This window comes from Streptomyces sp. NPDC026092, from assembly GCF_040638605.1.
GTDB lineage: Bacteria > Actinomycetota > Actinomycetes > Streptomycetales > Streptomycetaceae > Streptomyces.
In genome coordinates this window covers 1-113948 of the sequence record NZ_JBEZYN010000019.1, presented here as the reverse complement: position 1 = coordinate 113948, position 113948 = coordinate 1, and the positions used below count along the sequence as shown (strand labels likewise).

Sequence of the window (113948 nt, the reverse complement as noted above, 5' to 3'; positions counted from 1 at the left end):
CCCTCACGGGCGGACCGCACGCGGAGGACGACGCGGCGCTGCTGATGGTGCGCAGGGACGGTGCGGGGACGACCGCCCTCCAGCCCTTGGGCCGTAGGGACTGATATCCCGTATTGGTTCATGTCCGAACCAATCGCGTCCCAACTACCTCCCGCCCTTCGGAAGTTCATCCAAGACTTACCGCACGGATGTATACCTTTAAGCTCGGCTCCCTCATCCTGTCCACCGTGTGCCAGTGGGGCATGCGGTGACACGAGAGGCGGGGCATTGACTCCCATCAGCCGCAGGGGATTCGTCGGCATCGGGGCAGGGCTCGCGGCAGGCGCGGCGCTGCCCACGGGCACGGCGTCGGCCGCCGCAGCGGGCGCGACCGGGACCATCACGGACGTCAAGCACGTCGTGGTGCTCATGCAGGAGAACCGCAGCTTCGACCACTACTTCGGCCGGCTGCGCGGCGTGCGCGGCTTCGGCGACCGGGCCGCGGGCAACATCCCGGGCGGCTGGGGCATGTTCAACCAGCCCAACTGGGGCGGCCGCCAGTACCCGTGGAAGCTGAGCTCCACCCCGCCGGCGGGCGGCGTGGACGGGGAGACCCTCGCCCAGTGCAACGGCGACCTTCCGCACAGCTGGACCTCGCAGCACGCCGCGTGGAACAAGGGCCGGATGGACAACTGGGTGACGGGCGTCGGCAACACCCGTACCCTCGGCTACCTCGACCGCGGCGACATACCGTTCCACTACGCACTCGCCGACAACTACACGATCTGCGACGCCTACTTCTGCTCGGCGCTCAGCGCCACGGGACCCAACCGCACCTTCCTCTGGAGCGGGAAGATCGACGCCTCCAGCAAGGACGGCGGCGACGAGTCCGGGCTGACCTGGGAGTCGTACGCCGAGGCGCTGCAGCGCGCCGGAGTGAGCTGGAAGGTCTACCAGAACGCCCAGGACAACTACGGCGACAACGGCCTGGCCTACTTCAAGAAGTTCACCGACGCCCGTCCCGGCGACCCGCTGTACGACCGCGGCATGGGGTCGGTGCCGAAGGTGACCGGCTCCACGCCGGACGACATCGCGGCCGCGATCCGCGCCGACGTGGTCGCCGGGACGCTTCCGCAGGTCTCCTGGGTGGTGGCGAACGAGGCGTTCTCCGAGCACCCGTACGCCCCGCCCGGCGACGGCGCGCACTTCGTCGACCTGGTCTACCGCGCGCTCGCCGCGAACCCCGAGGTCTTCGACTCGACCGTGCTGTTCCTCAACTACGACGAGAACGACGGCTTCTTCGACCACGTGCCGCCGCCGGTCGCCCCGCCCGGCACCCCCGGCGAGTACATCGACGGCGTGCCGATCGGCCTGGGCTTCCGGGTCCCGATGCTCGTCATGTCGCCCTGGACGCGCGGCGGCTGGGTCAGCTCCGAGGTCTTCGACCACACCTCCGTGCTGCGCTTCATGGAGACCTGGACGGCCGCCCTCGGCACCCCGGCATCGTGCCCGAACATCAGCGCCTGGCGACGGAAGGTCACCGGCGACCTGACGGGTGTCTTCGACTTCGCGCGCCCGGTGTACGGCGTCCCCTCGGGTCTGCCCTCCACGGCCAAGGTCATCGGCCAGGACACCTGCGGCCCGCTGCCCAACCCGGTGCCGCAGGACAACGCCCTGCCGGCGCAGGAGTCCGGTACGCGTCCGGCGCGCGCCCTGCCGTACCAGGTCAACGGGAACCTCGACCGGTTCGAGTTCGGGGCGGCGGGCAAGATCCTCGCCTGGTTCTCCATGACGAACCAGGGCGCCCAGGCGAAGCGGCCCGCGCACTTCACGATCCACCCGCACCAGCACCGGGACACGGCGGCCTGGCAGTACACGGTCGACCCGGGCGCGACGTCCACGGACTACTTCAACATCGGGCTCGGGTCGGGTTCGGGCAAGTACGACATCTCGATGATGGGGCCCAACCGCTTCCTGCGGCGGTTCATCGGCGACGCCTCCAAGGCGGGGAAGGCGATCGAGGTGGCGGCGCGGTTCGCGACCGAGCCGGGCACCGGGAAGACGGCGATCTACTTCAAGCTGACGAACACCTCGGCCGGTCCGGTGACCTTCACCATCCGCTCGAACGCGTACCGCACCGACGGCCCGTGGACGTACACGGTGGCGGCGAACTCCTCGCGCGAGGACTACTTCAACGCCGTGGCGTACAGCAACGGCTGGTACGACTTCACGATCCTGGCCGACATCGACGGCACCTGGTCGCGCCGCTACACCGGCCACATCGAGACGGGCGCGCCGAGCATCAGCGGCTGACCCACACACCCACAGTTCCTGCCAAATGGGGCACAAGGGATTTCATATGCCCTTGTGCCCCATTTCTCAACTCGGTCGTATTTCCCCGCATGTCCGTTATGGCATGGCGCGTGAGCCGAATCACCTCAGGTTTTCGACGATCTTTGGAACCGCCCCGTCCCCTTGTCCGGCAAGGAAGTTCGGGGCGCCGGGCGGGTCGCGGAAGTTCTCGAAGAAATACCCGCGCATTCGGCGCCTTGTTTCGTCCGACATTTCTCGCTTACGGTCACCTCGACCCGGACGGAACGCCGAATCCTGCCACCGTCCGAATTAGACCGCTCATTCACCCGATGGCAGGAGCGGGGGACCCACTTTTCGCCGGTCCGGTTTTTCCGGCACGGCTCGGGGTGAAGTCGCGCATGCGCGGCCGGGCATCTCCAGCCCGAACCCGACAGCTCACCCCGCAGGCGCCGGAGAGGACTGCATCATGCCCGCACACGGTAAGCACCGGCGCCCCAAGAGAAGGCCCCTGACCCGCGGCCTCGCCCTCGCGAGCACGGGCGGCGCCGCCCTGGCCCTGCCCCTGGTCGGCACGGCCACCGCGCACGCCGCGCCCCAGTCGGCCCCCGAGATCGCCCTCACGGGGAAGACCGTTCTCAGCGCCCCGGCGAAGATCGCGGAATCCATTCCGGCCGCGCAGAATTCCGCGGCCAAGACCTATACCGTCACCCGCGGCGATTCCCTTTCGGTGATCGCCCACAAGCAGAGCGTGCAGGGCGGCTGGAAGGCCCTGTACCGCGCGAATCGCGCGGCCGTGGGTGACAACCCGTCACTCATCCACCCCGGCCTGGAACTGAAGCTGCACGGAAAGGCCGCCGCCGCTCCGAAGAAGCCGAAGTCGCAGGCCCGTACGACGAGTACGGACCGGGCCGACCGCTCCCAGCAGCGCGCCGCCGCCCCGGCCGCCGCCCCGTCGAAGGCGGCTCCCGCGAAGTCGACCCAGGCGACGCAGGCGGCCGCGAAGACCTACACCAACGACCTGGACGGCTGGATCCGCGAGTCGCTGGACATCATGCAGAAGTACGGCATCCCCGGTTCGTACGAGGGGATCCAGCGCAACATCATGCGTGAGTCCTCCGGCAACCCGCTGGCGATCAACAACTGGGACTCCAACGCCGCCAAGGGCACCCCGTCCAAGGGCCTGCTCCAGGTGATCGAGCCGACGTTCCTCGCCTACCACGTGCCGGGCACCTCGATGGACCTCTACGACCCGGTCGCCAACATCACCGCCGCCTGCAACTACGCGGCGGACCGGTACGGCTCCATCGACAACGTCAACGGGCCCTACTGACAGGCCGGTTGAGCACGGGCGGCCTTGACTACGGGCGGCCTTGAGCACCGGAGGCCTTGAGCACTGGCGGCGACCGCTCTAGAAGTGGTCGCCGAACCAGTTCGCGGCGAGTTCGCCGACCTGTTCCAGGGTGCCGGGTTCCTCGAAGAGGTGGCCGGCACCCGGGACGACGACCAGGTCGTTCTCGCACGTCAGGCGGGAGCGGGCCTCCTCGTTGAGGTCCTGGACCAGCCGGTCGTGGCCACCCACGATCAGCAGGGTGGGGGCGCGGACCTGGGCGAGTCGTGGGCCCGCGAGGTCTGGGCGGCCGCCCCGGGAGACCACGGCGGACACCTCGGACAGCGGGTCGGCGGCGGACCAGAGGGCGGCCGCCGCGCCGGTGCTGGCGCCGAAATAGCCGGTCCGCAGCCCGTCGAGGCCGGGGCGGCCGGCCAGCCAGTGAGTGGCCCTCGACAGCCGGCCGGCGAGGAGCTCGGTATCGAAGACGTTGGCGCGGTCGGCGGCCTCGTCCTCGGTGAGCAGGTCGAAGAGGAGCGTGCCGAGCCCGGCCCGGTTCAGGCTCTCGGCGACGGCCCGGTTGCGGGGGCTGTGCCGGCTGCTGCCGCTGCCGTGGGCGAACACGACGATCCCCGGAGCGCCGTCGGGCACCACGAGGTGGCCCCCGACCTCCGCGTCCCCGGCCGGGATGAGCACCTCCGGGTCCCCGTCGTCCTGGTCACGGCCTGCGTGGTGGCGCTCCAGACAGGCGACGACCTCCTCGTCCGGGGTCTGGGAGAAGTCCTGGTAGAACTGGCCGATCGCGTAGAAGAGGGCCGGCTCGTGGACGCAGACGGTCTCGTCCGCCTCCCGGCCGATCCGCTCCCGCCAGTCGGCCGGCGCGACCGGCACGGCGAGGACGATCCGCGCGGCCCCCTGGGCCCGGACGACCCGGCAGGCGGCGACCGCCGTCGCGCCCGTCGCGAGGCCGTCGTCGACGACCACGACGGTCCGGCCGTCGAGCCGAGCCGCGGGCCGGGCGCCCCGGTAGCGCCGGGAGCGCTGCCCGAGCACGACCCGCTCGCGCGCCTCCACGCCGGCGAGGTCCCCGGCGGAGACGCGGCTGTCGGCGAGGACGTGGTCGTTGAGGACCCGTACGTCTCCCTCGCCGATGGCGCCCATGGCCAGCTCCGGCTGGAAGGGCACCCCGAGCTTGCGGACGAGGCAGACGTCCAGTGGGGCCCCGAGGGCGTCGGCGACCTGTTCGGCGACCGGCACCCCGCCGCGCGGAAGCCCCAGGACCACGACGTCGCGGCCCTTGAGGTGCTCCAGGCGTGCGGCGAGCTGCCGTCCGGCGTCGGTGCGATCGGTGAAGTACATGACCCGCTCGTCTCCCTGGTCCTGAAGCCGGCGCGCGGGCGGGTGCGGGCCGCCGCCCGTCAGGCGGGGCGTGCGACGAGGGTTCCGTCCTCGTCGAGGTCGACCCGCGCGCCGTGGGGCCGGCTGGTCCGGCCCAGTACGTCGTGGAGCCAGCGCGCGTCGCGGCCGGGAGCGTGCTCCAGCCGCATGCGCCGGGCCCGAAGGGGGATGATCCGTACCTCCTGGAGTCGGCCGTCGTCGGGCCGCACCGAGACGAGGTACAGCAGCCGCAGGTCGTCGCGGTACTGCTCGTAGCCGGTGATGCCCTCGTAGTCGTTGATCAGGTCTCCGCAGCCGTGCAGCACGAGCTTGCCGCGGTGGACCTCCAGCGGCCGGGGGTGGTGCGAGGAGTGGCCGTGCACCACGTCGGCACCGGCGTCGATCAGCGCGTGCCCGTAGGCGACGTCGGTGCCGGAGAGCGCGTACCCCCAGTTGGAGCCCCAGTGGAGGGAGACCAGGACGAGGTCGCCGGGGCGCTTGGCCTCCCGGATCCGGGCGAGGAGCCGCGTGGCTGCGGTGGCGGTGGGCCCGGCGGCGTAGTGGACCCCGCTGTGGGCCGCGGTGGCCGCCCAGTCGCGCGGGATGCCGCTGGAGGCCATGCCCAGGGCGTACGCGACGAGCCGGCCGCCGCCGGGCAGGTCGACGATCGCGGGCCGGGCGGCCGCCTCGGCGTCCTCGCCCGCGCCCACCGTGCGCACACCGTGCTTCGCCAGGGTGTCGAGGGTGTCGGCGAGGCCGCCGCGGCCGTGGTCGAGGACATGGTTGTTGGCCAGGACGCAGACGTCGGGGCGGACGGCGGTCAGACACGGCACGTTCTCCGGGTGCATCCGGTAGTGGACGGCCTTGCCGGGGGCGTACTCGTCGCTCGTGGTGACGGCCGTCTCCAGATTCGTGACGCGCACGTCGGGCGCGGCCACGTCGAGGGCGTCGAGCGCGACGCCCCAGGGGTAGGTGAAGTCCGCGCGGTGCGGGATCGGGCCGTTCACCGCCTCGGCGAGCGCCACATAGGACCGTGCATCGTGCACGTACCGCTCGCGCAGCGCCGGGTCGCCGGGGTGGGGAAGGATCTGGTCGACCCCGCGGCCGAGCATCACGTCGCCGCAGAGGAACAGTCCGACCCGGTCACCGTCCATGAACCCAGGGTAGACGCGGCGCGCCCGGCGGGCCTGAACGAATCATGTCTTGGGGGTCGGGGCCACGGGCAGGTTGTACACGTTGTCCGGGCTGACGATCTGGGTGATCGCCTGACCGAAGAGCGTGCTGGGCTCCACGCCGTCGTGCAGGATGTCCGTGTTCAGCATGACGATCATGGTCGCGCGGGCCTCGGGCAGGTACACCACCAGCGACTCGTAGCCGGGCAGCGAGCCGTTGTGGCCGATCCAGCCGTCGACGTTGAAGATGCCGAGGCCGTATCCCGCCCCGGGGATGCCCGTCGGCCGGGTCTCGAGGCGCTGCGCCTGGGTCTCGGGGGTGAGCAGGGTTCCGGTGGCGAGGACGCGCGCCCATTTGTGCAGATCGTCGAGCTGGGAGATCAGCGCACCGGCCGCCCAGCCCCAGGAGGGGTTCCAGTCGGTGGAGTCCTCGACCTTCCCGGACGCCGTCTGGTTGGTGTAGCCGTGGGCGTGCGGCCGGGGGAACTCGGTGCCGACCGGCAGGAGCGTGTGCCGCAGTCCGGCCGGTTCCATGACGTTCTGCTGAAGATATTCGTCGAGCGGGAGTCCGCCTTCCTGCTCCACCACGAGCCCGAGCAGGATCAGGTTGGTGTTGCAGTACTCGAACTGGGCCCCCGGCTGGAAGTTCACCGGGTGCTTGAAGGAGTAGTCGAGCAACTCCTGTGGGGTGAAGGGACGTTCCGGGTCGGACGTCAGGGCCTTGTAGAAGCCTTCGTCCGCCGAGTAGTTGAACAACCCGCTGCGCATTCCGGCGAGTTGACGGAGGGTGATCTCGTCGCCGTTGGGGACGCCGTCGACGTACTTGTCGATCGTGTCGTCCAGGCCGACCTTGCCCTGGTCGACCAGTTCGAGCAGGGCGGTCACGGTGAACGTCTTGGTCACGCTGCCGACCCTCATGTAGAGGTCCGGGTTCATGGGCGCCCCGGTGGTCTTGTCGGCGATCCCGAAGGAGCGGACGTACGTGCCCTTGCCGGGGGCGGACAGCGAGACCATCACCCCGGGCACGTCGGCCTCGCGCATGACCTGCTGGATCGCGGTGTCCAGGCGGGCCGCCACGTCGGGGGTGAGCTCGGCGAAGTCGCCGTTCGTGGCGGAGGGGGCGAGTGCGTTCGGGGCCAGTGCGTTCGGGGCGAGTTCCGCGGCGCTGTACGCGGCCACGGGGGCTTCCACGGAGAAGGCCGCGCCCGTCGAGACGGGAACGGCCAGCATGCCGGTCGCGGCGAGAACCACGCCGACCCGACGCCACCTCGCCTGCGACGGCGAGCGCTGTTGCGCAGGCGAGCGCTGTTGCGACCGCGAGCTCTGTTGCGGGTACCTCACGGCAGGCCTCCTGCCAGACGAGGACGACGACTCCCCTCCCTCAGGCTAGGCCGGTGCGCCGGGCGGTGCACGGCGAGCCGTTCGGCCCGCAGCGCACCGCCCCACCACGGCTCAGAAGTTGCCGTAGTTGACCTGCCAGGTCGGCAGCCCGATGTGGCGCCAGAGCGCGACGACCCGGTCGCGGTCGTCCAGCGAGACCCGTACCGCGTAGCGGTGCCGGATGTGCGCGTCGAACAGCTCGGCCTTGACGATGTCGTCGCCCCGGCCGTCGTCCGACGCCCGCATCCACAGCTCGTCGTACGGCACTTCGTGGCGCGCGAGCCACGCCTCGGTGAGGGCGCGGTGGTCCTCGCTGCGCCCGGACAGGAGCACGATCGTGTCGTTGTCCGCGTTGCGGAAGGCGCGCAGCGCGCGGGCCACGGAGACGTTCAGCAGGTCGAGGTCGCAGCGCGTGAAGTCGTACGGGCCCCGGTCGCCGCGCAGCGCGAGCGTGCCGTCGATGTCGCACAGGACCGCCGACGGGAGCGCGGGGTCGGGTACGTACGGCGCGGCCGACGGCCGCGCGTCCAGCCACTCGGCGGTCAGCCGCCAGCCGCCGCGGGTCGCCTTGGCGTGCTTGTCGGCGAGGATGCGGATGATCTCCTCGCCGACCGACCGCTCGCGCGCCGCGTCGCGCCGTACGCACTCCTCGACCGGTACGTCGGTGAAGTCGTGCACCACGAAACGGGCGTCGAGGCCGACGACGGCCGCCTTCAGCCGCTTGGGGATGTGCGGCGTGAGGTGCGTGTTGTCGACGACGACGTCGAACCCACCCTCGACGGCCGAGCGGACGGCCGCGTCCTGGATGTCGAGGACGGTCCGCTCGTGCGCGTGCGAACGGCCGCGCTCGGGGGCCGGGACGTCCAGCATGGTGCGCAGGTCGTCGAGGTTGACGCGGCGCATCCGGCCCTCGGCCTCCGCCTGCAGCCGCCGGGCGGCCGTGGTCTTCCCCGAGGCGGGGAGCCCCGTCATGACGTGTACTTCGGGCACGGCTCAGTTCTCCAGGTCGGTGGTGTACGGGTCGGTCGCCTCGGGCCTGACGGCCCGCCAGACGAACAGGTCGGTCGGCCGCCCGTCGAGGCGCAGGAACATGGCCGACCGTACCTGCGGGTCGACCGGCAGGGTCTTGACGGCCCGGGCGAACGCGCCCCGGTCCCCGGCGAGGTGGGCGATGCCCGCGTACGCCTCGTCGATGGCGCGTTCCTGCGCCGCCGCCTCGTCCTCCAGGCGGGCGACGACCCCGCGCACCCAGGCGTCGAACTCGTCGGGCACCTGCTCCAGGAGGGCGTCCAGCGGCCGGCCGCCGGCGGAGGTGACACCGCCGAGTTCGGCGACCGAGAGCCCCAGGCCCTGCGCGAGGCGCTTCACGGCGGTGCCGGCGAAGCGCTGGATGCCGTGGCTGCGCCAGATGTCCCGCTCGGTGACACCGGTGAGCACCTTGTGGAGGCGTACGTACTCGCTCAGCTTGGCCTTGGCACGCACCCCGGAGGCGTAGCGCAGCACGAATCCCTCGGCGTCGGTGCCGGTGGCGGGGCGGCCGCCGGGCAGGGTGTTCGACTCGGTGAGGGCGAGCAGTTCGTCGAGCGGCATGGCGGGCCAGGTCCGTACGACGGAGCCGACCTCCGTCCAGTCGGCGGCTGCCTCGGCGAGCGGGATCTCGGTGCCGTCCGGCCCGAAGGCGGCGAGCAGGACGAGGTCCCGACGGTCTCCGTAGTCGACGACGATACGATTCTGCGGGTACAGGATCTCGGCGAGGTACGTGACGCCGGGCGTCAGGGCCCCGGTGTCCCGGCCGTCGAGCCGGCGCTGCGCCCAGGTCGCCTGCGCGCTGATGAAGGACCCCTTGGACGCGACCTGCCAGCGGTCCGCGTAGTGGAAGATCACGGCGAGGCTGCCGTCGACCTTGTCGTAGACCTCGAACGGCTCGTCGGGCAACGCGGGCGCGTAGGGCTGACCGGCCTCGTGCTCACCGATGTTGAAGAACTTGGGCAGCGGCAGCGCGACGATCTCGCCCGTCGCGTCGTCGGCGACGAGCCCACGGCAGCGCGTGGTCACCTGGTTCCAGATCCGCTCGTACTGGCACGCCCGCGTGTACGTGTAGATGGACAGCGGCAGTTCGGGGTGTGCCTTGCGGGTGACGTGCCCCGCGTCGATGGCGTCGGCCAGCTCGCGCGCGGGCAGCAGCTCCTGGAGAGTCAGGTGTGCCTGGCTCATCATTCCTCCTGGTCAGTGGTGGCTCATTGTCACCTGCGCGGGCGGCGCGCCGACACTGCTTTATCGCTGGGACCGTCCGCAGGGCGGCGGGGGCGTGCCGTGCGCGGGGGTCGTCCGATCGGTTGACCCCGGCGTCCACCGGTCGGTCCTTCACGGCGAACCACAGAGCCGACGGGGAGGGGGCCGCGGGCGCCCGACGATGGTGGGGAGAGCGGACCGACTGCCTCCGCCGCCCACCGTGAAGGCGCCCACCGTGAAGGGACGACGTCCGTGCCGCTGACCGTCGCCAGAAGGAGAACCGCCATGGATGCGAACGACCGGCTGCTGCTCGCGGCCGCCCACCGGGGCGACACCGCGGGTGTCCGGGCGGCGCTCGACGCCGGCGCACACGTCGACTGCCGGGACACCGAGCTGCGCACGCCGTTGCTGCTCGCCGCCCGGGCGGACCGGGTGGAGGCCGCGGAACTCCTGGTCGCGGCGGGCGCCGACCCGGACGCGCGGGACAGCCGGGCGGACACCCCGTGGCTGGTCACCGGGGTGACGGGCAGTGTGGCGATGATGCGGGTGCTGCTCCCGGCGGGCCCCGACCTGACACTGACGAATCGCTTCGGCGGCACCTCGCTGATCCCGGCGGCCGAGCGCGGCCATGTCGCCTACGTACGGGCCGTGCTGCGCGAGACGGACATGGACGTCGACCACGTCAACCGGCTCGGCTGGACCGCCCTGTTGGAGGCGGTGATCCTCGGCGACGGCGGCCTGCCGCACGAGGAGATCGTCGAGCTGCTGATCACAGCGGGGGCGGATCCGCTGCTCGCTGACCACGACGGGACCACCCCGCTCGACCACGCGCGACGGCGCGGCTTCGCCGGCATCGCGGGCCTCCTCGCCGCCGCGACGGCCCGTACCGGACGGGAGACCTCACGATGAGGCGCGTACCGCACACGACCGCACGGGCGAAGGCACGCGGCCGGGTGCTCGCGTCGGTGGCCGCCCTCGGCGTCGTCCTCGTCGGCTGCGCGGCGGACGCGGACGCGGATGCCGGCGCGACGCCCGGTGGCACCCCGGCACCGACCTCCGCGGACGCCGCTCGGCCTACCGGTTCCGCCCCGACGCCGACGCCGGACGGCACGCTCCTCGTCGCCGACTTCGGCTCCGACACCGTCACCTTCGTGGACCCGCGGCGCGGCGCGGTCGGCTCCGTCGAGGTGGGCACGGCTCCGTACGGCCTGGCGGTCGGCGCCGACGGGCGCGCCTGGGTGGCGACCGCCGAGGGCGTGGCGGTGGTCGACACCCGGACCCGCACGCGGCTCGCCCTCGTCCCGTACGAGACGGAGACCGGTCCCGTCGAGACCGGCGAGTACCGGGGCGGTGGCATGGGCATCGCGCTCTCCCCCGACGGCCGCCGGGTGTACGTCGGGGTCAACGTGCCGGGCGGGAACGGGACCCTGGAGGTGATCGACACGGCGAGCCGTGAGGTCACCGCGACCGTGCCCGTCGGACGGCGTCCGTTCGACGTCGACGTGGCGCGGGACGGCTCCGAGGTGTACGCGACGGACCACGACTCCTTCGACGTGACCGTCGTCCGCGCGGACACGCTCGCCCCGCGTCGCATCGAGGTCGCTCCGTACGGCACGGAGGGCGGCCTCGGTTCGTGGCTGAAGCCGCACTACGCGGTGGTACGGCCCTCGGACGGCCGGTTGTTGCTCCCCTTCGAGGGCGAGCGGCTCGTGGTGGTCGACCCGCGGACCGGACGCTCGGAGATCGAGCCGATGACCGCCGACACCCATCAGCACGGAGCCACGATCACGCCCGACGGCAGGCTGTTCGTCGTCGGTACGGGGCCGATCGACCCGGACGAGGACGAGGGCCCCTGGCTCACGGTCCGGGCGCCCGACGGCACCGAGCGGGTGTACCCGCTGGACGGCCCGCACGAGGACGTCGCCGTGTCCGAGGACGGCCGCACCGCGTACGTCACCGGCGGCTTCACGCGCGACGGCTACTGGGACGGCATCACGGTCATCGACCTGGCGAGCGGCGAGACCAAGCGCCTCGCGGCGGGTGAACGCCCGCTGGGCATCGCGGTCCTATAGGCGAGCGGGGCCTTCGGCCCCGTATCCCATGCGTCCAGACTGTCCCGTGTGTCCCGTGGTACATCACCTTGCACCAGCCCTCATCCCTTAGACGAGGAGAGTCACCGTGGTCCCGAACCCTTCGTCCGTCACCACCGTCTTCCGCGACGTCCGCCCCGGGGGCGGTCCGCGGACCGATCTGATCGCGGTGGACGGGGTGCTGGTCGCGGACGGCTCGGTCGCGGCAGGCACGGTCGTGGAGTACGTGGACGGGGCCGGCCGTCTCGCGCTGCCGACCCTGGTCGACGCGCATCTCCACCCCGACAAGACGACCTGGGGCGAGCCCTGGCACCGCCGCCGGCCGGCCCGCGGCATCGCCGCGTACGTCGAGGGGGACGTGGAGCTGTACCGCGCCCAGCGCACCCCGCTCGCGGAGCGGGCGCACCGGCTGATGGCGCACGCGGCGGCCCAGGGCACCCGGGCGATGCGCGCCCATGTGGACGTGGCGCCCGCGTACGGTCTGGAAGGCGTCGAGGGCGTCGCCGCCGCGCGGGAGCGGCTGCGCGGTGTCGTGGACGTGGAGGTGGTCGCCTTCCCGCAGCACGGCGTCGGGCGTACCCCGGGCGTGGCCGAGCTGTTGGAGGAGGCCGCGGCGGGCGGGCTCGTCTCGCACATCGGCGGGATCGACCCGGAGGGCTTCGACCTGGAGGGCGCGGGGCGCGACGGCGGCCAGCTCGACACGGTCTTCGGCATCGCGGAACGGCACGGCCTGGGGCTCGACATCCACCTCCACGACCGGGGTGAGGGCGGGCTCGCGCCGCTGCGCGACATCGCGGCCCGGACCAAGGCGCTCGGGCTGCGGGGCAAGGTCAACGTGGGGCACGCGTTCGCGGTGGCCGAGCTGTCCGGGGCCGAGCTGGACGAGATGGCGGACGTGCTGGCCGACGCCGGGGTCTCGCTGACCACGGTCGCGCTGTCGGTGACCACTGTGCTCCCGTTCCGCCGCCTCGCCGAACGTGGGGTCCGGGTGGGCCTGGGTTCGGACGGCGTACGGGACAGCTGGAGCCCGTTCGGGAACGCGGACATGCTGCACCGGGCGTGGCTGGCGGGCTGGGCGCTCGACGTCCGGCTCGACGAGGAGCTGGAGGCCTGTTTCCGGCTGGCCTCGGACGGCGGCGCGGACCTGCTCGGCCTGCCGCACGCCGACCTCTGTCCGGGCTCCCCGGCCGACTTCATGCTGGTGGAGGGCGAGTGCGTGGCCCAGGTGGTGGTCGACCAGCCGCGTCGCGAGCTCGTGGTCCGGGCGGGCCGGGTGGTGGCGAGGGACGGCCGGCCGGTCTGAGGCCCGGCGGCCTGCGGAACTGGATCAAGCGCGAGGGCGTCCCCTCCCCCGAAGGGGGATCAGGTGGAGGAGACACAGAAGAGGCGCGGGCTGCTCACGGCGGTCCTCGTGGGCGTCGCCGGCGGCCTGCTGCTGGTCCATGAGTGGTTGCCCGGGCTGCCCGGCCATCCGATGAGCCTGGTCGAAACGTTCCTGCCATGGCTCGGGCTCGCCGTGCCCGTCGGGCTCGTGGTGGCCGCCGTGCGCCGCTCGCTCGTCCCCGCCCTCGTCTGCCTGCTCGTCGGCGCCGTCTGGGTGGGCGTGTTCCGGGTTCCCCTGGGAACCTCCGACGCCTCCCGGACGTACGACCTGACGGTCGTGCAGCACAACGTGAGCGACGAGAACACCAGCCCGTCCCGCGTCGCCCGGATCCTTCTCGGTCCTGACCCCGACGTCATCGCGCTCCAGGAGCTGACGCCGGAGAGCCTGCCCGCGTACCGGATCGTCCTCGACCCCACTCATCCCCACCGGGCGACCGTGGGGACGGTGGGGCTGTGGTCGAAGCACCCGCTGACGGACATCGCGCGCGTGGACCTCAAACCGGCGGCCGTGGGCGCCGGCTGGGACCGGGGCCTGCGGGCCGTCGTCCGCTCCCCGCACGGCGACGTGACGACGTACGTGGCCCATCTGCCGTCGGTCCGGCTGCGGGCGAGCCAGGGGTACGCGACGGGGTGGCGCGACGAGAGCGCGGCCCGGCTCGGGCGGGCCCTCGCGGCCGACCGGTCAGCGGCGGTCCTCGTCCTCGGCGACCTCAACGGCACCGTCGACGACCGGGGCCTCGCGCCCGTGCTGTCCGAGGTCCGCGGCAACCGCGACGACTTCGCCTTCTCCTGGCCCGCGGGCCTTCCTATGGCCCGGATCGACCACGTCCTGGGGCGCGGCGCCGCCGAGGTCGGCGCGACCTGGACGCTCCCCGACACGGGCAGCGACCATCTACCGGTGGCGGCCCGCGTACGACGGTGACGGCCCCGGCACGGGCCCACGAGGCCCGGTCCGTCATCCGGTCGGTCGCCCAGGGCTGGCCGCCGGGCCCCGGGGTGACGAGGCTGGTCGAGTGGCGTGGCATCCGTACCGCCCCACACCGTTCCGCCAGACCCCACCCGCGAGGAGACGGCCGATGCCCGACGCCCCGTACCGTTACGACGATCTCAGCGCCCTCTACATCAACTGCACGCTCAAACGCTCCCCCGAGATCAGCAACACCGAGGGGCTGATCGACCGCAGCCGGTCCGTGATGGAGCGGCAGGGCGTGACGACCTCGCTCATTCGGGCCGTCGACCACGACATCGCGACCGGGGTGTGGCCCGACATGACGGAGCACCCGTGCTGTGCGGCCCGATCTGAGTCGGGGTTACCTGTCATCGGTGCGGGCCATGCGGATGATCGGGGCCGCCCTTGGCGCGGCGTTTCGGTCATTCCACTCAACGAGGCGAGACAGTAGACGGGATTTTCGGCCGGACCAACCCGGGGCCCTATCGATGTCGGCAGCCGGGCGTGTTTCGCCGCCCGACGCCCACTCGTCCGCAGGGGAACGCATCCATGACCGAAACCGGCACGTCTTACCGTGATCTCCGCGCCCTGGTGATCAACTGCACTCTCAAGCGGTCGCCGGAGCGCAGCCATACACAGGGGCTGATCGACATCAGCACCGGGATCATGGAGCGCCAGGGCGTGCAGGTCGAGGTGCTCAGGGCAGTGGACCTCGACATCGCGACCGGGGTGTGGCCCGACATGACGGAGCACGGCTGGGAGACCGACGAGTGGCCCGTCATCTACTCGCAGGTGATGGCCGCCGACATCCTGACCCTAGCGGGGCCTGTGTGGTTGGGAGACAACTCCTCGGTCATGAAGAAGGTGATCGAGCGCCTGTACGCCTGCTCGTCGATCCTCAACGAGCGCGGCCAGTACGCCTACTACGGTCGCGTGGGCGGCTGCCTGATCACCGGCAACGAGGACGGCGCCAAGCACTGCGCGATGAACGTCCTCTACAGCCTCCAGCACCTCGGCTACGTCATTCCGCCGCAGGCGGACGCGGGCTGGGTCGGCGAGGCCGGCCCAGGCCCGTCGTACCTCGACCCCGGCTCCGGCGGGCCGGACAACGACTTCACGAACCGCAACACGACCTTCATGACCTGGAACCAGCTCCACCTGGCAAGGATGCTCAAGAACACCGGTGGCATCCCCGACCACGGAAACCAGCGCTCCGAGTGGGACGCCGGCTGCCGGTTCGACTTCGAGAACCCCGAACACCGTTGAGTGCGGGCCAGAACGGTCGGAGGTCCGGTGGAAGTCAGCTCCGGATCAAGCAGGTCCATCCCGCGGCAGCGCCCGCGACGACAGCGGCCTCAGCCTGACGTCCTGAGCCGGGACAGCGTTGCCCGTCCACCTCGGTGAATACGCAGGTGTCCTCGGCCATCCCATCGAGGCGTTGACAACGAACCCGTCGTCTCAACTTCTCTGAAGGGAATCCAGTCGGGGCTGGTCTGCTGCCCCAGCCGATTCCCGAGTGACGCGGGGCGGTGATCTGATGCCGCTCGATGTGGCTGGAGAGGCACCCGCGAACTGCAGATGCTCCTCGCGGCCTGAACCGGCGCACTGTCACCGCAACATGCCAGGCCCGATATCAACCTGGCCAGGCCCTACTTGGTGGTCACGCAGGGTGGGTCGTACGACAGCTGGGGAACGTATCGGCTCCATTGCTGTCGGTTCAAGGCGCCGGAGCTCGCGGCGCAGATACGGCAGATGGCGGACTCGACGTTCAGGTCCCAGAGCGTGGCCACGCCGTCGTCGGTGGTGGCAGCCAGGGTATGACCGTCCGGGCTGAACGCCAGAACAGCGACGAATCCGGTCTCCACGGTCAGCGGGCGGCCGATGGGGGTGGGGTGGTCAGGATCGGTGACGTTCCACAGGTTGATGGTGCCGTTGTCGGTGTGGCCGGCCGCTGCGAGGGTGCGCCCGTCAGGGCTGAACGCCACCGACCACAGGCTGCCGCCGGGCACGGTCAGGGGACTGCCCCTGCGCGTGAGGTGGTTGGGGTCGGTGGCATTCCACAGGGTGACGGTGCCGCGGCTGTTCGCGCTGGCGAGCGTCCGGCCGTCCGGGCTGAAGGCCACCCAGGTGCTGGTGGCGGTCGGCTGGTCGATCGGCTTCCCGATGCGGACCCCTGGGTCCGTCGTACTCCACAGTCCGACGGCGGCGTTGCTGCCGTCGCCCCCGGCCGCCAGCATCGTGCCGTCGGGGCTGAACGCCAGGGAGAGGACGGACCTCGTGTGTGAATTGGAGATGCCGGGCTTGGTGACGGGCTTTGCAGGGTCGCTGACGTCCCACAGGGCGATGCTCCCGAGATTGTCGTCGCCGGCCGCGGCCAGGGTGCGGCCGTCGGGGCTGAACGCCAAGGAGAAGATCAGCCCGTTCGCCCCGGTGAGGGTCTCAGGGAAGCGAACGGGATGCCTGGGGTCAGCGGTGTTCCACAACGTGACGGTGCCACCGCTGTCGCCTGCGGCCAGGGTGCGCCCGTCAGGGCTGAACGCCACTGACGTGGACCGCCAGTGCATGAAGATGCTCTACAGCCTCCAGCACCTGGGGTACGTGATCCCGCCGCAGGCGGATGCGGGCTGGATCGGCGAGGCCGGGCCGGGGCCGTCGTATCTGGGCCCGGGCTCGGGCGGACCGGAGAACGACTTCACCAACCGGAACACCTCGTTCATGGCCTGGAACCTGATGCATCTGGCCGCCATGCTCAGGCAAGCGGGCGGGATCCCGGCCCACGGCAACCAGCGCGCGGCCTGGGACGCGGGCTGCCACGAGGACTTCCCGAACCCCGAACACCGCTAGGGCCTTTCGTTTGGATCAGGCCGGATCAGGGAGCGGGGTCTGGTGCCGTGCATCGCAAGGCGGAGGAGGGCGTCAACGCGGAGCGTTGGAAACCGACGACAACGCGGCGAAGCGCGGTGCCAGACCCCGCGAGCCCGGCGTGATCCAAACGAAAGGCCCTAGCGCACGCATCCGCGGACGTCCCCTCAGGAGTCCGCGCACGGGGCCGTTTTGGATTGTCGGACGATCATCCCTACGATCCGGCCCATGATCACGAGAAAACGGCTGTCGACCGGGGCCTGCGCGCTGCTCGCCGTCCTGGCCGTCGGGCTGTTCCCGAGCGGTGCCTCCGCCGACGAACCGGCGGCGAAGGAATCCCCCAAGGTCGAGCTGGTACTCGACGTCAGCGGCTCGATGCGGGCCACCGACATCGACGGCAAGTCCCGGATGGCCGCCGCCAAGCAGGCCTTCAACGAGGTGCTCGACGCGGTGCCCGAGGAGGTGGAGCTCGGCATACGCACCCTCGGCGCCGACTACGCCGGCGACGACCGCAAGAAGGGCTGCAAGGACACCCGGCAGCTCTACCCGGTCGGCCCGCTCGACCGCACCGAGGCCAAGACCGCCGTCGCCACCCTCGCCCCCACCGGCTGGACCCCGATCGGGCCCGCCCTGCTCGGCGCGGCGGAGGACCTCAAGGGCGATGCCAACGCCACCCGCCGGATCGTGCTCATCACGGACGGCGAGGACACCTGCGCCCCGCTGGACCCCTGCGAGGTGGCGCGTGACATCGCCGCCCGCGGCATCCACCTCACCATCGACACCCTGGGCCTGGTGCCGAACGCCAAGATCCGCCAGCAGCTCACCTGCATCGCGGAGGCGACCGGCGGCACGTACACCTCGATCCGGCACACCGAGGAACTTTCCAAGCGGGTCCGACAGTTGGTCGACCGGGCGGCCGACCCGGTCGTCACTCCGGTGGCCACCCAGGGCGCCGAGCGCTGCGCGGACGCCCCGGTGCTCAAGCCGGGTCTGTACACCGACCGCGAGACCTTCGGTCAGCACCGCTGGTACCGGGTGGACGTGCTGCCCGGTCAGGAGCTGCGCGCCGCGGTGAGCGTGTCCGCCGACCGCGCCGTCAACAACGACTACGGCGTGCTGCTGCGGGCCGTGACCCTGCGCGGCCGGGAGATCGTCCGCGGCTCGGAGGCGGGCGACGGACGGACGGACGTCATCTCGACCGGTCTGCGCTACCCGAAGCAGCCCGTGGACGGCATCGACGCGGACAAGCCCGCGGCGGAGACCGTCTGCCTCCAGATCAGCAACTCCTTCTCCGCGCCCCCGTCGGTGAAGACGACCCCCGGCATGCCCATCGAGCTGGCCCTCGACATCGTCGACGCGCCCGCCGAAGCCTCCGACGTGGCCGCGTTCGGCCTCGGCCGCGGCTGGTGGCTGCTCGGGGCGCTCGTCCTGGCCGGTTTCGTGGGCGGACTGCTGTGGGGCTGGGTGTCCCGCTGGCGCGTCGCCGTCTGGAGGACCAACTGATGCGTACCGTACGCGCGCTGACCACCGCCCTGCTCGCGGGCGCCGCACTCCTCGGCCCGGTCGCCGTGCCCGCCCTCGCGGACTCGGCCACCCCGACCCCGAGCGGCAGCGCGAGCGCCGACGCGAAGGCCGGGCCGACCGAGGCCGGCACCACCTTCCGCACCGCCGCCTTCTTCCGGCAGGGCCAGCAGGCCACCGCGGAGGCGTCCACGGGTGACTACCTGTACTGGGTGTTCCCCGCGGACACCGGGCAGCGGCCGACGGTGACGGCCTCGGTCACCCTGCCCGAGTCCACCGCTCGGCACGGCGCCTCCACCTGGCGGATCGACGTGTACGACGGGCTGCGGCGCCGCCAGCCGTGCATGTACGGGATGCAGTCCCGGGTCGCGGCGAAGGAGGCTCCGACCGTGGAGCTCGCCTGCACCCTGCGCCCGGTCCGCCCGTGGGCCGACACCTGGGACGAGGACCCGCTGCCCGGCAGCTACTACATCCGCCTCACCGTGACGGGGTTGCCCGAGGAGGACCTCGGCCAGCCGTTCACGGCCCGCGTCGGTGCTGTCTCGGCCGAGAAGGGCGGGGCGTACGCGGGCGGCGGCTCGCTCGCCGCGCCGCTGGTGCCGGGTGCCACGACGGAGGACGCGGCCGTGGCCGGCGGTCCTTCGGCGGTCGAGGCCCGGGCACCCGAGGACGGCTGGTCCTCGGGCTGGTGGACGGACCGCTGGATCTGGACGGCGGTCGGCGGCGTCCTCGCCGCCCTTGCCGGCGTCGCGGGCTACTCCCTGACCCGCGGCTCCGGCCGCCCGTCCCGGGTACCGCCCACGGCCTGACGCCCACCGTCGCGCGACACCGAGCGGTCACGGGTCCCCGCCGGGGGCCCGTGGCCGCTCGTGCTGTGACGGGAGTGGTTCGCCGTACTGCTCCCCTTGTCGGCAGTGACTCAGGCGGTCAGTCCAGAGCGAGCAGGGACAGCGGGGAGACCGGAGTGTCGGTCAGCGCGGCATGCAGGGCCAGCAGGACACCGGCGGAGCCCGTGGCCAGGTCGGCGGAGAACCGCAGCATCTGGGCGCCGGGGATCAGGAGCCTGCCCCCGTCGTGGACGGCGTGCCAGGCCAGCCGGGCCGCCTGGGCGGTGACCTCGGTGCGTGGTGCGCCGAGCGCGGCGAGCCCGGCGGCCAGACCGGCCCGCCCCTGCAGCAGACCTGGTTCACGGACGAACAGGCTCGTGCAGGCCAGGCGTGTTCCGGCGACAAAGGCGGTGATCTCGGGGTCGTCCTCGCCGGCCGCCGCGAGGTACGCCTGGGCGACCATCGCGATGCCGGCGCTGCCCATGCCCAGGTAGACGAGGTAGCGGTCACCCGACCGCCGCACCTGGACGGTTCCGTCCGGTCGGGTCACGCATCGCGCCATGTCGTGGGCGAGGGCGACGCGGGCGGCGCGGAGCCACTGCGTGTCGCCCGTGGCCCGGTGGAGCGCCAGATGCAGGAGTGCCGGGCCGCTCGCGCCGACGAGCAGACCGGCCTCGTCCGGCGGGTCCACCGGCTCGTCGGCCAGGCGCTCACCGATGCGAAGCGCCGCGGTGACATTGCCCAGCTTGAGCTGGACGATCCCGACCCCGGCCGCTCCGGTGGCCAGTCCCCTCGCCGACGGGGGCGGTTCGGCCGCACGGTCGGCCAGTTCGAGGGCTTCCTCCCGGCGACCGAGGTCCGCGAGCACGGAGGCGGTGCCGTGCAGTCCGTGGAACAGCCCTCCGCCGGCGCTCGCGTCGGCGCGCAGTGCCGCTGCGAGCAACCACTCGGTGTACGTCTCCGGGACCGGTTCGCCGACGCGGTGGAGGGAGCCGAGCACACCCGCCGCGCCGTGCGCCAGCGTGTGCCCGCCGTAGGAGAACACCTCGGGGGCGCCCGGGAACAGCCGGTCGGTGCGTTCGGGGCTCGCGGCGGAGTGCACGCCGGCCGTCAGGGCCCGACGCAGGGCCGGCCAGTCCGGGCGGGCGGCGCTGCCGTCCAGCCAGCCCGCATCATGGTCGGGGATGCCGAACATGGCTCGTACGACGTTCTCGTCGGCGTCGGGTACGGGCGCCGACTCCCCGGCGGGGGACGGGAACCGGTCGATGGCCAGTCGCGCCATGGTGGTGGCTTTGCCGGGGTGGCGGTCCCGCAGCTCGGTCATCGGCAGCAGCATCCAGAGCCGCAGCATGTCCAGTGCGTGCAGGTCGGCCTCGGCGCCGGTGAGGTGGGCGGGCGGGGTGAGCCCGGCCGCGCCGGGGCGTGGCGCGTCCGGTCGGTCGAGGGGCGCGGCATACTCGAAGTCGATCAGGGCGGCCGAGCCGTCCGGGCGGATGATGACGTTGCCCGGGTGCAGGTCCCCGAATGCCATGCCGTTGGCGTGTACGGCGGTGAGGGCCTCGCGGATGCTCCGCACCACACCGTCCACCCAGGCGACGTACTCGGCCAGATCCTGTCGGGTGTGTCCGACATGGACCAGCGGGGTGCGGGCGATGACCGCGTGCAACAGCGTCTCGCCCTCGACGTACTCTTCCGCCAGGTAGAGATGTCCCCAGGTCTCGTGCAGTCCGAACACCTGAGGGACGCACGGCAGTTCAGCGAGGCGGCGCAGTGTGGCGTACTCCCTGCGAAGCCGCTTCTGTGCGTCCGCGCCGTAGGGGTCCAGCCCGCTGTGCGGCCGGGCCTCGCGCAGAACGAGGCGGTCGCCGGTGCGCACGTCGTCGGCCAGGTAGACGCCACCCGCATTGGTGAAGTGCAGAGCGTCGCGCACCACATAGGGCGGGCCGGACTCCGTGTCGTTCTCGCGGGCGGCCATGTGCGGCACGAGCACGTCGGGCAGGGGCGCCCAGGTCGGGACGCGGAACACCGGCCGTCGCTCGTCGGATTCGAATGCTCCGGACGGCCCCCGCAGCACGGGAGCCGGCACGCCGTCCGGCCCGGGACGGTACCGAGGACGGAAAGCGCCGTAGCGGACGTGTACCGGGCTGTCGCCGATACGCAGGTCGCTGAGGATGTACGGACCGCGCCTGCCCTTCAGCGCGGCGGACAACTCCTCGACCAGTTTGCCGAAATGCGCCTCGTCCGCAGGGTAGACGGTGAGGAATTTGCCGCTGCTGGCCCGCGGAGTGTGCGTCGCGGACATGATGCGTACCATGTCCGCGCTCCGCAGGAATTTGAACGGCGCCCCGGCGGCGAAACAGATGCCGGAGGCGGCGGCCAATGTGCTGGGAGCCTCCGCCGGGAGGGCGGCGACGTGAATCTTCCACCCCTGCTCGGGTGGTCGATGATCGACGGGGGTGAGCACGGTCCAGATGCCCTGAGCCGAGCAGCGCCATCCGCCGGGAGCCTCGGGGAGCGTGAAGCGCGTGTCCCCATCGGCCAACCGGTCGGGAGCCTCGTAATGGCGGCGGTCCGCAAGACAGTAGAGCTGACTGGTCTGAAGGTCGGGCACGCGCTGCTCTTTCCCGGTGATGCGCCCCGCCTTCGAAGGGAAGGCGGGGCGATTCAAGACTTCCCGTAGGCCCCCGGCATGCGCGCCGCGGGCCTAGAGTCTGTGATCGGTCACTGCTCGGCGGCTGTGATGACGACGCTGAGCAGGCTGAAGCAGCTGCCGGCCTCGAGGGGCTCCGCCCCGGATCGCCCCTGCCGCTCGAGAATCCGATCCAGGGACTGGTTGATGGATTCCTCCGCCAACTGCCTCACCTTCTCGTACTCGGGGCCTTCGAGGATCTTCGAAACGGTCGATGCGTTACCCATGGCGTTTTCTCCTGTGTGGGGGGAGAGACCTGCTGGATCCGGCCGCGTTCCTTGCGCCAGCCATCATTCAGGTCCACATGGGCAGCTATGCCCCGAAACGCTGGTGCGGTCTCAGATGGGCCGCCATTCGAGGGTGGACCGTAACTGTTCGGGGTAATGGCCGCCGAAGCATTTCCGCAGGGCGTAGGGCATCCGATGGGCCCCGTCCTGGGCCCGTAGCCTGGGCTCCATGCCCGAGCCCACCACCGCCTCCGCCGCCACCACCACGACCGACACCGCCATCTCCACCGCCACCGCCCTGCCGAACGACGCCTCGCTGCGGGTCTATGCCGCCACCGACCCCGAGCGGCTCTACCACTTGGCCGTCGAGCCGGCCCGCGGGGCGCCCACCTGGTACGCCCCGGACATCCTGAAGCTGGTCGAGTTCCTGACCGGTGGGCACTCCCAGGCCGCCACGGACGGCGCGGTACGGGTCGGGGAGCACGCGGCGCGGCTCGGCGAGGCGGCCGGGGCCGCCGCCCTCATGGCGCATGTGGCGCACGAGTTGGTGCGGCGGCCGAGTTCGGCGGCGCTCCGCCCGCACTTCGAGCGGCCGCCGGTGGCGGGCGATCCCACCACGGAGTTCCGCGCCTGTCTGCTCCATGAGATGGCCCTGCGCTGGGGTCTGCGCGACGAACCGTACGTGACGTTCCAGGCGGGGCTGCGCGAGCTCGGGCATCCGCTCTCCTGGCTGCCACTCGCCTCCTTCCACTTCGAGAACGCCATGCGGCAACGGTCCTGGACGAAGGGCACCATGCTCAGCTCCCTGCGTCCGGAGCAGCTGTACGCCGCCTACCCTGCGATACCCCCGACGGACGCCGGGGCCGAGGCCGGGCGGGCTGCCCGGCGGGAGACGGACGAGCGACGGGCCGAGACCGCCGTCGCGCCCTTGGCCGAACTGGGGCGCTGCGCGGCTGAGTTCTTCACCCTGCCCGAGCCGGTGGATGCCGTCGACTTCAACTCCGCACTGCTGACCTCCCTCGGCTCACCCTGCCTGACCGGCTTCACGCCGGACACCCTGGCGGTGGCCCACACCACGGCGGACGACGTGGCCGGCGATCTGTTCGTCCCGGCGTTCGACGGTGGCATGTGGGGCGACGGCAGGCCGCGGGCGTACTCCAGGCTGGTGACCTGGCGTGCGATGTACGCCCTGATGGACCTGGACCTGTCGGTGGAGCTCGGTGACGCGGTGCGGGCCGCCGCCGAGCATCGCTGGCTGCGCCTCGCACCGGGGCGGAGCGACTTCTTCTTCGGGGACCTGTCGGACCTGGCGTTCGCCGTCCTCGACCCGACGCGTACGCGGGTCGCGGTCGTCGCGGCCACCGACACGGACTGACGGGCGACGGCCGGTGGTTCAGTGGCCGGCCGGGCGCACCAGGCCTGTGTCGTAGGCGTAGACGGCGGCCTGGGTGCGGTCGCGCAGGCCCAGCTTGACCAGGATGCGGCTCACATGGGTCTTCACGGTCTGCTCGGCCACGACGAGCCGGGCGGCTATCTCGGCGTTGGAAAGGCCGTTCGCGATCAGGGCGAGCACCTCGGTCTCGCGCTCGGTCAGATCGCCGATCCGGTCCTTGAGCGGGACTCTGGGTGCGGCGGTGACCCGGGAGAACTCGGCGATGAGGCGCTTGGTGATGTGGGGCGCGAGCAGGGCGTCCCCGCTCGCCACCACCCGTACCGCATGGGCGAGTTCCTCGGCCGAGGCGTCCTTCAGGAGGAAGCCGGAGGCTCCGGCGCGCAGCGCGTCGTAGACGTACTCGTCGAGGTCGAAGGTGGTCAGGACGAGCACCTTGACCGTGGAGTCGGCGGGCTCGGTGAGGAGGCGGGTGGCTTCGATGCCGCTGGTCCCCGGCATGCGGATGTCCATCAGGACGACGTCGGGGGCGAGTTGGGCGGCCTGGGCGACCGCGTCGGCGCCGTCGACGGCCTGGCCGACGACCTCGATGCCGGGTTCGGCGTTCAGCAGCACGGTGAAGCCCTGACGGACCATCATCTGGTCGTCGGCGATGAGCACCCGGATCGTTCCGCTCGTCATGTGCCGTCCTTCTGTGCGGTGTTACGGGAAGTGGGGAGCGCGGAGGCCGGGCTCGGGACGGGGAGGGTGGCGGTCACCTCGTAGCCGCCCTCGGGAGTGGGGCCCGTGGCCAGTTCGCCGCCGAGCATCGCGGTGCGTTCGCGCATGCCGAGCAGGCCGTGCCCGGGGCCGGCGGAGAGCGGGGCGGCGGCCTGATCGACGGGGCGGGCCGGCGGGGTGTTCGCGACGCGGAGGGTGAGTCCGCACGGCTGGTGGCGGATCTCCACGCGCACACGGGCGCCGGGGGCGTGCCGCATCGCGTTGCTGAGCGCCTCCTGGACGATGCGGTACGCGGAGAGTTCGATGCCGGGCGCCATGGGCCGGGGCTCTCCGGTGGTCGTGGCGTCGACGGTGACCCCGGCGGCGCGGACGTTGTCGAGCAGTTCGCCGAGGCGGTCCAGGGTGGGCTGGGGCGCGTCCGCGCCGCGTTCGGCGGCGGGGTCCTCGGCGCGCAGGACGCCGAGGACGCGGCGGAGTTCGGTGAGCGCCTCGACCGCGTTCTGGCGGATGCCGGCGAGGTGTTCGCGCAGCTCGTCGGAGGGGTTCTCGACGAGGTGCGGGGCGACCTGGGCCTGGATGGAGATGACGGACATGTGGTGGGCGACGACGTCGTGCAGTTCGCGGGCGATCCGTCCGCGCTCCTCCAGGAGGGTGCGCCGGGAGCGCTCCTCGGCGGTGAGGACCTGTTGGGCGCTGAGCCGGGTCCGGGCGACGCGGCTGCTGCGCAGCGCGACGCCGACGACCACGGCGGTCGTGAAGGCGATCGTCCCGCCCGTCAGGGAGCCCTCGGCCGACGCGAGGAGGAGGTTCAGCGCGCCGGACAGGACGGTGACGGCCAGCGCGAATCCGGCGGCCGGCGCCGAGACCCGCAGGGCCAGCAGGAGCAGGAGCAGGGTGTGCAGGGCGATCCCGAACCCGCTCCAGGGCCAGAGAGGCGCGTCGGTGACGTGCTGGGTGCTCAGCCCGATCAGGAAGAGCGCGGTCGTGGAGATCCACCAGGCTCCGGCCGGCCGGGACAGGGCGAGGACGAGCGCGAGCACCTGGACGGTGACGAGCGCGCGGGCCTGCCCCGAGCCGGGACCCACCACCCGGGCGTAGACGTTGATGTCGCCGATGCCCACGAGCACCGCGAACAGGACGACGTGGGCGTGGGGCAGCCATCCCAGCCAGGTGTGGCGGGGCAGCGGGTCGCGCGTCCAGGTCCCCAGTTCGTCGCGTAACGTCCGCGGCGTCTCCCGCAGCCCGTGCCACATCCGCACGCCGTAGCTCTCCCCCACCCGCTCCCCCACGTACTCCGGCTTCTGCGTGTCAACCCTAGGCACCTCGTGCCTCCTTCGTCTCGGCGGGGCGCCGCCCGCGGCCTGCCCGGGCGGTCCCTCCGCCCCGTTCGTACGTACGGAACGCGGCGCAGCAGACCAGCAGCGCGGCGGCGAAGAGCGGGAGCCAGGCGACGCGGGCCAGGACCCAGCCGTATCCGTCGGGGACGGAGTGCAGGCCCAGGAGCGCCCCGTGGCCGAGGAGTTCGCCCGCGAGGAGTCCGGTGGCGGTGACGGCGATCATCGCGGTCTGGTGCCAGAGGAAGACGGTCATCGCGCTGAGGTTGAGCAGCGCCACCGCCGCCCAGGCGGCGGGCCGGCGCAGGGCGCGGCGCAGCGGATCGAGCAGCAGCAGGGCGGCACCGCACTGGGCGAGGCCGAAGGTGACGGCGGCGAGCGTGGGCGGGTTGAGGTTGGAGACCGGGGCGCCGGGGACGCCGACCATGGCGGCGGGGTAGCCGGCGAACAGGACGAGGAGGGCGGTGGTGGCGGCCCCGCCGAGCAGCAGGACCCAGCCGGTGCGGCGGTCCTTCAGCCCGTCGCGGGACCAGGCCGCGCCGAGGCAGTACGGGACGAGCCAGCCGGCGGCCACGTTGATCCAGCCGACCCGGTCGGGCCCGTCGAGGCCGAAGCGGATCAGGTCGACGTGGAGGACGACGGCGAGCGGCCAGAGCGGGTGGACGCGGGCGACGAGCGGGGTCGCGGCGGTGAGCGCGGCGAAGACGAGCAGGAACCAGAGCGGGGAGAGCACGAGCTTGCCGAGGGCGTGCACGGTCTGCCAGGGCACCCCGCCGGCCAGCATCGCGAGCGCGACCGCGGTCCACACCGCGAGCACGGCGGCGACGGGCCGGAAGAGGCGGCCGAGGCGGGCGCCGAGCCAGTGGCGGTAGCTCTCGTGCCGGGTACGGGAGGCGGCGTGGCCCCGGGCTGCCACGACGCCGCCGACCAGGAAGAAGACGGCCAGGGTCTGGAACACCCAGGAGACCGGGGTGAATTCGGGCAGGTGGGTGAGGGGGCTGGCGCCGCGCACCGTACCGCTGTCGGCTATCAGGGCGGTCACGAGCCAGTGGCCGAGGACGACGCCGAGGATGGCGAGGGCGCGCAGCGCGTCGAGGGCACGGTCCCGGCCGGGTGGCGTGGCGGATTCGATACGGCGGACGAGGTCACGCACGGCTGGGCTCCCTTCCCTCCACGATCCGGGCGAAGTTGGCGAGCGGTACGGAGCCGGGCACGAGGTAGTCGCTGTGCCCGCCGGCCCCGGCGTCGAAGACCCGGGCGCCGAACTCCGGGTCGACGGGGTCGGTACCGAAGCCGAGTTCGCCGAAGGGCAGCGGCAGCCGCAGGTGCGGTACGTGCGCGATCCAGTCGGCGGCGCCCCGGCCCGCCCAGACAGTGGCCCCGGTGCGCAGATCGGCGGCGCCGTCGGCGCCGGTGCCCGGGCTCCCGTAGAGGACGAGCGCGTCGACGGAGAGCCCGTGGGCGGCCCTGGCGCAGACGACGGAGCCGTACGAGTGGCAGAGGAGCGTGATCCGGGCGGCGGGCATGGCGGCCCGTAAATCGGCGGTGAACGCGCGCAGTTCGGGGGCGGACTCGTCGGCGCGCCCGGGAGTGACGGCGGCGGCGCTCGCGGCGGCGGGGGTGCTGTACCCGAGCCAGGCGAGGACGGCGGACCGCTCCCCCAGCTCCCGCTGGAGGGCGACGGCGCCGGCCCGGAACCGCTCGCTGCCGAGCGCCGTGTCGGAGCCGGGGACGAGGACGGCGACGCGCTCGGCGCGGGCGAGGTCGCCGACGACCTCGACGCTGCGGCCGCCGTCGCGGCCGTCGAAGGAGAGGAAGTGCCGGTCCCCGCCCGCCATCGCGCGCAGGACCGCGGCCCGCTTCCGGTCGCCGTAGTCGGCGGCGGTCCGCGCGGCGGCGAGCACGGCGTCCCGGTTGGCGGCGTACCGGGCGTCGAGGGTTGCCGCCGTGGCCGGGGCCAGCGGGCCCAGCGCGGGCGGCACGGGCGCGGGGACGGCGGCGGGGCGGGCGGCGCCCGCGGTCGGCACCGCCACGGAGGCGATGACGAGCGCGGTGAGCAGCGTGCGGCGCAGCCGACGGCTGCGCGGGCGGGACGCCATGGCGTGTCCTTCCGTACCGGAGTGGTTCGTCGTTCCGGTACGGAAGGTATGGATCACGCGGTGTGGTCGGCGTCCCGCCAGAGGGGACAGTCGGCGCGTAGCTCCGAAGTATGACGAGTAGGGGCTTCACCCGTCGGCGCGGCCTCGCCGGGCGGGGAATCCGTGGGTGCGGGCCGCCGCGACGACGGCGAGGACCAGGATCAGGAGCGCCAGGACGCTCCGGGGCAGGGCGCCCGCGCCGAGGCGGTCGAGCAGCAGGCCGCCGACGATGCCGCCGCCCGCCATGGCCGCGTTCCAGAGGCTGACGAGCATGGTCTGGGCGGTGTCGGCGGCCTCGCCGCCGGCGTCGCCGACGGCCGTCTGCAGCAGGGTCGGCGCGCCGCCCCAGCCGAGCCCCCAGAGGGTCGCGGCCGCGTAGGCGAGGGCCGGGCCGTCCGCCGCCGCGGCGAGCGCGCCCGCGGCGACGGCGAACAGGGCGCCGCCCGCGAGGGTGAGGGCCCGTACGCCCCGGTCGATGCGCAGGCCGGTGAACCAGATGCTCAGGAGCGAGGCCGCGCCGAAGACGAGGAGGACGGTGCCGGTGGAGCCGCCCATGCCCAGGTGGTCGAGGAAGGCCGCGACGTAGGTGTACAGGATCGTGTGGGCGAGCACGAGGACGAGGGTGACCAGGAGGACCGGGGCGACGCCCGGGACGGCCAGGGTCCGCCGGATCGGGGCCCGGCCGCCCCGCGGCTGCCCGGGGAAGTCCGGGACGGTGAGGGCGATCCAGCCGGTGAGGGCGGCGGCGAGCGCGGTCATGAGGAGGAACGTCACCTGCCAGCCGAGGGCGGCGCCGAGGAAGGTCCCGGCGGGCACGCCCAGGGAGAGCGCGACCGGAATGCCGGTCATGACGACGGCGATCGCCCGCCCCTGGAGGTGGACGGCCACCATCCGCCGGGCGTAGCCGGCGAGCAGGGCCCAGGCGAGCCCGGCGGCGACGCCCGCGAGGAACCGGGCGGCCATGGTCAGCGGGTAGTGCGTGGAGAGCGCGGTGACCGTGTTGGCTACGGCGAAGCCGACGACCGCCGCGAGCAGCAGCCGCTTGCGGCGCCAGGAGGCCGTGGCGGCGGTCAGCGGGATGGCGGTGAGCGCCGTACCGACGGCGTAGATGGTGACCGACTGGCCCATGGCGGGTTCGCCGACGCCCAGGTCGGCGCTCATCGCGGGGAGAACGCCGGCGGGCAGCGTCTCGGTGAGGCTGGTGATGAATACGGCCGTGGCCAGGGCGAGGAGCGCGGGCCAGGGCAGCCGACCGGAGGGCAGCCGGCGCTCGCGGAGGTCCTCTCGCCGGTCCCTGCGCCGGTCCTCGCGGCGGCCCCAGCGCCGGTCCTCACTCGTGGGCGAACCGGGCTTCTGTGCGGTGTGGTTGCTCATGCCACGTATGCTGAAACCCTCACATTGATGTGAAGGTCAAAGCGAGTTGCTGTGAGGTGGACCACATGCGCATCGGAGAACTGGCGGACCGCACCGACACCCCGCGCCGAATGCTGCGCTACTACGAGGAGCAGGGCCTCATCGTCGCCGATCGCCTGCCGAACGGCTACCGCGTCTACGACGCGTCGAACGTGGACCGGGTCCTGCAGATCCGCGGCCTCCTGGACGCGGGGCTGCCGACGCGGATCATCAAGCAGATCCTGCCCTGCCTCGACAAGCCCCGCGTCATCCACTTCCCCGACGCCACACCGGAGATGCTCGCCACGCTGGAGGGCGAGCGGGACCGGATGACCGAGCGCATCCGGTTCCTGACCCGCAACCGGGACGCGGTGGCCGAGTATCTCGACGCCGTACGGGAGAAGTTGGCGACGGGGTCGGCCGCCACGACCTGAGCCCCGCCGCTCGCCGAGACGCCGTCAGCGGGCGGCCGGGCCCGTCCAGTCGGCGGGTATACGGGCCAGCCGGACGCGCTGGGGGTGGTCGCCGACCGCGACCGAGGCGACGGCCCGCCCGGTGGCGAAGTCGATTGCGGTCACCCGGTCCGCGCCGCTCTCCGAGACGACACAGGAGCGGCCGTCGCCGCTGACGGTGGCCCAGTACGGCTTCGCGGCCGGCACGAGCGGGCCCTCCCGGAGGCTCGTACGGTCCACGACGGTGGCGTAGTCGTCCATGGTGGCGGCGACGCAGAGCTTGGAGCCGTCGGGGCTCATGGACATGCCGTGGTGGCGCGAGTCGTTGACCCAGGTGGTGCGGTCCGGGTCGGTCGCCGGGTTCTCGGGGAGGGTCTTCAGCCGGGTGATGCGGTCGCCGGCGACGTCGTACTCCAGGAAGCCGTTGAGGAACGAGACCTGGAAGTAGAGCGTGGACTCGTCCGGCGTGAAGGCCACGGGACGGACCGCGTCGGAGAGATCCTTACGGCCGAAGGCGTCGAGCCGGGCGCGCATGTCGATCACCCGGACCTGCTCGAAGGTGCGGGTGTCGACCACGGTGATGCGCCGGTCGCCCTTGGTCCAGTCCCAACCGGGGCCATCGAGCGCGGTGGTGACCTCGCCGATGGCCATGTTCCACAGGTACCGGCCGTCGGCGGTGAAGACGTTCTCGTGGGGCTTGTCGCCGGTGGCGAAGGAGCCGACCTCCCGGCCCGTGGTGATGTCGAGGACGTGCACCCGGTTGGAGGTGGAGGCCGAGACGGCGACGCGGGTGCCGTCGGGCGAGACGGCCATGTGGTCGGAGCGGAAACCGGACACGGGGAAGCGCCAGTTGATCCCGCCGGTGCGCAGATCGATGGAGACGACGTCGGCGAAGCTCGGCCGGGAGACCACCATCGCCGAGCCGTCGGGCGTGGCGTACATGTCGTCGACGAACTGGTCGTGGCCCTCGCCGGGACCCATCCGGACACCGAGGAAGAAGGCGAGCTTCACGGGGTTGAGCCCGATCTCCCACATCCGGGCCTCGCGGTCCGGGATGACGTTGATCCGGCCGATGCGGGAGAAGTCCCCGGTGGCCTCGATGACGTCGGCGGTACCGTCCCAGTTGTTCCCCACGAACATCACCTGCCGAAGGCCTGCGGGCGCCTCCGACGCGGCGGGCGCGGCCGGCGGGGCGGCGACGGTGACGCCGCCGCCCCCGACGGTCAGCGCGAGGGCGGCGGCGAGCGAACCGAGCAGGAGGCGGTGGGCGCCCCGCGTCCGGACAGCAGACATCGATGTTCCTTCCGGGAGACCGTGCGGCATCAACTGCCCTGTCCGTCAGGGCGACTTACCCGACAGTAAGGAGTTGCCGCGAGGCCCACAAGGGGTCGGAACACGTCGGCCCGGATCAGCCGTTGGGGTAGGCGCGTGCGATCAGCTTCTGGCGCAGGACCGTCCACTGGGCCGTCATGTCGTGCACCAGGTAGAGATCGCGGCGGCGCGTCCAGGCCTGGCCGGACTCGGCGTCGTACGTCCCCGGAAGCTCGATCCCGCGCGGCGCGAACGCCCGCATGCCCCGGTCGCGGGTGGTCTGCACGCACCGCTTCACGTGGTCGCGGAAGCCGATGACGCCCGCCGTGCCGATGCCACCGGGGAGGCCCTTCCTGGCCTCGGCGACCTGGGCGGCGACGCCGTCGGTGGAGAGGTAGGTGATGGTCCCGTCCGGGGCGATGACCGGCTCGATCGAGGTCACGTCCGTCATGTGGTGCTTCGACTCCAGGAAGCGGGCGATCTCCCACTGCGCGTAGACGGGCACGTTCCGGCGCTTGCGGAGCGCGGCGACGGTGTCGGCCAGCGCCTCGTTGACCGGGCCGGGCTCGTAGCGCACCTTCGACGGGTCGCCGCCGCCGGCCGGGGGCCGGTTGCCGAAGCCGTACGCGACGACGAAGTCGATCTCGCCGAGTGCGGTCGTCTCCGGGCGCCAGTCGAAGCCGACGTCGTACAGGTGCGGGACGAGGGCGCGGGCGGCGACCTTGTCGTCCAGTTCGGCGGCGAGCACCGCGAGCATGTGGTGCGGCAGCCCCTCGCCGCCCCGGCCCTCGCTCCCCCGGCGCTCGTCGGCACGGCGGTCGTCCGCACGGTCCGAGGCCTGCACCGGAGGCGCGGCCAGGACGGCCGGGGCGGCGATGGCGGCGGTGACGGCTGCTGCGAACTCACGTCGTTGCACGGGAGGGGCCTCTCTCTGTGTCGTACCCAGGAGGATCCTGGGCACGACACGGGAAGCCATGACGAACACAACCGGAAGGGATGGCGCCGCTCTCGTGACAACTTGGGCGGCGGACGGAGAGGCGGACAGGCAGATGGACCCGATGGCTCTCAGGCCCCGGCGCCGGCCGCCTCCTCGATGAGGTCGGTCACCGGGCCGGGCCGGGAGGCCAGGGAGGCGTGGCCGGCGTCCAGTTCGACGGTCTTGCGCGGGTTCATCCGCGCGGCCATACGGCGCTCGTTGTCCGGGTGGATCCTTTCGGGGGATGCCGGGCCCCGGCGGGGCCCGGCGGGGGTGGCCGAGGGCCGTCCCGTCCAGCAGAGCGCAACCCCGCCGCCCCCGCACACCGAGCACCGCCCTGGTCAGGGCATCCGGCGGGCTCCCGCCACGATCGCGTCGCGGATCCGGTTGTAGGTTCCGCAGCGGCAGATGTTGCGGATCTCGTCGAGGTCGGCCTCGTCGATCTCCCGCCCGGCCTCGCGCGCCGCGCGGACCTTGGCCACGGCCGTCATGATCTGCCCGGGCTGGCAGTAGCCGCACTGGACCACGTCGAGATCCAGCCACGCCTCCTGCATGGGGTGCAGCTCCCTGCCGACGGTCGCCGGGAGGCCCTCGATCGTGGTGATCTCGTCGGTCGGGGCGATCTCCTTGACCGGGACGGAGCAGGGGTTGAACGCCTTGCCGTTGATGTGGCTGGTGCACGCCTGGCAGACGCCGAGCCCGCAGCCGTACTTGGGTCCGGTGACGCCGAGGACGTCACGGAGCACCCACAGCAGCCGGACGTCGTCCTCGACCTCGGCCGTGACGGCCTTGCCGTTGAGGATGAAGGTGTGGTGCGGCACGGTGGCTCCTGGGTCCTAGAAGGCGCGGTCGAGGCCGTCGACCGGCGAGGCGGGGATCGGCGGGGTGGTCGGCAGCGGCTCGAAGGCGAGCGGCTCGGCGTGGTTGACGGGGAAGGTCGTCGGCATGGTGCCGGTGGCCCGGCCGTACGCGCAGGCCACCGCGGCCATCGCGGCGCCGACGGCCAGCTCGCCCGCGCCGCCCGGCCGGTCCGAGGTCGGCGGCATGACGACGATCTCCAGCTCGGGCGGGGTGTTCCACTGCCGGGTGTAGAAGTAGTTGTCCCAGCTCCCCTCCTGGAACCGGCCGTCCTCGAGGTGGAGGCCGGAGGTGAGGGCGACGGCGATGCCGTCCATGATGCCGCCCATCATCTGGGCCTCCAGGCCGCGCGGGTTGACGGCGAGGCCGACGTCGACCGCGCAGACGACCTTGGTGACGCGGGGGCCGGTGTACGCGTCGTGGATCTTCCGGCCGGTGGTCTCCGGCCGGCAGTCGATCTCGGCGAGTACGGCGACGAAGGCGTGGTACTCGGGGTGCAGCGCGATGCCCTGGGCCGTGCCGGCGGGCATCGACCGGCCCCAGTCGCCCACCTCGGCGACCTTGTCCAGGACCGCGCGGGCGCGCTCCTCCTTCAGGTGCTTGCGGCGGAACGCGTACGCGTCCTTGCCCATGCGCTTGGCCAGCTCGTCCACGACCAGCTCCTGCGCGCATCGGACGTTGGGCGAGTAGATGCCGCGCATGGAGCCGGTGTTGAAGCCCTTGTCGGTCTCACTGAGCAGCTGGGTGGTGACCCCGAAGTGGTACGGGCTCTGCTGGGTGAGCGCGAAGATCGTCTCGGAGAACGCGAGGTCACCCACGGGCAGTTGGGCGGCCGTCGAGGTGATGATCTCGCCGAGTCCGTGGCCGAAGTCGGTGGCGACGGAGGTGTGGCGCTGCTCGTACGTGAGCACCTCACCGAGCGTGTACGTGGCCCGGACCCGGGACGTCGACATGGGGTGCGTACGGCCCTGGCGGAAGTCGTCGGTCCGGTGCCACATCAACTTCACGGGCTTGCCCATGGCCTTCGAGATCTCGGCGGCCTCGCCGGCGGCGTCGTGGAAGAGCTTGCGGCCGAACGAGCCGCCGCCCTCGGTGACATGGACCTTCACGGCGTTGATCGGGAGCCCGAGCTGGAGGGCGATCTGCTCCTGGGCGACGATCGGCGTCTTCAGGCTCGCCCAGATCTCGGCCGACTCCGAACGGACGTCCGCGATCGCGCAGTTGGTCTCCAGGGCGCTGTTGCTGGAGAAGTGGAAGGTGAAGCGCGCGTCGACCGCCTTGGTCAGCAGGGGCAACGGCGGCACGACGAGAGGGAGTTCCGCCGCCCGCAGCTTCCGCTGGACGGTCGCGTCCGAGGCGCCTTCGGCGGTTCCGGGTCCCCAGGTGACCTTGAGGGCGCGGACGGCGTCGATGCACTGGCCGAACGTACGGCCACGGACGGCGACGCCGGTGGAGATCCGTACGACGTCGGTGACGCCCGGCATGGCGCGTACCGCGGCCAGGTTGTCGACCGAGCGCACGGTGCCGTTGATCGTCGGCGGCCGGCAGACCATCGTCGGCAGGGCGTCGGGGACCTGCACGTCCATGGCGAACTTCTTGCGGCCCGTCACGGCCTCCAGGGCGTCGATCCGCCGCTGGGAGGTGCCGATCACCTTGAACTCGGACGGCTTCTTCAGGGCGACCGACACCGCCGTGTCGCTCACCGCGGCCGCCTTCGCGGCGAGTTCGCCGTAGCCGATGCTGCGGCCGGTCGCCGAGGAGACGATCGCCCCGGCCTTGGCGGTGAGCGAGCCCAGCAGCTCGCCGAGCTCCAGCGCGGCGGCGCGCAGCAGCCGGCCCCGGGCGACGGCGGCGGCGACGCGGATGGGGGTGAAGGTGGCGATGGTGGTGTTGGAGCCGCCGGTCATCTGGTTGAACAGCAGCTCCGGGCGGGCGTCCGCGAGGGTGACGCGCACCTTGTCGAGCGGCAGGTCGAGCTCCTCGGCGATCAGCATGGCGGAAGAGGTCGTGATGCCCTGGCCGACCTCGGCACGCGGCAGGGCGAAGGACACGGAGCCGTCTGCCTCGATGCGGAGGGTGATCAGGTTCGCCGTGGGCAGGGCGGCATGCGTGAGCATGTCGTTGAGATCGTAGATCTCGGAAGGCCCGGGCAGGGACGGCACCAGCGCGGGCACGGCGGCGACCGCCGGGGTGGGGGCGAGGACCGCCTCGCCGAGCTGCACGGCGACGGTGAGGGTCGGTGCCGCGAGGACGTACCCGAGGAAGCGGCGCCGGTCGGGTCCCGACTCCGGCCGCTCCTGGTCCTGCTGCTGTCGGCCCTGCTGGTGCGCGTCTTCTCGCACGGTCATCGACTGCCCTCTCCACGGACCGCCACGTCGTCGGACGGATCTCGGATGGGATTGTGGATCGATCCTGGATGGGATCTTGGATGGATCATCGCTCATCAGCGGGCTTCCGTATCCCGGAACGTCGCAGGATTCACAGCGGCCACCTCAAGCCCTCACGACACGGTAGGACGAACCGGGAATACCTGGCCCGGGGAGGGAGGTTCAGAGCATGCGTGACACCCCGTCGCACCCGCTGCACGCTCGGAAGGAACGAACGTCCATGAAGATCGGCATCATCGGCGCAGGCAACATCGGCGGCAACCTCACCCGTCGCCTCACCGCACTCGGTCACGACGTGTCCGTCGCGAACTCCCGTGGCCCGCACACCCTCACGGCGCTCGCCGAGGAGACCGGCGCGACGCCCGTCACGGTCGACGAGGCGGCGCGCGGCGCGGAGATCGTGGTCGTCACCGTACCGCTGAAGGCGGTTCCCGACCTGCCCTCGGGCCTCTTCGCGGGCGCCGCGGAGGGCTTCGCCCTCATCGACACCAACAACTACTACCCGCAGCGCGACGGCCGGATCGCCGCCATCGAGGACGACGGCCTGACCGAGAGCCGCTGGACCGAGGGGCACCTCGGCCACCCCGTGATCAAGGCCTTCAACGGCACCTACGCCCAGGACATCCTGGACCGGCCGCTGCCGGCCGGCGACCCCGAGCGGCTGGCGTTGCCGGTGGCCGGTGACGACGAGGTCGCGAAGAAGACCGTCCGCGCCCTCATCGACCAGCTGGGCTTCGACACGGTCGACGCGGGCGGGATCGACGACTCCTGGCGCCAGCAGCCCGACACCCCGGTCTACGGTCTGCGGGCCGGCGTCGAGGCCGTCACCAAGGCCCTCGCGGAGGCGTCTCCCGAGCGGCCGGCCACGTTCCGGGGCTGAGGGCGACGTTCCGGGGCTGAAGGCGACGTTCGCCCGGACTCAGTCCGCGTACGCGGCCGCCGGCGGGCCCTGTGGGTTCGCGCCCAGTGTCGGGGCGAGCCACTTGTTGTACGAGACCATCCAGGGGCTGGCGGAGCCGCCCGCGCGGTAGTCCTCCAGGACGGCGTTGACCCGCCGGACCAGGTCCGTGTCGCCCTTGTTCATGGCGACGCCGTACAGCGAGGTGTCGAGGAGCGGCCCGACCATCCGGAGTGTCGGGTCCTGGGCGGCCAGACCGGCGGCGAGCGTGGCGTGGGTGAGGACGGCGTCCACGTTCCGCTGCTGGAGTTCGACGAGGCAGTCGAGATGGCTCGCGGTCTCCACGGCGACGGCGCCGGTGCCGGAGTTCTTCAGGAGGTCGGAGGCCGAACTGCCCTTGCTCAGGCAGACGCGCCGGCCGCGCAGCTTCGAGTCGAAGCCGGTGAGTTCGGAGTCCTGGGGCACGAGGAGCCGGTGCCCGGTCTCGAAGTAGACGCTGGAGAACGCGACGTCGACCAGCCGCTCGCAGGTGATGCTCATCGTGCGCACGATGACGTCGACCTGGCGGTTCTGCAGCCGCGGGATCCGCTGGGCGGGCGGCATGCTGACGAAGCGCACCGTGGCCTTCGGGCCGAGGATGTCGCGGGCGATCGCCCGGACGATGTCGATGTCGAAGCCGGACGGCTCCTGGGCGTCCTGGTCGAGCGAGGCCCAGAGGTAGCTGTTGAGGTCGACGCCCGCGACGAGATGCCCGCGCTCCCGGATGCGCCGCACCGCCTCCCCGTCCACCCTGTCCGGGCGGGGACTGGCGCGCCGGGGGTCGCAGGCCGGCGCCCGGGCGACCGGCGCTGCCGGAGGCCGAGCGGCCCGTACCCGGGCCTCGGCGGACGGGCCCGCCGTGACGGCGGCGGCCGGGGCCGCGGCGAACACGGCCGCCATCAGCATCAGCCAGAGCGCGAGGCGGCCGCCCAGCGGCCCTCTCCCCCGCCGTTCCGACCCGGATCCAGCAGTCACAAGCCCCACCCCCGCGCAGCCGACTCCCCACCTCCAAGGCTACGCACAGGAGCATCAACACCGGTCCCGATCCCGAGAGTTGGGTGGACGTTGGGGGAAGCTTCACCGCCCCCGGAGAACGGAGAGTGCGGGAAGTGCGGGGAAGGAGGGCAGCGCGGGCAGGGCCTTGAACGTGGGGAGCGCCGGCCGTCGTACGGCGCGCAGTTGGCAGCGGGAGAGCCGGGCGCGCTGGCCGCCACTGGTGATCAGGGCGTTCACGGAGGTCATCGGGTCGGCGCCCACGCTCCGCGCGAGCATCATGCCGACGACGAGCGGGAGCAGCGCGACCGCCACGGCCGAGCCGGTGGCCGTGACGTGCTGGATACGGCTGGTGCGCCGGGCGTCCGTGGTCATGACCCCATTCCATCGTCGGCGGCCCGGGCCGGGCATCCGGCGACGTACTCACCCGGGCTGCCCGGGATACTCAGACGGGCCCACGGCCGTCGCGGCGCGTCCCCTTGGCGGCCCGGGTCCCGGTGGGGTTGCGTGAACGATCGACGCACCGGCAACACTCACCCCAACGGCACACGCACACGCACACGCACCGAGGAGCAGACGCCGCCATGGCCGACTACCGCATCGAGACCGTCCGTACCGCCTACCGGCAGTGGACCGCCCGCAACGACCGGGGCGCGGAGGTACGCATGGGGGCGGCGGACGACCCGGACGCCCAGCCCTCGTTCACGCCGGTCGAGTTGCTGCTCGCGGCCATGGGCGGCTGCGGCGGCATGGTGGTGGACCGGACGGCGCGCGCCGTGGACCACGACGACCTGCGGATCGTCGTGGAATCGGTCTCCACGCCGGAGGACGACGGCCGGGTGGGCCGGATCAGGGTCAGTTACGAGTTCGACCTGCCCGACAACAACCCGAAGGCCGCCGAGGTCTTCGCGCGCGGGGTGCGGCTCACGCACGAGAAGTTCTGCACGGTGAGCCGCACCGTCGAGCACGGCGCGACGGTGGAGGCCGTACTGCCGGACGGGACCATCGGATTCCGGGCGGGCTGACCTGTCCCGTTTGACCGCGCTGTGGGTGGTGAGTCGCGTGGGTGGAGGCGTACGGATCGACAGGAGGTACGCGTCGTGTCGAGCAACCCGACCCACCCGATCAACGGAAAGCACGTGCTCGTCCTCACCACCAACTACGGAACCGAGCAGGACGAGCTGAAGGAGCCGGTCGCGGCCCTGCGGGAGGCGGGCGCCCAGGTGACCGTGGCCGCGCGCGAGGACGCACCCGTCGTGACCCTTGTGTCCGACCGGCGGCCCGGTGACACGGTCCGGCCCGACACGACGTACGGCGCGGTGTCGGCGGACGCGTACGACGCGGTGGTCGTACCGGGCGGGACCGTCAACGCCGACCGGCTGCGGACGGACCAGACGGCCCAGCGACTCCTCATGGCCTTCGCGACGCACGGCAAGATCGTCGCGGCGATCTGTCACGGACCGTGGCTGCTCATCGAGAGCGGGCTCGTCGCGGGCAAGGAGCTCACCTCCTACCCCTCGATCAGCACCGACCTCGTCAACGCCGGCGGGACCTGGCGGGACCGGGAGGTCGTCGTCGACACCTCCGGGGGCTTCCCGCTCATCACCTCGCGCAGGCCCGCCGACGTCCGGCCGTTCTCGGCGGCGATCATCGAGGCCCTCGCCCGGGCGGGGCACCCCGCACCGGCGTGACCGCCCCGGCGCGGGGCACCCCGTGGGCTCCTCCGCTCAGTCGTGCCAGATCTCGCGGACCTGGGCCAGCGGGTCGTGTTCCACGCGCGACTCGGTGTCCCAGAGCATCGTGGCGCGGTCACCGGTCGTGTAGCGCGGCCAGGAGGAGCCCGGGTCCTGGTCCCGTACGAAGGCGACCCAGGCGCTGTGCATCGCGTCGGCCAGAGCGCGGGGCGGCGCCTCGCCCGCGACGGCGGTGACGCCTTCGGCGGCCAGGAGGTCGAAGGCGTACGGCAGGTCCAGGCAGTGGAAGGCGCTGCCGTTGACGGGCGACTCCCACCGGAACTCGTAGAGCCAGGTGGGTCGTTGGCTCGCCGCGCGGGCGTCGGCGACGGCCAGGGAGGGCGCGCGGAAGGTGACGTCGGTGAGCGCCTGACCGAACAGGGTGTCCGCGCCGTCCGCCGCGTACGCCTTCGTGAAGGCGGCCACCTTCTCCTCGGCGAGGCCCAGCGCGCCGAGCAGGACCGGCACGGGCGGGCCGTCGGGGCCGGGGGCGGGCATGGCGTTGAACTCGTGGGCCGTGAAGCCCAGCATGAGCGGCACGTCGGCGCCCGCGTCCCCGGTCGTCAGCGCGTCGAGGACGGGCTCCGGGATCAGCTCGCCGTCGGCGAAGGGGGCCAGGGACAGCAGGGGCGGCAGGCCCTCACGGTCCGGACCGGGCGCGCCGAGGCGGTCCTGGAGGTCGAGGAGTCCGTCGTCGCTCAGGTCGCGGAGCGCGGCGGCCGTGGCGGGCACGCCGGTACGGGCCGTGAACAGGCGGGACGCGGCGCGGGCGACCTCGGGGCCGTCGGGGCGCATGACGGCCCCGGAGACGGAGAGCGCGCCCCGGAACAGGCCCCGGGCGGCGGGGACGGCGAGCAGGGTCTGGACGGCGCCGCCGCCCGCCGACTGGCCGGCGACGGTGACCTTGGCGGGGTCGCCGCCGAAGCGGGCGATGTTGTCGCGGACCCATTCGAGGGCCGCGATCCAGTCGCGGACACCCCGGTTGTCGGGGGCGTCGTCGAGGTGCAGGAAGCCCTCGATGCCGAGCCGGTAGCCGAGGGAGACCAGGACGACACCGTCCCGGTTGAAGGCCGATCCGTCGTACCAGGGGCTGGCCGCCGACCCCGCCACGTAACCGCCGCCGTGGATCCAGACCAGGACCGGCAGCCCGGCCTCGGGGTCCGTGTCCGGCGTGAAGACGTTGAGGTTGAGGACCCCGGCGCCCGGGATGGAGGGCTCGGGGATGGTGGTGACGTCGGCGAAGGGGCGCCGCTGGGCGGTCGGCCCGTACGCCGTGGCGTCGAGGGGCTCGGTCCACGGCTCCGGCGGCACGGGCGCCGCGAAGCGGAGTTCGCCGACGGGCGGCTGCGCGTACGGGATGCCGAGGAAGCGCAGGCTCCCGTCGGCCCGGCGTTCGCCGCGCACGGGGCCGCGGGTGGTGGTGACGGAGGTGACGGTCATGGGAGCAGCGTCCGGCCGATGATCAGCCGAGTCAACGCCTGGAGCGAGAAGGTGACACGTGTCACTTACGCGTGTCAGTGAGGTCCTCGCCTCGCGCCGACTGGAGTCCGGTCGACCGGGGTACCACTGACTCGACGGCAGGGAGGTCGCGCATGGCGGGGCTGCAGGCGGGGACGGCGGTCGGGATCCTGGTGGTCGCCGCCGGGATCGGTCTCATGGCACTCGGCGCCGCCCGCCAGGGCCGCTCGGCCCGGCCACTGGCCCCCGCGCGGGCCTGGGCCGCCATGGAGCGCGAGCACTGGCGCGTCCTGCGACGGGCGGCCGGCATGGCGATCGCCTCCGCACGCGGGGCGGCGGGCGCCGGCGAACCGGCGATCATCACGGTCTCGGACGTCCTCCGCCTGGCCGACGAACACTTCGACCGCCCGAACGCCGACCCCCACCTCGCGGCAGCCGCCCTCCGCCACGAGTACGAACGGGGCGCGTGCGCACGGGACTGCATGACGGACGCGTTCGGCTGACGGCGCGGGGCGGAGCGGGCGCGCAGACGGTCGCGATCGGGCTACGGGCGGCTGCGCCGGCCGGGCCACCCATCCGCGTTTGCACCGGCGCTCGATGAAGTCGCGGGCGCTCTCCAGCCGCGTTGGTGCCGGGCCGAATCGGAGGGACACAACGCGGAGCCGCACGTCTATCCGGAGACAGCTCGCCGGCTGGAGATCCGACTGTCACGCTGCCACCCCACCAACCGTCCCTCGGTCGGCGCCGACCTTGCCGCAGCCGGACAAGAGAGCGGAACGACGGCCTTCGATTGACTGATCGAGATCTTCGACGATCGCGCTCCTGACGTCCTGCGACTCCGATGACAGGCCATGAGGGCGCCGTCCTTGTTGGCCAGGAGCGAGAGCGTCCTGTCGCCCTGTCGCTGATCTTGCGACGGTGAATCGCCTGCTCGGCGTACGAACTACTGCATAGAGTCAGGGCCATGGAGTCCGCTACACCACCCCCGATACCGACCCAGACTCTCCACAGACCGTGGCAGCGCACGGCCCTGATCATGGTGGGGAGTACTTTCGCGCTGCTGGGCGCGTTGACGCTCATCGGCGGGGCGGGTGCCTCCGGTCCCGCAGGCACGGTCTTCAACACCGTGACCGTCGCATTCGGCATCTGGTTTGCCTTCCGCAGCTGTGTCATGGGCGTACGGATCGACTCCGCGGGTCTCATCGAGCGTGGCCTGGGACGCACGAAAGTCGTTCCATGGTGCTCGATCAGTACGGTCGAGACCGGTGACGGCCCTGGCTTGGCCCCGGCTGAGGCTCCGGGCTTGATCCTCAAGAATGGTGAGCACACGGGGCTCGGCACCCTCGCGTCGTACTCCAGTCGCGCAGTCGAGGCCGACTTCGCCCTGCTCAAGTCCCTGCACACCACTCACATCACCGGCTGCCCCAACTGCGCGTGACAGCCACGCTGGTGTCCCCGGCTCTCAGGGCCCCTGCCGCAGTCGCGTGCACGGAGATACCCGGCAGGGCTCGCACGCCGTCCGCGAACCGGTCCGGTGGCAGCAAGGGGACGGAAGTCGACCAACCGCCTTCGACCAGGACCACAGGGTGAACGGCTGCCACGCGGATATCGGTCCCGAACATGGCGAGTTCAGCGGCGCCCTTCTCGCCGCGTACGGTCGGCGTATGAGCGATGAGCACGATCAGGATCCGGGTCATGGCGAGCCCGAGCCCCCGCCGAGGCCGGCCGCCGCGCCTGGTGATGTCGCCGATGGAACCGCGGCGTCCGATGCGGTGCTTTTCGTGTGCACGACGTGTGAGGTGCCCTTGACGGAACCGCTCACCCGGCTGCCCGAGGTTCCCGAGCCTCCGTTCTTCGCATGGTGGGACGCGGACGAGCCGGGCCCGTCGCCGGCCACCGTGCCGTCGGGCCACTACGCCATCGAGACGGAGCCCTACGGTGCCCCCTTGGTCGCCACCGCCATCCCCGGCCCTGCGATGCCCCGCCGCGGGACGATGGGCAACGGGCGCGGGCAATGGCTCGTGTCGCAAGGTCCCCGAGGCAACATCGTCATCAATCCGGACGACGCGCGCGGCCTGACACTGCAGCACGCCTCCTCCGCCTGCTGCGGAGCGACCCCGGACGGCGGGATGAACCAGATGTGTGCCTGCGGAACCCTCGTCGCGACCCTCTGCTCCGACTGCTGCCTGCCGTACGAACTCCACCTCTCAGCCGACCACGTCCGCGCCGTCCGCCCCTAGAACAGGTCTGGGCTGCCGCTCCTTCTCGCCGATCGCGCCGCCCTTACTGCGCCTCGGACCGATCCGGCGGCTGCGGGACCGGGGTCGCCTGGTGGTAGTACATGCGCCAGGTGCCGTCGGTGTGGCGGCGCCAGAGGGAGCTGCGGAGGGCGTGCCGGCCGTCGATGCGCGTCGCGTACGTCAGGTGGACCAGGCCGGGGGCGAGGCGCGTACCGGCCATCCCGGACGGTTCGTAGCGCGGTCCGTCGTCCACGGCGCCCTGCATCTCGGGCAGCGCGGAGACCATCTCCTCGTACGTCCATCGGCGGCCGGACGCTCCGACCTCCACGAAGTCGGGGTCGAGAAGGCTTCCGGCGAGCGAACGCGAGGAGCGTACGGAGGGGTCCAACAGCCGCAGCTCCGCGGCGATCGCCTCGGCGACCTCGGACTCCGCGGTGGAGTCCGAGGTGTCCCACTCCCCTGCGCTCCCCCACCGCCCGTCTCCGGCGTTCACAGGGCGATCCAGTAGCGACGCTTACGGCCGATCTCGGTCATGCGGATGTCCTCCAGGACGCCTCCGTTGCGCTCGATCGCGCGGGCGGAGGCGACGTTGTCGTCGTCGCAGGTCACCAGGACGCGGTCCAGGCCGAGGGCGCGGGCCTCGGGGAGGATCGCGCCCAGGGCCCAGGTGGCGAGGCCCCGGCGGCGGGCGGACGGGCGGATGCTGTAGCCGACGTGTCCTGCCGCGCGCAGCAGGAAGTCGTTGAGCCGGTGGCGAAGGTCGATCGCGCCGACGTACACCCCGTCCTCGACGATCCACCAGTGAGTGGCGTGCACCCGTCCCTCGCCCAAGGTGCGGGTCCGGTCGGACTGTTCGCACAGGCGGCCGACCCATGAGGCGAAGACCTCGGGGATCGCGAGCGCCTGCTCCTCCGCCAGCCCTATCCCGGCGCCCGCCTGACGGGTGCCGGGGTTCCACTCGGCGTGTGCTTCGAGCCAGGAGCGGTGCAGTTGGGCGGTGGGGGCGACCAGTTCGGGCATGCGGGCGACGATAACAGGCCGACGCACCCTTTGATCAGGCATTTTCGGCGATCCACAGGATCGCCGCACCCGCCTCCCCCAACTCCGGGCCTACTCGCCCGTGACGCCGTCGAGGCGTTCGCGCAGCAGGTCCGCGTGGCCGTTGTGGCGGGCGTACTCCTCGATCATGTGGGCGAGGACGTAGCGCAGGGAGTAGGCCTCGTCGCCCTGATGTCCGCAGACGTCCAGGGAGTCCGCCGCGTCCACGACGGCGCGCGCTCGGGCGCACTCCTTGCGCCAGACCGTGAACGCCTCGGCGACTCCGGCCTCGTCGAGGTCGTCCACATCGAAGTCGGCCCAGTCCGTGGAACCGGCGGGGGTCCACGGGCTGCGACTGTTCTCACCGTCGATCACATTGCGGAACCAGCCGCGCTCCACCTCCGCCGCGTGCCGTACGAGCCCCACGAGGGAGAGCCCCGACGGCGGCGCGGCCCGGTCCTTGAGCTGCTCAGGGGTGAGCCCGGCGCACTTCAACTCCAGGGTGTCGCGCTGGAACTGGAGCATGGCGGTGAGCGTGGTCCGCTCGTCGGCGGTACGGGGCGGCTGGACGCGGTGATCTTCGGTCATCCGGTCATCGTGCCGAGGCGGTGCGCCCGACGACCACCGGATTTCGCCGCTGTCCGGGCCTCAGAGCATCCGGGCGTCAGGACTCCGGGCGTCAGAGCGGCCTCACGTACCCGGGCGGACGGCGTAGTCGCCGAAGCCGACCCAGTCCAGGGCCACGCACGGCTCGTCGCCGACGACCCAGGCGTCGTGGCCCGGCTTGACGGTGAACAGGTCGCCGGGGCCCACTTCCAGGGACTCGCCGTCGTCCATGACGATCTTCATCCGGCCGCCTACGACGTAGCCGAGGTGAGCGGCCTGGCAGCTGTCCGTACCGGCGATGGGCTTGATGTGTTTGCTCCACTGCCAGCCGGGTTCGAAGACCGCGCGGCCGACCGGGCCGCGGTCCGTGGTGATCAGGTCGAGCCGGCCCTTGGCGTCCTCGAACGGACGGGTCTCATCCGCCGAGTCGAAGCTTCTGGAGACGATTCCTGTCATGGTTCTCCGCCTCCCGGCGGTGTGACGTGAACTCCCCGAGTCCACTTCCAGGCTACGCCGGACACCCCTCCCCGGCCGCTCCGTTGCACCCGCGCCGGCCCGCGATCGCCTCCACGCCCGCCCGCGCTTGCCTCCGCGCCGGCCCACGATTGCCTCCACGCCTGCCCGCGCTTGCCCCGCGACGGCCCACGCTGGGCCCCGTGCCCATCCGCGCTTGCCGCCGTGCCGGCCGCACGCCTGCTCCCGCCCCGACCCGGCCCCCGGGCGGCCGGCGCGCACATCGCGCGCCCCTCCCGCCACCCCCGGTGGCGGACTAGCGTCGAAGGAGGAAGACCGTCGTTCACCTCACCCATCGGGAGGGCCAGTGACCGCCGAGCTCAACCACACCATCGTGCACGCCACCGACAAGGAGCGTTCCGCCGAGTTCCTCGCCGCGATCCTGGGTCTGGAGGTCGGTGCGCCCTTCGGGCCCTTCCTCCCCGTGGCCGCCGACAACAGCGTGACGCTGGACTTCTACGAGAACGCCGACGCGCCGGTCGTCTCGCAGCACTACGCGTTCCTGGTGCCGGACGAGGAGTTCGACGTGATGATCGCGCGCCTGGAGGAGGCCGGCGTGACGTACTACGCCGACCCCAGCCATACGGATCCGGGGAGCGTGAACGACCTCTTCAACGGCCGGGGTGCCTACTTCGACGATCCCGACGGCCACAACATGGAGATCATCACGCACCCGTACACCACATGACGGCTTATTGAACATTCACGGAATGCTCTCCCCCTTGGCGGATCCGCGCTAATCCACCCCTTGATTTCTGTACGGATACGATATCGGACAGACCTACACATAAAGGCCAGATAAGAGCACAATGAAACCGCGGTACGACGCCGCAAGCGCGATCAGACGTGCAGGACGCCAGAAGGAGGCGAGTCGTATGTCTGACGTCTCTCACCGTCCCGGTGATATCACGGCACACCCCGACGCTCCGGAAATGCGAGAACGGTACTCGCAAATACTCCAGACCCGAGGTGTCGCCGCGGTCGAGGAGCTCGTGATCCTCGCCGGTATCTACGCCGCGGTCTCCGGGTGGGTGGTTCACTTCTCGGCCGCCAGGCCCGAACTCGCCCTCAGCAACCTGGTCACAGGCATCGCCCTCGCGATCCTCGGCCTCTGCATGTCGATGGCGCCCGAGCGGTCCCAGGACCTGAACTTCGTCGTCCTGGCGCTCGGCGTATGGCTGATCCTCTCCCCCTGGGTCGTCGCCACCACCGACGCCGGAACCGGCGCGATCCTGAGCAACGTCATCACGGGCGCATGCGTCTGCCTCTTCGCGCTCACGGCGGGCGGACTGCTCATGAGCAAGACCAGAAAGACGTGACGAAGCTCTGATCCTCTCCAAGAACGGCGCCCTATCCCCGGCCGGGACGGGGCGCCGTCGCCGTGCGTAAGCAAACCGCTACCGCCGTGCCACATACGCAAATCCAGACACACCGACCCCCAACACCCCATCCCAGGTAACGAATTGACCGTCGGCGTTTCGGCCACATAAGTTCTGCGTAAGCTTGCTCCACAGGGACAGGCTCCCGCTCGCATTTCCCAGTCCTTGGGGGGACTAAGTGAACTGGTACCTCGACGTTCTCAAGAAGTACGCGGTATTCACCGGCCGTGCGCGCCGCCAGGAATACTGGATGTTCGTGCTGTTCAACATCCTCGCGCTGATCATCGTCGCCGTCATCGACTTCGCGATCGGCACGTACCCGCTGCTCTACGCGATCTACGCGCTGGCCGTGCTCCTGCCCGGTCTCGGTGTGACGGTCCGGCGTCTGCACGACACCGGCCGCTCCGGCTGGTGGATCCTGATCAACCTGGTCCCGCTGGTCGGCGGCATCATCCTGATCGTGTTCCTCGCCACCGAGGGCAACCAGACCGACAACGCCTACGGCCCGAACCCCAAGCTCGCGCCCGCGTACTGAGCAACACCCTCGCGAAGCCCCCGAAGGAAGGTTCCTTCGGGGGCTTCGCCCGTTCCAAACGGCCAGTTCCAGCCAACCGGTGCCGGACGGCCTTGCCCGAAGCCACTCCAGGCAGCCCTGCCGACAGTCGTACGGGACAGCCTGTCGGGCGCCGTACGCCCAGTGACGGTTCGTAGCAATCGCCGCTCGCGCCTTGTGCACGATGGCGCACGACCCGCCTTCACCCCCGCCCCTAGCCTCGCCGCAACGGCGCGACACGAGCGATCGCACGGACGAAGGCACGGACGAACGCACGGACGCGCGAGCGAACGAACGAGGGGCGGCATCGGTGAACTGGCTCATCCATGACTACCGCGAGAGCGATCTCGCCGCAGTGGTCCACCTGATCGACACCACGGCCGAACTCGGCCAGGAGTCCGTCTTCTCCCTGGCGGAGTGCATCAGCGCCCTGACCTCCCGCCAGCCGGCCGTCGTCGCCGTCCACCAGGGCGTTCCCATCGGGGCCGCGCTCGCCTCCGTCTCCGGGGAGCGGGCCTGGGTGATGCGGATCGCGATCTCGTCCGCCTGGCGTGGCCGGGGCCTCGCCAGCGCGCTCCTGGTGGAGCTGGAGCGGCGGCTGGTCGCGGCGCGGGTCGGCCGGATCGCGTACGTGCTGCCCGAGGAGGACCTCCTCGGCGAGGGCCTCCTGAACGCCGGATACACCCGGCAGCCGGCGGTCGCCTACTTCGAGAAGGTGGAGCCGCTGCACGGCCCCGCCGCCAATCTCCTGGACGACCTCGGCGGCCGGCTGCTGCCGGGCGACCTGTGGGCCAAGGTCGCCGGCATGGAGCGGGAGAAGGACCTGATCGAACGGCGTGTGGTCCTCCCGCTCGCCGAGCCGGAGCGCGCGGCGCGGCACGGTGTGCGGCCGCCGCGCGCGGTGGGCCTGTTCGGTCCGCCTGGGACCGGCAAGACGACGTTCGCGCGGGGCATCGCCTCCCGGCTCGGCTGGCCGTTCGTGGAGATCCTGCCGTCCCGGCTGGCCGACGAGGGCAATCTGGCGGCGGCGCTGCGCTCCGCGTTCGCCCGGATCGCGGAGCTGGAGCGGGTCCTGGTCTTCATCGACGAGGTCGAGGAGATCGCCCCGGTCCGCCAGGAGCCCGCGCAGCCCGGCGGGATGCACGGCGTGACGAACGAACTCCTCAAGCTCATCCCGGGCTTCCGCGAGCGGGACGAGCGGCTGCTCGTCTGCGCCACGAACTCGATCCGCTCCCTCGACCCGGCCTTCCTGCGCCCGGGGCGCTTCGACTACCTCATCCCGATCGGTACGCCGGACAAGGCGGCCCGCGCCGCGATCTGGGGGCGCTACACCGAGGGTCGCTCCGATGTCGACATCGACGAACTGGTCGCGGCGAGCGACCTGTTCACGCCCGCCGACATCGAACACGCCGCCCGGATCGCCGCCCAGAACTCCTTCGAGCGCGACCTGGTCGCCGTCGGCCCCCGCTCCACCGCCGACGAGCGCCTGCCCGGCGCGACGACGGCGGACTACCTGGAGGCCATCGGTCAGTGCCGGCCGACCGTGACACCGGAGATGATCACCCAGTTCGAATCGGACATCACCACCCACGCCCGCTTCTGACGAGGCGCCACTGTCAGTGCCTCTCCCTATCGTGGTCATGAGCGTTCCCGGCGACTCCGGGGACGACGTCGACCACGACAGGGGAGCCGGGCGGTGGAGCGGTACGAAGGGCTCGACATCATGACCGTCACGGAGGTGGCGGAGTTGGAGGCGTGGCTGGAGGTCCATCACGCCGACAGCCCGGGGGTGTGGCTGAGGATCGCCAAGAAGGGGAAGGGCGGCTCGTCGCTCACCAATCCGGAGATCCTCGACTGCATGCTCTGCTTCGGCTGGATCGACGGTCAGCGCAGAGGCGGTGACGAGACGTACTACCACCAGAAGTACACCCCGCGCCGGTCCCGCAGCCTCTGGTCGCAGGTGAACGTCCGGAAGGTCGAGGCGCTCACGGCGGCGGGGCGGATGCGGGAGCCGGGGCTCGCCGAGGTGCGGGCCGCGCAGGCGGACGGCCGGTGGGCATCCGCGTACCCGTCGCAGGCGGAGGCGACCGTACCGGACGACCTGGCGGCCGCCCTGGCCGCCGACGAGCGGGCCCGGGAGTTCTACGCGGGGCTCGGGAAGACCGACCAGTATCTGGTGATCCTGCGGCTGTGGCAGGCGCGCACGCCCAAGGGGCGGGCGCAGCGTCTGGAGCGGATGGTGGCGAAGCTGGCGGCGGGCGAGAAGGTCAGCTGACGGGCGGAGCCGGGGGACGTCCGCCGCCGCGTCGGTAGAGGACCTGGTGGGCCTCGTGTTCGACGAAGGAGGAGACGTGGGTCATGCCGACGGCTTCGAGGAGCCGTCGGGAGCGGTGGTTCGCCTCCTGGGTGAGCGCGACCACGCTCGGCGTGTCCCGGAGCGTGGCGTCGAGGACGGCGGCGACGGCCTCGCGTGCGTAGCCGTGCCCCCAGTGCTCGGGCAGGAACTGGTACGAGACCTCCGTCTCCCCGTCGCGCGCCCCGGGCTCCACGGTCACGATCCCGAGCAGGACCCCGTCGGCCACCCGCACCACCGCGTGCACCCCGGGCGCGCCGACCACCCGCCGCTGCCGGATCCGCACGACCTGCTCGCTCACGGGCCCGCCCAGGTGGTGCCGGACCTCGGGGTCGGTCCACAGCCGGGTGACGGCCGGCAGGTCGGCCGCCCGCACGGGCCGCAGCAGGAGCCGCTCGGTGGCGAGGTCGCCGCGCGACGCGGCGGAGGGTGAGGCGTGCATACGTACGATCATCTCAGCTCCGTTCGCCAGGGTCGGCGGGCTCGACCAGCTCGGTGCCGGACCCTGTGCACCTCAGGACGGCCGAAAGGGCGCCCGGCCTGCAACTTCCGGCCGGGCGCCCTTGCGTCGAGGTGTGCGCGTCAGGACGCGGGGGCGCTGTTCGGCGCGGGTGTGCCGGCCAGGATCGTCTCCTCCACCGCTTCGTACCGCATGCGCTGGTCGGCCGGGTCACGTTCGCGGAGCACCGTGCCGAGCCAGCCCGCGAGGAAGCCCAGCGGGGCCGAGAGGATGCCCGACGTGGTGAACGGGAACCAGTTGAAGTCCTGGTCCGGGAAGATCGCCTGGGGCGATCCGGACACCAGGTTGCTGCCGGTCATGAGGACGAACGCGGAGACGCTGCCCACGATGAGGGTGCTGAGCAGTCCCGTACGGGAGTAGCGGCGCCAGAAGAGGCTGTAGATGAGGGCCGGTGCGACCGCGGACGCGCCGATGCAGAACGACAGGGTGACCAGTGCCTGAAGGTTCAGATGCCGTGCACCGGCGGCGATCGCGATCGCCACGAGCCCGACGCCCGCCGCGGCGGTCCGGGCGATGGCCATCTCCGCGGAGTCCTTCAGTTTCGCCTTGCGGCGCAGCCCGTGCGTGATGAGGTCGTGCGCCAGGGTGTTGGCGCAGGCGAGGGTGATCCCGGCGACCGAGGCCAGCAGGGTGAGGAAGATGGCTGTCGCCACGGCCGTGAACAGCAGTGTCTCGACGGTCGTCTGTTCCGTGCCCATGACGGCCTGGCTGACCATGAGGAACGCCGTCTTGCCCTGCGGGTCGCCGGCGACGATCCCCTGGTGGCCGACGATCGCGGCCGCGCCGAAGCCGATGACGGCGATCAGCAGACAGGTCACGACGACGGTCGACACGGCCCAGGACATCGAGCGCCGCACGGCTGCCGCGCTGCGCGCGGTGAACATGCGCATGGTGATCTGCGGCAGCACCGCGGCGCCGAGCACGACCGTCAACTGAGTGCTGATCATGTCGAGTTCGCTGCCGCCGAACTGCAGACCGGAGGCGAGATAGGCGTCTCCCGCCCCGCTGCCGCGCTTGGCGGCGTCGAGCAGGGAGGGCAGGCTGAAGTCGAAGCGGTTGAGGATGAGCGCGGCGATCGCGAGGGACGCGCCGAGCAGGGCGACGGTCTTGACGATCTGGATGAAGGCGGTGCCCTTCATGCCGCCGATCGCCGCGTACGCGATCATCAACAGGCCCAGGAACACGATCGCCCCGGTCTTGAAGCCGTCGGCGTCGAAGCCGAGGACGACGGAGAGGAGATCGCCGGCGCCCGCGAGCTGGAAGATCACCAGCGGCAGCAGTGCGATCAGGGTGACCGCGGCCGTGGTGATCCGCACGGCGGGGCCGGGGAGACGCCGGGTGAAGACGTCGCCGATCGTGAACCGGCCGGCGTTGCGCAGCGGTTCGGCGAGCAGGAACATCATCAGGACCAGCGAGAGCACAGTGCTCAGGGCGAGCGTGACGCCGTCGTAGCCGACGAGCGCGATGATGCCGATGGTGCCGAGCACGGTGCCGGCGGAGATGTAGTCGCCGGCGATCGCGAGGCCGCTCTGGACCGGGGAGAGCGAGCGGTAGCCGGTGTAGAAATCGCCCAGGTCGTCACGGTCGGGGCCGGTCATCACACACAGCAGCAGCGTGACGGTGATGACCGCGATGAACGCCATCAGCGACATGGTCTGGGCCTCGGAGCTGAAGCTGGTCATGCGCGCGCACCTCCGGTGGGCCGCTGCCACACGGGACGTCCGGAGCGGCTCTGACGTTCCGGCCCGGGCGCGGCTGCCGCGGCCGCCCGCTCGGCGCGTTCGCGGATCGCCGCGGCGAGCGGGTCGACGCGCTTGCGCGCGATCCGCTCGTACAGCGCGATCGCGACCAGCGCCACGGGCAGCTGGAGGAGCCCCAGGACCAGACCGGTGGTGAGACCACCGGTGAGAGTGCTGGTCATCATCGAGGGGGCGTAGCCGGACAGGAAAAGGAAGACGACGAAGTAGCCGAGCGCGGTGAACGTGGCGACGCGGCGGAGCCTGCGGTAGGCCGATCCGAGCCGATGCAGATCATCACGATCGTCCGTGGCGGCGGGCTGTTGCGGCTGCTGGGACGCGTCCCAGGGCTGCTGAGCGGAGTCCCAGCCCTGCGGCGAGGAGTCCCACGCTCGCGGGGACGAGTCCCAGGCTGCCTGGGGATCGGTGTCCCAGGACTGCGATCCACCCTCCCAGGACTGCGACGCCGCCTCTTGGCGGTGCCGCCCGGCATTCCGGTGCGGGGGTACGGGCGGTGGGCCCGGGAAAGGCTGGTGGTACGACATCGATCTCGCTCCTTGCCGCCCCGGGGAACGGGCGGGTGGCGCTGGTGGGTCCGCGTACGTTACTCATGGGTATAGCCCCTGCGTAAGGGGTTTCCGACCGCTCGGTATGTCGGTTCGGTGACGATCCTGTGCGCGTGGCGACAGAACCCCCGGTAACCCCCGTCGTGGATCTTTCCGCAGGTCACGGGTGAGTCTCGAGCCACCCCTGCGGCCGGGCAGGTCGCTCGGGGCGGTTCCTCCGTTCCGGCCGATCGGCGGGGCCGCCGGCCGGACCGGCGGAGACGGTCCGTTCCCTGGGGCGAACCCAGGGAACTTTCGTACAAGACAGGGCCCACTGAAGTCGGCGACGGTAGAGGCATGCGCAGACACGAAGTGGGGGCCACCCCCATGGATCGCGATGCCGAGAACGGCTGGGAGGTCGCCCATCCCCTCGGCGGCACGTCCCTCGACGGCGTCCGGATCACCGGATTCCGTGACCGCGACGCCGCCGGGCTGGACGACTGGGTGCTCCCCCAGCCCACGGTGACCGTCGTCATCGAGCTCGGGGGCAACCCGGTCACGGTGGAGAGTGCCACAGGGCACCGACCCATGAGGAGCCTCGTCGCCTCGTTGTCGCCCGGCCCGGCCCGCGTCCGTGGCGAGGGCGTCGAGTGCGTCGAGGTGGGCTTGTCACCCCAGGCCGCCTATGCCCTGCTGGGCGTCTCCCCGCGCGAACTGGACGGGTGCGTCACCTCTCTCGAGGACCTGTGGGGACGGCACGAGCGGCGCCTCCGCGAGCGGTTGGCCGACGCCACGACGTGGCAGGAACGCCTCGCGCTGACGGACGAGTTCCTCACGAGACGGGCCGCGGGGGCACCGTCGATGTCGCCCGAGGTCGCCGCCGCCTGGGACACCATCGTGGCCCGCCGAGGCCGGATACGGGTCGGTGACCTCGCGGCGTCCTCCGGATGGAGCCGCAAGCGGCTGTGGTCCAGGTTCAGTGCCCAGATCGGCCTCACCCCCAAGCGTGCCGCCATGCTGGTCCGCTTCGACCACGCCGCCCGAGCGCTCCGCGCGGGCGAGAGCCCCGGCGACGTCGCCCTGGCGTGCGGATACGCCGACCAGCCCCATCTCCATCGCGATGTGCTGGCCCTCGCCGGGTGCACGCCGGGCGCGCTGGCCGGCAGGACCAGGTCCGCCGACTGACCCGTGCCCACACCAAGGAGACCGGCCACACGCACGAGTGCCCACGCCGGCTCATGCACGTACCACCACACGAAGGAAGGAAGGCACCTGTGCCGAACACCGATGTCCGAGCAGCAGGCATGGCCGACCGCGATCTGGTCGTCCGGCTCGCGTTCGGGAGTATGGCCGCGCACACCCTGCGCGCCGCGATCCGGTTGAGGGTGGTCGAGCTGGTGGGCGATACGCCACGCCGGGCCGCCGACGTGGCCGCCGACGCCGGAACCGAAGCCCAGCCCATGACGCGGCTGCTGCGCGCCCTGACCGGGCTCGGCCTGCTGCGGGAACACGCCCCCGATACCTTCACGGTGACCCCCGCGGGCGCACTCCTCGATCCCGGCCGCCCCGACTCGCTCACGTCGTTCGTCGGGATGTTCACCGAGCCGGCGATCGTACGCGCCTGGGAGCACCTGGACGACAGTGTCCGCACCGGCGATGTCGCGTTCGACACCCTCTTCGGCACGGACTTCTTCAGCCACCTCGCCCAACACCCCGAGTTGTCGGCGGGGTTCAACGCGGCGATGAGCCAAGCCGTCGCGGAGACCGCCGCCGTGCTGCCGTACGCCTTCGACTTCGGGCGGTTCACCACCGTCACGGACGTCGGTGGCGGCGACGGAACTCTTCTGGCCGGTGTACTCGCCGCGCATCCGGGCCTCAACGGTGTGGTCTTCGACACGGCGCGGGGTCTGGCCGAGGCGCCGACGACGACGGCTCGGCACGGGGTGAGTGACCGATGCTCTCTGATCGCCGGGGACTTCTTCCGTTCGGTCCCCGGGGGCTCGGATCTCTATCTGATGAAGAGCGTCCTGCACGACTGGACGGACGACCAGGCGGTCACGATCCTGAGCCACTGCCGAGAGGTGCTGCCACCCGGCGGCCTCGTCCTGATCGTCGAGCCCGTGCTTCCCGAAGTCGTCGACACCACCGCGGATGTCGACGTACTCGACGGCGGAATCACCTACTTGAGCGACCTCAACATGCTGGTGAACGTGGGCGGCCGAGAGCGTACCCGCAAGGACTTCGAGGAACTGTGCCACCGCGCGGGCCTGTCCCTCACCTCGGTCACCCCGCTCGCGGAGGCCGCACCGTTCTCGCTCATCGAGGTCGTGGCCGGCTGACGGCAGTCTGCGTGCCGCGGGATCCCGGCACGTCCTCAGGTTCGCCGGACAGGCCCTAGTCGTACCAGTGGAGCCCCATGGCCATGAGGAGGGCGACGACGCCGACGTTGGCCAGGGCCAATGCGGCGAAGTAGGCGACCGGTGCTTGGGCTTTGACGCCGGAGGGCGCGGCGAGGGCACCGGCCGTCCTGGTCTGCCACCAAACGAACGCCACGAGCAGGATGCCGGCGGCGGGAAGCAGGATGACCGACTGGCCCGTGAAGTGGGGAACGGCCCCGCTGATGCCGGCGATCCCGACGGAGCCGAGCAGCACGCCGAGCCCGTCGAAGCGGGCGCCGATCCGGCCCGGGCGGTCGTGCACCCAGGTCGCCGCTCCGATCCCCGCGACCACGGCGAAGGGGATCGCGGCGAACAGGCACCACCGCCAGGACAGGACCGGGAGCACCCAGCCTGCCAACAGGCCGAGCGCCGGGCCGCTGCCGGCGATCGCGACGTAGACCCCGAAGGCCTTGCGGCGATCCCGCGGGTCGGTGAAGGAGGTGGACACCAGGAGCGACGCGGACGACGAGACCAGCGCGGCGAAGGCACCCTGCAGGGCGCGGGCAACGCCCAACGTGCCGGGGCTGGGTGCCATGCCGCCGATCGCGGCGGCCGCCGCGAACCCGACCAGGCCGATCATCAGCATCCTCTTGCGGCCCACGAGGTCCGCGAGTCGGGCGCCGAAGAGCAGCAGCCCGACAAAGGCCAGCGCATAGACGGTGGGCATCACGTCCAGGTAGACGGTGGACGACACCCGCAGGCCGTCGTGAGGGAGCCCCAGGTCCCTGGAAGCCTCCCGCCCCACCGCCGTCTTGGCGAACGTCGCGTCGATCAGCACGACCAGCTGCGCCAGAGCGAGCGCCACCAGGCCCCACCAGCGCCTGGGTGGGGGAACCGCCAGATCGGCCGGGTGGACCGGGGACGTAGGCGCGTACGAGAGGCCGGGAGGCGGTCCCGGCGGCGCACCGAACGCGGGCGGTGCCCCGGAGTGCGCGGGGGCCGTCGGAACGTACGCGGGCGGTGGGGGCGTCGGCTGGGCGGCGGCCAGGACGCGCGGGTCCGGCCGCTCGGCGGGTGCGCCGGCGGGCGAGGCGGGGGCGTAGTCCAGCAGATGAGCGGCACGGCGGCCGAGCTGGGCCAGTACCGCCCCTGGCAGCCACTCACCGGTCTGGTCGGTCTCCGTGCGCGTGGCCACCTCACGCGGGGTGGGCCGCTTGGCCGGGTCCTTGTGCAGACATGCGCGTACGAGATCGACGAGCGCATCCGGTACGCCGGTCAGGTCCGCCTCCTCCTCGGCGATCCGAAAGAGGTGGGCGTTCAGGCCGGTGTCCGTGGCGCCGAAGAGGAGGCGCCCGGTGACGGCGTAGACGAGGAGCGCTCCGAGGCAGAACACGTCGGACGCCGGGGTGAGTTCGAGGCCGCGCACCTGCTCCGGTGACATGAAGCCGGGCGAGCCGATGAGCATGCCGGTGCGGGTGTGCAGGCTGTCGCCGGCCAGGCTGTCCATCGCCCGCGCGATGCCGAAGTCGATGACGCGGGGGCCGTCGACGGTGACCAGGACATTGGACGGCTTGAGGTCACGGTGGATCAGACCCGCCTCGTGCACGGCCTGCAGGGCGAGGGCGAGACGGTTGGCCAGGGTGCGGACCGACTGCTCGGGCAGCGGACCGAAGTCCTGGGCCACGACGGTGGTCAGGTCGGGCCCCGGGATGTACTGGGTCGCCACCCACGGCACGGCGGCATCGGTGTCGGCGTCCAGGACGTCGGCCGTCCAAGCTCCACCCACCCGCCGCGCCGCGGCCACCTCGCGGGCGAACCTCCTGCGGAACTCGACGTGTTGGGCATGCTCGGCTTGGACCACCTTGACGGCGACCGTACGCCCCAGGTCGGAGCGGCCCAGATAGACCAGACCCATCCCGCCGGCACCGAGACGGGCGATCAGGCGATACGGGCCTATGTGCGCGGGGTCCTCCCCCGTCAGCTGTTCCACGGCGGTGATCCCCCTGGATGGGTGCGGAGCCCCTAAGATAGACCAACTATCCAAGGTTCCGGCATGGATTGCCGAGCGCCGGTCCAGGTTATTGAAGGCCACTCGACGTCCGTAAGAGCCCTAGGGAGTGTCCGGAAACCATGGTCGTCCGCCCGAAGGGCGGGGCTCGCGGCGTCCGGTGCGTGCGATCGCAAGGCGCCGGGATGCCCTCGTAGCGGAGCTGGCCGACGCCTGGCTGCCGGTCTCGATCCAGTCGTCGACCAGCAGCACCCGATCTCCCGGGCCCACCGCCGCCCGCTGCAGACGCAGCTCCTGACGCGTGCCCCGGTAGTCGGGGGCGCTGCGCCGGGTGACCTTCTCCCCGGGGAAGATCCCCTCGCCCTTGCGGACCGCGACGAAGCCGACGCCGAGCTCGACGGCCACTGCCGCGCCGAGCAGGAACCCCCGCGACTCGATGCCGCAGACGGCCGTGACGCCGTTCTCCCTGAACGGCCCGGCCAGTCCGCGGACCACCGCGGCCAGCGCCCCGGGGTCACGGAAGATCTGCCAGACGTCGGCATGGCCGCCTATCCAGCGGAAGCGTTCGAGGACCGGGCCGCGCGCGTCAGACCTCATGATCGCGAGTCTGCTGACAGACTTGCAGCCCGGGCGACCGGATTCTCCGTTCGGGGAATCCCCGACACTGACCAAAGACGACGGGCCCTAGGCCGCCCGCCCTAGACCGTTTGCGGGTCACGCCCCGACCATCGTCCGATGACGTACACGGTGGCGCGCGCCTAGCGTCGTCGTCATGCGAATCGGACTTCTGGGTACGGGACATGTGGCACGGGCGCTCGCGGCGGGGTGGAGCCGCGCGGGCCACGACATCGTCCTCGGGTCGCGGCGACCCGAGGAAACGGAGCTTCTCGGGGAGTTGAAGGAACTGCTCGACGCGGGCGTCCGCGTCGGGGATCCGTCGGCCGCCGCCGCGCACGCGGAGGTGCTGGTGAACGCGACACCAGGGGCGGCGTCGGTGCCCCTCCTGGAGTCGATCGGCGCACCGGCCCTGGCCGGGAAGGTACTGCTGGACGTCGCCGTCGGCTACCAGGAGGACGACACCCTCACGCACCCGACGGTCAGTCTCGGGGAGGAGATCCAGCAGGCCTTCCCCCGTACGCCGGTGGTGAAGACGCTCTGCACGGTCGACAGCGTCGTCATGACCGCCCCCGGGTCCCTGGAGGGGCCGAGCACGATCTTCCTGTCCGGCGACGACGCGGACGCCAAGCGGACGGTGAGCGGGCTGCTGCTCGACCTGGGCTGGCCCCGGGAGTCCCAGCTCGACCTCGGGGGCATCGTCAGCGCGCGCGGACAGGAGCACTTCGCCCTGCTCTTCATCGGCATCGCCCGGGCGACCGAATCGTTCGGCTTCGGGATCCGTGTCGTACCGCCGGCGGCTCCGTAGACGATCAAGCCATTCGGCGCTGGAGCGCGGCGAGCGCGCCGGCCCTGCGGCCGGGGACGCGGCGTCGGAGCGCGACGAGGGCGTTGCCCAACTCGCGCGCTCGAGCCGGGTCCTCGATCCGCTCCCACTGATGGTGGGCCCGGTCCACCGCGCCTTCGACCTCGGGGTCCTGCGGCCCCTGGCTCAGGCCGAGCCGCGCCCGGGCCACGGCGATCCACAACTCGCAGCTGCGGACGGGCTCTTCGGCGAGCCGTGCGAGGTCCGCGCGTACCTCCATCCAGTGCACGGCCTCCGGCGACCGCGCCCCGTACCGCCGCAGAGCCACCTGCTCCCAGGCAACGGCGACGGCCACCGCCTCCCCGTGCCGCCCGGCGCGCGCCGCGGCGAGGATGGCGGGGTGCGGATCGGGCTCGGACGCCTTGGGCTCCTGCGCCGCGGGCGCGAGCGGGCGAACGTCCACCGGAGCCGCGACAGCCACCGCCCGCCCGTGCTCCGGCTGCGGCTCGGGCACGGGCGCGGGTACGTGCGCAGGAGCGGGTGCGGGTACGGACGCAGGCACCGACGCGGGCACGACGGCCGCCACCTCCCCGAGCACCTGTACGGGCTGCGAACTCGACTGCGAAGGACCGTAGGTCACCTCCTGCGTCAGAAACACGGCCTCCCCCGAACCCCCCGCACCCGCCGCCTCCGCGTGCAGCAGCGCGAGCGGCGGTCGGGCGCCCGTGCGCCAGGCCGTGGCGAAGTGGCGCAGGTACTCCGGTGTCACGGGGGCGCCGCTTCGGCGCGGGGCCGGGGCGACTCGGCCGTAGAGGCGGATGCCGGGGCCGAGGGAGAGCAGGCCCTGGGCGGCGCCGAGGCGCTCCCAGAGCTCCGCGTCGGCGACCAGGTCCGCCACCACCGTCGTCGTGCCCGCGCGCCGCACCGCCAGCTCCGCCGCGAGCCAGTGCCACGGCAGCCCGGTGTACCGCAGGGTCGTCGGGGTGCTGCGCGCGAGCGCCAGGTGCGGGAGGTGCTGGCGGCGGTCCATCTGGAGCTGGCCCGCGAGGAAGAGCGCCAGCGGTCCCGGCGCGGCGGCCGCGGAGCGCAGGCGCGTCAGGACGGTCTGCGGGTCGAGCGGGTCGGCCAGTTCGACCACCGTCGCCACCGGCGTGCCCGTCAGCACACCCGGCGGAACCGCCGCGAAACCGGGCAGAACGGCCGCCGCGTCCATCGCCCGTCCGCGTCCCGCCGGGGCCGCCGCGAGCAGGACCGCCGTCCCCACCGTGTCCAGGTCGTCGTTCAGCACACGAGCACCGTAACCTTCTCTACGCCCCCTCCCGTTACCACCCCGATGGCCGATAATCGGCGGGCCGTTGGCATATGCCAGAAGCACCACCGTATCGAGTGTTGCCAAATCCCTTACGGGCTGTCTCAGCCTGTGCAACAGTCATATCCGGGCCTTGTTACACCGCTCGCCCGCGCCGCGCCTGTATCGGAGTACGACATGCCGTCCCCTCTCTACGCGGACCGTCCAGCCCAGCCGCCGGAGCCCGGCACCGTGGACGCGCTGATCTCCCAGACCCGCCGTCTGCGCGTTGACGTGGACGCCGTGCGCCGGGACGCCGTTCTGGACGAGGACGACCCGAAGAACCGCTGGCAGCGTGCCCTCTGCGATCTCGCCGTGCACCAACTCGACGACCTGGGCGCCCATTTGGGCCAGCTGAAGGCCGGCATCCCCGACGAGACCACGCTCGCGGCGGGCGTCGAGCTCATCGAGGCCGCCGAGGACACCGTCGAAGCCGCCTCCGACCCGGGCGCCGCGTACGGCGGCCCCGCGCCCGCCCGCACCGGCTCGCTCCTCAGCCGCGTCGGCAGCGCGGAGTGGAACCTCCTGAACGACGAGGTGAGTTGGTCCGAGGAGCTGTACCAGATCTTCGGCCGGAACCCCGAGAGCGGCCCGATGTCGCTGGACGAACTGCCGTCCATGGTCTTCGCCGAGGACCAGCCCGTGCTGCAGGCCATGGTGACGGACTGTCTGATCGACGGGAAGCCGATCGACGGCGAGTTCCGCGTCGTCCGCACCGACGGCCGGGTCCGCACGCTCCACATGATGGGCGAGCCGGTCCTCGACTCCGACGGCTGCACGGCCTCCATGTGGGCCGTCCTGCGCGACGTCAGCGAGCTGCGGCGCAGCGAGCGCGCGGTCCGCGAGTCCCGGGACAGCCTCCAGCGCACCCGCCACATCGAGCGCACCGAACGCCGCGTCGCCGTCGAGCTCCAGGAGGCCGTGCTGCCTCCGTGGCGCGGCTCCCTGAGCTTCGCCCACGGCGGCCCGGGCGCCCCGCTCGACGTGGCCGGCCACTATCTCCCGGCCGCCACCACCGGCCTCATCGGCGGCGACTGGTACGACGCGCTGGCCCTGCCCGACGGCGACGCGCTTCTGACCGTCGGCGACCTCACCGGCCACGGCGTCTCCGCCACCTCGTCGATGGCCATGCTCCTGGGCGCGCTGCGCGGCATGGCCGTGGCCGGAATTCGCCCAGGAGCCCTGATGGGCCATCTCAATCAGCTGCTCGAGACCTCGGTGCAGCCGGCGCTCGGCAGCGCGATGTGCTGCCGCTACGAACCGGTCAGCCAGACCCTCACCTGGGCGCAGGCGGGCCACCCCGCCCCGCTGCTCTTCCGCGACGGAACGGGGCGCGCCCTGAAGCGGCCGGACGGCGTGCTCCTGGGAGCGACGACCGGGGCCGCGTACGAGGAGGCGTCCATCCGGCTGCTCCCCGGCGATCTACTGGTGCTGCACACGGACGGACTGACCCGCCGCGGCGGCCTGGACGACACGGGTACGCAACGGCTGCTCGCGCTGGCCCCCCGGCTGACCGGGGCGCGGGACGCGCAGGACTGCGTACGGTCGGTGGTGGAGGAGTTCGGTGAGGCACCCCGCGAGGACGACGCCTGCGTGATGGTGGTGCGGGTCGGCGACTAGGAGGGCATACCGGCAACGGCCGGTGTGCCCCTTTTTCTCGTGCGCCCTTTTCTCGTACGTACGCACATACGTACCGAGGCCGATTCCCGCCCTCGAATCTCCTTCGAACTCGGACCCCGCTCAGATCCCGCTGCTCCGCGGCCGCTTGGCCGCAGGCTTGGGCAGGGCGAGCGCGATCTCCTCGCGCAGGTCCTCGATCTTGGCGTAGCCGGCGTACTGCCCGGTCAGCCGGTACATCTCGCGCAGCCGGTCCCAGGTGCGGTGCGAGGAGGTCTCGCCCATGGACACCAGGGCGAGCCGGGCGTACCGGTCGGCCTGCTCCGGGTCGTCGGCGATGAAGCAGGCCGAGGCGAGCGAGATGTAGTCGAAGAGCTTCGAGCGGTTGTGGCCGTGGCGACGGAGGTCCAGGGCCAACTTGGCGTGGCGCTGGGCCGGGACCGCCGCGGCGGGGTCGTGCTCGGCGAGCGTGCGGTACGCGAGGGCCTGCATGCCGTGCATGTCGGCGTCGTCGAAGTTCTGCATCCAGCTCGGCGGCGGGACGTCGGAACGGTCGGAGACGAACAGCTCCTCGGCCTCGCCGAGCGTACGGCGCATGGCCTGGCCCTTGCCCATGGAGGCCTGCGCCCAGGCCTCGATGGTGTGCAGCATCGCCTGGGTGCGGGGCAACACCTCTTCGCCCGAGCCCGACTTGGCGAGCTTCATCAGGTCGAGGGCGTCGTCGGGCCGGCCCAGGTGGACCATCTGGCGGGCCGCGCGGGACAGGGCCTCCCCGGCGCGCGGCCGGTCGCCGCCCTCGCGCGCCGCGTGCGCGGCGATGACGAAGTACTTCTGGGCGGTGGGTTCCAGGCCCACGTCGTGGGACATCCAACCGGCCAGGACGGCCAGGTTGGCGGCGACGCCCCACAGGCGCCGCTGGAGGTGGTCGGGGTGGTGGTAGGCGAGCATGCCGCCCACCTCGTTGAGCTGGCCCACCACCGCCTTGCGCTGGAGGCCGCCGCCGCGGGAGGCGTCCCAGGCGCGGAACACCTCCACGGAACGCTCCAGCGCCTCGATCTCCTCCGACCCGATGGGGGCGGCCTCGTAGCGGTCGAACCCAGCGGGGTCGGCGTGGAGGGGATCGTTGGCGCGTGGCGCGGTGGCGGCGCGCGCGGGGTCGGTGTGGAGCCAGTCGTGCATGGCGCTGGTGAGGGCGGAGCCGGCGGCGAGCACGGCGCCCGCGCCCATCAGGCCGCGTCGGTTGAGCATGAGGTCCATTCCCGTGAATTCGGTGAGGACCGCTGCCGTACGCTCGGGCGCCCAGGGCAGCCCGTCAGGGTTGTCGTTGTTCCTGACGTTCTGCCGTCTCCCGGCACGCCCGTGTCGTACGAACCCGAGGTCCTCGATGGTCACGACACGACCGAGTCGCTCGGTGAACAGTGCAGCCAGCACCCGGGGTACGGGGTCGCGCGGGGTCTCCCCCATGTCGATCCATCGCCTCACCCGTGAGGTGTCGGTCGACAGTTGCGGGTGGCCCATGGCCGCCGCCTGCCTGTTGACGAGCCTCGCGAGCTCTCCCTTGGACCAGCCGGCGAGGCCGAAGAGGTCTGCCAGGCGGGTGTTGGTCTGTCCAGTCACGTCTAAGCCCCCAGGTTCTCGGCTGAGTTGACAGTAACCCCCTGTCATAGGGCTGGCGACTATTCGCCAGGGTTCGCCAGGGTGCGCTCAATGTTCCGCCACCCGCGCCGGGGTGTCAGGTAGGAACGCGCCACCCCGCCCCGGCAACCGGCCCTCATTCCCCAGGGTGCGGCCCGGAGGTCGGGCGGGGCGACGCACGCAACTCGTCGGCACACGAAGGGATCTGTCTCCCCATGTACACAGCATCGTCCTCCGTGTCCGCCCCGCCCCGGCCCCAGCACCGTTCCGTACCGGCCGGGAGCGGACCGTACCTCGCGCCCGTCGTTCCGGCGGTCCGGTCGAGGCGATGGGCGGGCAGTGCCGCTCAGCCGCTCAGCGGAAGAATCGACCTGTCGGGCCCCCAGGGGGCCCAGGTGCGGATGGCGATCGCGTCCGTCCACCGGATCTGCCCGGAGTTCAACCCGGTGCAGGTCCTGCGGCGCAGCGGCCGTTCCGTCCTGATCGTCGGAACGACCGGGCGGGCCACGGCGGTCGCGAAGTGTTTACTGGACCACTCCCCCGCGTGGGTCGAGCGGTTCCAGCACGAAATAGCTGCCTACCGCTCGTTCGTCCGGCACCGTCCTCCGGTACGCGCGCCGCGGCTGATCGCCGCGGACCCGGAGAACTGCACGCTGGTGATCGAGCGGATGCCGGGGCGGGCGGCGGCGCTGACGCGCCACCCCGTGGAGGCACCGCCCCGCACGGATCTGCGCGCGGCGCTCGGCGCGATCGCCCGGCTCAACGCCTGGCGTCCGCCCGCCGGGACCTTCGACGCCCCGCTGGACTACCCGGCGCGGATCGCGCGCTATCACGAGCTGGGTCTCTTCACCGACCGTGACCGGGACGACCTGCAGAAGCTGCTGCACGGCCTGGCGCACGCCGGTGGCCGTCAGGGCATGGGCCAGTTCTGCCACGGCGACGCCCTGCTCTCCAACATCCTCCTCTCCCCCACAGGACCCGTCCTCGTCGACTGGGAGCACGCGGGCTGGTACCTGCCCGGCTACGACCTGGCGACGATGTGGTCGGTGCTCGGTGACGCACCGATGGCCCGGCGCCAGATCAGCCAGCTCGCCCAGCAGGCGGGGCCGGCGTCCCGGGACGCCTTCCTGGTGAACCTGATGATCGTGCTGACCCGGGAGATCCGTACGTACGAGACGGCGGTGCAGCGCACCATCAAGGAGGCTCCGCCCGCGGGTTCGGTCCCCGTCCCGTCCGGTGCGGTCTCGCCCGGTGAGGAGCAGCGCCGGCTTCTGCGGCGGCTGCACGACGACTGCGCCATGGCACGGCGGGCCGTGCGCGCGGCGGTCGGTACGCGCTGAGGAAGCGCCGACCGTCCCGACGGGGGTGACACGCCGTGTGCCCGGTGCCGACACACCGGGCGCACGGCGTTCGGCGTTCTCCGCCACGCCCGCTGCGCCCGCCGCCCCCGTCCCCACCGCCCCCAACACCGGACCATTGGTCCACTCCACTGACGCGCCGCAGGCCCGCGCGCCGCCGTCGCGAAACTCCGCGACACCTCCATGACACCGCCCCTGACATGGGAATTCACGTGTCGGTGCGGGTGATTGACGGATCGTCGGGAAACCGTTACCCCTGTACGGGTCCGGCCCCGCACGCCCCCTCATCACCCCTGGTACCTGGAGGCCGCCTTGCACCGTTCCGCGTCCCGCACACGGGTCCCCCGAGCGGTGGGCGCCGTGGCGTCCGCAGCTCTGCTCCTCCCTCTCCTCTCGGCCGCTCCGCCGGCCGCGGCCGGACCGCCGGCGCCCGGCTCGCTCCAGCGCCAGTTCGCGGCGGCCGCCGAACGGCAGGGCGTGCCACCGAGCGTGCTGCTCGCGGTGTCGTACCTGCAGTCGCGGTGGGACGGGCACGGTGGCGCGCCGAGCGTGACCGGGGGCTACGGCCCGATGCACCTCACGGACGCGGTGACCGCGCTGGCCGAGGCCCCGCACCACTCGCACGGCGAGGAGGACGCGCGGGGCGACGACGCGCGCGGACCGCGCCACGGCTCGGAGAGCGCGACGCCGCTGCGGACGCGGGACCAGCTGCCGGACCGGCTCAAGACCCTGGACCGGGCGGCGGCGCTGACCGGGATCCCGGCGGAGGAGCTGCGTACCGGTACGGCGGCGAACATCGAGGGCGGCGCGGCGCTGCTCGCCGCCGCCCAGCGCGCGTCGGGCCGGCCGCTCAGCGCCGATCCGGCCGACTGGTTCGGCGCGGTGGCGCGGTACTCCGGCGCGGACGACACGGCGACCGCGACGGCGTACGCGAACGACGTGTTCGACGTGATCCGCGCCGGTGAGTCCCGTACGACCGACAGCGGGCAGGTGGTGACGCTCGCGGCCGACCCGGACGTCGCGCCCGCGCGGGGGCAGGTGGGGTCGCTGGGGCTGCGGAGTCCGAGTACCGGGCCGACGGAGTGCCCGCGCACGGTGGCGTGCGAGTGGATCCCGGCGCCGTACGAGGAGTTCGGCGACGGGGACTACGGCAACCACGACAAGGCGAACCGGCCCGCGTCCCAGTCGATCGAGTACATCGTCGTGCACGACACGGAGGCGACCTGGGACGTCACGCTCAAGCTGGTGAAGGACCCGACGTACGTGTCGTGGCAGTACTCGCTGCGCTCGTCCGACGGCCATGTCGCGCAGCACGTGCCGCTCAAGGACGTCGGCTGGCACGCCGGCAACTGGTTCGTGAACGCCAAGTCGGTGGGCCTGGAGCACGAGGGCTTTCTGACGGCGCCGGACTCCTGGTACACGGAGGCGATGTACCGGAGCTCGGCGCGGCTCGTGAAGTACCTCGCCCAGCGCTACGACATCCCGCTGGACCGGCAGCACGTCCTCGGCCACGACAACGTGCCCGGCACGGTCACCTCGACCATCCGCGGGATGCACACCGACCCGGGTCCGTACTGGGACTGGGCGCACTACTTCCGTCTCCTCGACCGCCCGTTCACGGCGAGCGCGGGTCCGCACGCGCGCGTGGTGACGATCCGGCCCCAGTACGCCACCCACCAGCCGACCTACACGGGGTGCGTGAAGACGGGAGAGGCGTGCGCCCCGCACGGCAGTGGCGCGGTCAGGCTGCACACGGCGCCCGCGGCCGACGCGCCGCTGGTGAAGGACGCCGGGCTGCGGCCGGGCGGCGAGGACTCGACGACCGGGGTCAACGACACCGGTGCGCGTGCCTCGACCGGGCAGCAGTACGCGGTGGCCGAGCGGCGGGGCGACTGGACGGCGATCTGGTACCTCGGCCAGAAGGCCTGGTTCCACGACCCGAAGGGCGAGCGGACGGCGGTGAACGCGCGAGGGCTGCTGCTGACCCCGAGGGAGGGGCTGGCGGAGGTATCGGTGTACGGGCGCGCCTACCCGGAGGCCTCGGCGTACCCGGCGGGTGTCCCGGTCCAGGCGGTCTCGCCGCTGCCGTACAAGCTGCTCGCGGGGCAGTCGTACGTCGTGGGCGGGCGCACCCCGGGCGAGTACTACTTCGCTCCCACGTTCGACCCCGCCGGGCATCGGGTCGTCCGGGGCCAGGAGGAGTACTACCAGATCCAATTCGGCCATCGCGTCGCCTTCGTGAAGGCGGCTGACGTGCGGGTTTCGCGAGGCTGAGGCGAATCCGGCCAGAGCGTGCGGGGTGTCGGCGGGCAGAGGTCCCGGCGACACCCCGCATCCGTTCATATGACTAATTCCGGTGTCGCGTGGGCCGTACGGGCGAGGGGTAATGCTCGGCCGATCACTGCCCACGCTCATCGAAAGGCCTCACTCGCATGGCTCAGCCCTTCGTCCTGCCGGATTTCTATGTCCCGTATCCGGCGCGGCTCAACCCCCATGTGGAGACCGCCCGCACGCACACGCGCGAGTGGGCACGGTCCATGGGGATGCTGGAGGGCTCCGGCGTCTGGGAGGAGCACGACCTCGAGTCCCACGACTACGCGCTGCTCTGCTCGTACACCCACCCCGACTGCGACGCCGAGGCGCTGTCGCTGGTGACCGACTGGTACACGTGGGTCTTCTTCTTCGACGACCACTTCCTGGAGGTCTTCAAGCGCACCCAGGACCGGCCGGGTAGCAAGGCGTACCTCGACCGGCTGCCGCTCTTCATGCCGATGAACCCGTCGGCCACGATGCCCGCGCCGACCAACCCCGTCGAGGCGGGGCTCGCCGACCTCTGGACACGCACCGTGCCGTCCATGTCCACCGGCTGGCGGGAACGGTTCTCCGCGGCGACCGAGGCGCTCCTGAACGAGTCGCTGTGGGAGCTCGACAACATCAACGAGGGCCGGATCGCCAACCCCGTCGAGTACATCGAGATGCGCCGCAAGGTGGGCGGCGCGCCCTGGTCGGCGGGGCTCGTCGAGTACGCGGCGGGTGCGGAGGTCCCGCGCCAGGTGGCGCACTCCCGGCCGCTGCTCGTGCTGCGCGACACGTTCTCCGACGCGGTGCACCTGCGCAACGACCTGTTCTCGTACCAGCGGGAGGTCGAGGACGAGGGCGAGAACAGCAACGGGGTCCTCGTCCTGGAGAAGTTCCTCGGGTGCACGACGCAGGAGGCGGCCGAGGCCGTCAACGACCTGCTGACCTCCCGGCTCCACCAGTTCGAGAACACGGCCCTCACCGAAGTCCCGGGCCTCTGCCTGGAGAAGGGGCTGAACACAGAAGAATGCGCGGCCGTCGCGGCGTACACGAAGGGGCTGCAGGACTGGCAGTCCGGGGGCCACGAGTGGCACATGCGCTCCAGCCGGTACATGAACGAGGGCCTGGACACCGGGCCTTCGCGGCTCGACGGGGTCCTCGGCACCTCGGCCCTCGACATCCGTACGCTCTTCGGCAGGCCGGCCGCCTCCCGGCTGCGCGCGCTGACGCACGTCCCGTACCAGCGGGTCGGGCCCTCGCTGCTGCCCGAGTTCGACCTGCCCTACCCGCTGTCGCTCAGCCCGCACCGCCACGAGGCGCAGCGGCTCTCCATGGACTGGGCGGAGCGGATGGGGCTCCTGGAGGACATCTGGGACCGGGAGCGGGCGGAGGGCTTCGACTTCGCGCTCTGCGCGGCGGGGCTGGATCCGGACGCCACCCTGGAGGAGCTCCGGCTCAGCGCGGAGTGGCTGGTCTGGGGCACCTACGCCGACGACTACTACCCGGTCGTTTTCGGCCGGTCGCGGAACCTGATCGGCGCGAAGGAGTGCACGGAGCGGCTCAAGTCCGTCATGTCGCTGGAGGATCCGGCGGCCGGGCGGGCGCTCGCCGTGAGCCCGTTGGAGTGCTCGCTCGCCGACCTGTGGGCCCGTACGGTCGCGCCGATGGCGCCGGCGGCCCGCGCCCACCTGCGGGTGGCCGTCGACGCGATGCTCGACAGCTGGCTCTGGGAGCTGCACAACCAGGCACAGCACCGGGTGCCCGACCCGGTGGACTACATCGAGATGCGGCGCACGACCTTCGGCTCCGAGCTCACGATGCTGCTGTGCAAGCTGCGGCGCACGGAGTCGCTGCCGCCGGCGATCTTCCGCTCCGGCACCGTACGGGCGCTCGAGAACTCGGCGGCGGACTACGCGACCCTCCTCAACGACCTCTTCTCCTACCAGAAGGAGATCGAGGTGGAGGGCGAGGTGCACAACGGCGTCCTTGTGCTGCAGAAGTTCTTCGACTGCGACTACCCGACGGCGGTGGCGATGGTCGACGACCTGATGCGCGGACGACTGCGCCAGTTCGAGCACCTGAAGAGCCACGAACTGCCGCTGCTGTACGAGGACTTCGCGCTGGACAAGGCGGGCAGGGCCGCCTTCGGGGCGTACGTAGGGGAGTTGGAGGACTGGCTGGCCGGAATCCTCAACTGGCATCGGAGCGTGCGCCGTTACGGCCCCAAGGACGTGCACTCGGGCGGTGGGCTGAGCCGGGTGGTGGGTCCGACCGGGATCGGTACGGCGGCGGCGCGTCTCGCGGAGGCGTTCGTGCCGTAAGGACCGCGCGTGGCGCGGTCGCTCCCGGGGTCAGTCGGAGCGGCCGCGCAGCTGGTCGAGTTCGCGGCGCTCGCGCTTCGTGGGACGGCCGGCGCCGCGGTCGCGGACGGCGGCCAGGGCCACGTGCTCGCGCGGGGGCGGCGGCGGGCTGTTGTCGACGTACGCCTCGGCGGCGACGGGCGGGCCGACGCGCTTGGTGAGGAGCTGCTTGACCTCGACGATCCGCTCCCGGCCGCCGTGGAAGAGGCGCACCTCGTCGCCGGGCTTCACCGGCTGGGCCGGCTTGGCGCGGTCGCCGTTGACCTTGACGTGTCCGGCCCGGCAGGCGGCGGCCGCCTGCGAGCGGGTCTTGGTGAGGCGGACCGCCCAGATCCAGCTGTCGACGCGTGCGCTCATCGGCCCCCGTCCCTCGTCTTCGGTCAGCCCTGCTGGAACAGCTCGGCCGGCAGCGGCTTGAGCAGAGCGTACAGGTCGTCGGTGATGGGACGGTCCCAACTGGCGATCGTCACCAGGACGTTGTCGCTGCGGTCGAACTGCACGCAGGCGATACGGCTCTCGGAGAGCTTGAGCCGACGCACGATCAGCAGGTTGTCGCCCTGCATCACCGGCATGTCCTCGGTGTCGAGGACCTCGACCGGCTCGTCGTTCTCCAGGGCCGCGAGGAGCTGGGCGACCTCGAAGGGGATCTGGCCGTCGGCGAGCTCACGGGCCGGGGAGCCCTCCGGCAGATTGCCGATGATCATCGCCGGGCCGCGGCCGCCGAACAGGTCGTAGCGGAGGAAGACGCCCTGGCAGCTGCCGTCGGGCGCGGGCAGCAGACCGGCGCCGAGATTGCCGGGCCAGTCCCCCGGGTCCATGGCCAGGACATCGAAGTCCGGGCCCGCGGGTGTGGCGGCGCTGCGGCGGCGGAGGAAGGACATACGGCCATGGTACGTGTCCCGGCCCCTACCGCGACGCGCCGGGGCGGCTACGGCGCGGGCGCCCCGCGGCGCCGCGCGACACGCCGTCGGACCGGCCGTCCGACCCGCCTTCCGGCCCGCCGTCGGACCGGCCGTCCGGCGGGTGCAAGGTCAGGCCGTGCTCGGGTCGGCGTCGGCACGGCGGAGGGCCTGGGCGAGGCCCGAGCGGTCGGTGCCGAGCTTGCGGTAGACGGAGGACAGCAGCAGGGTCACGGCGGCCCGGTCGGTGTTCATCCCGACGGCCGGGTCCTCGCCGCGGACCGTGAGGTCGGCGGCGAGCCGCTCCCGGGCGGTGAGCGCGTCCGTGCCGGCCGGATGGAGGGCGCGCGGCCGCAGGCCGGAGGCGGCCAGCTCGGCCCTGGCCTCCTCGCCGAGGCCGTCGGCTCCGCAGGTCTGGGCGGCCTCCAGGCCCCGGTAGAGCCGGTCGGCGGCCTCCCCTGTCCTGCCGACACGCCGCAGCGCGGACCCGAGGGCCACCAGGGAGCGCGCGAGCTCGTACGCGGCCGGTGAGCGCTCCAGCCAGTCCACGGACTCCTCCAGCAGCTTGACCCGCTCGTCGCCGCCCGAGATCTCGGCGGTCACGCGCAGCGCCTGGCCGATCGCGGACGGCGCACCGTACTGGCGGGCCCTGGCGACCGCCTCCCGGGCGGTCTCGCGGGCCCGCTCGGGGGTCTCCCGGGCCTCGGCGAGCGCGAGGTGGAGCTGCCAGGGGCACCACGCGGGGTTGCGCATCCCGCGCGGGTCGAGGCGGCGGCCGACGGCGGCCAGCTCGGCGGCGGCCTCCTCGACGTGGCCCCTGGCCAGGAGCAGTTCCGCGTGGACGGTCTGGGAGTCGGGGAAGGTGACGGCCGCGGGGAACGGCTCGCCGAAGTCGTGGGTACGGGCGATCCGGTCGGCCTCCTCGACCCGGCCGCGGGCGAGCAGCACCTCGATGGAGACCCCGACGGCGTACCAGAGGGCGGGGGTGCGGGCGCCGACGCGCTCGGCGAGGCGCAGCCCCGCGCGGACGAAGTCCTCCGCCTCGACGAGCCGGCCGCGGCGCAGCCGGATGTAGCCGAGGAGGGTGTACGCGAAGGAGAGGTGGGCGCCGTGCCAGCCCTGGCGCTCGAACTCGGCGGTGCCGGCCGCGAAGAGCTCCTCGGCGCGGCCGGGGCGGTCGGCGTAGAGGAAGGTGAGGGCGACCAGGACCGGGACCTCGAAGCCGCGGCTCTCGTCGGCCCAGCTCAGGCCGCCCTCCAGGGCGCGTTCGGCGTGGTCGACGGCGACGGTCGAGGGCTCGGCGCGCAGGGTGGCGTCCCAGGCGCGCAGGCCGATGACGTACCGCTCGGTGAGGTCACGGCCGGTGAGCCGGTCGGCGAGCCGGGCGAGTCGGCGGGAGCGGGCGGGCGAGTCGGGTTCGTCGGCGCGAAACGCGTCCCACATGAACTTCTCCGACTGCATACGGAGCCGGCTGCGGGCGTCGGTGGTGAGCCGGGACTCGCGGCCGAGGAGTTCGGAGGCCTCGACGAGCCGGTCGCTGTGGGCGAGGACCTGGGAGAGGCGGTAGACGATGCCGTGGCGCAGCGCCGGGTCGGCGACGGGCTCCTCCAGGGCGGCGCGCAGGTGGTTGACGGTGGTGGCGGGCTCGGTGAGCAGGGAGGCGCTGCCGAGCTCGAAGAGGACGGCGGCGCGCTCGTCGTCGGCGGGAGGTTCGCGCAGGGCGCGGGCGAGGAAGCGGCGGGCGGCGTCGGGGGCGCCGGCCCGCAGGTTCTCGCGGGCGGCCTCGCGCAGCTGGCTCACGACCCAGGGGTCCTGCTCGGGGTGGGTCTCCAGGAGGTGGCGCGCGGCGGCGGTGGCGCCGAGTCCGGCGTCGGTCACGCACCAGGCGGCCTGGCCGTGCAGGGCGACCCGGGTGGCGGGCGGGATGGCCTGGTAGACGGCGGTGGCGATGAGCGGGTGGACGAACTCGAGGGTCTCGGTGCCGGCGAGGACGCGGGCGTCGCGCAGCCGTCCGGCGCACTCGGCGACGGCTTCGGTGCCGAGGCCCGCGACGGCTCCGGCGAGCTGGGGCGAGATCTCGGTGCCGAGGACGGCGCAGGCCCAGGCGAGGCGGACGGTGGAGGTGCCGAGCCGTTCGAGGGTGGCGGCGAGGCCGTGGCCCTTGACGGCGGCGGCGAGGTCGCGGAGCTCGTGGGCGGCCTCGGCCCGGGGCTCGAGGCCCCGGTCGCGGACCTTGGCGGCCAGCTCGACGGCCTCGAAGGGGTTGCCGGAGGTGACGGCCCAGCACTCGCGGCAGAACGTGTCGTCGGCGTGGGCGCCGACGCGGTCGCGGACGAGGCGGGCGATGGCGGAGGAGGTGAGCGGCTCGAGGCCGAGGGGCCGGCGCCCGGACCGCCGCCCGGTGAACTCATCTCCTGTGTCCGGCAGTTCGTCCGGCCGATAGGCGACGACGAGCAGCATGGGTAGCTCCTCGGCGCGGGGCGCGAAGGCGGAGAGCCAGCCGAGGGACTCGGGGTCGGCCCAGTGGGCGTCGTCGACCACGACGACGAGCGGGGCGCGCCGGACGGCGAGATGGGTCAGGACCCAGTCGAGCCCGTCGCGCAGCCCCTGCGGGTCGGGCGGCCCACCGTCGGCGGGCGCGCACAGACCGAGGGCGGGGCCGACGATGTCGTACCAACTGCCGAGGCGGGCGCGGAGTTCGGTGTCGGAGGCGACGGCGAGCTGCGGCTGAAGGAGCTGCCGGGCCACGTGAAAGGCGACCCGCTGCTCCTGGTCACCACCGCGCGCCGCGAGCACGGTGCACCCCTTGGCGGCGGCACGCCGCCGGATCTCGGCGAGCAGGGTGGTCTTCCCGAGCCCGGCGGGCGCGGCGAAGGCGAGGACGCCACCACGGGGGGTGCGGCTTCCCGCTTTCGCGGGCCTGCCACCCTGGACGACCACGCGTACGGGCCTACCGGCAGCGGCCGGCTGAGGTGAGGCGCCTGGGCGCGCGGGCCCGTCGGCACCGGAACGCTGAGACGGGACGTCGCCAGGGGTCCCCACCCCCGAGCCGTCCTCACCACCCGCGCGCCACTCTTCGTCGCCGATGCCCGTCCACCGGGCACCGTCGTCGCCCGTCCCGGGCCAGGGGCCGTCCTCGCCGAGGCCGGCCAACTGGTTCAACGCTTCTTCCGCCGCCGCGAGTTCCGCCTCGCGCTCGAACAGGCCGAAGCCCCGGCGGTCCCGACCGCCGCTGCGTACCACCACGTTCCACCCCCACGCCGGGGGCGCACACCCGGCGCGCGGATGAGTGCGGCCGGGCCTGAGAGCCCCGCGAAGAACTCAGCGTACGCCCGGACGCGCCCCTCACGAGGTCAGACGGCGGAGCCGGACGCACTCTCCGCGATTCCGCGCAACACGGCCAACGCCTCCGCCGCCCGGGAGTGTTCGACGAAGAGGTGGTCGTGGTGGAAGCCGGCCACGACGTTGCAGCTCAGCCCCGCCTCGGCCAGCCCCTGCGCGACCACCGCCGTCAGCCCGACGGCGTCGAGCGCGGAGTGGACCCGCAGGGTGATCCAGCCGGCCACGTAGTCGTACGCGAGGCCGGCCGCGTCGGCCTCCTCCTGGCGCACGACCAGCGTCAGCCCCTCGGGCTCGGCGACGGTGACGACCGGGACGACACCCGCCGGAGCGGGCCCGTCCACGGTGGTGAAGACGTAGCGCCCGGAGTTGAGCTCCGGCCGCATCCCGGCGACGAGCCGGTCCAGGTTCCGTTCCGCGGTCATGATCGACAGCCTAGGGCGTGGGGACGGATCGACAGGCCGCCCGGCCGCCAGACCCCTGCCAAAGCGGCCCCCGCCCCCGCACCCCCTCGCCCGCGCCCCCCGTCACGTCAAGTCGAACTCGCCCTCCCGGGCGTTGACCACGAAGGCGCGCCACTCCGCCGGAGTGAAGATCAGGGACGGTGCCTCCGGGCGGCCGCCGTTTCGCATGGCGATGAAGCCCTCCACGAAGGCGATCTGGACGTCTCCCGCGCCCTGGCTGCCCGATCGCCAGTCGGCTCCGGTGAGGTCGAGGTCCGGCTTGTTCCAGCCCATGAAGGCGTGCTGGGTGGTGGTGCTCTCCGCCACGTCCGTGCTCCTCCCGCATAGCGCAACGTCGTCGTCCGGGGCTCAGGGTAGCGAGCGGTACCGGGTGCCGACAGACCTCCGGCGGGCGGCCCGGGCGGCTCAGGCGGCCGGTGGACGGTCGCCGACGAGCCACATCGCGAAGAACTGCGCGCCCCCTCCGTACGCGTGTCCGAGCGCCCTGCGCGCCCCCTCCACCTGGTGCTCGCCCGCCTGCCCCCGTACCTGCATCGCCGCCTCCGCGAAGCGGATCATCCCGGACGCGCCGATCGGGTTGGTGGACAGGACGCCGCCCGAGGGGTTCACGGGCAGGTCGCCGTCGAGTTCGGTGACCCCGGCCTCGGTGAGCTTCCAGCCCTCGCCCTCCTCGGCGAAGCCCAGGTTCTCCAGCCACATCGGCTCGTACCAGGAGAACGGGACGTACATCTCGACCGCGTCGATCTCCCGGCGCGGGTCCGTGATGCCGGCCTGGCGGTAGACGTCGGCGGCGCAGTCCTTCCCGGCCTGCGGCGACACGAAGTCCTTGCCCGCGAAGAGCGTGGGCTCGCTGCGCATCGCGCCGCCGTGCACCCAGGCGGGCGGCCGGGGCGAACGCGCCGCGCCCGCACGGTCGGTGAGGACCATCGCGCAGGCGCCGTCGGAGGACGGGCAGGTCTCGGAGTAGCGGATCGGGTCCCAGAGCATCGGCGAGGCCTGGACCTTCTCCAGGGTGATGTCGTGCTCGTGGAGATGGGCGTACGGGTTCTTCAGCGCGTTGCGCCGGTCCTTGTACGCGACGAGGGAGCCGACGGAGTCCGGCGCGCCGGTGCGCCGCATGTAGGCGCGGACGTGCGGGGCGAAGAAGCCTCCCGCCCCGGCGAGCAGCGGCTGCTGGAAGGGGACGGGCAGCGAGAGGCCCCACATGGCGTTGGACTCGGACTGCTTCTCGAAGGCGAGGGTCAGGACGGTGCCGTGGACCCGGGCGGCCACCAGGTTCGCGGCGACGAGCGCCGTCGAGCCACCGACCGAGCCCGCGGTGTGCACGCGCAGCATCGGTTTGCCGACCGCGCCGAGGGCGTCGGCGAGGTACAGCTCCGGCATCATCACGCCCTCGAAGAAGTCGGGCGCCTTGCCGATGACGACGGCGTCGATGTCCGCCCAGGTCAGCTCGGCGTCCTCCAGGGCGCGCACGGCGGCCTCGCGGACGAGTCCGGCGATCGACACGTCCCCGCGGGCGGCGACGTGCTTGGTCTGGCCGATTCCGACGACGGCGACGGGCTCTTTAGGCACGGGCTTCCCCTTCCAGGACGGCGACCAGGTTCTGTTGCAGACAGGGGCCGGAGGTGGCGTGGGCGAGGGCGCGGTCGGAGGCGCCCCGGTGGATGCGGGCGGCGGCCTCGCCGAGGCGGATGAGGCCGGCGGCCATCATCGGGTTGGCGGCGAGCGCTCCGCCGGACGGGTTGACCCTCACCCTGTCGTCGAGGTCGAGGGCTCGGCGGAGCACGACCTCCTGGGAGGTGAAGGGCGCGTGCAGTTCGGCGGTGTCGACCGGCCGTTCGAAGGCCCCGGCGCGCTCGGCGGCGAGCCGGGTGGACGGCGAGTCGGTGAGGTCGCGCACGCCGAGGGAGTGCGCCTCGATCCGGTGGTCGATGCCGCGGATCCAGGCCGGGCGGTCGCACAGCTCGCGGGCCCGGTCGCCGACGGCGAGGATCACGGCGGCGGCGCCGTCGCCGATGGGCGGGCAGTCGCCGGTGCGCAGCGGTCCGACGAGGTACTCGCCCTGCTCGCGGGCGCCCGGCAGTTGGGCGTGCGGGTTGGCGGTGGCGTCCTGACGGCTGCGCGTGGCGATGGCGGCGAGGGCGGGCTCGTCGGTGTGTCCGGCGTCGATGAGCGCCTGCGCCTGGAGGGCGGCGAGGGCGACGGTGTCGGGCCAGAGCGGGGCAAGGTAGTAGGGGTCGAGCTGCCGGGTGAGGACATCGCGTACGGAGCCGGGCGAGGACTTGCCGTACGAGTAGACCAGCGCGGTGTCGGCCTCGCCGGTCAGCAGCTTCACCCAGGCCTCGTAGAGCGCCCAGGCGCCGTCCATCTCGACATGGGACTCGGATATCGGCGGCCAGGCGCCGACGCCGTCGAGGGCCATGGTGAAGGAGAAGGCGCGCCCGGCGAGGTAGTCGGAGGAGCCGGAGCAGGTGAAACCGATGTCGGCGGTCTTCAGTCCGGTCTGCCGCAGCACGTCGTGGAGGACGGGCATGACCATCTCGACCTCGGACAGTTCGTCCGTGCGGCGCCGGTGGTCGGTCTGGGCGAAGGCGACGATCGCGACTTCGCGGTCCTGTCGGTCCGGCGTCACAGGAGCTCCTTGTACGTGTCGTAGTCGGCGTCGGGTTCGCCGGTCGGCCGGTAGTGGTCGGGGTAGCGGCCGTCCTCGCTCCACACGGGTTCGACGCGGAGCCCCATCCGCACCTGGTCGTAGGGGATGCCGCCGATCCGGCCGTGGAGCGCGAGGCCGGCGCCGTCGAGGGCGATGTGGGCGTAGACGTACGGGACCTCGATGTCGAGGTTCTTGGCCTTGATGTTGACGATGCAGTACGTGGTGACCGTGCCGCGCGGGCCGACCTCGACGTGCTCGGTGGTGGCGACCCCGCAGGTGGGGCAGGCGCCTCGGGGCGGGACGTACACCTTGGTGCAGGACGGGCAGCGTTCGCCGACGGTCCTGCGCTCGGAGAGCGCCTGCAGGTAGCCGGTCTGGGCGCGGCCGGGGCTGTAGGTGTAGTCGAGCCGGGCGTGGGCGACGATGCCGGTGACGGGGGTGTCGAAGGTGCCGTCGTGGTGGCGCGGTTCCTGTACGTCCTCGCCGTCGTACGGCTCGAAGCAGGCGATGTCCGTGATGGCGCCGGTCCGCTCGTCGGCCCAGCGGAGCCGGACCCGCATGCCGGTGCGGACGGCCTCGGGGCCTGGCGCGTCGAGGGCGTGGAGGAGGGCGGTGTCGGCGCCGTCGAGGCGGACCAGGACCCAGGCGAAGGGCGTGGACAGGGGCTGCCCGGTGCGGGGCTCGGGATTCCAGGCCCAGGTGGTGACGGTGCCGGTGGTGCCGAGCTCGACGAGCTCGCGGAGTTCGGCGGCGGTCACGGGGTCGTACTCGACGGGCGGGACGAGCACGCGGCCGTCATCGGCCCTTACCCCGAGGACGGTCCGCTCGCGGAGGCCGGTCAGGAAGGCGGACTGGACGGGGCCGAGGGAGCGGGTGAAGGGGAACTCGACGACGAGGGGTGCGCGGAGGGTTTCCGGGGCGGGGGGCATGGGGCTCCTTGGTCGGGGTGGTGACGTGGGTGCGGGCGGGCGACCGCTGCGCGGGGCGTTCACCCCACCCCGCCCCTTCCCGAACTGGGGCTCCGCCCAGACCCCGCGCCTCAAACGCCGGCGGGGCTGGATCGTGCGCGAAAGGGGCGGGGTGGGGAAAGGTCACTGCCGGCGGTACACCGGGGACCGTTTCTCCGCGAAAGCGCGCGCCCCCTCCTTCGCGTCCGACGTGTCGAAGATCGGCCAGCCGCGGGCGAGTTCCGCCGCGAGGCCCTCCGTCTCCGTCAGTTCGGCCGTCTCGTAGACCGACGCCTTGACGGCCTCGACGGCGAGCGGGCCGCAGGCGTTGATCTGTTCCGCGACGGACAGCGCCGCCTCCAGCGCCGTACCCGCCGGCACGACGCGGCCGACGAGTCCGATGCGGGCCGCCTCCTCCGCTCCGTACGGCCGCCCGGTCAGCAGCATTTCGAGCGCGTGCGTGCGGGCGATCTGCCGCGGCAGCCGGACCGTCGAGCCGCCGATCGGGAAGAGGCCGCGCTTCACCTCGAAGAGGCCGAACGTGGCGGAGGAGCCCGCGATGCGGATGTCCGTGCCCTGCAGGATCTCCGTGCCGCCGGCGACGCAGTAGCCCTCGACGGCCGCGATGACCGGCTTGCGCGGGCGGTGGTGGCGCAGCATCGCCTTCCAGTGCAGGTCGGGGTCGGCCTTGAGCCGGTCCCGGTACTGCTCGCCCTCCATCCCCTTGCCCGCCAGCGCCTTGAGGTCCATCCCGGCGCAGAAGGAGCCGCCGGCGCCGGTCAGGACGACGGAGCGGATCGTGTCGTCGGCGTCTGCCTCCAGCCAGCCGTCGTACAGACCGACCAGCATGGGCAGCGAGAGGGCGTTCTTGGCCTCCGGCCTGTTGAGTGTGAGCACGAGCGTGGCGCCTTCGCGCTGCACGGTGAGGTGTTCGGTCCCACCCATGGGCGTTCTCCCGTCTCGAGACCTAGAACAGGTTGCAGGAGGGGCGGTTCCAGTTCAATAGTTTTCTGACACTCAGTCAGATTGTTCTGCGCGACCCCTTCCCACCTCCGCCGCTCGGCGCTCTAATGACCGCCGAGTCAGTTCGGGCCTGGACGACCAGCGGGGTCAGGAGGAACGGTGGAGTACAACCTTGCCGACCTGTTCGAGTCGGTCGTCGACGTGGTCCCGGAGCGCGAGGCGCTCGTCTACGTCGACCACCCGGGCACGGGCGCGGAGCGCCGGCTCACGTACGCGCAGCTGGACGCCGCCGCCAACCGGCTCGCCCACCACCTGGTCGACTCCGGCATCCGGCCGGGCGAACACCTGGGCATCCACATGTACAACGGGATCGAGTACCTCCAGACCGTCCTGGCCTGCCTGAAGGCGCGGATCGTCCCGGTCAACGTGAACTACCGGTACGTCGAGGAGGAGCTGGTCTACCTCTACCGGGACGCCGACCTCGCCGCGCTCGTCTTCGACGCCGAGTTCACCGAGCGGGTCGGCGCGGCGCGGCCGCAGACGGAGAAGCTGCGGCACCTCGTGCGGGTGGGGACCCCGCCCGAGGACGCCCCCTCCCTGGAGTGCGTGCCGTTCACCGACGCCGAAGCCGCCGGTTCGCCCGAGCGCGGCTTCGCTCCGCGCTCCGCCGACGACCTCTTCATCATCTACACCGGCGGTACGACGGGGATGCCGAAGGGCGTCATGTGGCGCCAGGAAGACCTCTTCTTCGCCGGCCTCTTCGGCGGCGACCCGGCGGGCGAGCCGGTCAAGCGGCCCGAGGAGCTGGCCGAGCGGGTCGCCGCGGGCGGCTCGGGGATCACCTTCTTCCCCGCTCCCCCGCTGATGCACGGCACCTCGACCCTGACGTCGTTCATCGCCTTCAACTACGGCCAGCGGGTGGTCATCCACCGCAAGTACGCGCCGGAGGAGGTGCTCCGGACGATCGAGAAGGAGAAGGTCTCCAGCGTGTCGCTGGTGGGCGACGCGATGCTGAGGCCGCTCATCGACGCGCTCCACGGCCCGCTCAAGGGGACGGACCTGTCCTCGCTGTTCAGCGTCTCCTCGTCCGGGGCGATCATGTCGGAGACGGTGCGGGCCCAGTTCCAGGCGCTCGTGCCGAACGTACTTCTGCTGAACAACTTCGGCTCCTCGGAGTCCGGTTCCAACGGCAAGGCGACGGACGACTCGGGCCCGGAGAAGGGCTTCCGGCTCGAGGTCAACGAGCGGACGCGGGTCGTGGACCCGGCGACGTACGAAGAGGTCGCGATCGGCGAGGTGGGACGCCTCGCCCAGCGCGGCCACGTCCCGCTGGGCTACTACAACGACGCGGCGAAGACGGCCGAGACGTTCTTCCAGAAGGGCGACGAGCGCTGGGTCCTGCTCGGCGACATGGCGACCGTCGACGAGGCCGGCATCGTGACGGTCCTCGGCCGGGGCTCGCAGTGCATCAACACCGGCGGAGAGAAGGTCTATCCGGAGGAGGTCGAGCAGGCGCTGAAGTCCCACCCGGACGTGTACGACGCACTGGTCGCCGGTGTGCCGGACGCGAAGTGGGGCAATCATGTGGCGGCGGTCGTCCAGCTGCGCGCCGGGGCCCCCGCGCTCGACCTGGAGACCGTGCAGACCCACTGCCGCACCCGGCTCGCCGGGTACAAGATCCCCCGCCAGCTGGTGATCGCCGACGCCATCCAGCGCTCGCCCAGCGGCAAGGCCGACTACCGCTGGGCCCGCTCCCTCGCCGCCGAAGACGATCGGCGGTAGGTTCGTGCCGACGCAGTGTGATCCATCTGAATGAGCGGGGAACGACGGGGTGCTGACGCTGACGGAGGTCGCCGACGATCCGTCGATCCTGACCCGCCGCCTGGCGCTGAACGACGCTTCGGAGGTGGTGTTCCGCCCTCTCGTCCGCACCGACGCGGACCGTCTGGCAGCGTTCCTCGCGGCCCTGTCGCCCGAATCGAGACGGCTGAGTACGTTCGACGGGTACGACCTCGCGACTGCGCAGGACATGTGTGACGCGCTCGCGCGCTACGACAAGCTGAGGCTCGTACTCGAGGAAGTGCCGTCCGGCAGGATCGTCGGCCTCCTCGAGTTCAGCCTCGATCTCCACCCCGAAGACGTGACGCGCTTTCTCGAGGCCGGCATCCACCTCGCACCGACCGATTGCCGGTTCGGCCCCACCCTGGCGGACGACTACCAGGAGAGAGGGGTGGGAACGCGGGTCTTCCCCCTCGTCACGGACGTCGCACGGCGCTTCGGCAGGAAGAGGATCATCCTCTGGGGTGGCGTTCTCGCCGACAATCCACGCGCCATTCGCTACTACCGGAAGAACGGCTTCCACCTTGCCGGCTCCTTCACCGGGGCGGATGGCCTGCGCTCGCTCGACATGATTCTGGATCTGGATTCGCGGCAGGGGTAGTGCCGGTCCCGCTCAAGCGTCGGTGACACAGGCTCAGCCTTCCCCGTCACGGGAAGCGGACCCCACCTTCCCGGCAAACCCTCTCGGCAACCTTCCCGGCCACAGCGTCTGAGGCCTGTCCGCAAAATACGGACAGGCCTCAGATACCGAAGGCCCGCAAAGCGGCGAGGAAGGCGGACGGCTGGGAGCGGTGGATCTCGTGGCCGGCGTCGATCGTCACCAGGCGTGCGGCGGGCAGTACGTCCGCCATCCAGGACAGCCGCTCCTGCGCGAAGTGGCTGATCTCGCCGCCGGCCAGGATCAGGGTCGGGACGGTGATCGTCGCCAGGCCCTCGCACCAGGCGGGATCGGGCGCGTTCAGCTGGGCGTCGGTCGCGTGCACGACGGCCCAGTCGAGCGGGAGCGGCCCCTCGGGGCGCTCCGCGTGGCCGCGCGGCGGATCGAGCGGGATGAAGACGGGCGCCTCCTCAAGGACGAGCCGGCCGATCAGGCCGGGCTCCTCCAGGGCGAGGAGGTAGGCCGCCGCGCCGCCCATCGAGTGGGCGACGACATCGGCGCCGGTGAGGTCGAGCTCCTTCAGGAAGCCGCGCAACTCGTCGCGGAACACGTCGAATCCGTACGGCCCCGTCCAGTCGCTCAGGCCGTGACCGCGCAGGTCGACGGCGTACACCCGGCGGTCCACGGCCAGTTCCCCGGCGATCCGCGCCCACTCGGCGCTGTTCCCGCCGCGCCCGTGCACCAGGACGACGGGCGGGGCGGACTCCTCGCCCCACACCCGGTAGGCGAGGCGGACGCCGTCGACGGTGACCGTGCGGACCTCCGGGTCGAGGAAGGCGGCGATCGGGCGGGCGAAGGCGCCCGCGTCGTCCACCCAGGGGAAGTGGCCCGCGCCGCGCTGGACGACCACCTCGGCGTACGGGAAGCACTCCGCCAGCTCGGCGGCCCGTGCCGGGCTCGGCCCGCCGTCGTACTCCCCCGCCAGGATCAGTACGGGCGCGGTGAGGCCGGCCAGCGCGGCCCGGGTGGCCTCCGGGTCGAAGGCGCCGGGTGCGTGGAAGGCGGCCGCCGCGTCCCAGTGCGCCTCGTCGGTGATCGCGGCAGCGTGGGCGCGGGCCTCCTCGTCCCATCGGCCGTACTTGAAGGGGGCGGTGATCTCCATGACCCGCGGCGCGGGAGTGTCGGGCCCGATGGTCGCCAGGCCGGCCCGGGCCTCCGCGTACCAGGGCTGGTCCGCGAAGACCTCCCCCGCCTTGTCCCACTCCTCGTCGGTGATCTCGATGCCCACGGCCCACGTGCCCGGGGTGACGAGGACGAGGGAGCGCACCCGCTCGGGGTGGGCCGCCGCGTACAGCGTGGCGAGGTTCCCGGAGGCCGAGTGGCCGAGCAGGTCGATCCGCTCCAGGCCGAGGTGACGGCGGAGTGCCTCGACGTCGGCCACCTGACGGTCGCAGCGGTACGAGGCGGGGTCCGCGGGCTCGGCGGAGGCGCCCGTGCCCCGGAGGTCGAGCACGATCAGGCGGCGGTACGCGGCCAGGCCGCCGAACTCGCCGAGGTACGCGGCGTCGCGCATCGGGCCGCCCGGCAGACAGACCAGCGGCTCCCCCTCCCCTCGTACGTCATAGGCCAGTTCGGTCCCGTCGTACGTCGTGAAGGTCGGCATGGCACCGATCGTGCGCGCCGGTGGATGATCTTCGCAAGCGATTTCGCCCACGGCGCGATCCGGACCGAAGGCGCGATACGGTGGGATGACTCCCACCCGCGAAGGAACGACTTTCCCATGCCCGAGACCCTCCGAGGCGACTGCGCGAACTGCTTCGGGCTGTGCTGCGTCGCCCTCCCGTTCGCCAAGTCCGCGGACTTCGCGGTGAACAAGTCCTCCGGGGATCCGTGCCGGAACCTCCAGGAGGACTTCCGCTGTGGCATCCACACCCGGCTGCGGCCGAGCGGGTACTCCGGCTGCACGGTGTACGACTGCTTCGGCGCGGGCCAGAAGGTCTCCCAGGTCACCTTCGGCGGGGTCTCCTGGCGCGAGGCGCCGGAGAGCGCGCGGCAGATGTACGAGGTGTTCCCGGTGATGCGCCAGCTCCACGAGCTGCTGCGCTACCTCACCGAGGCCCTCGCCCGGCCCGCCGCGCGCCCGGTCCACGCGGAGCTGCGGAAGTCCCTCGCGCGCGTGGAGGGGCTGACCGAGGGGTCGGCGGACGCGCTGGAGAAGCTGGACGTCGGCGCCGTACGGGGCGAGGTCAACCCGCTGCTCCTGAAGACCAGCACCCTGGTGCGGGCGGCGGCGGGCGGCAAGACCAAGAGCCGGCGCGGGGCCGACCTGATCGGGGCCCGGCTGCGCGGGGCCAAGCTGCGGGGCGCGGACCTGCGCGGGGCCCTGCTGATCGCCGCCGACCTGAAGGGCGCGGACCTCTCCCTGACCGACCTGATCGGCGCCGACCTGCGCGACGCCGATCTGTCCGGCGCGGACCTCACGGACGCCCTGTTCCTCACCCAGCCGCAGCTGAACGCGGCGCGCGGCGACGCGGCGACCCGCCTCCCGACGACCTTCGAGCGCCCCGCCCACTGGGCCTAGGGCCCTCTGGGTCTAGGCCTCCGCCGTCCTGGCGCACAGGTAGGGGCGGGCGAGGAACAGACCGACGGCGGTCGCGAGGATGCCGATGTACACGGGCGCGAGGTGGAGGAAGTCCGTGTAGTGGATCGCGCCGTGCACGACGACGGCGGGCAGGAAGCCGAAGGCCGCCGCCGTGGCCAGGGACCAGAACACCCAGGCCTCGCCCCGCCCCCAGCCCCACGCGCTGAGCAGCGTGATGGCCACGGCCGCGGCCATCAGGGCGCCGCCGAAGCCCGCGCGGTCGTGGGCGACGAACGGGACGAGCCGGGGGTTCACGGCTTCCAGGGCCTTGGTGTCGGCGCCCAGGAAGACCAGGTCGCTCGGCACGAAGACGCCGGTCAGGCCGACCACCGAGATGACCGTGCCGCCGAAGAACAGGCCAGCTCCCGTGACGATGAGCAGGAGTTGGCCCACCAGGGCCCGGCGCCGCTCGCGCTCCGGGCCCTCGGGCATCCGGCGCCAGCGCGGGGTGTGCGGGGCCCGGCGGACGGCGGCCACGAACATCGGGAAGAGCACGAGGGTGGTGGCCGTGTGGAGGGGCTCCACGAAGCCGGTGACCAGGAAGTAGAAGAGGGTGGGGAAGCCGATGGCGCCCGAGATCAGGTACGCCTCGCGGGCCCATGCCCTGCCGCGTCTGATCCCGCCGACGGCGAGGCCGGTGTAGAGGGCGCCGATCGACACCATCGTGCCGGCCATGGTGATCCGGTCGTGCTGGAGGAAGTGGACGAGGTGGTGGTTGGCGGCGTGCAGCTCGTCCAGCGTCATGCCGAGGTAGTCGCGGTCGTACCAGAGCAGGACCGGCCCGAGGGTGATCGCCGCGGCGCCGAGTCCGGCGCCGATCATGCCGAGTCCGACGAGCAGTCCCCAGACCCAGGCGGGCCAGCGGCGGGGATCGCGGCCCACGTCCCGTAGCCCCGGAGCGGGCGCGGTGGGGGTGGCGGCCTCGGTGACCCGTGCGAACCAGCCGGGTCCTGCCTCGACGAGCACACCCGGCCGGGCGAGCACGACGGCGTTCGGGTCGTCGAGCGTGGCGGCAGCGGCGGTGACCGACGGGTCCGACACCCGGACGACATGGGGTTCGTCGTCGCGCGTGAAGCCGTCGACGTGCGGGGCGAGGGCGGCCTCGGCCTCCGGGTCGGCGGTACGGACGACCAGCGCGATCGCGCGGCCGGCGGCGGCCGCGCGGACTGTCTCGACATCGGCCGCCGCGACCGGCGCCACCTCGACGACACCGGCCCCGAGCGGGGCCATGGCGCGGACGGTCTCGTGGGCGAGCGCGGGGGGCACGGATATCCCGAGGCGCACGGCCACGGGCACACCGGCCAGCTCGCCGGCGAGCCGCTCCGGTGGGTGGCGGTGTCCGAAGCCCCGGGCGATCAGCCGCGCGCCGACGGGGCGGGAGCCGACCGCGGCGAGCAGCCGCAGCGCGGTGCGCTGCGAGCGGCGCGTGCCGACGACGGCGGCCGCAGCGCCGCGCAGGGGGTGATAGGTCCAGTCCGGCATCGTTACGTCTCGTTCTCCGTAGCGGGCACGGTGGCGGTGGGACCGGGCGGGGTCCAGCCGAGCACCGGTGTCATGGAACGCAGGGTCGCCCGCTCCGGCGTGAGCCGGGCGGCGACGTCGCGCAGGAACACGGCCGGCGGCCACGCCAGCTGGCCGATCGCGCCGAGGCGGGCGGAGCGGCGCGCGACGGCCTGGGTACGGGGGCGGCGCAGCCGGTCGTACGAGCGGAGTGCGGCGGTCACGTCCGGGGTGCCGTCGAGGCAGGCGGCGAGGGTGACCGCGTCCTCCAGGGCCTGGCAGGCGCCCTGGCCCAGGTTGGGGGTCATGGCGTGGGCGGCGTCGCCGAGGAGGGCGACCCTGCCGCGCACGAAGGAGGGCAGCGGGCGCAGTTCGTACAGGTCGTGCCGGAGCACCGCGTCGGCGGGGACGGCGGCCAGGAGGGCCGGGATCGGGTCGGGCCAGGATCCGAACCGGCGCAGCAGTTCGGCGTGCTCGGTGGAGCCGGCGGCAGTTCCGGTACCTGGCGGGAGCGACGCGGTCGCGAAGCAGTACATCCGGCCGCCGGGCAGGGCCGTGTAGCCGAACCGCTCGCCGCGTCCCCAGGTCGCCGCGCCCTCGGCGGGCGGTTCGGCGAGGGGCTCGGTGACCATGCGCCAGGCGGTGTAGCCGGCGTACCGGGGCGCGGGCGCGTCGAGCCACAGCGCCTCGCGGACCGCGCTGCGCAGCCCGTCCGCGCCGATGACGAGGTCGGCCCAGGACTGGCCCCCGCCGTGCTGGACAACGAGGCCGTCGCCGTCCTCGCGGACGGCGGTCACCTCGCTGCCGGGCCGCAGGCACTCCGGGGGCAGCGCCTCGGTGAGCGCCCGCAGCAGCTCGGCGCGGTGCAGGACCACGAGGGGATGGCCGAAGCGGCGTACGAGTTCGGCCGTGTCCGTACGGGAGAGCCAGCGGCCGCGGCGGTCGCGTACGCCGCCCGAGGCCTCGACGGCGCCGAGGGCCCGCACCGTGTCGGCGAGACCGAGCACGTCGAGCGCGCGCAGCGCGTTGGGCCAGAGGGAGATCCCGGCGCCGATCTCGGTGAACCGCGGGGCCCGTTCGAGGACTTCGACGCGCCAGCCGCTCCGGTGCAGGGCGATGGCGGCCGCGAGGCCGCCGATCCCGCCGCCGACGACGGTCGCGGCGCGCTGCGGCATGGGTTCCTCGCTCGGATTCTCGGGCTCCGCCGCAGGGGCACGGGCGGCGGGTGGGGACGGGACGCGGCGCAGGTGGGAGGGCTGAGCGGCGCCCCATAGCAACATGTCGCCCCACGCGTGTCAACGTGCGCCGGGCGGCTACGACAGCGAGGGCTGCCGGTGCGCCTGGGCGACCTGGGGCGCCTGGGGGACGTACACGTACGGCGTGGTCGTTGTCAGCGCGGTGAAGCCGAGGCGCTGGAGGATCGGGCGGCTGGTGTCGGCCGCGTCGACCTGGACGTAGCGGTGGCCGCCCTCGACGGCGATCCGGGTGCGGAAGGCGACCAGGGCGCGGTAGAGGCCCCTGCCCCGCCAGTCCTCGACCGTGCCCCCGCCCCACAGGCCCGCGAAGTCGGTGCCGGGGTACAGCTCCAGGCGCGCCGCGCTGACGGGTTCGTCGCCGGCCATGGCGAGTACGGCGGCGACGGTGTCGGGCGCCGCCGCGAGCCGGTCGAGGAGTTGGCGGCCGATGTGGGAGCTGTCGCCGCCGAAGGCCCGGTCGTGGACCCGGGTGACGAGTTCCACTCCGGCGGCGTCGGTGACGGGGACCAGCTCGACGCCCTCGGGGAGGTCCACGGAGGTGGGCAGCGTGGCCGCCTCCGCGACCATCAGGGTCTCCGCGTCCTCGGCGGTGAACCCGGCGGCGAGGAGCCGGTCCACGAGGTCGGCGGGGCCGTCGTGTCCGTACACCTTCCACTCGAAGGGCAGCCCGAGCGCGGTGAAGTGACGAATCTGCTCGGCGACGGCCTCGTCAGCGTCGCGCTCCTCGAGCCCGGACCAGAGGACGCCGTTCCAGGCGTGGGCCGGGCCCGACTGCCGTACGACCGGCCCGGACCGCTCCACGCGGGTGCCGGGCCCGTCGGGGCGGGCGCCGAGGCGCAGCTGACGGTCGTACTGGGCGAGCAGGGCGCGGATCGCTTCGTCGTTCATGGGCAGACTCCAGCACCGGCCGCCAGGGCGCGGCAATCCGTTTTCGGCGGGCACGCACCCCGGCGGCCCGGCCGGGCGCGCCCCGGTCTCAGCCGGGCGCGTGGCGCAGCGGCGTGAGCTGTTCGATGTCGTAGCGGCGGCGGAGCGCCTCGATCGCCGCGTGGTCGACCTCGCCCCCGGAGCCGAGGATCTCCATGAGCTCCTCGAAGTACCGCTCGTGGTCGGGCGGCGGGGAGGCCTGGAACAGCATCCGTGCGGGCTCCCCGGTCGGGTTGGCGAAGGCGTGCGGGCAGCCGGGCGGCACGAGGATCAGGGTGCCCGGGGTGGCCCGTACGACCCGCTCGCCCGAGGCGGACTCCCAGTCCCGCCACCGGTCGGGGGTACGGACGAGGGGCTCGAAGGCGAGGACGTCCAGCTCGCCTTCGAGCAGGTAGAAGAGCTCCTCGCTGTGGCCGTGGGTGTGCGCGCCCACGTCGAACCCCGGCGGGACCTCGACCTCGAAGGTGGAGGCGGTCGGGGTGTGCGCGCCGGTGACCTTGAACGTCACCCGCTGCGCCGCCGTCGTCAGGGTCTTGCCGTGTCCGGGTGGCACGACGAGTCCGCCTCTTGCCGGGTGGATCGCTGTCATGGCGCCGTACGTCCTCTCACGGCACGTCCTCTCCCCACGCGTCCTCTCACCACGTGACCGGCAGGGTCTCGGGGCCGCGGATCAGCGCGCCCCGCTGCCACTCGATCTCCTCCTCCGGCACGGCGAGCCGCAGTCCGGGGAACCGCTTCCAGAGGGTGTCGAGGAGGATCTCCGACTCGATGCGGGCGAGTTGGGAGCCGGGGCAGTAGTGCGGTCCGTGGCCGAAGGCGACGTGCGGGTTGTGGCCGCGGTCGAAGTCGAGGCGCTCGGGATCGGGGAAGACGTCCGGGTCGCGATTGGCCGTCAGGTACGAGACGTAGACGGGGTCGCCGGCCGGGATGAGGACGCCGCCGACCTCGACGTCCTCCACGGCGATCCGGGAGAGGCCGACTGCGTTGCGGTGCGGGATGTAGCGGAGCAGCTCGTCGACGGCCTGGGGCAGCAGCTCCGGTTCGGCGCGGAGCCGGGCGAGGTGCTCCGGGTGGGTGAGCAGGGCGTAGACCATGTTGGCGCTGTTGTTGCGCACCGCGTGCGCGCCGCCGATCTGGATGAGCACGGCGAGGCCGACGGCCTCGTGCTCCTCCAGGGTCCCGTCGTCGACGGCGTCGGCGAGCACGGCGGCGAGGGTCTCGCGGCCGGTGCCGTGGTTGCGCCCGATGAGGTCGGTGAAGTACTGGGCCATGTCGGCCTTGGCCTGCTCGCTGGCCTCGCGGCCCGCGCCGGCGGAGATGATCGTGTCGGACCAGCGCGCCATCAGCCCCTGGTCGCCCTCCGGTACTCCCATCAGCTCGCTGACCATGGCGAGCGGGAACGGCCGGTTGACCATGGCCATCAGATCGGCGGGGGCGCCCTGTTCCTCCAGGGCGTCGAGGAGCCGGTCCATGGTGGCCTGGGCGTGGTCGCGCAGGGCGGCGAGCGCGCGGGCGGAGTAGGCCCGGGCGACGACGCGGCGCATCCGGGTGTGGTCGGGCGGATCGGCGAAGCCGACGGCGCCGTCCATCGGGATGAAGTGCGGGGCGAGCCGGGTGATCTGGCGGCCGTGGACGGCCTGGCGGCTGAAGCGGGGGTCGACGGAGACGAACTTGACGTCCTCGTAGCGGGTCACCAGCCAGGCGTGGCCTTCGCCGTGCGGCAGCCGGACCCGGGAGACGGGGTCCTCGTGGAGCAGCTTCGCGAGAAGGGGGTCGAACTCGAGGCCGGTGAGGTCGGGCACGGCCCAGAAGTGGACGCGTGGGCTGAGGGAGTTCTGGGCGGTGGTGGTCATGAGGCGACTTTCGCGGGAGCGGGGCTGCTGTTCGGCGACGCGAGCGGGCGGGAGGGAGCGGGGCGCGCGGCGAGGGCAGTGGGTACGGGGGTGGGGGGCACGGGGGCCGGAGAGACATCCGCGGAGGCGGGGGCCATCGGCGCCGGAGCGCGGCGGGGTTCGAGCACCGACACCGGCGGGGTCGTGGTCGTCGTGGTGCGAGCAGGCGGGTCCAGGTGGACGGACTCGCGGCGGATCTCGTCCCCCGGAAGGCCGCCGGTCCAGCTGCCGAGCGAGATCTCCGCCGTGATGCCGGGGCCGAAGCCCGCGATCAGGCCGGGCGATCCCGGCGGCGGGCCGCCCTCCTCGAAGAGCCGGCGCAGGGCGTCCAGGACGACGGCGCTCGCGATGTTGCCGTACTCCGTCAGCGTGGCGCGGCTGAAGCGGAAGGCCTCCGGAGCGACCTTGAGGTGGCGGCCGAGGTCGTCGAGGATGCGGGGTCCGCCGGCGTGGATGACGTAGAAGTCCTGAGCGCCCGCGTCCTGTCCGTGCCGGGCGGCGAGGTCGACGAGGGCGGGGGCGAGCTGCTCCATCGTGCCGGGGACGCGTTTGTCGAGCAGGAAGTGGAATCCGGTCTCGCGCACCCTGTACGCGATCCAGTCCTCGCTGTCGGGCACCAGGTGCGAGCCGTTGCGTTCGAGCCGGACGCCGACGCCGCCCGTTCCGCGGATCACGGCGGCGGCCACCGCGTCGCCGAAGAGGCCGTTGGAGAGGAGCTTGCCGACGGTGAGGTCGGTCGGCTGGTAGCACAGCGAGCAGAACTCGCAGGCCACGACGAGGGCGTTGGCTCCGGGGTAGGCGGCGCAGAAGTCGTGGGCGCGGTTGATGGCGGCGCCGCCGGCCGCGCAGCCGAGCTGGGCGATCGGCATCTGGCGGGTGTCGCTGCGGAAGCCCAGGTTGTTGATCATCCAGGCCGTCAGCGAGGGCATCATGAAGCCGGTGCAGGAGACGTAGACGATCAGGTCGATGTCGCGGGCGTCGAGGCCCGCGTGGGCGAGGGCCTCGTCGACGACGGCGGGCACGCGTGCCTTGGCCTGGGTTTCGTACACCGCGTTGCGCGCCTCGAATCCGGGGTGGGCCAGCGTGTGCTCGATGGGCTGGACGAGGTGGCGCTTGGCGACTCCGGTGTTGCCGATGAGGCGGAGCACGAGCGGGAGTTGCGCGTGTCCGGCATGCAGCTTGCGGGCCAGGGCGAGGGTCTCGTCCTGGGTGATGGTGTGCTCGGGGACGGAGACGGCGGGACGGCACAGGACGGGCATGGGGGTCCTTTGCGACCTGAGGGCGTACAAGGGTCCTTCCGGGCCGGGGACGAGCCGCCGGTCGGACCTCTGGCTCCCTCCGATATCCCCGGGTGCGGGCGGAATGATCAGAAAGAAGATCAAACACACTCAATTGTGCGATCTTGAGGTAACCGTGGTGGCGGAAGTTCAGATGAGTTGTCACCGTCGCGCCAGCCCCTCCCCGGCGGACGGCTCCCAGAACTGGGCAAGCGCGCCCTCCTTGTACGGCGCGGGGCTGACGCTCAGGTCGCCCGCGAAGGGCCGGTCGAGGACGACGACGAGCAGGAGGCTGAAGCCGATGAGCGCGGCGACCGCGCCGACGAAGAGGAGTTGCATGCGCCGGCTGCGCATCCCGTAGAGGAAGGTCAGCGGGATGATGACGAGGGCGCCGCCGACGGCAAGGAGCTGGAGGAGCAGGGGCAGTTGCTGGCCGGCCATGGTGATCCGGGCCCGGCGTTCGCCGGCCACGTCGTCGAGGGTAGCGGCGGCCTGGGCGTAGAAGGCCTTCTGCGACTCGGTGGTGGGCTCGTACGCCTGGAGCGCGTCGTACAGCCCGTCGAGCCGGGCGTTCGTGACGGAGTAGTCCGCCGCGCCCTCGCGCATGAGCGGCCACTGCACCTCGACGACGCCATGGACGTAGCCGGAGGCGGCGGCGTCCACCCGGGCGCGCGCCTCGGGCGGGAAGGCGCGGGCGTCGCGCACGATGAGGGCGACGCCGGTGGCCTCGGCGGCGACCACGTTCTGGGTGTTCTCCATCTGCGTCCACAGGGTGACGATGACGAAGGCGAGGATGATCCCGTAGATCGCGCCGAACATCCCGAGGACGACACCCACCATGTCGTTGTGCTCCCCGTCGGCGAGCCCGGGGTGGCGGCGGCGCAGAAGAACACTCCCGGCGAGGGAGACGAGGACGGTCCCGCCGACGATCATGACGCCGAGGGCGAGGGTACTGAGGTGGTTGAGCAGCCAGAGAGTCACGGCGACCGAGCGTAATCAGCTGCTCACGGATCCAGAAATTCGGCGCCACCCTCTTGCCACGGACGGGGTCCGGGCCGATTTACTGACCTCGAAAGGATCTACCGAATGATCGGTAGTCCGATTGGTCACGAGTTCACGGTGAATGAACGGGAGTGGGCGCGGCATGACGGATCTGCTGGACAGCGGCGAACGACTCGGACGCGAGGAGCTGGCGGCGCTCCAGCTGGAGCGGCTGCGGTCCACCCTGCGGCACGCGTACGAGAACGTGGGCTTCTACCGGCAGTCCTTCGACAAGGCCGGCCTGCACCCCGACGACTGCCGCTCGCTGGCCGACCTCGCCCGCTTCCCCTTCACGGTCAAGACCGATCTGCGCGACCAGTACCCCTTCGGGATGTTCGCCGTCGACCAGTCCGAGGTCCGGCGCATCCACGCCTCCAGCGGGACGACCGGCCGCCCGACGGTGGTCGGCTACACCGAGCGCGACCTGGACACGTGGGCCGACGTCGTGGCCCGCTCGATCCGCGCGGCCGGCGGCAGGCCGGGCCACAAGGTCCATGTGGCGTACGGATACGGGCTGTTCACCGGCGGTCTCGGGGCGCACTACGGCGCGGAGCGGCTCGGCTGTACGGTCATCCCGGCCTCGGGCGGCATGACGGCCCGCCAGGTCCAGCTGATCCAGGACTTCCGGCCCGAGATCATCATGGTGACGCCCTCGTACATGCTCACGCTGCTCGACGAGTTCGAGCGGCAGGGCGTGGATCCGCGGACGACCTCGCTGAAGGTGGGCATCTTCGGCGCCGAGCCGTGGACGGAGGCGATGCGACAGGAGATCGAGGAGCGGTTCGCCCTCGACGCGGTCGACATCTACGGGCTGTCCGAGGTGATGGGCCCGGGCGTCGCGCAGGAGTGCGTGGAGACCAAGGACGGCCTGCACATCTGGGAGGACCACTTCTACCCGGAGATCGTGGACCCGATCACGGGCGAGGTGCTGCCGGACGGCGAGGAGGGCGAGCTGGTGTTCACCTCTCTCACCAAGGAGGCCATGCCCGTGATCCGGTACCGCACACGGGACCTGACGCGGCTGCTGCCGGGTACGGCACGGGTGTTCCGGCGCATGGAGAAGGTCACGGGCCGCAGCGACGACATGGTGATCCTGCGCGGCGTGAACCTCTTCCCCACCCAGGTCGAGGAGATCGTCCTCCGCACACCGGGCGTGGCCCCGCACTTCCAGCTGAAACTCACCCGCGAGGGCCGCCTCGACGCCCTGACCATCCGCGCCGAAGCCCGCCCGGACGCCACCCCCGACGAACGCGCCGAGGCGGCCCGCTCGATCGCCACGGCCTGCAAGGACGGCATCGGCGTCTCGGTCACCGTCGAGGTCGTCGACCCGGAGACGCTGGAGCGGTCCGTGGGCAAGATCAAGCGGATCGTGGATCTGAGGCGGGGTTAGGGGCGGTGGCGTTCGAGGACCTCGCCCGACAGGTTTGCTGACCCTTCCGGGTCACGGCCGCGCCGTTCCGAGGGTCTGGTCGGCCGTCTCGAAACGGTGGTCCTTCGGCTTCAGCACGTCGTAGAGGTAGCCGAAGTAGTCCGTCTCCGCCGTTCCTGTGAGCACGGCCAGCACGAAGGCGACGCACCCCATGTCGTGGTGCTCCCACAGGGGACCGCGTCCCTCGTTGTAGAGCACGGTCCACTCGTCGGGGTGCTGCCCGGGGCGCACCAACCAGTACAAGAACGCCCCCGTGCCCTCCTCGAATGCCCAGGGCACGACCCTCGCCCCCGCCTCCCGCAGGCCGGCCGGCTTCTCCTCGAACTCCCACAAGTCGGCCAGGATCTCCTCCCGTTCCGCCGTCTGCGCATGCAGGTCGCAGTCGTCGTAGGCGGAATCGGGGACGAGCAACCAGATGGTCTCGTCGAAGATTCCGTCTCCGTACGTCTCGACGAGCTGCTTGTAGTCACTGGGCAGCGCCACACCGAGGGCGCGCTCGGCCGACGCCCAGTCCACCGCCGGCGGCCCAACGGCGGGCGCCGGGCACAGGCGGACGAGTTCCTCTGTCGCGATCATGGAACGGACGGTACGTGAATCCGCGATCGCGAAGGTACCCGCGGCCCACCTCAGGCGCTGTCCGTCCCCACCGCGAAGCGGTCGCGGAGTTCTCGTTTCAGGATCTTGCCGCTGGCGTTGCGCGGGAGTTCGGGGACGAAGAGGATGCGCTTCGGGGCCTTGAAGGGGGCGAGTTTCTCGCGGGCGTGGGTGATCAGGGTGTGCTCGGTGACGTCCTCGCGGGGGACGACCACGGCGGTGATCGCCTCGATCCAGCGGTCGTCGGGGAGGCCGACGACGGCTACCTCGGCGACGGCCGGGTGGGTGTAGAGGGCGTCCTCGACCTGGCGGGAGGCGACCAGGACGCCGCCGGAGTTGATGACGTCCTTCACCCGGTCCACGACCGTGTAGTAGCCGTCGGCGTCGCGCACCGCGAGGTCGCCTGAGCGGAACCAGCCGCCGCGGAAGGCCTCCTTGGTCTCCTCGGGCTTGTCCCAGTAGCCGTCGCACAGCTGCGGGGAGCGGTAGACGATCTCGCCGGGTGTGCCGTCGGGCACCTCCTCGCCGTGCTCGTCGACGACCTTCGCCTCGACGTGCCGGACGGGGCGCCCGCAGGAGTCAAGGCGGCCCTCGTGCTCGTCCGGGCCGAGGACGGTGGCGAGCGGGCCGATCTCGGACTGGCCGAAGCAGTTGTAGAAGCGCAGTTCGGGGAGGCGTGCGCGCAGTCGCTCCAGGACGGGGACCGGCATGATCGAGGCGCCGTAGTACGCCTTGCGGAGGCCGGAGAGGTCCCGGGTCGCGAACTCCGGGTGGTTCGACAGGCCGATCCAGACCGTCGGCGGGGCGAAGAGGCTGTCCGCGCGGCCTGCCTCGATCAGGTCGAACAGGGCCTTGGGGTCCGGGCCGTCCACGATGGTGTTCTCGGCGCCGATCGCGAGGTACGGCAGCAGGAAGACGTGCATCTGCGCGGAGTGGTAGAGCGGCAGCGAGTGGACCGGCCGGTCGTCGGCGCTCAGGTCGAGGGCCTCGATGGCGCTCGCGTACTCGTGGACCAGCGCCCGGTGCGTCATCCGGGCGCCCTTGGGCAGCGCCGTCGTCCCCGAGGTGTAGAGGAGCTGGACGTACTCGCGGGCGTCGCGGTCGCTGTCGTACGTGTCGGGTTCGGCGAGCGCGGTGAGGAAGGAGTCCTCGGTGTCCCGCAGGGCCCGTACGGACAGGTCGGCGGGGACGCGGTCGGCGAGTGCGGGGTCGGCGAGGACGAGCGAACTCCCCGACTGGCGCAGGATGTAGTCGAGGTCCTCGCCGGTGAGGTGGTGGTTGACCGGGACGTGGATGAGGTCCGCGCGCGAGCAGGCCAGGAAGGCGATCAGGTACGCGTCGGAGTTGTGGCCGTACGTCGCGACCCGGGCGCGCTCCTCGAGTCCGTAGCGCTCCCGCAGGACGGCGGCCCCGGTGCTCACGGCCGCGTCCAGCTCGGCGTAGGTCCAGGAGCGGTCCGCGTACCGGACGGCGATCCGCTCGGGGGTGCGCTGGGCGGCCATGCGCAGGACGCCGTCGACGGTGCGGCTGAGGAGTCGTTCCATGGCGCGATCCTCGGCGGCTCGGGGTGGCGGGTCAAGTACGTGTGCCGCCCGGGCGCTTCGGGGTCAGGGGCTGAACGAGAGGAAGACGAAGGCCGCGAAGATGGAGAGGTGGACGCCGCCCTGGAGGAGGGTGGCCCGGCCGGGCACCACGGTCAGGGCGCTGACGACGGCGGTGAGGACGAGCAGCACCATGTGGACCGCCCCGAGGCCGAGGACCAGCGGCCCGGAGAGCCAGATGGACGCGAGTGCGATCGAAGGGATCGTCAGACCGATGCTGGCGATGGCGGAGCCGTACGCCAGGTTGAGGCTGGTCTGCATGCGGTCCCGGCGCGCGGCCCGTACGGCGGCGAGGGTTTCGGGGAGCAGCACCATCAGGGCGATGACGACACCGACGACGGCCTTGGGCAGCCCGGCGGACTCGACGCCGTCCTCGATGGTGGGCGAGATGAGCTTGGCGAGGCCGACGACGGCGACGAGGGCGAGGACGAGGAGGCCGAGGCTCGCCCAGGTCTGCTGCTTGGTCGGCGGGTCGGCGTGGTCGTCCGCGGACTCCTGGCCTTCCCGCGGGACCGGCAGGAAGTAGTCGCGGTGCCGGACGGTCTGGACGGCGACGAAGACTCCGTACAGGCAGAGGGAGGCGACGGCGGCGAAGGCCAGCTGCGCGCCGGAGAACTCGGGGCCCGCGTGGCTCGTCGTGAACGTCGGCAGGACCAGGGTCATGGTCGCGAGGGTGCAGACGGTGGCGAGGGCGCCGCCCGACCCTTCGGCGTTGAAGACGGCGATGCGGTTGCGCAGGGCGCCGACGAGCAGCGAGATGCCCACGATGCCGTTGCAGGTGATCATGACGGCGGCGAAGACGGTGTCCCGGGCGTACGTCGCGGTCTCCTCGCCGCCGCCCGCCATGAGGGTAACGATCAGTCCGACCTCGATGACGGTGACGGCGACGGCGAGGACGAGCGAGCCGTAGGGTTCGCCGACGCGATGGGCGACGACCTCCGCGTGGTGGACGGCGGCGAGCACGGCGGCCAGCAGACAGACGGCCGCGATCGCGACCCCGAAGCCGGCCAGATCACGTCCCCACGTGAGTGCGAGGTCGACGGCCGCCACGACCGGTCCCCATGTCGTCCACTGTCGTGCCAGGCCTGCCGTGCTCGAACTCATGATCTGCATCCTGCCACAAAGCGGCATTCGCCCGTTGTGCCCGGTCCGCCGTCAGGGTGCGTGAGGGCGGGTCAGAGAGGGCGGTCGTGGCCCTCCCAGTAGGGCTCCCTGAGCCTGCGCTTGTAGAGCTTGCCGTTGGGGTCGCGGGGCATCGTGGTGATGAAGTCCACGGACTTGGGGCGCTTGTAGCCGGCGAGGCGTTCCTCACAGTGCGCCAGGATCGCGGCGGCGAGGTCCTCCCCCGGCGCGTGCCCCTCGGCCGGTTCGACCACTGCCTTGACCTCCTCGCCCCAGTCGGCGTGCGGAATGCCGAAGGCGGCGGCGTCGGCGACGGCCGGGTGGGTGAGGAGCGCCGACTCGATCTCGGCGGGGTAGATGTTGACCCCGCCCGAGATGATCATGTCGATCTTGCGGTCGCGGAGGAAGAGGTAGCCGTCCTCGTCGAGCACGCCCAGGTCGCCGACGGTGAAGAAGTCGCCGATGCGGTTCTTCGCCGTCTTCTCCTTGTCCTTGTGGTACGCGAATCCGCCCGTGGACATCTTCATGTAGACGGTGCCGAGTTCACCGGCCGGGAGCCGGTTGCCGTCGTCGTCGAAGACCGCGAGCTCGCTGATCGGCCAGGCCTTGCCGACCGTGCCCGGCTTCTTCAGCCAGTCCTCCGCGGTGGCGAACGCACCGCCGCCCTCGCTCGCCGCGTAGTACTCCTCCACGCAGTTCCCCCACCAGTCGATCATCGCCCGCTTGACGTGGTCCGGGCAGGGCGCGGCGCCGTGGATGGCGTGCCGCATCGACGAGACGTCGTAACGGGCGCGCACCTCCTCCGGGAGCGCGAGCAGCCGGTGGAACTGGGTCGGGACCATGTGGGTGTGGGTGCAGGCGTGCGCGTCGATGAGCCGCAGCATCTCCTCGGGCGTCCACTTGTCCATGAGGACGAGCGGATGCCCGATGTGCAGGGCGGCGCTCGCGAACTGCAGGACGGCCGTGTGGTAGAGCGGCGAGCAGACGAGGTGCACATTGCCGTCGAAGGGCCGGATCCCGAAGATGCCGAGGAAGCCGCCGAGGTACGTCTCCTCCGGGAGCTTGCCGGGCAGCGGGCGGCGGATGCCGCGCGGCCGGCCCGTGGTTCCGGAGGTGTAGTTCATGACCCAGCCGAGGGTGCGGTCCTCGGGCGCGGACTCCGGGAATCCGTCGAGGAGTTCGGCGTACGGGCGGAAGCCGGGGATCGCGCCGACGGCGTGGCGGTGCGTGGCGGGCAGACCGGCCTCGTCGGCGGCGGCCGTCGCGGCGGCGGCGAACCGCTCGTGGGCGAGGAGCACCTTGGCGCCGGAGTCGGCGACGATCCAGGCGATCTCGGGCCCGACCAGGTGGTGGTTGACGGGCACGAGGTAGAACCCGGCCTGGGTGGCGGCGAGATGGGCGACGAGGAACTCGACGCTGTTGGGCAGGACGACCGCGAAGGCGTCACCGCGCTCCAGGCCCGCCGCGCGCAGTCCGTGGACCAGCCGGTTGGCGTCGGCGTGCAGCCGGCCCGCGGTCCACGCCTCGCCGTCGGGTGCGATGAGGACCGTACGGGAGGGGTCGGCGGCCGCCTGGGACCAGAAGCCTCCCCCAGACTCCGTCCGGGGGGACCCCCATGCCTGCTGCTCGCTCATGTCGCGCTCCTTCCGGCGATGCGGTTGATGCGGTCGACGGCCTTCTCGAAGCCGCGGGTGAGCTCGTCGAAGACCTGCTGGACGCCGCGTTCGGCGTTCATCCGGCCGACGATCTGGCCGACCGGGGTGCCGAGCAGCGGCTCGACCTCGTACTTCTGGATACGGGAGACGGCCTCGGCGACCAGCAGTCCCTGGAGGGGCATGGGGAGCGTGCCGGGGCCGTCCGGGTCGTCCCAGGCGTCGGTCCACTCGGTGCGCAACTGACGGGCGGGCTTGCCGGTCAGGGCGCGGGAGCGGACGGTGTCGCCGGAGCCGGCGGCGAGGAGTTTGGCGGTCAGCGCGCGGGAGTGGAGGTCGGCCTCGGTGGTGGTGAGCCAGAGGGAGCCGAGCCAGACGCCCTGGGCGCCGAGGGCGAGTCCGGCGGCGATCTGTTCGCCGCTGCCGATGCCGCCGGCGGCGAGGACGGGGAGCGGGGAGACGGCGTCGACGACCTCGGGCGTGAGGACCATGGAGGCGATCTCGCCGGTGTGGCCGCCGGCCTCGTAGCCCTGGGCGATGACGATGTCGATGCCTGCCTCGGCGTGGTGGCGGGCGTGCCGGGCGCTACCGGCGAGCGCGGCGACGAGGACCTCGTGGTCGTGGGCGCGCTGGACCACGTCGGCGGGCGGGGAGCCGAGGGCGTTGGCGAGGAGCTTGATGGGGTAGTCGAAGGCGACGTCGAGCTGGTTGCGGGCGACCTGCTCCATCCAGCCGGTGATCCGCCAGCCGGAGGCCTCTCCCTCGGCGAGCTCGGGGACGCCGTGCTTGGCGAGGGTCGTGCGGACGAACTCGCGGTGCCCCTCCGGGATCATCGCCTCGACGTCGGCCTCGCTCACCCCCTCGACCTTCTTCGCGGGCATGACGACGTCGAGGCCGTAGGGCAGCCCGTCGGTGTGCTCCTGCATCCAGTCGAGGTCTCGGGCCAGGTCGTCGGGGGCGGTGTAGCGCACCGCGCCGAGCACGCCGAACCCGCCGGCTCTGGTGATGGCGGCGGCCACCGCGGGGAAGGGCGTGAAGCCGAAGATGGCGTGCTCGATCCCCAGTTTTTGGCTCAGCTCCGTCTTCATGGGCGGCAGGATGCCGCAGGGGCTCTGCCGAGGGAAGAGATTTTCTGATGCTGTGTCAGATTCTTTGTCCCGCCGCCCGCTTCCTTGACCCATACCCACCCCGGTAAGAAAGTTTCAGGCGTTGCGCGTGTGGCCGAAGAATTCTTTCAGTGGCATGGGAGAGGGTAGGGATGACGGAGGAATCGGCAGGTGGGCCGGGACGGAACGCGGCGGGTCGGGGACTCAGCCGCCGGTCGTTCGGCGGCCGACTGCTCGCCCTGGGAGGTGCGGTGATGGTCGGCTCGATCCCGGGGGCGGCCGCGGCCTCCGTGCCCGGAGGCGGGCGGACGACACTGCGGCACGGGTCCGCCGAGCGCGCCGGGCTGCTGCCCGCGCACCTCGACCGGCTGGTCGCCGACGCCGAGGCGTTCCTGGGGCCCGCCCCGAAGCACCCGTGGTACGCGGGTGCGGTCCTGCTGGCAGGCCGGGGAGGAACGGTCGCGTTGCACCGGCCGATCGGCGCGGCGGTGCGGTACGCGGGGTACGACGAGATGACGGACAGCGGGATCGAGCTGCCCGCGGAGCAGCAGATCGCGATGGAGCGGGACACGGTCTTCGACCTGGCGTCCGTGTCGAAGCTCTTCACCTCGATCCTGGCGGTGCAGCAGATCGAGCGCGGGGCGCTGGAGCTCGAGGCGAAGGTCACGGCGTATCTGCCGGAGTTCGAGGGCGGCGGGAAGCAGGATGTCACGGTCCGTCAGCTGCTCACGCACACCTCCGGGTTCCGGGCGTGGATCCCGCTGTTCAAGGAGCCGACGCGGGAGGGGAAGCTGCGACTGCTGTGGAACGAGACGCTGCCGAGTCCGCCCGGCACCAAGTACCTCTACTCCGATCTGAATCTGATCTCCCTTCAACTGATCCTGGAGGAGATCACCGGTCGCACTCTTGACGTACTGCTCCGAACCGAGATCACTGATCCGCTCGGGATGCACCGCACGCGTTTCAACCCCCCGCTCTCCTGGAAGCCGAAGATCGCGGCGACGGAGGACTCCCGGCTCCCCTGGTCCGGCCTCGACCGGGGCATGGTCTGGGGAGAGGTCCACGACGAGAACGCGCACAGCCTCGGCGGGATCGCCGGCCACGCCGGGGTCTTCTCCTGCGCCTGGGACCTCGCCGTGCTCGCCCGGACGCTCCTCAACGGCGGGGCGTACGGCCACGCCCGGATCCTCTCCCCCGAGTCCGTGGAGCTGATGTTCACGGACTTCAACACGGCCTTCCCCGGCGACGAACACGGCCTCGGCTTCGAGCTCCACCAGCACTGGTACATGGGCGCGATGGCCACCCCCCGTACGGCGGGCCACACCGGCTTCACCGGGACGAGTCTGGTCCTGGACCCGACGACCGACGCGTTCCTCGTCGTCCTCGGCAACTCCGTCCACCCGGTCCGCACCTGGCGCTCCGGCTCCGCACCCCGCGTCGCCGCGGCGAACAACCTGGCCCGCGCCGTCCCGGTCCGTCCGGCACACGGTCGGACCTCCTGGTTCTCGGGGATGGCGAGCGCGACGACGGCCACGCTGACGCTGCCGCCGCTCAGCGGCACGGGGCGCCTGGAGTGCGCGCTGTGGTGGGACACCGAACCGGGCGCGGACGCCGCCTTCCTGGAGGCGTCGACCGACGGCGGCGGGACCTGGGGTCCGGTGCCGTTCAGCACCGTACGGAAGGGGCAGGGGCCGCAGGAGCGTCCGGCGGGCTCGGTGAGCGGCTGGTCCGGGCGCGTCTGGCACGAGGCGGTCGCCGACCTGACGGCCTGGAACTCCGCCGCCGTACGCCTGCGCTGGCGGTACACGACGGACAGGCTCTACGTCGGACGCGGGGTGTACGTGGACGGCCTGCGGGTCCTGGACGCCTCCGGGCGCCCGGTGTTCGAGGAGGCCCGGCCGACGGACGGGTCCCTGATCGAGGCGGTGGGGTGGACCAGGTCGTCGGACTGACCCGTCCACGGGGCCCTCACCCGCCCGTCGCCTCCGCCCGTCGCCCCTCCACCCGGGAGAGGAAGTCCTCGACCACCTGACGGTAGAGGTCCGGCTCCTCGGCGGAGGGCATGTGGGCGCTCTTCTCGAAGAGCGCCCACTCGGCGCCCTCGATGCCCTCCGCCACGGGGCGGATCACGTCGGGGGTCACCATGTCGTAGCGGCCGGAGGTCACCAGGACGGGCAGGTCGATCTCGCCCAGGCGGTCGAGGACGCTCCAGTCCTTCAGGCTGCCCGTGATGTTCCACTCCGGGCCCCACAGCGCCGCGTTCACGTCCTCCCGCATGGTGAGGACGGAGCGGACGAGGTGTTCGGGCCAAGGGTCCAGGCGACAGAGCCAGCGTTGGTAGAAGGACATGGTCGCGCCCAGATAGGCGTCGTCGTCGGTCGTCCCCTCCGCCTCGCACCGGTCGATGACCTCGCGCTCCGCCGCGGGCAGGGAGTCCTTCAGCCGTCGTGTCTCGGCGGCGTAGGAGGGTGCGTCGGCGATGATGCCCGCCAGGACGAGGCCGGCCACGCCGGACGGCCTGCCGAGCATGTACGCGAGCGCCACCTGGGCGCCCCAGGAGTGGCCGAGCAGATGGAGGCGGTCGAGCCCGAGCCCCTGCCGTACGGCGTCGATCTCCGCCACGAACGTCTCCAGCGTCCACAGGGCCGGACCCTCCGGCTGGTCGGACTTGCCGCAGCCGAGCTGGTCGTAGAAGACGACGGCGCGCCCGTCGTCCGCGGCGAGGGCCGCGAGGTCCTCCAGATAGTCGTGCGGCAGGCCGGGGCCGCCGTGCACGACAAGGAGCGGCAGCTTCCCGTCAGGACCGGGAAGCCTGCCGCACACCTGGTACCAGGTGTGGAAGCCGCGGAACGGCACGGTGCCTTCGGTGACTGCCATGGCGCCTCCTGGGGGGATCCGGCATGCCCTCCCATCATGGGCAGGCCCCGGACGGCCGCGCCACGCGATGGTCCGCCGCCCGGCACCTGCGGCCGATGTGGGCGAGCGCCCCGGGTGGCGGCGGTCAGCCTTCCGATACCGCGGCCGCGCGCAGGGCGTCGAGCACCGGGCTGATCAGGGGGTGTTCCTCGGCTCCGCGCCGTACCGCGGCGAAGACCCGGCGGGTGGGAGCCACGCCGTCGACCGGCCGGATCGCCGCGGCGTCGAGGGCCATGCCGCTGAGCGCCGAACGCGGCACGAGCGCCACGCCCGCCCCCGCCGAGGCGAGGGCGACAACGGCGCGGAAATCGTCGGAGGAGTGCTCGAGGCGGGGCGCGAATCCGGCGTACTCGCAAGCCAGGACGGTCACGTCATGGCAGGGGTTGCCCGCGGACTGGCCGATCCAGGCGTCCTTGGCGAGAGCCGCGAGGGCCACCCGGTCGCCGGCCGCGAGCGGGTGCCCGGGCGGCAGGACGGCGTCGAAGGGCTCCGCGTAGAGCGGTACGCGGGTGAGCCGGGCGTCGTCCTCGCCGGGGGCGCCCCGGTACTCGACGGCCACGGCCACGTCGACCTGGCGGTCCAGGACCATGAGCAGGCTCTCGTCACCCTCGGCGTCCCGCACGCGGACCCGGATGCCGGGCGCGGTGCGGGCGAGGCCGGTGATGGCGGGGGCGACGACCAGGCCGATGCCGGTGGCGAAGGCTGCCACCGTGACCGTGCCGGCCTCGCCGGAGCCGTACGCGGCGAGCTCGGACTCGGCGCGCTCCAGCTGGGCGAGGACCGCGTTGGCGTGGCTGAGCAGGATCTCGCCGGCCGGGGTGAGCCGCGCGCCCCGGGCGCTGCGCTCGACCAGCCGGTGGCCGGTCTCCTGCTCCAGGGCGGCGAGCTGCTGCGATACGGCGGAGGGGGTCAGATAGAGCGCGGCGGCAGCCGCCGTGACCGTGCGGTGGTCGGCCACCGCTCGGAGGATGTGCAGCCGCCGCGCTTCGATCATTCCCCTAGTCTCGCAGGGCGGCGCGCGCGTCGACGAACGCGTCCACAGCCCGGTTCACATCATCGGACGAATGCGCGGCCGAGAGCTGGACGCGGATGCGGGCCTGGCCCTGCGGTACGACGGGGTACGAGAAGCCGATCACGTACACACCGCGCTCCAGGAGCAGCTCCGCCATGCGCCCGGCCTCCGACGCGTCGCCGATCATGACGGGCGCGATGGCGTGGTCGCCGGGGAGGATGTCGAAGCCCTCGGCGGTCATCCGGGTACGGAAGAGCTCGGTGTTGGCGCGCAGCCGCTCGCGCAGGTCGCCGGCGGACTCGAGCAGGTCGAGGACCTTGAGCGAGGCGGCGGCGATGACCGGGGCGAGGGTGTTGGAGAAGAGGTACGGGCGGGAGCGCTGGCGCAGCAGGGCGACGATCTCGGCGCGGGCGGCGACGTAGCCGCCGGAGGCGCCGCCGAGCGCCTTGCCGAGCGTGCCGGTGATGATGTCGACGCGGTCCATGACGCCGTGCAGCTCGGGGGTGCCGCGCCCGCCGGGGCCGACGAAGCCGACGGCGTGCGAGTCGTCGACCATGACCATGGCGTCGTAGCGCTCGGCCAGGTCGCAGATCTCGCCGAGCGGGGCGACGTAGCCGTCCATGGAGAAGACGCCGTCGGTGACGATCAGCTTGCGGCGCGCGCCGCCCTCGGTGGCCTCCTTGAGCTGCTGCTCCAGGTCGGCCATGTCGCGGTTGGCGTAGCGGACGCGGCGGGCCTTGGAGAGCCGGATGCCGTCGATGATCGAGGCGTGGTTGAGGGCGTCGGAGATGACGGCGTCCTCGGCGCCGAGGAGCGTCTCGAAGACACCGCCGTTGGCGTCGAAGCAGGAGGAGTAGAGGATCGTGTCCTCCTGGCCGAGGAAGGAGGACAGCCGCGCCTCCAGCTCCTTGTGCACCTCCTGCGTACCGCAGATGAAGCGCACGGACGCCATGCCGTAGCCCCAGCGGTCCAGCGCCTCGTGGGCGGCGGCGATCACCTCGGGGTGGTCGGCCAGGCCGAGGTAGTTGTTCGCACAGAAGTTCAGCACCTCGCCGGGCTGCCCGCCGGCGGTGACGGCCACCGTCGCGGACTGGGGGGTGCCGATGACGCGCTCGGGCTTGTGCAGACCGGCGGCGCGGATCTCGTCGAGGGTGGTGCGGACGTCGTCGCGTACGGAGTCGAACATGTGGGTTCCTTAGAGAAGATCGGACGCGAGGAGAGGGGTGATCAGACGGTCCAGTCGAGGATGACCTTGCCGCCCTTGCCGGACGCGGCGTCGTCGAAGGCGGCCTCGAAGTCGGTGAAGGCGTAGCGGCCGGTGATCACCGGGGCGAGGTCGAGGCCACCCTCCAGGAGGACGGACATCGCGTACCAGGTCTCGAACATCTCTCGGCCGTAGATGCCCTTGATGGTGATCATGGAGGTCACGATCTTCGCCCAGTCGACGGCGAAGTCCTCGGCGGGCAGGCCGAGCATGGCGATCTTGCCGCCGTTGGTCATGTTCGCGACCATGTCGCGCATCGCGCGCGGGTTGCCGGACATCTCCAGGCCGACGTCGAAGCCCTCCTTGAGGCCCAGCGTGCGCTGGCCGTCGGCGATCGTCTGCTCGGCGACGTTCAGCGCGAGCGAGACGCCCGCCTTGCGCGCGAGGTCCAGCCGCTCCTCGCTGACGTCGGTGATGACGACGTGGCGCGCGCCGGCGTGCTTGGCGACCGCGGCGGCCATGATGCCGATCGGGCCCGCGCCCGTGACGAGGACGTCCTCGCCGACGAGCGGGAAGGAGAGCGCGGTGTGCACGGCGTTGCCGAACGGGTCGAAGATCGCGGCGACGTCGAGGTCGACCTCGACGCGGTGCACCCAGACGTTGGACGCGGGCAGGGCGACGTACTCGGCGAACGCGCCGTCGCGGCCGACGCCCAGGCCGACCGTGGCGCGGCAGAGGTGGCGGCGGCCGGCCAGACAGTTGCGGCACTTGCCGCAGACGAGGTGGCCCTCGCCGCTGACCAGGTCGCCGATCGCGATGTCCACGACGTCACGGCCGGTCTCGACGACCTCGCCGACGAACTCGTGGCCGAGGGTCAGCGGCGTGGCGATGGTCTTCTGGGCCCAGCCGTCCCAGGAGCGGATGTGGAGATCGGTCCCGCAGATGCCGGTCCGCTTGACCTTGATCAGTACGTCTCCGGCGCCGATCTCCGGCTCCGGCACGTCCATGAGCCAGAGTCCGGGTTCTGCCTTGTGCTTGACCAGCGCCTTCAATGTCCTGGCTCCCGACGTGCGTGTCCTGTGACCTTCGGGGTCCGGGCACGGTTCCGTGCCCAAGATCCCTCAAGGGAAATCTTCCCTACGTCAGCCTCGCGGTCCATCGAGGTTTTCTTAAGCACCGCCACAGGTGAGCTTCACGCCTGGTCGGGGAAGGCCTGCCCGTTACCGTCCGAGCGCCGCCATCGCCGCGTTGTGGCCGGGGATGCCGCTGACCCCGCCGCCCCGGACGGCCCCCGCGCCGCAGAGCAGCACGTTGGCGTGGCCGGTCTCGACGCCCCAGCGGCCGGTGCCCTCTTCCCCGTAGGGGAAGGAGAGGTCGCGGTGGAAGATGTGGCCGCCGGGCAGCCGCAGGTCGCGTTCGAGGTCGAGCGGGGTCTTCGCCTCGATGCAGGGCCTGCCGTCGGCGTCGAGGGCGAGACAGTCGGCGAGCGGCTCGTCGAGGACGGCGTCGAGTTCGGCGAGGGTCGCCTTGAGGAGGGCGGCGCGGGCGCCGTCGTTGTCGGCGGCGAACAGCCGGGCCGGGGTGTGCAGCCCGAAGAGCGTGAGCGTCTGGTAGCCCTGGCCGGCGAGTTCCGGGCCGAGGATGCTCGGGTCGGTCAGCGAGTGGCAGTAGATCTCGGAGGGCGGCGCGGTGGGCAGCCGGCCCGCTGCCGCCTCGGCGTACGCGGTGGCCAACTGGCCGTATCCCTCGGCGATGTGGAAGGTCCCGGCGAACGCCTCGCGCGGGTCGACGGAACGGTCTCGGAGCCGCGGCAGCCGGGTCAGCAGCATGTTGACCTTGAGCTGGGCGCCTTCGGCGGGCGGCGGGGGCTTCTCTCCGAGTAGCTCGGCGAGGGCCTGCGGCGAGGCGTTGACGAGGACCTGCCCGGCCGCGACCACGCCTTCCCCGTCCGCCGTGCGGTAGGTGACCTCGGCGCGGGCGCCGTCGGTCTCGATCCGGACGGCCTCGTGACCGGTACGGATCTCCGCGCCCGCCGCGCGGGCGGCGTCCGCGAGGGCGTCGGTGAGCGCGCCCATGCCACCCACGGGGACGTCCCAGTCGCCGGTGCCGCCACCGATGACGTGGTAGAGGAAGCAGCGGTTCTGGAGCAGCGAGGGGTCGTGGGCGTCGGCGAAGGTGCCGATCAGGGCGTCGGTGAGGACGACGCCCCGGACCAGGTCGTCGGCGAAGGTCTCCTCGACGGCCGCGCCGATCGGCTGCTCGAAGAGCATCCGCCAGGAGGCCTCGTCGTCGACGCGGGAGCGGAGCTCCTCGCGGGTGGGCAGCGGCTCCGTGAGCGTGGGGAAGACCCGCTCGGCGACCTGGGCCGTACGGGCGTAGAAGCCCTGCCATGCCTCGTACTCGCGGTCGGAACCGGTGACGGCCGCGAAGGAGGCGCGGGTGCGGTCCGCTCCCCCGCCGACGAGAAGCCCGCCGTCTCCCTTCGGGGTGTACGAGGAGATGGACCGTTTCCGCACCGCGAAGCTCAGCCCCAGCTCGCGCACGATCTTCGGCGGCAGGAGCGAGACGAGGTAGGAGTACCGGGAGAGCCGGGCGTCGACACCGGCGAAGGGCCGGGTGGAGACGGCGGCGCCGCCGGTGGTCCCGAGGCGTTCCAGGACGAGGACGGTACGTCCGGCCCGGGCCAGGTAGGCGGCGGCGACGAGTCCGTTGTGGCCACCGCCGACGATGACGGCGTCGTACGAGCGCTGTGCGGTCATGTCTCTTGCTAACACGCGAAGATCGCCGGGGGAACCCCGCGGGAGCACGCGGCCCGCTCAGGACTCTGGTGTACGGGCGGCCGGCTCAGGCCCGGGGCGCGGGAGCGTCCGTGCCGCCGCGCAGGGCGGCCGCGCGGCGGTACAGCTCGGCGGCCTCGGTGTGGCGGCCGAGCCGTTCGAGGCAGTGGGCCTCGTCGTGGCGGGCCGCCAGCGTGTCGTGGTGCTCGGGTCCGAGAGTGCGGGCGCGGGCCTCGGCGACCTGGCGGTAGAAGGCGAGGGCGTCGGGCCAGCGCGCGAGCCAGCCCAGGCCGACGGCGATCTCGCGGCGGCTGACGAGCGTGTCCGGGTGGTCTGCGCCCAGGACGCGCTCCCGGATCGCGCACACCTCACGGGCCTCCGCGACGGCCTCCTCCCAGCGCGAGAGCCGCCCGAGGTTGACGCCCAGGCCGTGGCGGGCGCGCAGTGTCTCGGGGTCGTCGGGGCCGAGGACCCGGGTGCGGGCGGCCACCAGGTCGCGGTAGAGGTCGAGGGCGTCGCCGCTCCGGCCGAGCCGGCCGAGGCAGATGCCGACCTCGTAGCGGGTGGCGAGCGTGTCGCGGTGATCGGGGCCGAGGACGTCGGAGCGCGCGGCGGCGACCTCGCGGTAGGTGGCGAGGGCCTCCGACCAGCGCTCCAACTGACCCAGGTCGTAAGCGACTTCGTACCGGGTCACCAGGGTGTCGGGGTGGTCCTGGCCCAGCAGCCTGCCGCGCGCCTCCGCCACCTCCGTGGCCATCCGGTACGCGTCCTCCCGGCGTCCGAGGCGCCCCAGGTTGAAGGCCAGGTTGTGGCGACAGCGCAGGGTGTCGGGATGGTCGGCGCCCATGGTGCGCTCGCGGGCGGCGAGCACGTTCACGTACACCTGGTGCGCCTCGACGTGCCGCCCGAGCCTGCCGAGGACGTACGCGGTCTCCTGGCGGGCGGCCAGCGTGTCGGGGTGGTCCGCGCCGAGGACCCGCTCACGCGCCTCGGCGACCAGGACGAACTCGTGCAGGGCGTCGGCGGGGCGCGCGAGCCTGCTGAGCGTGAAGCCGAGTTCGTACCGGCTGGCGAGGGTGTCGGGGTGGTCGGGGCCGAGGACGCGGCGGCGGTCCTCGACGACGGACCGGTGCACGTCCTCGGCCTCCTCCCAGCGGCCGAGCCGGCCGAGGCCGAGTCCGGCCCGGTGGCGTCCGGCGAGGACGGCGAGGAGCTCCGGCGGCGCGGTGGCCCGCTCCTGGCCGTCCGGGGAGCGCGGCGGAACCACGCGGGACGCGGTCGTCCACTCCCCCGTGAGCTCGGTGGCCGGGTCGTACGCAGCCGCGCGCGTCGCGGTGGGATCGCCGACCACGCGGTGCCCGGCGGTCATCTGGCGCGCCCAGGAAGGCAGTCGGAGGGACACCCCGTCGGCGGGCACCCGGGCGGGAGGGAACGCGGCGGAGCCGGGCCCTTCTCCGGCGCGGGCCGAGATGATCCTGCGCCGCAGGACGCCCGCGTCGTCGGGCCGGCCGTCGGGGGTCTTGGCGAGGAGGTCGAGCACGATCCGGTCGAGGTAGTCCGGCAGTTCGGCCCGATGGGTCCGCAGCGGCTCGGGCGGGGTGTCGCGGTGGCCGACGAGGACGGCCCAGGCGTCCTCCAGGTCGAAGGGCGGGGCTCCGGTGGCGATCTCGTACAGCACGCAGCCCAGCGAGTACAGGTCGCTGCGGTGGTCGACCTGGCCGCCGCTGATCTGCTCGGGCGACATGTAGTGCGGGGTGCCCATGGCGATGCCGGTGCCGGTGAGCTGCGAGGTGTAGCCGATGTTGTCGCCGAGGCGCGCGATCCCGAAGTCGCAGATCTTCACGGCGCCGTCGCCCAGCCGCATGATGTTGGCGGGCTTGAGGTCGCGGTGGACGATGCCCTGGCGGTGCGTGTAGGCGAGGGCGTCGGCGACCTGCTCGGCGATGTCCACGACGTCGTGCACGGGGAGCGGGTGCTGCTTGTTCTCCTCCATGAGCTGACTGAGGTTCTGCCCCTCCAGCAGCTCCATGACGAGGAAGAGCACCCCGTCGTACTCGCCGAAGTCGTGGACGACGGTGACTCCGCGGTGCTGGAGGGAGGCGGCGACCCGGGCCTCGCGCCGGAACCGTTCCCTCAGCACCGTCACGAAGTGCGCGTCCCGCTGGGGCCCGAGCGGTTTGAGGCACTTGACCGCGACCCGGCGGCCGAGCGACTCGTCGGTGGCCCGCCACACCTCGCCCATACCGCCGCGCCCGATCACGTCGTGCAGCCGGTACCGGCCCTGGATCAGCCTGGTTTCCGCCATCGCGTGCTGTCGCCCCCGTATGCTCTTCGCGCCCTCCCCGGCCCGTCCAGTATGGCCGCCTGATTGCGGAGTTTGTACGGGGCGGGACGCGCGTCGGGGCCGAGGCGGGACATCGCGTTCAGAATGTGACCTGGCGGCAGCCGCCAGCGGAGCCCGGCCGGTATCGAACGCAGCAGATTGGCCGTCGCGGTGAGCTGGTACGTGACGGTCTCGGGCGGCGGCGCGGGCCTGCCGTACAGCTCGTGGGCGTAGTGGGGCAGGCAGTTGTACGCGAGTGACACCACGCGCCGCCAGATGATCTCGCGCGCCGGTACGAGGGCGGGGTTGACGGGCGGGCGCCTCAGGAACGTGTCGACGGTGTGGGCGTCGGCTCCGGCGGCGAGTCGCGGCCGTACGCCGTCGAAGTAGGCGGCGAGCTCGTCGGCGGTGGCGGGCACGGAGTCCGGGTCGAGCCCGACGAGCCGGGCGGAGACACGGTGTTCGTCGATGTAGCGGTCCGCCTGGGCATCGGTGAGGGCGATGCCGGAACGGCGGACGACGGAGAGGTACGAGTCGACCTCGGCGCAGTGCACCCAGAGGAGGAGCTCGGGGTCGTCGACTCCGAGGAGCCGGTGGATCTTCCGGACGCGGGCGCCGGCCGCCTCGGCGGCCTCGGTGGTGCCGTAGCTGATCGTGCCGACGAAGTCGGCCGTTCGCAGCAGCCGGCCCCAGGCGTCACGGCGGAAGTCACTGTTGATCATCACGCCGCGCACGGCGACGGGGTGGAGCGCCTGCAGGTACAACGCGCAGACCCCGGCGATCCACATCACCGGGTCGCCGTGCAGCTGCCAGGTCACGGAGTCGGGCCCGAAGAGCCCGGGGTCGGGGTCCTGCCTCATACGGCTCAGGCTAGGCGCGCGGCGGACGCTTGGCCCGGGGGAACGCGAAGCTCGTCCGTCGCCAGGAACGTATGTCGCGCCCACAAACTCGTCCCGACGCGTCCTCAACGGCCAGGTCGAGCCTGCTCGCGCACCCACTCGGGTGCGGGATTGGTGTGCGGCCGGCCCGCCACGACGACCGTCGGCACGGTCTCGTTGCCGTCGTTCGCCGCCCTCACCACCTCGGCGCCGGCCGGGTCGCGCCAGATGTCGACCCAGTGCAACTGGCGCGCCTTCGTGCCCAGTCGGAGGCGCAGGCGCAGACAGTACGTACAGCCCGGCCGCCAGTAGACGACCGGCCGGCCGTCGGCCGCGCTGCGGCGTTGCGCCTCGAGCGCACTGATCGACCTCGGGAAGACCAGAGGCGAGTTCACACCCGCGAGCAGCACGAACACCAGCAGGACTGCTGCGGCTGAGCCGGGACTCCCGCTGAAGAGCAGCCCGGTCGCGGCGGCCGAGCCGCCGAGCACGAACAGCAGGGGCAGGATCCACACGCGCGTCATGACGAGCAGGCTAGTCGCGAGCCGACATGTCCCTCCCATCGGCCCTGTCGGGCTCACATCGGCCCACATCCGCTCACCTCAGCGGCGGACGCGGGGCATCCCGAGGCCGATCCAGGAGATGATCTCCCGCTGGATCTCGTTGTTGCCGCCGCCGAAGGTGAAGATGACCGCCGAGCGGTAGCCGCGTTCGAGTTCGCCGTGCAGGACCGTGCCCGCCGAGCCCTCCTTCAGCGCGCCCGCAGAGCCGACGACCTCCATGAGCCAGGCGTAGGCGTCGCGGCGGGCTTCGGAGCCGTAGACCTTGACCGCGGAGGCGTCCTGTGGGGTGAGGGTGCCGTGGTGGACGGCGTTCACCATCTGCCAGTTGAGGAGTTTCATCGCGTCGAGCCTGGCGTGCGTACGAGCGAGGCTGCGGCGGACCCAGCCGAGGTCGATGACCCTGCGGCCGTCGGCGAGCTTGGTGTCGGCGGCCCAGCGCTGGACGTCGTGGAGGGCCCGGATGGCCATCGTGCCGTGGGCGGCGAGGGTCACGCGCTCGTGGTTGAGCTGGTTGGTGATGAGCCGCCAGCCCTTGTTCTCGTCGCCGACGCGGCGGGAGACCGGGACGCGGACGTTCTCGTAGTAGCTGGCGGTGGTGTCGTGCGAGGCGAGGGTGTTGATGAGGGTGCAGGAGTAGCCCGGGTCGCTCGTCGGGACGAGGAGCATGGTGATGCCCTTGTGGGCGGGGGCGTCCGGGTCGGTGCGGACCGCGAGCCAGACCCAGTCGGCGGTGTCGCCGTTGGTCGTCCAGATCTTCTGGCCGTTCACGACGTACTCGTCGCCGTCCCTGACCGCCCGCGTCTTGAGCGCGGCGAGGTCCGTGCCGGCGTCGGGCTCGCTGTAGCCGATGGCGAAGTCGATCTCGCCCGAGAGGATCTTGGGCAGGAAGTACGCCTTCTGTTCGTCGGTGCCGAACTGCATGATCGTCGGGCCGACGGTGTTCAGGGCCATCAGCGGCAGCGGAACGCCCGCCTGGGCGGCCTCGTCGAAGAAGATGAACTGCTCCATGGGGCTGAGCCCCCGGCCCCCGTACTCGACCGGCCAGCCGACCCCGAGCCAGCCCTCGGCGCCGAGCCTGCGCACGGTCTCGCGGTAGAAGCGCTTCTGCGCGGCGGGGTCGGCGTAGCGGGCGTGGACGTCGTCCGGGACGAGTTCGGCGAAGTACGCACGCAGCTCCTCGCGCAGGCGGTGCTGGGCGGGCGTGTACTCGAGGTGCATGGGGCCTCCCGTGGCGGCGTCCTGGGTACCGTGCGCGCGATGGCGGCCACGGTAGAACGTGTTCCATAAATGGGGAAGCCCCACGACAGCCCCGGCTCGGCGGGGGAAGTCCGGGCCAAGGCTGTCGGTGGGCTGGGCGTCCGGTCGGATGATCGTCTGTGGTCTGTCGGTGCGGTCAGGGCAGGAGCTCGTCCAGGGAGGCGCGCCCCTTCTCCGCCATGCGGCGCTCCGCCCACGCGAGGCTCTTCGGATTCACGTCACGTCCGGAGGCCAGGATCAGGTCCTCCGCCGTGTATTCGCCCTCCGACCCGGCATGCAAGAGGCGGTCGGGCGTCGGGCTCTCCCCCGGAGATGTCTTGTCGGACTCAGCGTTCATGCCGCCTCCTCGTTCTTCCGGTACCGGCCATTCTCGTGTCCGGTGGCGTGGACCGCATCCGGGCCACCGGACCGGCGACGCCGTGTCGGCTCCGTGTCGATCCGGTGTCGGTGGGCGCGGGGAGGGTGAGAAGCCGTCGGCCCCGAATCCGACCATCGGATCTCGACCACCCGCCACCGATCGCCAGGAGTCCGCATGCCCCCTTCCCCGCCCGCCACCCTGCCCGTCCGCCGTCTCCGGGTCGTCGCCGTCCGCCCGGTCACCCCTCGCTCCGTCAGGGTCACCTTCGGTGGCGACTCCCTCGCCGACCTCGACCTCGACGGGCCGGACCAGCAGGTGAAGCTGTACTTTCCGCGCCCCGGCCGGTCCGAGCCCGTGCTGCCCGCCCCGGACCCGGCCGCTGACGTGATGCGCTGGTACGCGGCGTACGCCGCGATCCCGGAGGCCGAGCGGCCCTGGATGCGCAGCTATACGATCCGGGCCCACGATCCCGGCGCGACGACCGTCGACATCGACTTCTACCCGCACGGCGACGACGACCGTACGGAGGAAGGTCCCGCGACGCGCTGGGCGCGGGCCGCGCGGCCCGGCGACACGCTCGGCATGTTCGGGCCGTCGGCGTACTTCGCCACGCCGGTGACCGTCGGCGCGGCGGACTGGACGCTGCTTGCCGCGGACGGCTGCTCGCTCCCCGCGCTCGCGACCGTCGCCGAGGCGCTCCCGCCCGGCCACCGGGCCCTCGCCTTCGTGCAGGTCACCGACGCGGCCGAGGAGCAGGCACTCGACACAGCCGGCGATCTGACCGTGCACTGGCTACGCGGGGACGTCTCGCCGGCCGACGCGGTGCGCGGAGCGGCGCTGCCGCCCGGGACGCCCTACGTCTGGCTGGCCGGGGAAGCCGGGGCCGTACGAGCGCTGCGGCGGCACCTGGTCGAGGAGCGCGGCTACGACCGGCGCGCCGTGCACTTCACCGGGTACTGGCGCCGCCACCTGACCCAGGACGACGCGCCCACGCCGGAGGACTTCGCCGAGGCGCGGGAGCGGTTGGCGGCGGCCGAGGGCTGACGGGGGCGTCCGGCGCTTCAGACGAGGGCCGCCGCCTCCCGTACGGAGAGGGTGGCGCCCTCCTCGTACCGTCGCGCGTACGTCGGCGCGTCGAGGGCCGCGCGCAGCGCCCGCTCCGCCTGGGCCCGTACCGCCGACTCGGTCTGCTCGGTGAAGGGGCGGAAACCGGCCCCCCCGGCGTCCCCTCGGTGGACGTCGTACGCGCCGAGCAGGCGGGCGCCGTCCTCGGCGTCGTGCGGGCCGCCGCGTCCGGCCCGGGCCCAGGCCGCCGTCGGGAACAGGCCGACGACGAGGTACGGGGCGACCAGGTAGGCGAGGCCTTCCACGTCCCGTACGGCACGGGTCAGCCGGTCGGCGGCGTCGACGTACGCGCCGTCGAGGCAGTCGAGCCAGCCGCGCAGGCCCCCGGTCACGCCGAGAAAGAGGTCGGGAGTGTCGCCGCGGAACTCCGCCTCCATGCGATCGACCTGCTCCCGCGCGAGGGTGGTGCGCCCGGTGTGTCCGTAGTGCTGGGCGAGGAGCAGCCGGGCCGTGCTGACGGGTTCCCCGCTCGACTCGGCGGAGGCGTCGGCGGCGGCCTCGACGAGGAGCCGTTCGGCCGCAGCACGTGCCTCCAGGCCCGCCTCCTCATCCGTCTCCGTCTCTGCCTCCGTGTCCGTCTCCGTCGACAGGAGTCGCAGTCGTACGGCGGCGAGTCTGGCCGTGAACACGGTGGACTGGGAGCGGGCGCCGAGCCCGGCGGCGGCCTGCGCCGCCTGCTCGTAGTCGGTGGCGGCCTCGGCGAGGCGGCCCGATCGTTCGTACGCCTCGCCGCGCGCGGAGCGGGACTCGGCGATGCCCCAGGCGTCCCGCACCCGCTCGAAGTGGGCGAGCGCGGTTTCGGCGTCGGCGGGTCGGTCGCCGAGGAGCTTGGCCCGCAGCAGGTGGGTGAAGGCGAGGTCCCAGTCGAGGCCTTCGGCGCGACAGGCGGAGAGGAGTGCGTCGAGGGTCTCGTCGAGGCTGTGGAACTCGCCGGTCATCAGGCGGGCGAAGAACCACATGGTGCCCGGCTGGCGGCAGTTCTGCGGCATGCCGGGACGGTAGGCGGAGACGATGGCGTCGAGGCGGGCGCGGGTCTCGGGCCGTTCGAGGGCGGTGGCGCCCTCACCGCCCTCGGACGCGAGGACGAGCAGCCGGCACCCGCGGCGCGCCTCCCACAGCTGCTCCTCGGACCAGGGCGGCGGTGTGTCGGTGCAGCGGTCGGCGAGGGGCACGGCGTGTCGGACGGGCGCGGCGAACGGGTCGGGGCCGAGGGCGGCCGCCGCCTGCGACCAGACGCGGGCGTCGGCCTGCCGGGCACGGAGCTGCCAGAACCAGCTCATGGACAGGACGAGGCAGAGCGCCTCCTGCTCCGCGCCGAGGTCCACAGCGTTCCGCAGGGCGGCGGTCACGTTGCCGTGCTCGGTTTCGAGGCGCCTGAGCCAGACCGGCTGGCCGTCGCCGCGGAGCGCGGGGTCGGCGTGCCGGGCGAGCTCGCGATAGTGGACCAGATGCCGGCGCTCGGCCTCCGCCCGGTCCCCGGCCT

Annotated in this window: 98 protein-coding genes, 4 pseudogenes and 1 riboswitch (1 of these 103 running past the window's edge); of the genes and pseudogenes, 38 read left to right on the top strand and 64 right to left on the bottom strand. The window is 72.3% G+C overall.

Features of this window, described 5'->3' with window-relative positions:
• From AB0F56_RS27815 to AB0F56_RS27805, 3 genes are all read left to right on the top strand, one after another.
• A protein-coding gene (locus AB0F56_RS27815) for a SpoIIE family protein phosphatase (protein WP_362014317.1) crosses the window boundary here: on the top strand, positions 1–104 show its final stretch. Its footprint begins 1567 nt before the window's first position; only the last 104 of its 1671 coding nucleotides appear in the window; its start codon lies off the left edge, out of view; it ends in the stop codon at positions 102–104.
• 163 nt (positions 105–267) lie between these two features.
• Positions 268–2292, top strand: a complete 2025-nt coding sequence (locus AB0F56_RS27810) for a phosphocholine-specific phospholipase C (RefSeq protein WP_362014315.1) — start codon at positions 268–270, stop codon at positions 2290–2292.
• Between the two features lie 305 nt (positions 2293–2597).
• Positions 2598–2754: riboswitch (cyclic di-AMP (ydaO/yuaA leader) on the top strand.
• 4 nt (positions 2755–2758) lie between these two features.
• Positions 2759–3622 (top strand): transglycosylase SLT domain-containing protein, encoded by an 864-nt coding sequence (locus AB0F56_RS27805; RefSeq protein WP_362014314.1) that lies wholly within the window; start codon positions 2759–2761, stop codon positions 3620–3622.
• A gap of 78 nt (positions 3623–3700) precedes the next feature.
• On the opposite strand, the gene AB0F56_RS27800 is transcribed toward AB0F56_RS27805, so the two are convergent.
• The 5 genes from AB0F56_RS27800 to AB0F56_RS27780 all read right to left on the bottom strand — a co-directional run bounded on the left by AB0F56_RS27800 (position 3701) and on the right by AB0F56_RS27780 (position 9762).
• The gene (locus tag AB0F56_RS27800; protein WP_362014313.1) at positions 3701–4978 is read right to left on the bottom strand and encodes a phosphoribosyltransferase family protein; all 1278 of its coding nucleotides are present in this window, start codon (positions 4976–4978) and stop codon (positions 3701–3703) included.
• Positions 4979–5037: 59 nt separating this feature from the next.
• Positions 5038–6150, bottom strand: a complete 1113-nt coding sequence (locus AB0F56_RS27795) for a CapA family protein (RefSeq protein WP_362014311.1) — start codon at positions 6148–6150, stop codon at positions 5038–5040.
• Positions 6151–6192: 42 nt separating this feature from the next.
• Positions 6193–7398 (bottom strand): serine hydrolase domain-containing protein, encoded by a 1206-nt coding sequence (locus tag AB0F56_RS27790; RefSeq protein WP_362014394.1) that lies wholly within the window; start codon positions 7396–7398, stop codon positions 6193–6195.
• 222 nt (positions 7399–7620) lie between these two features.
• A complete protein-coding gene (locus AB0F56_RS27785; RefSeq protein WP_362014309.1) occupies positions 7621–8538 on the bottom strand; it encodes an AAA family ATPase in 918 nt (305 codons plus the stop codon).
• 3 nt (positions 8539–8541) lie between these two features.
• Positions 8542–9762: an RNA ligase gene (locus tag AB0F56_RS27780; protein WP_362014308.1), complete on the bottom strand. Its 1221-nt coding sequence runs from the start codon at positions 9760–9762 to the stop codon at positions 8542–8544.
• A gap of 303 nt (positions 9763–10065) precedes the next feature.
• Between AB0F56_RS27780 and AB0F56_RS27775 the strand changes: the two genes are divergently transcribed.
• The 6 genes and pseudogenes from AB0F56_RS27775 to AB0F56_RS27750 all read left to right on the top strand — a co-directional run bounded on the left by AB0F56_RS27775 (position 10066) and on the right by AB0F56_RS27750 (position 15468).
• Positions 10066–10689 (top strand): ankyrin repeat domain-containing protein, encoded by a 624-nt coding sequence (locus AB0F56_RS27775; RefSeq protein WP_362014306.1) that lies wholly within the window; start codon positions 10066–10068, stop codon positions 10687–10689.
• Positions 10686–11852, top strand: coding sequence for a YncE family protein (locus AB0F56_RS27770; RefSeq protein WP_362014304.1), 1167 nt, complete (start codon positions 10686–10688; stop codon positions 11850–11852). Before AB0F56_RS27775 ends, AB0F56_RS27770 begins: the two co-directional genes overlap by 4 nt.
• 106 nt (positions 11853–11958) lie before the next feature.
• On the top strand, positions 11959–13173 hold the full coding sequence (locus AB0F56_RS27765) for an amidohydrolase (RefSeq protein WP_362014302.1): 1215 nt from the start codon (positions 11959–11961) through the stop codon (positions 13171–13173).
• A gap of 63 nt (positions 13174–13236) precedes the next feature.
• Positions 13237–14175 (top strand): endonuclease/exonuclease/phosphatase family protein, encoded by a 939-nt coding sequence (locus AB0F56_RS27760; protein WP_362014301.1) that lies wholly within the window; start codon positions 13237–13239, stop codon positions 14173–14175.
• 154 nt (positions 14176–14329) lie between these two features.
• Positions 14330–14533, top strand: a pseudogene (locus tag AB0F56_RS27755) (flavodoxin family protein); the annotation flags it as partial.
• 218 nt (positions 14534–14751) lie between these two features.
• On the top strand, positions 14752–15468 hold the full coding sequence (locus tag AB0F56_RS27750) for a flavodoxin family protein (protein ID WP_362014299.1): 717 nt from the start codon (positions 14752–14754) through the stop codon (positions 15466–15468).
• 383 nt (positions 15469–15851) lie between these two features.
• On the opposite strand, the gene AB0F56_RS27745 is transcribed toward AB0F56_RS27750, so the two are convergent.
• On the bottom strand, positions 15852–16766 hold the full coding sequence (locus tag AB0F56_RS27745) for a hypothetical protein (protein ID WP_362014298.1): 915 nt from the start codon (positions 16764–16766) through the stop codon (positions 15852–15854).
• A gap of 4 nt (positions 16767–16770) precedes the next feature.
• Here AB0F56_RS27745 and AB0F56_RS27740 point away from each other — a divergent pair.
• The 3 genes and pseudogenes from AB0F56_RS27740 to AB0F56_RS27730 form a co-directional block, all read left to right on the top strand.
• A pseudogene (locus AB0F56_RS27740) lies at positions 16771–17046 on the top strand (flavodoxin family protein); the annotation flags it as partial.
• Between the two features lie 246 nt (positions 17047–17292).
• The gene (locus AB0F56_RS27735; protein ID WP_362014296.1) at positions 17293–18567 is read left to right on the top strand and encodes a VWA domain-containing protein; all 1275 of its coding nucleotides are present in this window, start codon (positions 17293–17295) and stop codon (positions 18565–18567) included.
• Positions 18567–19394, top strand: a complete 828-nt coding sequence (locus tag AB0F56_RS27730; protein ID WP_362014294.1) for a hypothetical protein — start codon at positions 18567–18569, stop codon at positions 19392–19394. The genes AB0F56_RS27735 and AB0F56_RS27730 overlap by 1 nt, the downstream gene beginning before the upstream one ends.
• A 118-nt stretch (positions 19395–19512) precedes the next feature.
• Here AB0F56_RS27730 and lanKC read toward each other — a convergent pair whose 3' ends face one another.
• Together lanKC and AB0F56_RS27720 are read right to left on the bottom strand one after the other, a co-directional pair.
• Positions 19513–22023: a class III lanthionine synthetase LanKC gene (lanKC, locus tag AB0F56_RS27725; RefSeq protein WP_362014292.1), complete on the bottom strand. Its 2511-nt coding sequence runs from the start codon at positions 22021–22023 to the stop codon at positions 19513–19515.
• A gap of 110 nt (positions 22024–22133) precedes the next feature.
• Positions 22134–22328: a hypothetical protein gene (locus tag AB0F56_RS27720; RefSeq protein WP_362014290.1), complete on the bottom strand. Its 195-nt coding sequence runs from the start codon at positions 22326–22328 to the stop codon at positions 22134–22136.
• 229 nt (positions 22329–22557) lie between these two features.
• On the opposite strand from AB0F56_RS27720, the gene AB0F56_RS27715 reads away from it, so the two are divergent.
• Positions 22558–23703, top strand: coding sequence for a DUF6183 family protein (locus AB0F56_RS27715; RefSeq protein WP_362014289.1), 1146 nt, complete (start codon positions 22558–22560; stop codon positions 23701–23703).
• 18 nt (positions 23704–23721) lie between these two features.
• Here the strand turns inward: AB0F56_RS27715 and AB0F56_RS27710 are convergent, their stop codons facing one another.
• From AB0F56_RS27710 to AB0F56_RS27690, 5 genes are all read right to left on the bottom strand, one after another.
• Complete coding sequence (locus tag AB0F56_RS27710; protein WP_362014288.1) at positions 23722–24399, bottom strand: response regulator transcription factor; 678 nt, start codon at positions 24397–24399, stop codon at positions 23722–23724.
• Positions 24396–25760, bottom strand: coding sequence for a sensor histidine kinase (locus tag AB0F56_RS27705; RefSeq protein WP_362014286.1), 1365 nt, complete (start codon positions 25758–25760; stop codon positions 24396–24398). The genes AB0F56_RS27710 and AB0F56_RS27705 overlap by 4 nt, the downstream gene beginning before the upstream one ends.
• Positions 25753–26925, bottom strand: coding sequence for an acyltransferase (locus tag AB0F56_RS27700; protein ID WP_362014285.1), 1173 nt, complete (start codon positions 26923–26925; stop codon positions 25753–25755). Before AB0F56_RS27700 ends, AB0F56_RS27705 begins: the two co-directional genes overlap by 8 nt.
• The gene (locus AB0F56_RS27695; RefSeq protein WP_362014284.1) at positions 26918–27871 is read right to left on the bottom strand and encodes an alpha/beta hydrolase; all 954 of its coding nucleotides are present in this window, start codon (positions 27869–27871) and stop codon (positions 26918–26920) included. Before AB0F56_RS27695 ends, AB0F56_RS27700 begins: the two co-directional genes overlap by 8 nt.
• Positions 27872–27997: 126 nt before the next feature.
• A complete protein-coding gene (locus tag AB0F56_RS27690) occupies positions 27998–29284 on the bottom strand; it encodes an MFS transporter (protein ID WP_362014282.1) in 1287 nt (428 codons plus the stop codon).
• A 65-nt stretch (positions 29285–29349) separates the two neighbouring features.
• Here AB0F56_RS27690 and AB0F56_RS27685 point away from each other — a divergent pair, with 65 nt between their 5' ends.
• The gene (locus AB0F56_RS27685; protein WP_362014281.1) at positions 29350–29736 is read left to right on the top strand and encodes a MerR family transcriptional regulator; all 387 of its coding nucleotides are present in this window, start codon (positions 29350–29352) and stop codon (positions 29734–29736) included.
• Positions 29737–29760: 24 nt separating this feature from the next.
• On the opposite strand, the gene AB0F56_RS27680 is transcribed toward AB0F56_RS27685, so the two are convergent.
• The 4 genes from AB0F56_RS27680 to AB0F56_RS27665 all read right to left on the bottom strand — a co-directional run bounded on the left by AB0F56_RS27680 (position 29761) and on the right by AB0F56_RS27665 (position 35247).
• Complete coding sequence (locus AB0F56_RS27680) at positions 29761–31047, bottom strand: YncE family protein (protein ID WP_362014279.1); 1287 nt, start codon at positions 31045–31047, stop codon at positions 29761–29763.
• A gap of 115 nt (positions 31048–31162) precedes the next feature.
• A complete protein-coding gene (locus tag AB0F56_RS27675; RefSeq protein WP_362014277.1) occupies positions 31163–31981 on the bottom strand; it encodes a hypothetical protein in 819 nt (272 codons plus the stop codon).
• 401 nt (positions 31982–32382) lie between these two features.
• Positions 32383–32862: a (2Fe-2S)-binding protein gene (locus AB0F56_RS27670; protein WP_362014275.1), complete on the bottom strand. Its 480-nt coding sequence runs from the start codon at positions 32860–32862 to the stop codon at positions 32383–32385.
• A 15-nt stretch (positions 32863–32877) separates the two neighbouring features.
• Positions 32878–35247 carry a molybdopterin cofactor-binding domain-containing protein gene (locus AB0F56_RS27665; RefSeq protein ID WP_362014274.1) on the bottom strand — a complete coding sequence of 790 codons (2370 nt, stop codon included), beginning with the start codon at positions 35245–35247 and terminating at the stop codon, positions 32878–32880.
• Positions 35248–35455: 208 nt separating this feature from the next.
• Between AB0F56_RS27665 and AB0F56_RS27660 the strand changes: the two genes are divergently transcribed.
• Positions 35456–36166 carry an NAD(P)-binding domain-containing protein gene (locus tag AB0F56_RS27660; protein ID WP_362014273.1) on the top strand — a complete coding sequence of 237 codons (711 nt, stop codon included), beginning with the start codon at positions 35456–35458 and terminating at the stop codon, positions 36164–36166.
• A 39-nt stretch (positions 36167–36205) separates the two neighbouring features.
• Here AB0F56_RS27660 and AB0F56_RS27655 read toward each other — a convergent pair whose 3' ends face one another.
• Entirely contained in the window at positions 36206–37198 is a 993-nt protein-coding gene (locus AB0F56_RS27655; RefSeq protein WP_362014271.1) for a glutamate ABC transporter substrate-binding protein, read from the bottom strand.
• A gap of 102 nt (positions 37199–37300) precedes the next feature.
• Positions 37301–37591, bottom strand: a complete 291-nt coding sequence (locus AB0F56_RS27650) for a hypothetical protein (protein WP_362014270.1) — start codon at positions 37589–37591, stop codon at positions 37301–37303.
• 209 nt (positions 37592–37800) lie between these two features.
• Here AB0F56_RS27650 and AB0F56_RS27645 point away from each other — a divergent pair, with 209 nt between their 5' ends.
• Both AB0F56_RS27645 and AB0F56_RS27640 read left to right on the top strand, forming a co-directional pair.
• A complete protein-coding gene (locus tag AB0F56_RS27645; protein WP_362014268.1) occupies positions 37801–38241 on the top strand; it encodes an OsmC family protein in 441 nt (146 codons plus the stop codon).
• A gap of 75 nt (positions 38242–38316) precedes the next feature.
• Complete coding sequence (locus AB0F56_RS27640; RefSeq protein WP_362014267.1) at positions 38317–38907, top strand: type 1 glutamine amidotransferase domain-containing protein; 591 nt, start codon at positions 38317–38319, stop codon at positions 38905–38907.
• Between the two features lie 36 nt (positions 38908–38943).
• Here AB0F56_RS27640 and AB0F56_RS27635 read toward each other — a convergent pair whose 3' ends face one another.
• Positions 38944–40389, bottom strand: a complete 1446-nt coding sequence (locus tag AB0F56_RS27635; RefSeq protein ID WP_362014265.1) for a carboxylesterase family protein — start codon at positions 40387–40389, stop codon at positions 38944–38946.
• Positions 40390–40541: 152 nt separating this feature from the next.
• Here AB0F56_RS27635 and AB0F56_RS27630 point away from each other — a divergent pair, with 152 nt between their 5' ends.
• The 3 genes from AB0F56_RS27630 (at position 40542) to AB0F56_RS27620 (ending at position 42647) form a co-directional block, all read left to right on the top strand.
• Positions 40542–40910, top strand: coding sequence for a hypothetical protein (locus tag AB0F56_RS27630; protein ID WP_362014263.1), 369 nt, complete (start codon positions 40542–40544; stop codon positions 40908–40910).
• A gap of 461 nt (positions 40911–41371) precedes the next feature.
• Positions 41372–41845, top strand: a complete 474-nt coding sequence (locus AB0F56_RS27625; RefSeq protein WP_362014262.1) for a PH domain-containing protein — start codon at positions 41372–41374, stop codon at positions 41843–41845.
• 226 nt (positions 41846–42071) lie between these two features.
• Positions 42072–42647, top strand: coding sequence for a hypothetical protein (locus AB0F56_RS27620; protein ID WP_362014260.1), 576 nt, complete (start codon positions 42072–42074; stop codon positions 42645–42647).
• A 43-nt stretch (positions 42648–42690) separates the two neighbouring features.
• On the opposite strand, the gene AB0F56_RS27615 is transcribed toward AB0F56_RS27620, so the two are convergent.
• From AB0F56_RS27615 to AB0F56_RS27600, 4 genes are all read right to left on the bottom strand, one after another.
• A complete protein-coding gene (locus AB0F56_RS27615) occupies positions 42691–43056 on the bottom strand; it encodes a nuclear transport factor 2 family protein (protein WP_362014392.1) in 366 nt (121 codons plus the stop codon).
• An 80-nt stretch (positions 43057–43136) separates the two neighbouring features.
• Complete coding sequence (locus AB0F56_RS27610; protein WP_362014259.1) at positions 43137–43667, bottom strand: GNAT family N-acetyltransferase; 531 nt, start codon at positions 43665–43667, stop codon at positions 43137–43139.
• Between the two features lie 90 nt (positions 43668–43757).
• Complete coding sequence (locus AB0F56_RS27605; RefSeq protein WP_362014257.1) at positions 43758–44273, bottom strand: DinB family protein; 516 nt, start codon at positions 44271–44273, stop codon at positions 43758–43760.
• A gap of 102 nt (positions 44274–44375) precedes the next feature.
• A complete protein-coding gene (locus tag AB0F56_RS27600; RefSeq protein ID WP_362014256.1) occupies positions 44376–44747 on the bottom strand; it encodes a cupin domain-containing protein in 372 nt (123 codons plus the stop codon).
• Between the two features lie 364 nt (positions 44748–45111).
• On the opposite strand from AB0F56_RS27600, the gene AB0F56_RS27595 reads away from it, so the two are divergent.
• The 5 genes from AB0F56_RS27595 to AB0F56_RS27575 all read left to right on the top strand — a co-directional run bounded on the left by AB0F56_RS27595 (position 45112) and on the right by AB0F56_RS27575 (position 49011).
• Positions 45112–45492, top strand: a complete 381-nt coding sequence (locus AB0F56_RS27595; protein ID WP_362014254.1) for a VOC family protein — start codon at positions 45112–45114, stop codon at positions 45490–45492.
• A 244-nt stretch (positions 45493–45736) separates the two neighbouring features.
• Positions 45737–46123: an SPW repeat protein gene (locus AB0F56_RS27590; RefSeq protein ID WP_362014252.1), complete on the top strand. Its 387-nt coding sequence runs from the start codon at positions 45737–45739 to the stop codon at positions 46121–46123.
• Between the two features lie 238 nt (positions 46124–46361).
• A complete protein-coding gene (locus AB0F56_RS27585; RefSeq protein WP_362014251.1) occupies positions 46362–46718 on the top strand; it encodes a DUF805 domain-containing protein in 357 nt (118 codons plus the stop codon).
• A gap of 328 nt (positions 46719–47046) precedes the next feature.
• The gene (locus AB0F56_RS27580; RefSeq protein WP_362014249.1) at positions 47047–48339 is read left to right on the top strand and encodes a bifunctional GNAT family N-acetyltransferase/ATP-binding protein; all 1293 of its coding nucleotides are present in this window, start codon (positions 47047–47049) and stop codon (positions 48337–48339) included.
• A 120-nt stretch (positions 48340–48459) separates the two neighbouring features.
• A complete protein-coding gene (locus AB0F56_RS27575; RefSeq protein WP_362014390.1) occupies positions 48460–49011 on the top strand; it encodes a YdeI/OmpD-associated family protein in 552 nt (183 codons plus the stop codon).
• On the opposite strand, the gene AB0F56_RS27570 is transcribed toward AB0F56_RS27575, so the two are convergent.
• From AB0F56_RS27570 to AB0F56_RS27560, 3 genes are all read right to left on the bottom strand, one after another.
• On the bottom strand, positions 49004–49543 hold the full coding sequence (locus AB0F56_RS27570; RefSeq protein WP_362014247.1) for a GNAT family N-acetyltransferase: 540 nt from the start codon (positions 49541–49543) through the stop codon (positions 49004–49006). The genes AB0F56_RS27575 and AB0F56_RS27570 overlap by 8 nt on opposite strands.
• Before the next feature lie 128 nt (positions 49544–49671).
• Complete coding sequence (locus tag AB0F56_RS27565) at positions 49672–51291, bottom strand: cation acetate symporter (protein ID WP_362014245.1); 1620 nt, start codon at positions 51289–51291, stop codon at positions 49672–49674.
• Positions 51288–51890 (bottom strand): DUF485 domain-containing protein, encoded by a 603-nt coding sequence (locus tag AB0F56_RS27560; RefSeq protein WP_362014243.1) that lies wholly within the window; start codon positions 51888–51890, stop codon positions 51288–51290. The genes AB0F56_RS27565 and AB0F56_RS27560 overlap by 4 nt, the downstream gene beginning before the upstream one ends.
• 357 nt (positions 51891–52247) lie before the next feature.
• On the opposite strand from AB0F56_RS27560, the gene AB0F56_RS27555 reads away from it, so the two are divergent.
• Together AB0F56_RS27555 and AB0F56_RS27550 are read left to right on the top strand one after the other, a co-directional pair.
• A complete protein-coding gene (locus tag AB0F56_RS27555) occupies positions 52248–53075 on the top strand; it encodes a helix-turn-helix transcriptional regulator (RefSeq protein WP_362014241.1) in 828 nt (275 codons plus the stop codon).
• 89 nt (positions 53076–53164) lie between these two features.
• Positions 53165–54229, top strand: coding sequence for a methyltransferase (locus AB0F56_RS27550; protein WP_362014239.1), 1065 nt, complete (start codon positions 53165–53167; stop codon positions 54227–54229).
• A gap of 55 nt (positions 54230–54284) precedes the next feature.
• Here the strand turns inward: AB0F56_RS27550 and AB0F56_RS27545 are convergent, their stop codons facing one another.
• Positions 54285–56258 carry a bifunctional serine/threonine protein kinase/MFS transporter gene (locus tag AB0F56_RS27545; RefSeq protein ID WP_362014237.1) on the bottom strand — a complete coding sequence of 658 codons (1974 nt, stop codon included), beginning with the start codon at positions 56256–56258 and terminating at the stop codon, positions 54285–54287.
• A 120-nt stretch (positions 56259–56378) separates the two neighbouring features.
• The gene (locus tag AB0F56_RS27540; RefSeq protein WP_362014235.1) at positions 56379–56873 is read right to left on the bottom strand and encodes a phosphoribosyltransferase family protein; all 495 of its coding nucleotides are present in this window, start codon (positions 56871–56873) and stop codon (positions 56379–56381) included.
• 175 nt (positions 56874–57048) lie between these two features.
• Between AB0F56_RS27540 and AB0F56_RS27535 the strand changes: the two genes are divergently transcribed.
• Complete coding sequence (locus AB0F56_RS27535; protein WP_362014234.1) at positions 57049–57699, top strand: NAD(P)-binding domain-containing protein; 651 nt, start codon at positions 57049–57051, stop codon at positions 57697–57699.
• A 4-nt stretch (positions 57700–57703) separates the two neighbouring features.
• Here the strand turns inward: AB0F56_RS27535 and AB0F56_RS27530 are convergent, their stop codons facing one another.
• Entirely contained in the window at positions 57704–58909 is a 1206-nt protein-coding gene (locus AB0F56_RS27530; protein ID WP_362014388.1) for a hypothetical protein, read from the bottom strand.
• Between the two features lie 273 nt (positions 58910–59182).
• On the opposite strand from AB0F56_RS27530, the gene AB0F56_RS27525 reads away from it, so the two are divergent.
• On the top strand, positions 59183–60664 hold the full coding sequence (locus tag AB0F56_RS27525; protein ID WP_362014232.1) for a SpoIIE family protein phosphatase: 1482 nt from the start codon (positions 59183–59185) through the stop codon (positions 60662–60664).
• Positions 60665–60784: 120 nt separating this feature from the next.
• Here AB0F56_RS27525 and AB0F56_RS27520 read toward each other — a convergent pair whose 3' ends face one another.
• Positions 60785–62278 carry a hypothetical protein gene (locus AB0F56_RS27520; protein ID WP_362014230.1) on the bottom strand — a complete coding sequence of 498 codons (1494 nt, stop codon included), beginning with the start codon at positions 62276–62278 and terminating at the stop codon, positions 60785–60787.
• 233 nt (positions 62279–62511) lie between these two features.
• On the opposite strand from AB0F56_RS27520, the gene AB0F56_RS27515 reads away from it, so the two are divergent.
• From AB0F56_RS27515 to AB0F56_RS27505, 3 genes are all read left to right on the top strand, one after another.
• Positions 62512–63636, top strand: a complete 1125-nt coding sequence (locus AB0F56_RS27515; RefSeq protein WP_362014229.1) for an aminoglycoside phosphotransferase family protein — start codon at positions 62512–62514, stop codon at positions 63634–63636.
• A gap of 369 nt (positions 63637–64005) precedes the next feature.
• On the top strand, positions 64006–65928 hold the full coding sequence (locus tag AB0F56_RS27510) for an N-acetylmuramoyl-L-alanine amidase (RefSeq protein WP_362014386.1): 1923 nt from the start codon (positions 64006–64008) through the stop codon (positions 65926–65928).
• A gap of 158 nt (positions 65929–66086) precedes the next feature.
• Complete coding sequence (locus AB0F56_RS27505; protein WP_362014227.1) at positions 66087–68273, top strand: terpene synthase family protein; 2187 nt, start codon at positions 66087–66089, stop codon at positions 68271–68273.
• 30 nt (positions 68274–68303) lie between these two features.
• Here the strand turns inward: AB0F56_RS27505 and AB0F56_RS27500 are convergent, their stop codons facing one another.
• The 9 genes from AB0F56_RS27500 to AB0F56_RS27460 all read right to left on the bottom strand — a co-directional run bounded on the left by AB0F56_RS27500 (position 68304) and on the right by AB0F56_RS27460 (position 77559).
• Positions 68304–68669, bottom strand: coding sequence for an RNA-binding S4 domain-containing protein (locus AB0F56_RS27500; protein WP_362014225.1), 366 nt, complete (start codon positions 68667–68669; stop codon positions 68304–68306).
• Positions 68670–68692: 23 nt separating this feature from the next.
• Entirely contained in the window at positions 68693–69193 is a 501-nt protein-coding gene (locus AB0F56_RS27495) for a hypothetical protein (RefSeq protein ID WP_362014223.1), read from the bottom strand.
• 150 nt (positions 69194–69343) lie between these two features.
• A complete protein-coding gene (locus AB0F56_RS27490; RefSeq protein WP_362014384.1) occupies positions 69344–72151 on the bottom strand; it encodes an AAA family ATPase in 2808 nt (935 codons plus the stop codon).
• A gap of 413 nt (positions 72152–72564) precedes the next feature.
• Complete coding sequence (locus AB0F56_RS27485; RefSeq protein ID WP_362014221.1) at positions 72565–72975, bottom strand: ACT domain-containing protein; 411 nt, start codon at positions 72973–72975, stop codon at positions 72565–72567.
• A gap of 102 nt (positions 72976–73077) precedes the next feature.
• Positions 73078–73320: a DUF397 domain-containing protein gene (locus AB0F56_RS27480; RefSeq protein ID WP_362014219.1), complete on the bottom strand. Its 243-nt coding sequence runs from the start codon at positions 73318–73320 to the stop codon at positions 73078–73080.
• Positions 73321–73419: 99 nt separating this feature from the next.
• Positions 73420–74586, bottom strand: a complete 1167-nt coding sequence (locus tag AB0F56_RS27475; protein ID WP_362014218.1) for a thiolase domain-containing protein — start codon at positions 74584–74586, stop codon at positions 73420–73422.
• Positions 74579–75646, bottom strand: coding sequence for a thiolase domain-containing protein (locus tag AB0F56_RS27470; protein WP_362014216.1), 1068 nt, complete (start codon positions 75644–75646; stop codon positions 74579–74581). Before AB0F56_RS27470 ends, AB0F56_RS27475 begins: the two co-directional genes overlap by 8 nt.
• Positions 75643–76596 (bottom strand): OB-fold domain-containing protein, encoded by a 954-nt coding sequence (locus AB0F56_RS27465; RefSeq protein WP_362014214.1) that lies wholly within the window; start codon positions 76594–76596, stop codon positions 75643–75645. Before AB0F56_RS27465 ends, AB0F56_RS27470 begins: the two co-directional genes overlap by 4 nt.
• A gap of 162 nt (positions 76597–76758) precedes the next feature.
• Complete coding sequence (locus AB0F56_RS27460; protein ID WP_362014212.1) at positions 76759–77559, bottom strand: crotonase/enoyl-CoA hydratase family protein; 801 nt, start codon at positions 77557–77559, stop codon at positions 76759–76761.
• A 177-nt stretch (positions 77560–77736) separates the two neighbouring features.
• Here AB0F56_RS27460 and AB0F56_RS27455 point away from each other — a divergent pair, with 177 nt between their 5' ends.
• Positions 77737–79359 carry an acyl-CoA synthetase gene (locus tag AB0F56_RS27455; RefSeq protein ID WP_362014210.1) on the top strand — a complete coding sequence of 541 codons (1623 nt, stop codon included), beginning with the start codon at positions 77737–77739 and terminating at the stop codon, positions 79357–79359.
• A gap of 49 nt (positions 79360–79408) precedes the next feature.
• Entirely contained in the window at positions 79409–80017 is a 609-nt protein-coding gene (locus AB0F56_RS27450) for a GNAT family N-acetyltransferase (protein WP_362014208.1), read from the top strand.
• A gap of 139 nt (positions 80018–80156) precedes the next feature.
• Here the strand turns inward: AB0F56_RS27450 and AB0F56_RS27445 are convergent, their stop codons facing one another.
• The gene (locus tag AB0F56_RS27445; RefSeq protein ID WP_362014207.1) at positions 80157–81677 is read right to left on the bottom strand and encodes an alpha/beta fold hydrolase; all 1521 of its coding nucleotides are present in this window, start codon (positions 81675–81677) and stop codon (positions 80157–80159) included.
• Between the two features lie 117 nt (positions 81678–81794).
• Between AB0F56_RS27445 and AB0F56_RS27440 the strand changes: the two genes are divergently transcribed.
• Positions 81795–82595: a pentapeptide repeat-containing protein gene (locus AB0F56_RS27440; protein WP_362014205.1), complete on the top strand. Its 801-nt coding sequence runs from the start codon at positions 81795–81797 to the stop codon at positions 82593–82595.
• Between the two features lie 12 nt (positions 82596–82607).
• Here AB0F56_RS27440 and AB0F56_RS27435 read toward each other — a convergent pair whose 3' ends face one another.
• The 7 genes and pseudogenes from AB0F56_RS27435 to AB0F56_RS27405 form a co-directional block, all read right to left on the bottom strand.
• Positions 82608–84137, bottom strand: a complete 1530-nt coding sequence (locus tag AB0F56_RS27435; RefSeq protein WP_362014203.1) for a hypothetical protein — start codon at positions 84135–84137, stop codon at positions 82608–82610.
• 2 nt (positions 84138–84139) lie between these two features.
• Complete coding sequence (locus AB0F56_RS27430; RefSeq protein ID WP_362014202.1) at positions 84140–85330, bottom strand: FAD-dependent monooxygenase; 1191 nt, start codon at positions 85328–85330, stop codon at positions 84140–84142.
• A gap of 138 nt (positions 85331–85468) precedes the next feature.
• Positions 85469–86299, bottom strand: coding sequence for a GNAT family N-acetyltransferase (locus tag AB0F56_RS27425; protein WP_362014200.1), 831 nt, complete (start codon positions 86297–86299; stop codon positions 85469–85471).
• Positions 86300–86387: 88 nt separating this feature from the next.
• Entirely contained in the window at positions 86388–86927 is a 540-nt protein-coding gene (locus AB0F56_RS27420; RefSeq protein WP_362014198.1) for a cupin domain-containing protein, read from the bottom strand.
• 46 nt (positions 86928–86973) lie between these two features.
• The gene (locus tag AB0F56_RS27415) at positions 86974–88191 is read right to left on the bottom strand and encodes a cytochrome P450 (protein WP_362014197.1); all 1218 of its coding nucleotides are present in this window, start codon (positions 88189–88191) and stop codon (positions 86974–86976) included.
• Between the two features lie 257 nt (positions 88192–88448).
• Positions 88449–89489 (bottom strand): annotated as a pseudogene (locus AB0F56_RS27410) (type III polyketide synthase); the annotation flags it as partial.
• Positions 89490–89669: 180 nt separating this feature from the next.
• Positions 89670–90488 (bottom strand): DUF4239 domain-containing protein, encoded by an 819-nt coding sequence (locus tag AB0F56_RS27405; RefSeq protein WP_362014196.1) that lies wholly within the window; start codon positions 90486–90488, stop codon positions 89670–89672.
• A gap of 163 nt (positions 90489–90651) precedes the next feature.
• Between AB0F56_RS27405 and paaK the strand changes: the two genes are divergently transcribed.
• Positions 90652–91938 carry a phenylacetate--CoA ligase PaaK gene (gene paaK / locus AB0F56_RS27400; protein ID WP_362014195.1) on the top strand — a complete coding sequence of 429 codons (1287 nt, stop codon included), beginning with the start codon at positions 90652–90654 and terminating at the stop codon, positions 91936–91938.
• 51 nt (positions 91939–91989) lie between these two features.
• Here paaK and AB0F56_RS27395 read toward each other — a convergent pair whose 3' ends face one another.
• The 5 genes from AB0F56_RS27395 to AB0F56_RS27375 form a co-directional block, all read right to left on the bottom strand.
• Positions 91990–92553: an SMI1/KNR4 family protein gene (locus tag AB0F56_RS27395; protein WP_362014193.1), complete on the bottom strand. Its 564-nt coding sequence runs from the start codon at positions 92551–92553 to the stop codon at positions 91990–91992.
• A 50-nt stretch (positions 92554–92603) separates the two neighbouring features.
• Entirely contained in the window at positions 92604–94115 is a 1512-nt protein-coding gene (locus AB0F56_RS27390; protein WP_362014192.1) for a fatty acyl-CoA synthetase, read from the bottom strand.
• A 63-nt stretch (positions 94116–94178) separates the two neighbouring features.
• A complete protein-coding gene (locus tag AB0F56_RS27385) occupies positions 94179–95276 on the bottom strand; it encodes an ionic transporter y4hA (RefSeq protein ID WP_362014190.1) in 1098 nt (365 codons plus the stop codon).
• 71 nt (positions 95277–95347) lie between these two features.
• Positions 95348–96928: an acyl-CoA synthetase gene (locus AB0F56_RS27380; RefSeq protein ID WP_362014189.1), complete on the bottom strand. Its 1581-nt coding sequence runs from the start codon at positions 96926–96928 to the stop codon at positions 95348–95350.
• Complete coding sequence (locus AB0F56_RS27375) at positions 96925–98034, bottom strand: nitronate monooxygenase family protein (RefSeq protein WP_362014188.1); 1110 nt, start codon at positions 98032–98034, stop codon at positions 96925–96927. Before AB0F56_RS27375 ends, AB0F56_RS27380 begins: the two co-directional genes overlap by 4 nt.
• Before the next feature lie 170 nt (positions 98035–98204).
• Here AB0F56_RS27375 and AB0F56_RS27370 point away from each other — a divergent pair, with 170 nt between their 5' ends.
• Positions 98205–100004, top strand: a complete 1800-nt coding sequence (locus tag AB0F56_RS27370; protein ID WP_362014187.1) for a serine hydrolase — start codon at positions 98205–98207, stop codon at positions 100002–100004.
• Positions 100005–100020: 16 nt separating this feature from the next.
• On the opposite strand, the gene AB0F56_RS27365 is transcribed toward AB0F56_RS27370, so the two are convergent.
• The 10 genes from AB0F56_RS27365 to AB0F56_RS27320 all read right to left on the bottom strand — a co-directional run bounded on the left by AB0F56_RS27365 (position 100021) and on the right by AB0F56_RS27320 (position 111319).
• Positions 100021–100929, bottom strand: coding sequence for a proline iminopeptidase-family hydrolase (locus AB0F56_RS27365; protein WP_362014185.1), 909 nt, complete (start codon positions 100927–100929; stop codon positions 100021–100023).
• A 124-nt stretch (positions 100930–101053) separates the two neighbouring features.
• Positions 101054–101962 carry a LysR family transcriptional regulator gene (locus AB0F56_RS27360; protein WP_362014183.1) on the bottom strand — a complete coding sequence of 303 codons (909 nt, stop codon included), beginning with the start codon at positions 101960–101962 and terminating at the stop codon, positions 101054–101056.
• 4 nt (positions 101963–101966) lie between these two features.
• Positions 101967–103166, bottom strand: a complete 1200-nt coding sequence (locus AB0F56_RS27355; protein WP_362014181.1) for a glycine C-acetyltransferase — start codon at positions 103164–103166, stop codon at positions 101967–101969.
• Positions 103167–103207: 41 nt separating this feature from the next.
• Positions 103208–104236: an L-threonine 3-dehydrogenase gene (gene tdh, locus AB0F56_RS27350; protein WP_362014179.1), complete on the bottom strand. Its 1029-nt coding sequence runs from the start codon at positions 104234–104236 to the stop codon at positions 103208–103210.
• A 168-nt stretch (positions 104237–104404) separates the two neighbouring features.
• Entirely contained in the window at positions 104405–105943 is a 1539-nt protein-coding gene (locus AB0F56_RS27345) for an NAD(P)/FAD-dependent oxidoreductase (protein ID WP_362014177.1), read from the bottom strand.
• 85 nt (positions 105944–106028) lie between these two features.
• Positions 106029–108266, bottom strand: coding sequence for a serine/threonine-protein kinase (locus AB0F56_RS27340; protein WP_362014175.1), 2238 nt, complete (start codon positions 108264–108266; stop codon positions 106029–106031).
• Positions 108248–109144 (bottom strand): oxygenase MpaB family protein, encoded by an 897-nt coding sequence (locus AB0F56_RS27335; RefSeq protein WP_362014174.1) that lies wholly within the window; start codon positions 109142–109144, stop codon positions 108248–108250. Before AB0F56_RS27335 ends, AB0F56_RS27340 begins: the two co-directional genes overlap by 19 nt.
• A 104-nt stretch (positions 109145–109248) precedes the next feature.
• Positions 109249–109686 carry a glutaredoxin domain-containing protein gene (locus tag AB0F56_RS27330; RefSeq protein WP_362014173.1) on the bottom strand — a complete coding sequence of 146 codons (438 nt, stop codon included), beginning with the start codon at positions 109684–109686 and terminating at the stop codon, positions 109249–109251.
• Positions 109687–109764: 78 nt separating this feature from the next.
• On the bottom strand, positions 109765–110943 hold the full coding sequence (locus AB0F56_RS27325; RefSeq protein WP_362014172.1) for an acyl-CoA dehydrogenase family protein: 1179 nt from the start codon (positions 110941–110943) through the stop codon (positions 109765–109767).
• A 175-nt stretch (positions 110944–111118) separates the two neighbouring features.
• Positions 111119–111319: a hypothetical protein gene (locus tag AB0F56_RS27320; RefSeq protein WP_361966323.1), complete on the bottom strand. Its 201-nt coding sequence runs from the start codon at positions 111317–111319 to the stop codon at positions 111119–111121.
• A gap of 195 nt (positions 111320–111514) precedes the next feature.
• Here AB0F56_RS27320 and AB0F56_RS27315 point away from each other — a divergent pair, with 195 nt between their 5' ends.
• A complete protein-coding gene (locus AB0F56_RS27315) occupies positions 111515–112384 on the top strand; it encodes a siderophore-interacting protein (RefSeq protein WP_362014170.1) in 870 nt (289 codons plus the stop codon).
• A gap of 17 nt (positions 112385–112401) precedes the next feature.
• Here the strand turns inward: AB0F56_RS27315 and AB0F56_RS27310 are convergent.
• Positions 112402–113948 (bottom strand): annotated as a pseudogene (locus AB0F56_RS27310) (AfsR family transcriptional regulator); the annotation flags it as partial.

What these genes read in the sequence shown, in the direction of transcription:
- AB0F56_RS27805 (WP_362014314.1), top strand. Translation starts at nt 2,759, where the DNA reads ATGCCCGCACACGGTAAGCACCGGCGCCCCAAGAGAAGGCCCCTGACC.
- AB0F56_RS27800 (WP_362014313.1), bottom strand. Translation starts at nt 4,978, where the DNA reads ATGTACTTCACCGATCGCACCGACGCCGGACGGCAGCTCGCCGCACGC.
- AB0F56_RS27795 (WP_362014311.1), bottom strand. Translation starts at nt 6,150, where the DNA reads ATGGACGGTGACCGGGTCGGACTGTTCCTCTGCGGCGACGTGATGCTC.
- AB0F56_RS27790 (WP_362014394.1), bottom strand. Translation starts at nt 7,398, where the DNA reads ATGCTGGCCGTTCCCGTCTCGACGGGCGCGGCCTTCTCCGTGGAAGCC.
- AB0F56_RS27780 (WP_362014308.1), bottom strand. Translation starts at nt 9,762, where the DNA reads ATGAGCCAGGCACACCTGACTCTCCAGGAGCTGCTGCCCGCGCGCGAG.
- AB0F56_RS27775 (WP_362014306.1), top strand. Translation starts at nt 10,066, where the DNA reads ATGGATGCGAACGACCGGCTGCTGCTCGCGGCCGCCCACCGGGGCGAC.
- AB0F56_RS27770 (WP_362014304.1), top strand. Translation starts at nt 10,686, where the DNA reads ATGAGGCGCGTACCGCACACGACCGCACGGGCGAAGGCACGCGGCCGG.
- AB0F56_RS27750 (WP_362014299.1), top strand. Translation starts at nt 14,752, where the DNA reads ATGACCGAAACCGGCACGTCTTACCGTGATCTCCGCGCCCTGGTGATC.
- AB0F56_RS27745 (WP_362014298.1), bottom strand. Translation starts at nt 16,766, where the DNA reads ATGCACTGGCGGTCCACGTCAGTGGCGTTCAGCCCTGACGGGCGCACC.
- AB0F56_RS27735 (WP_362014296.1), top strand. Translation starts at nt 17,293, where the DNA reads ATGATCACGAGAAAACGGCTGTCGACCGGGGCCTGCGCGCTGCTCGCC.
- AB0F56_RS27730 (WP_362014294.1), top strand. Translation starts at nt 18,567, where the DNA reads ATGCGTACCGTACGCGCGCTGACCACCGCCCTGCTCGCGGGCGCCGCA.
- AB0F56_RS27720 (WP_362014290.1), bottom strand. Translation starts at nt 22,328, where the DNA reads ATGGGTAACGCATCGACCGTTTCGAAGATCCTCGAAGGCCCCGAGTAC.
- AB0F56_RS27715 (WP_362014289.1), top strand. Translation starts at nt 22,558, where the DNA reads ATGCCCGAGCCCACCACCGCCTCCGCCGCCACCACCACGACCGACACC.
- AB0F56_RS27710 (WP_362014288.1), bottom strand. Translation starts at nt 24,399, where the DNA reads ATGACGAGCGGAACGATCCGGGTGCTCATCGCCGACGACCAGATGATG.
- AB0F56_RS27695 (WP_362014284.1), bottom strand. Translation starts at nt 27,871, where the DNA reads ATGGCGTCCCGCCCGCGCAGCCGTCGGCTGCGCCGCACGCTGCTCACC.
- AB0F56_RS27690 (WP_362014282.1), bottom strand. Translation starts at nt 29,284, where the DNA reads ATGAGCAACCACACCGCACAGAAGCCCGGTTCGCCCACGAGTGAGGAC.
- AB0F56_RS27685 (WP_362014281.1), top strand. Translation starts at nt 29,350, where the DNA reads ATGCGCATCGGAGAACTGGCGGACCGCACCGACACCCCGCGCCGAATG.
- AB0F56_RS27680 (WP_362014279.1), bottom strand. Translation starts at nt 31,047, where the DNA reads ATGTCTGCTGTCCGGACGCGGGGCGCCCACCGCCTCCTGCTCGGTTCG.
- AB0F56_RS27665 (WP_362014274.1), bottom strand. Translation starts at nt 35,247, where the DNA reads ATGACCGTGCGAGAAGACGCGCACCAGCAGGGCCGACAGCAGCAGGAC.
- AB0F56_RS27660 (WP_362014273.1), top strand. Translation starts at nt 35,456, where the DNA reads ATGCGTGACACCCCGTCGCACCCGCTGCACGCTCGGAAGGAACGAACG.
- AB0F56_RS27650 (WP_362014270.1), bottom strand. Translation starts at nt 37,591, where the DNA reads ATGACCACGGACGCCCGGCGCACCAGCCGTATCCAGCACGTCACGGCC.
- AB0F56_RS27645 (WP_362014268.1), top strand. Translation starts at nt 37,801, where the DNA reads ATGGCCGACTACCGCATCGAGACCGTCCGTACCGCCTACCGGCAGTGG.
- AB0F56_RS27635 (WP_362014265.1), bottom strand. Translation starts at nt 40,389, where the DNA reads ATGACCGTCACCTCCGTCACCACCACCCGCGGCCCCGTGCGCGGCGAA.
- AB0F56_RS27630 (WP_362014263.1), top strand. Translation starts at nt 40,542, where the DNA reads ATGGCGGGGCTGCAGGCGGGGACGGCGGTCGGGATCCTGGTGGTCGCC.
- AB0F56_RS27625 (WP_362014262.1), top strand. Translation starts at nt 41,372, where the DNA reads ATGGAGTCCGCTACACCACCCCCGATACCGACCCAGACTCTCCACAGA.
- AB0F56_RS27620 (WP_362014260.1), top strand. Translation starts at nt 42,072, where the DNA reads ATGAGCGATGAGCACGATCAGGATCCGGGTCATGGCGAGCCCGAGCCC.
- AB0F56_RS27610 (WP_362014259.1), bottom strand. Translation starts at nt 43,667, where the DNA reads ATGCCCGAACTGGTCGCCCCCACCGCCCAACTGCACCGCTCCTGGCTC.
- AB0F56_RS27605 (WP_362014257.1), bottom strand. Translation starts at nt 44,273, where the DNA reads ATGACCGAAGATCACCGCGTCCAGCCGCCCCGTACCGCCGACGAGCGG.
- AB0F56_RS27600 (WP_362014256.1), bottom strand. Translation starts at nt 44,747, where the DNA reads ATGACAGGAATCGTCTCCAGAAGCTTCGACTCGGCGGATGAGACCCGT.
- AB0F56_RS27590 (WP_362014252.1), top strand. Translation starts at nt 45,737, where the DNA reads ATGCGAGAACGGTACTCGCAAATACTCCAGACCCGAGGTGTCGCCGCG.
- AB0F56_RS27575 (WP_362014390.1), top strand. Translation starts at nt 48,460, where the DNA reads ATGACCGTCACGGAGGTGGCGGAGTTGGAGGCGTGGCTGGAGGTCCAT.
- AB0F56_RS27570 (WP_362014247.1), bottom strand. Translation starts at nt 49,543, where the DNA reads ATGATCGTACGTATGCACGCCTCACCCTCCGCCGCGTCGCGCGGCGAC.
- AB0F56_RS27565 (WP_362014245.1), bottom strand. Translation starts at nt 51,291, where the DNA reads ATGACCAGCTTCAGCTCCGAGGCCCAGACCATGTCGCTGATGGCGTTC.
- AB0F56_RS27560 (WP_362014243.1), bottom strand. Translation starts at nt 51,890, where the DNA reads ATGTCGTACCACCAGCCTTTCCCGGGCCCACCGCCCGTACCCCCGCAC.
- AB0F56_RS27555 (WP_362014241.1), top strand. Translation starts at nt 52,248, where the DNA reads ATGCGCAGACACGAAGTGGGGGCCACCCCCATGGATCGCGATGCCGAG.
- AB0F56_RS27540 (WP_362014235.1), bottom strand. Translation starts at nt 56,873, where the DNA reads ATGAGGTCTGACGCGCGCGGCCCGGTCCTCGAACGCTTCCGCTGGATA.
- AB0F56_RS27535 (WP_362014234.1), top strand. Translation starts at nt 57,049, where the DNA reads ATGCGAATCGGACTTCTGGGTACGGGACATGTGGCACGGGCGCTCGCG.
- AB0F56_RS27530 (WP_362014388.1), bottom strand. Translation starts at nt 58,909, where the DNA reads ATGGACGCGGCGGCCGTTCTGCCCGGTTTCGCGGCGGTTCCGCCGGGT.
- AB0F56_RS27525 (WP_362014232.1), top strand. Translation starts at nt 59,183, where the DNA reads ATGCCGTCCCCTCTCTACGCGGACCGTCCAGCCCAGCCGCCGGAGCCC.
- AB0F56_RS27515 (WP_362014229.1), top strand. Translation starts at nt 62,512, where the DNA reads ATGTACACAGCATCGTCCTCCGTGTCCGCCCCGCCCCGGCCCCAGCAC.
- AB0F56_RS27505 (WP_362014227.1), top strand. Translation starts at nt 66,087, where the DNA reads ATGGCTCAGCCCTTCGTCCTGCCGGATTTCTATGTCCCGTATCCGGCG.
- AB0F56_RS27500 (WP_362014225.1), bottom strand. Translation starts at nt 68,669, where the DNA reads ATGAGCGCACGCGTCGACAGCTGGATCTGGGCGGTCCGCCTCACCAAG.
- AB0F56_RS27495 (WP_362014223.1), bottom strand. Translation starts at nt 69,193, where the DNA reads ATGTCCTTCCTCCGCCGCCGCAGCGCCGCCACACCCGCGGGCCCGGAC.
- AB0F56_RS27485 (WP_362014221.1), bottom strand. Translation starts at nt 72,975, where the DNA reads ATGACCGCGGAACGGAACCTGGACCGGCTCGTCGCCGGGATGCGGCCG.
- AB0F56_RS27465 (WP_362014214.1), bottom strand. Translation starts at nt 76,596, where the DNA reads ATGCCCCCCGCCCCGGAAACCCTCCGCGCACCCCTCGTCGTCGAGTTC.
- AB0F56_RS27460 (WP_362014212.1), bottom strand. Translation starts at nt 77,559, where the DNA reads ATGGGTGGGACCGAACACCTCACCGTGCAGCGCGAAGGCGCCACGCTC.
- AB0F56_RS27445 (WP_362014207.1), bottom strand. Translation starts at nt 81,677, where the DNA reads ATGCCGACCTTCACGACGTACGACGGGACCGAACTGGCCTATGACGTA.
- AB0F56_RS27440 (WP_362014205.1), top strand. Translation starts at nt 81,795, where the DNA reads ATGCCCGAGACCCTCCGAGGCGACTGCGCGAACTGCTTCGGGCTGTGC.
- AB0F56_RS27435 (WP_362014203.1), bottom strand. Translation starts at nt 84,137, where the DNA reads ATGCCGGACTGGACCTATCACCCCCTGCGCGGCGCTGCGGCCGCCGTC.
- AB0F56_RS27430 (WP_362014202.1), bottom strand. Translation starts at nt 85,330, where the DNA reads ATGCCGCAGCGCGCCGCGACCGTCGTCGGCGGCGGGATCGGCGGCCTC.
- AB0F56_RS27425 (WP_362014200.1), bottom strand. Translation starts at nt 86,299, where the DNA reads ATGAACGACGAAGCGATCCGCGCCCTGCTCGCCCAGTACGACCGTCAG.
- AB0F56_RS27420 (WP_362014198.1), bottom strand. Translation starts at nt 86,927, where the DNA reads ATGACAGCGATCCACCCGGCAAGAGGCGGACTCGTCGTGCCACCCGGA.
- AB0F56_RS27415 (WP_362014197.1), bottom strand. Translation starts at nt 88,191, where the DNA reads ATGACCACCACCGCCCAGAACTCCCTCAGCCCACGCGTCCACTTCTGG.
- paaK (WP_362014195.1), top strand. Translation starts at nt 90,652, where the DNA reads ATGACGGATCTGCTGGACAGCGGCGAACGACTCGGACGCGAGGAGCTG.
- AB0F56_RS27395 (WP_362014193.1), bottom strand. Translation starts at nt 92,553, where the DNA reads ATGATCGCGACAGAGGAACTCGTCCGCCTGTGCCCGGCGCCCGCCGTT.
- AB0F56_RS27390 (WP_362014192.1), bottom strand. Translation starts at nt 94,115, where the DNA reads ATGGAACGACTCCTCAGCCGCACCGTCGACGGCGTCCTGCGCATGGCC.
- AB0F56_RS27385 (WP_362014190.1), bottom strand. Translation starts at nt 95,276, where the DNA reads ATGAGTTCGAGCACGGCAGGCCTGGCACGACAGTGGACGACATGGGGA.
- AB0F56_RS27380 (WP_362014189.1), bottom strand. Translation starts at nt 96,928, where the DNA reads ATGAGCGAGCAGCAGGCATGGGGGTCCCCCCGGACGGAGTCTGGGGGA.
- AB0F56_RS27375 (WP_362014188.1), bottom strand. Translation starts at nt 98,034, where the DNA reads ATGAAGACGGAGCTGAGCCAAAAACTGGGGATCGAGCACGCCATCTTC.
- AB0F56_RS27370 (WP_362014187.1), top strand. Translation starts at nt 98,205, where the DNA reads ATGACGGAGGAATCGGCAGGTGGGCCGGGACGGAACGCGGCGGGTCGG.
- AB0F56_RS27365 (WP_362014185.1), bottom strand. Translation starts at nt 100,929, where the DNA reads ATGGCAGTCACCGAAGGCACCGTGCCGTTCCGCGGCTTCCACACCTGG.
- AB0F56_RS27360 (WP_362014183.1), bottom strand. Translation starts at nt 101,962, where the DNA reads ATGATCGAAGCGCGGCGGCTGCACATCCTCCGAGCGGTGGCCGACCAC.
- AB0F56_RS27355 (WP_362014181.1), bottom strand. Translation starts at nt 103,166, where the DNA reads ATGTTCGACTCCGTACGCGACGACGTCCGCACCACCCTCGACGAGATC.
- AB0F56_RS27345 (WP_362014177.1), bottom strand. Translation starts at nt 105,943, where the DNA reads ATGACCGCACAGCGCTCGTACGACGCCGTCATCGTCGGCGGTGGCCAC.
- AB0F56_RS27340 (WP_362014175.1), bottom strand. Translation starts at nt 108,266, where the DNA reads ATGGCGGAAACCAGGCTGATCCAGGGCCGGTACCGGCTGCACGACGTG.
- AB0F56_RS27335 (WP_362014174.1), bottom strand. Translation starts at nt 109,144, where the DNA reads ATGAGGCAGGACCCCGACCCCGGGCTCTTCGGGCCCGACTCCGTGACC.
- AB0F56_RS27330 (WP_362014173.1), bottom strand. Translation starts at nt 109,686, where the DNA reads ATGACGCGCGTGTGGATCCTGCCCCTGCTGTTCGTGCTCGGCGGCTCG.
- AB0F56_RS27325 (WP_362014172.1), bottom strand. Translation starts at nt 110,943, where the DNA reads ATGCACCTCGAGTACACGCCCGCCCAGCACCGCCTGCGCGAGGAGCTG.
- AB0F56_RS27320 (WP_361966323.1), bottom strand. Translation starts at nt 111,319, where the DNA reads ATGAACGCTGAGTCCGACAAGACATCTCCGGGGGAGAGCCCGACGCCC.
- AB0F56_RS27315 (WP_362014170.1), top strand. Translation starts at nt 111,515, where the DNA reads ATGCCCCCTTCCCCGCCCGCCACCCTGCCCGTCCGCCGTCTCCGGGTC.